Source organism: Bartonella sp. AP150HLJHH, from assembly GCF_042196385.1.
GTDB lineage: Bacteria > Pseudomonadota > Alphaproteobacteria > Rhizobiales > Rhizobiaceae > Bartonella.
Map to the genome: position 1 here is coordinate 173015 of NZ_JBHIQC010000002.1, position 110196 is coordinate 283210.

A 110196-nucleotide genomic window follows, 5' to 3' on the forward strand; every position below is an offset into this window, starting at 1 on the left:
TCAAGCAATGATGGATTTGGGAGCAACAATTTGTACTCCACGCAAACCATCTTGTTATACCTGCCCTCTTCAATGTTTATGCAAAGCAGAAAAGATGCAACAACCGGAGTCTTTTCCAGTTAAAGCCCCTAAAAAAGAACGCCCTTCAAAAACAGGTATTGCTTTTGTGGTCCTTAATAAAAAGAAACAAATTTATTTGGAAAAACGACAGACGCAAAAGCTCCTTGGTGGAATGACCCAAATTCCTAACAATATTGGCATAAACAACGAAAATGGGCTACAAAACGCACCCTTTACTGCCAATTGGCAATTCAAAGGACAAATTACGCATGTTTTTACTCACTTTTCTCTAAAACTTGATGTTTACTATACCGAAGATGTTCATGAAATGAATTGTGAAAATGGTTGGTGGTGTAACATTCAACATCTTGCCGAAGAAGCATTACCTACTGTTATGAAAAAAGCCATTTCCGTAGCACTTCCCAATTCTTTTAGATTTAAATAACCTTCCCTATTCATAAAAATGTTTTCTAATGGAGACTTTTGTATCTCTAGCGATCATTTACTAATCTGTAAAAGAAAAATTTTAAAAAATGAAATAACCAATTTTTTCTACAGACAAAAATTAAGGAGGGATAGAAACGCTTAGAAGCTTTAGATTTAAATTTCAGGATCTATCCTTTTTTCGCTTATGACGGAGCAAGTTAGCACCATCGTTATATTTACCAGCCCCCTCAACATCCCTTGGTACGTGAAACGGATTATAAGAGGTACTTTTAGTTCTTTCGTTAACAATTTTTATTCACACGCCAACCCCGTTTATGACATGCAAGAAAGTAATTTTCATCGATTCAATATGGAACAAATTTGAAATAAGAAAACTTGACGATATTCCGAGGGCAATTCGATATGAGTTGCGCTAAATTATCTTTATAATCAATATATTATATGCACTTTACAGATGTACGTATTCAAAAAAGCACTTAATTTTGAACTTCTGAATGAACCTTTTAATTCTGATATTTCATTTTTATAAGCTTATATTGAAATTTTACTGTTTTGGAACTAAAATGAGAACATAGAGTGAAAATTTCTCATTTTAATTTCTTCTAAAAGAAGCATAAAATACTCGCTTGTCGCTTACAAGCGAGATTTAGTGTGTCAATAAAAAACATCTAAGAAAGGCTAAAACACCCTCACGTCCATCTCAATCAAGATCAGGTATATTGGTGGTCAATAGAATGAAGCGATCAGCTTAGTTCATAAAACACCCGTTTTTAACATTTGTGAACGTATGATCATTCTTAAATGATCTATGGACTTCAACCGTCCATTTTCCTCATAATACCAAAAGGTCCAACCATTACAACTCTGCGAATCTTGAGCCTTTCTTCCCATTGCGTGAATTGAGCCCGCTTCACCACCATGCATAATCGTACCATCAGCTCTTACAATAGCAGATACTTGCTTCTTACGATCATACAGAACTTCTCCAGGATAGAGTAAACCTGCTTCAAGCAAACTGTTGAATGCTACGCGCGGTTCTGCTTTTTTTCTATCCAAAATCGCTAGTTCTGGTTGCGCTAAAGGTTGAACCGCCGCAATTCTCTCACATGCTGCATCGATGTAATCTTGCTCGCGTTCAATCCCAACAAAATCACGCCCTAAAAGCTTGGCAACAGCACCTGTTGTTCCCGAACCAAAAAACGGATCGAGAATAACATCACCAGGTTTACTAGAAGCCATAATAATACGCGCTAATAACGCTTGCGGTTTTTGTGTTGGATGTAATTTACGCCCCGAATCATCCTTTAAACGTTCAGCTCCAGTGCAGAGAGGGAAAAGCCAATCTGAACGCATTTGTAGATCTTCATTTGCCGCTTTTAAGGCATCATAATTAAATGTGTACTTTTTATCTTTTTGATCTCGCACGGCCCAAATAAGCGTCTCATGAGCATTTTGAAAACGGCGCCCTCGAAAATTAGGCATCGGATTATTCTTGCGCCAAATAATATCATTAAGCATCCAAAAACCTAAATCTTGTAATGCCGTCCCAACCCGAAAAATATTATGGTAAGATCCGATAACCCAAAGTGTTCCGTTGGGTTTTAGTACACGACGACAAGCAAGCAACCATGCACGAGTAAAAGCATCATAAGCAGCAAAACTCTCAAACTGATCCCATGCATCATCAACCGCATCAACAAGCGAATGATCTGGACGGTATAAAGCTCCATCCAATTGCAAATTATAGGGTGGATCCGCAAAAATCATATCAACAGAATGTTTTGGAAGTTTTTCTAAAACGGAAACACAATCTCCTTTAAAAATTTTATTGCGCCATGGCATTTGTGAGGGAGTACGAAGAAAATCTTTTTGAAGCTGAATAACTGTCATGAAAAACCCAACAAAATTAACTGAATTTGCCCTATAATCAACCAAAATAGTTTATAGGCCCGCATTACCAATCTATATTTACAAAATAGCGTAAACGTATCGTTAAAGTTCTACAAAATTGATGATTGTTTTTGTTTTTTTAGTAAAAAAAAACTTTCATATGAATGAAACCTTAATTTTCTTTTTTTCAATGTACTGTTCCCATATCTTTTATTTCGTAAAAGAATTAAGAATCATTTTCAAAGCGTATTTTTATGAAATAAGATCTTCTCAATATCGTTTTCATGAAAGTTGTCCATCTCGTAACATGTAAAGGAATATCTTATGCCTCAGATAGATCTTATTATTTTTGATTGTGACGGAGTTCTCGTTGACTCTGAATATCTTGCAGCAAAAATTGGATCTCAATTGCTCAAACAAACAGGATATGAAATATCACCCGAAGAATTGAGTGAGCGTTTTGCAGGGCTTATCTTTCGCGATATTCTTAAACACGTTGAACAGGAAACAGAAAAACCTATTTCTGCTCATCTCATAGATCAAATGACTAATATTTTTCGTACACAAATAAAAACTAAATTACGGGCTATTGATGATGTAAGAGAAGCTGTAGAAATTATCCAAACACGCTATCCCTACTGTATCTGCTCTAATGCAAAAAGCGTAGATATAAAAGAGATGCTCACCACGGTTGATCTCTATGACCTTTTTGAAGGTAAAATATTTTCAGCACCTGAAGTTGGAACAAAAAGAACGAAACCGGCCCCTGATGTTTTCCTTTTTGCCGCACAACAATTACAGGCAGAGCCCCAAAACACTATCGTTATAGAAGATTCACTTCATGGTGTACACGCAGCCATAGCAGCAGGCATGCGTGTCATCGGCTTTACGGGAGGATCACATAGCTATCTTGGCCACTCTAATGCACTTGCAGAAGCTGGTGCAGAAACAGTTATTGCAAAACATGCTCATTTAGGAGAAGTCTTAGAAGCAATGGCAGTATGGCGAGATCTATTATAAAAAATCTCTTGAATATATCAATTTGTAAACTCTTGTAAGAAGCATTTTTATTCAAATGTCCTGCTCTTCTCGCTGCTCCTTTTATAATAACTTCAATAAATGCGCAATTCACGACACGGGTGAATTGCATCTCAATGTGAAGGAAAAATATAGCACCTCATTGAGATCATAAGTCAGTTAACCATTGTACGTGCTTTTAAAAAAGCAAAAAACAGGGGTACAAACTCATAAAAATTAAACCCTGCTTATCTATCTCAAATCCGATATCCCACTCCCAACCACAGCAGCCTATCCTGATAAATTATTATATTTGTCAAACAAAGGAATATTACGATGCCTTGCTCGATAAGATGTGAAAATTGATAACCTCTTTCATCTGATCAAAAAAATCACACACTATGGTAAAATTGTAGGGGATGCGCATATTGATCATGGAAAACAATATTAAAATTCACGTATTCTATAGAATACAAGACTTTATTGAAAATGACAAATGCGTCCTTGTTGAGTTACAAAGGCTTATATTTACTTAATCCAAATCTCATAAACTTGTTGAAGGCTTATTTACTTTGCTGCTTAAATAGTATTTTAACAGCATCAATTGGTACAACCTCCCTAAGATTACAAAAAACAAAAAGAATACACTCTTATGAAGATGTACCTTTTATTAAAAACATTTCATACCAAGTAATTTACAGACAATATATTGATTTATAATCATAATTTATCATTATTCAAATTAAGCAAAAAAACCGAATATTGTAAGATTCTCTCATTTCAAACCTAGATATGCTGAATTAAATAAATAAAGAAATAAAAATGCCTTTTAATGAATCATCTCAAAAGGCAAAAATTGTAGCAACATTAGGAGCGAGAAAAGTGTATGGCAATGCCATCTTTCTTCTTTATAAACGTCAAAAATTCTGATGCCCTAAGAATTTTATATTATGGGGGCTTTATCATCATATCTATCATTGCAAAATAGGCTTGAGTACCTTGAGAACGGTTTCTTTAAAAAAGCACATAAATATGAAACATATAATCATGTTAAACAAGCGACAGCGATACCAATAGTTGCTTAAAATTTTCCGAAAGCACTTAATAGCCTTTTTAAATAAGCAATGAAATCAGATCTTTTCAAAAGTAATCCACTTTCTAAAAATAAAAGCGGCTTTTCAGTTTGGAAAGAAGAAAGTGTTGAAAATATTATCTAATGCTGATCTTTCGGCACTCATAAATATGTCTAAATTATATTCTTCTATACACTGCCTTGCATCATAGTAATATGCCGTTCACATTAGCGATAAAAAGATAATATCATTTATCTCTATCCAATTCGAGCTCTACTTTACACTATGAGAAAATTGTACATTTTTTAGTATCTATAACATATTATTATCTATAAGATAAATTTATATATTTAATAGTAAATTAAGAATTATTATTCTGCTATCACGATGCAATTAAATAACCATTGAATAATAACTTAAATAATATATATATAACACATTATACAATAATGACTATCTATAATAAATACTATAAATAATAAAATTTTATCGTGTCCATTCATATTTTAATTGTTAATAATATTTTTATAACTACATCATAATTTTCATGTTTTCTATTATACTATCGATAATAAATAAATTTTTATATATTTAATATGTAAAAATTTTGATCAATTTTATTATCTATAAATGTATTTAAAAAATATATTAATATCGTTTTATAAAAATTATACGATAACCATATGCTGTTTTATATATAACACATAATAAAATATTCTATAAAGTTTTTAAAAAATATAATTTGTAATTATTACTGTTACTTTTTTACAATAATGTTTGTAAAAAAATTATAGGTATATTTTTATATGTATTTTTATTATTGACTAAAAATACATATTGAACTATATGACTTGTATATAGTGTGAGATACATAAACATTATGTATCTTTCTTACATATATAAATTAAAAATATTTGAGGTAAAGTTATGGTAAAAATATTTAAAAATTATATTTTAAGCATTTTTATAGCGAGCACTTTTTTTATTTCACAAACTGTAAATGTTAATGCAAACTATTTGAAAAACGATACTCCAAAAGAGGAACTTTCTGTTTTCCCAATGGAACAAGTAAAATATGCGAAATCCGATGTAGTTTCTACGACTGCTTTCTATGCTCCGTCTGTAAATTATCAAACAGAACATGGAACAATAGGTGAAGGAAAATTTGAAAAGGTCGTTGAGCCTATGACTATAGGAATGGGGCTATTGTTTACTGGATATGCAATGAGCTTTATAGGATCGATAATAAGTTGGATAAAGGACATAGTATTGATTTTCAAGTAATTCAATCTATTGTAGAAATATAGAATACATATCTTAATTATGTTATTATTAATTATTATAAATTTATTACATAATGAAGCTTCTATTTCTCTTACTATAACTATAAATTCTGTAAATTACATCCAAAAATCCAAAGTGTAATTTATATACACACATATATATATATTGAATACTATAAAGTATTTGAGGTAAATGATGATTAATTTTTTTAACAATAATATATTAATTATTTCTATGATATCTGTTTTTTACATTTCACAGACTGTAAGTGTACATGCCAACTATTTGCAAAACAATATTCATCGTGAGAATATTTTTATTTCTGTAACAGAACAGAACAGAACGGATGCAATCAGTACGATTGCTCTCTATACACAAAATCTAAATCGTTGTATGGAAAATGAAATTACCGTCGAAGGAAAATTTGAAAAGGTTGTTGAACCTCTTACACTCGGGGCTTTTGGTATGGGGATGGCACTTGGATATGCATCAAGTACGATAGGCATGTTTTTAGGATGGATAATAAGTAAAATAATATTGTATTTTAAATCTCGTTAAAATTGAACTTTCATCAGAATAAGACCTTCTCATATGAAATATAAACTATGAACATATTCTGTGTTTATCCATTGTTGATGATAAAAACTAATGAATTATCACACTAAGAGTGAAAAAAGCTTTAAATGCTTCTGTTTCTCTCAATGTGCACTAATTCTGCCGATGCATCTATTCAATTCAGATTAAAATAAAAGTATTGGTGGTAAACTATGATTAAAGTATTGAAAACTTACGTATTAAATATTTTTATAGCAGTTGCTTTTTTGCTTTCACAAATTATAAATGTTCATGCCAATCATTTGAAAAATGATACTCAATGGGAAACTGTCTCTCTAATAGAACAAGGAAAGAAAAAAGCTATCGATATAGCTGCTCTTTATGTCCCAAGTTTCACTCATAGAGCAAAAAGTGAATCTGCCTTTGAAGGAAAATTTGAGAAAGTGTTTGAACCAATTACGCTAGGAGTTTTTTCTACAGTAGGAGCTTTGGGTTTTGGATTCTTGACTGGATCTGTTATGGCCATATTTAGTGGGATAATCGGATGGGCAATAGGAAAAATTAAAGGCAAATAATTCAAAGATACTTAGTTATTTTTTTCTATTTAAAATGAAAATACTTTACAGCCTGCTTCCCATCATTTAGCAGGCTGTTGTATGTTTTCTATGGATAACCTTTAGGCTACCATACTGTATAGCACAAATATAATATCTATTATTATACAAAGTAATAAATTAAGCTAAAAAAGATTATTCAAAGTATAGATTTGCGCACGAAATGCCATAAAATTACCTTATAAATCTTCCAATGTGAGTCTTGGGATGTATCATTTTAACATTTCGTTTAGCAGATTTAATTGTTACAGAGTATTAAGAGTATAAAATAACTATGAATGATTGATTTTTATACAAAAGTTCTTCAGTAAATACTATTCTATCTATTTAATTTTATTATTTAAGAAGGTGTACAAGTGAAGATACGTTTTAAAATCTAAGTGAATGAATAATAGAGAGAAATTTTTGACTGTAACAGATTTTCTGTGAACATTTGGCGTTTATATCTCAAAAATAAAAATGCTTAAGGCTATTTCCTTTCATTATTGAGTTAAAAAGAAGAAAAGAAGCTCTATCCATTTAATAATTTAAATATTATGAAAAACGTGAAATAAATAACTTCACCAATTTGCCAGAAATAAAAAAAGGATAAGACTTATGGAATATATCAGCACGAGAGGTGAAGCTCCTGCTTTAAGCTTTACGGAAACAATCATGACAGGGTTGGCAAGCGATGGGGGACTTTATTTGCCAGATAAATTTCCTCAGCTATCATTTGATGCGTTACGAGCACTTCGTGGTCAGTCCTATACAACAATTGCTAAAACTATTCTGTGGCCCTTTGTGAATAACGAAATCGAATATACAGCTTTTGAAAATATGATCGCTGAATCTTATGCAACCTTTCACCATCCAGCAATCTGTCCGTTACGACAAACTGGAGCAGATGAATTTATCCTTGAACTCTTTCATGGTCCTACTTTAGCTTTTAAAGATGTAGCAATGCAGTTTCTTTCTCGACTGATGGATTATGTTTTGACTGAAAAAAATAGATGTGCAACGATTATTGCTGCAACATCAGGTGATACAGGAGGAGCTGCGATACAAGCTTTTGCTGGAAAAGAACACTCAGATATTTTTATTTTATTTCCTAAAGGACGTGTATCGCCTGTTCAACAACGGCAAATGACAACCAATCATTGTTCCAATGTTCATGCCATTGCCATTGAAGGAAATTTTGATGATTGCCAAGCTCTTGTCAAAGCAATGTTTAATGACCACAATTTTCGTAAAAAAAGAGCACTTTCAGGTGTTAATTCTATAAATTGGGCGCGTATCATGGCGCAAATTGTTTACTATTTTTCATCTGCACTTTCTTTAGGAGCACCTGATAGAGCTGTTTCATTTACTGTTCCTACTGGAAATTTTGGTGATATTTTTGCAGGTTATGTCGCAGCCCGTATGGGATTACCCATTGCTCAACTGGTCATCGCAACGAATGATAACGACATCCTTGTACGTACATTGACCAGTGGTACTTACGAAACACAACCAATAGTCCATACAACATCACCTTCTATGGATATTCAGGTCTCTTCTAATTTTGAACGTTTGCTCTTTGAAAGTGGCAATCGTGATCCAATGTGGATTCGCAATGCAATGGAAAACTTGAAAAAAACGGGGCTCTTTACTCTTGATGAAAAGCAACTCAAAAATATTCGTTCCCTATTTTCCGCTGGAAAAAGCAACATGGCTGCAACAGCTCAAACAATTGATAGTGTCTATAAGGAAAGTGGCTATCTTGTTGATCCACATACAGCGGTCGCTCTTCAAGTAGCGCGTGAAAACAAAAAACCGCATATTCCAATGATCGTTCTTGCCACGGCTCATCCAGCTAAATTTCCTGATACTATTAAAAGCGCTTGTGGCCTTCATGCTCCATGGCCATCTCATCTCAATGATGTAATGAAACACGAAGAACATTTTATAAATCTTGCTAATGATGAAAAAATAGTAAAAGATTATATTTCTTTAAAATCGCGTGCATCTTATTAAAGTTAGCTGCATTAATTTAAATCAAGAATATTCTGATACCCTTACAATGAGGTGTTTAGCTTATTTAATGGAGTTGTAGATACATGGATGTAGATATATGTCGCCTTAGTAATGGTTTGACTATCGCCACACATACAATGCAACAAATTGATAGTGTTGCTCTCGGAATATGGGTTAAAGTGGGCTCACGCAATGAAACCTCCACACAGCATGGTATTGCTCATCTTCTTGAGCATATGGCTTTTAAAGGAACCGAAAACCGTACTGCTTTTCAAATTGCAACCGATATTGAAGATGTTGGCGGTGAAATCAATGCTACAACCAGTATTGAAACAACAGCTTACTTTGCACGTGTACTTAAAAGCGATATCCCACTTGCTATAGACATTTTAGCCGATATTTTAATGCATTCAAAATTTGACGACGATGAACTAGAACGAGAAAAACAAGTAATCTTTCAGGAAATTGGTGCTGCCTATGACACTCCTGATGATATTGTTTTTGATCACTTTACAGAAACAGCCTTTCGTCATCAATCCCTTGGACGCTCTATTTTAGGAACAGCTAAAACTATTCAATCATTTACATCTACTGATCTCCATGATTTCATCAATAAACAATATAGTGCAGATCGTATGATTGTCGTTGCTGCAGGAGCTGTAAAGCACGAAAGTTTCTTGCGAGAAGTTGAAAGTCGTCTTGGTACTTTTCGCTCCCATTCAACCGCACCTCTTACTAATCTTGCAAATTATGTCGGTGGCGACTTTCGTGAATATCGCGATTTAATGGATACACAAGTTGTTCTAGGGTTTGAAGGGCGTGCTTATCACGCGCGTGATTTTTATGCAGCCCAAATTCTTTCAATCATTCTTGGTGGTGGTATGTCTTCACGTCTTTTTCAAGAGGTAAGAGAGAAACGTGGATTATGCTATTCTATTTATGCTTTTCATTGGGGATTTTCAGATACTGGGCTTTTTGGTGTTCACGCAGCTACCGGACAAGAAGGGCTCAAAGAACTTATTCCTGTGATTCTTGATGAACTTTCCAAGGTCAGCAAAAATATTCACGCCAACGAACTGCAACGAGCACAAACGCAATATCGTGCAAATCTGACAATGTCACAGGAAAATCCCTCTAGTCAAGCACATCTCATTGCTCGCCAAATACTCCTTTATGGTCGACCAATTCCAATATCGGAAACAATTGAACGCCTCAATCTCATCACTCCTAAAAGATTAACTGATTTAGCACATCGTCTTTTTACAAACTCCACTCCAACACTAACTGCTGTCGGACCTGTAGGACCCCTTATAAATTTTGATGATTTAACGTCAACTCTTTCATACAAGCTAAAGTAAAAACTTCTTTTCAATGCAACATCACAATAACGTCACATATTTTATCATAAAATTTACCACAAAAGCTCTCCTCATTAAATAAGTTTTGGAAATATTGGGCAAATAGGCGTACAAAACTACCCAATTCATACTTCATGTGATAAAGATTCTAATAAGTGAAGGTATATCCGTGAAATCTGAAAATTCATGGTTTAACTTTGCACTTTTAAAATATAAAACTTCATTCGCTTCAGGTTCCATTGAAGCAAATGGGTGTGTGGTCTATTTGTATATAAAATCACATAACTTAAGAAAAAGTGATAACAATTTATTATGTAAATAAATTATAAAAGGTGGACGTTTTTTCTCAAAAGTCGAAATGAAAATTAAACATCCTAAAATATTGAGAGTGGGACATTGTGAAGAGTTTGCGTAAAATAATTGACATCATTTTCATTGTAGTCGTTAGTTCTTTTGTCCATCTTACATCAGCACAAGCAATTGAACCAGTTAAAATTTCTTCTCAAGATGCTGCTCTTGATCTCTCAAAAGCAATTGAAATTCACCATACAAACAACTCTATTTTTCAAACAAGTACAGCACCAGGACCAGATGGTATTGTATGGCGTATTGAAGTGCAGGCAAAAAATGAAAAATTTTCCGGAAATTGGGCAGTTTTTTCTCTTGCAAATCCAACAGATGAACAAGTTGATCGTCTCATCGTTGCCCCCCATTACCGCATGGCACGTTCTGGATTTTTTTGGCCAGACCTTGGATCATCAAGGATTCAATCCATAACGCCAAGCGAAGGTTTTTCCCTCGATCGTCAACTTAGTGCAAACTCTGATATCTTTCGTATTACCCTTAACCCTGGTGCTGTTATTACATTTGTAGCCGAACTTAACTCTGCAAATCTACCGCAAATCTATTTATGGCAACCTGAAGCTTATAAAGATGCAATTAATTCTTATACGCTTTATCATGGTATTCTTCTTGGGATATCAGGTCTCTTAGCGCTTTTGTTAACTGTTCTCTTCGTCGTCCGTGGAACGGGGCTGTTTCCTGCAACAGCGGCAGTTGCTTGGGCAGTGCTTTTTTATATTGGTATTGACTTCAACTTTTTAAATAAATTCTTTGCAGTTACACTCACAACCCAACCAATCTGGCGTGCTGGTACAGAAGTAGCACTTACTGCTACACTCTTCATTTTTCTTTTTACCTATCTCAGCCTTAACCGCTGGCATTATCATTTTAGTTACGGTGCTATCGCTTGGACCATTGCGTTTTGCAGTCTAGGAGCCTTTGCTATTTACGATCCCATCAGAGCAGCTGGAATTGCGCGTTTGTCTTTTGGCCTTACCGCTGTGCTTGGTATAATATTAATCATCTATTTCTCAATCAGAAGCTATGACCGCGCCATTATGCTTATTCCAACATGGTTGCTCATTAGCTTTTGGTGTGTTGGAGCCTATACCTGCATAGCTGGACATTTAAACAATGATATTATCCAGCCAGCATTAGCAGGGGGATTAGTGCTCATTGTTCTTCTCATAAGCTTTACTGTCCTGCAACAAACTTTTTCTAATGACGCTTTCCATGAAGGAATATTTTCCGACCTTGAACAACAAGTACTCGCAGCAAAGGGAGCTGGAAATATTATTTGGGATTGGAATATTGAGCGTGATCGTATTGTTGTACATCCAAACATGGCAACCCTTTTTGGTACTGAAATTCATAACCTCAATGGACCTATGCGCAACTGGATTTCAGCCTTGCACCATGATGATCGTGAACGCTTTCAAGCCGTATTGGATATCATTCTTAAAAATAAAAAAGGGCGCATTGATCAAATTTTTCGGCTTTCTTCCGGTGGTGGTTATTATCATTGGTTTTCTCTTCGTGCACGTCCGGCTATGCAAAAAGATGGAAAAATCACACGTGTCATTGGAACCATTGTCAATATTACTAACCATAAAAAATCCGAAGAACGCTTATTGCATGATGCAATCCACGACAGCTTAACTGGACTTCCTAACCAACAAATTTTCTTTGATAGACTACAAAATTATACCTCTTTAGCGAAAGCAAATATCAAAATTAGACCGACTGTCTTTATGATTGATTTTGACAATTTTCGCCAAATTAATCGCAAATTAGGCATAGCAGTTGGGGATACTGTACTGCTTATAATCGCACGTCGTTTAAATCGTCTCATTAACTTTCAAGACACCTTATCGCGTCTTTCAGCAGACCGCTTTGCAATTATTTTACTCAGTGAAACCGAACCACAAAAAATTGCAGCATTTGCAGATCATTTGCACAAAACAATTTCAGCACCTATTTCACTTTCAGAAAATAAAATAATCCTTTCAACCTCTATCGGATTGGTTACATGGAGTGAAAGCCGATCGACGGCTAAAGATATTTTTAATGATAGTGAGTTAGCGATGATTCGCGCAAAACAAATGGGTGGGAACCATATTGAACCTTTTCGTCCTAATTTTCGCACTTTGGGTCTCGAACATAATACTCTGGAGAAAGATGTTCATTATGCCATAAAACGTAATGAGATGAAAATCCTCTACCATCCTATTCTTAATTTATCAGACGGACATATTATTGGTTTTGAAACAATTGTAGAATGGCATCACCCCACTTATGGAAATTTAAATGTCTCTGATTTCATAAAAATCGTAGAAAATGAACAAATTGTTATGGATTTGTCACAATTTATCATTGATAATGCCATTATTGATCTTATAAATGTACAAGAAAAGTTTTCCCAACAATCTTTCTTTATTTCAATTAATTTACCAAGCGCAGAAATGATTCATCCTCGTTTTATCAGTCAATTGCGTGCCGCTTTGCTTCGCCATCCGCTCCACAAAGGGCGTCTGATGATTGAAATATCTGAATTTGTCTTAAGAAATAATCCTGAACAATCAGCGCACTTTCTTGAACAAATTAAAACACTTGGAATGAATCTCGCACTCGATAATTTTGGAACAGGTTATTCGTCTCTGACCTATCTCGTACGTTATCCATTTGATATGGTTAAACTTGATCGTTCACTTATCTCAATCGACTCTCTTAAGAAGAAAATTGTTCTAAAGTCTATCATTAATATGGCAACAGATCTTAATTTGCAAATTATCGCAGAAGGTGTTGAAAATGAAAAAGAAGCAATCTTCCTCCGTCAAGAAGGCTGTAAATATGTTCAAAGTACACTTGTGACGAAACCGATTGCCATAGAAGAATTAATTACGCTCGTTCAGAGCCATTTCCCTTATAAAATAAAAACATAAGGGATAAAATAACGTGTAAAGTTAAAAAGCTTAGAAAAAACTCTACGCGTGTCCCATTTCAGAAGCAAGATAAGTTGGATCGATACCCATGCGTGTTAAACTTTTATCATACTTGCAGCTTAAATCGCTTTCAAAAAGAAAACTAGGTGATGTAGAACTGATTAGCCAACCATTTGTAGAAATTTCTGCCTCAAGTTGCCCCGCTTTCCATCCAGCATAGCCTAATGCGACCAGTGCATGTTGCGGACCTTGTTCGCAACTGATCGCTTTTAATATATCAATTGTCGCAGTAAAACAGATCTTATCTGCAATAAAAACAGTTTCTTCACAAGTATAATCATCTGAATGAAGGACAAAACCACGCGAAGGATCAACAGGACCACCATAGCGAACAGGAAACTGTTTTATTGGTTCAGAAAGACTTTTTTTTTGGCCACTGTCTATGACTCCCAAATGAAGCAAAAGCTCTGGAAAATCAATATGATGCAATTGATTAAGAATGATGCCCATCGCACCGGCATCAGAATGCGCACAAATATAAATAACAGAACGAATAAAGCGTTTGTCATTCATCCCAGGCATTGCTATGAGTAATTGTCCACCTAAAAAGCCATTACACCGCTTCATTAATCTGTTATTCTCCATAATTTACATGATAAAAGTTTGTTCATTTAGCACACTAGGAAAATAAAACTCCAATGAAAAAAAGTCGTATATTTACAAATTTACAAAATATCGCAACTTTCTTTTATAAAAAGCTTTTAGTTACTTTAAGCTTAACATTCATAGTTTTAGAATTACTTAACATTCCTGTAAATGCTCAAACAGAACAAAAACTCCAGCTTTTCGCAACATCTTGGTATGAATCAGATGGTGGTCGTATCCGATTAGCGATCACTGAACCTTCTCTTTCTGGAATAAGAGAAGGCATTATTGAAATTGAGCTTAAACCAGGATGGAAAACTTACTGGCGTAATCCAGGTAATTCTGGCATGGCACCATTTTTTAATTTCAACCAACAGATTTCTTATGAAATCTTTTATCCTACTCCACAGCTTTTTGAAACAGAAAATGATTGGTCATTAGGTTATAAAGATAAAGTAATATTGCCCTTCAATCTTTCTGGTTCAAGCAAAAATTTAAGTGGTGCTTTCACTCTTGGATTATGTAATAAAATCTGTCTTCCATTTACTATTAACTTTGATTTTTCGCCATCTGCTCTTAAAAATAAACAGCTTCCTGCTTCCTTCTTAAAAAAGGCGCAAGATTCTTTGCCCCGCATGATGCAGAATGCACTAAAAATAAGTGCCGAAAAAAATAACAGTACCCTTCTTATAAAAATACAAAATAACAACAAAACCACTCCTTCCTCTCTCTTTTTAGATGGAGGAGAAATGCAAATTGGAGCAGCAAGAAAAGTCAGTGATAACGCAGAATATACACTCTTCAGTGCTCCACTCTATTTCACACCAGAAGAAATAAACCAAAAAATTTTTTATACAATTTCTTTTAAAGATCACGCCTTAAGTGGAACATTCATATTCCATACGCAGCCAACCCCTCTTGCGTCTCCATGATAAAAGAAAAAGCTCTCAAAAAGCAATTATGCTGGAAAACGTCCATTTTCACGATATTGAGTAATTGCTTTGCGAGCAAGGGCATCTGCGCGTTCATTTTCTGGATGTCCCGCATGCCCTTTTACCCAGTGCCATCTAACTGTATGACAAGAACTAGCATCCTCAAGAGCTTGCCATAGCTCCATATTTTTAACAGGATTTTTTGATGCAGTGCGCCAATTATTCTTTTTCCAATCTTCAATCCACTTAGATATACCGTTACGTACATAAACTGAGTCTGTATAAAGATCGACCAAACAGGGCTCTTTAAGCGCCTTTAATGCACAAATTGCCGCCATGAGTTCCATTTGATTGTTTGTCGTATGGACCTTACCGCCATAAAGCTCCCGTTCATGACCATTCCAGCGTAAAATTGCCCCCCATCCTCCAATTCCAGGGTTCCCTGAGCAAGCACCATCTGTATAAATTTCAACGACTTTTTGTGGAGTTGCCATAAAATTTAAAAACCTAATTCACTTAGCGAATTTACATTACTGAAAAAACAAAGCTTGTGCCAATACTCCCATGGATCTTTCTTAATAACAAAGCTATTAGGCGGTGTATTAAACCAATCATATAGACGTGTGAGTAAGAAACGTAGAGACGCACCACGAGCTAATAAAATCATCTTGTCCAATTCTAAAGGGATCAATGGTCTTATTTTTTGATAACTTTCCAATAACTTACGTGCTTTGGTAAGATTATAGGAATGATCAGGCTCAAAGCACCAAGCATTTAAACAGATCGCTAAATCATAAGCAAAAAAGTCATTACAAGCAAAATAGAAATCTATCATCCCAGAAAGACGATGATTCACAAAAAAGACGTTATCATTAAATAGATCTGCATGAATAATGCCTATTGGTAAATTGAACGGCCAATTTTTCTGTAAAAAAGCCAATTCCAACTCAATTTTTTGTCCAAATTCTTTTAACAATGCATCTTCTTTGGTTTGACAACGTTGCCACAAGACCTTCCAATCCATAACAGAAAGAGTATTTTTACGACTAAGTGTAAAATCCTGTCCTGCTAAATGCAATTGTGCTAACCCCGTCCCCACTTCGCCACAATGATCTATATTGGGCTGGCGGATCCACTCTCCTTCCAGAAAAGTAATAATAGCGGCAGGACGTCCTGCTAATTCACAGATCATCATTCCATCATTTTGAATAACAGGTTGAGGACAAGGAATTCCACGCTGTCCTAAATGCTGCATCAAGCAACAAAAAAAAGGTAAATCATCTTTTGAAATACGCTTTTCATAAAGTGTTAAAATAAATCGCCCTTGTGTTGTCTCTAACATAAAATTAGAATTTTCAGTCCCCTCCTCTATACCTTGATAAGACAAAAGTGATCCTATTGCATAACGTGTTAAAAACACTTTTAAATCATTTGGGTGAATATCTGTATAAACGGCCATTATTCTGCTTTCGTTGTAGATATGTTTGTATTCTGATTTTCATTTTTTGCACTATTTGCTTGACTATTGACGAAAGCCATATCTTGAGACGTTAAAATGACGTCACGTAATTCGCGACTCACTAAAAATTTTTCCGTTTCTACCGCTGTTTCAGCTAATTCTATTGTGACATCATAACGCTCACGAAATGCTGAAATAATTTCATCAATAATAATTTCAGGAGCCGAAGCCCCTGCTGAAAGACTGACAATAGAAAGAGATTTTAGGTTTTCAAAATTAATTTCATCAGCGCGCTGAACTAAAATAGCTTGCCGCGCACCAGACTTTTCGGCAACCTCTACTAAACGTCGTGAATTAGAAGAATTTGGTGCTCCAACAATCAAAAACAAATCGCTCCCCTTTGCCGCTGCTTTAACCGCATCTTGTCGATTCGTTGTAGCATAGCAAATTGACTCAGCCGCTGGGGCTGCTAATGTAGGAAAACGTTGTTGTAATATATCGATAATTCCTGCAGTATCTTCAACAGAAAGCGTTGTTTGTGTCACAAATCCTAATTTATCTGGATCATTGGGTTGATAATGCAAAGCATCTTCTATCGTTTCAATAAGCGTCACAACTCCTTCTTCAAGCTGTCCCATTGTCCCTATCACCTCAGGATGACCAGCATGACCAATCAATATAACATGACGACCATGACGTTGATGTCGTATCGCTTGTTTATGAACTTTCGAGACCAACGGACATGTTGCGTCAAGATAAAACAAATTATAGTATCGTGCTTCTTCTGAAACAGATTTTGGTACACCATGAGCAGAAAAAACAACTGGTTGATTGCGATGTTCTTCTGGAATCTCATTAAGTTCTTCGACAAAAACAGCACCCCGTTGCTGTAATCCCTCAACCACGTAGCGGTTGTGTACAATTTCATGACGGACATATACTGGAACACCATATTTTTTTAATGCAAGCAGAACAATCTGGATAGCACGATCAACCCCTGCACAAAATCCACGTGGACCACAAAGACGTATCGTTAAAGGGGGAAGTCCAGACATAAATCATCCTTAATCTCTATAGTTTTAGCTATATATTCAAACAACCTATTATTATACATGAATAAGCAATGTAAAAAAACGTGCAATATCATCTTTTGCATAAGAACACACTCTATCGTGTTTTCTTACAGAATTTTCTTGAAGAAAAGCTCTTTTAAAATTTGCTCTTTCATTTTACGCAACTAAAGAGCGATAAAATACCAAACAAGAGATTCAATCAAAAGAATTCCAAAGATAGCTGCCAAATACAGTAACGAAAAGAAAAACGTTTTTTTGGCCATCAAAATAGTTTCATTATGTGTATCAGCTTGCCATAAACGATAGGCAAAATAAATAAAGATAATGCTTAAAATTGTTGAAAAAATACCATAAAAAATTCCGCCAAGACCAGTAAAGCAAGGAGCAGCAGCACACAATGCCATCAAAATAGTATAAAATAAAATCTGTTTTTTTGTTGAATGTTCACCTCGTACATTAGGCATCATAGGGATACCTGCAGCCTCATAATCAAGAGATGAAAATAAAGAAAGAGCCCAAAAGTGAGGGGGGGTCCACATAAAAATGATTAAAAATAATAAAAAGCTATCAATACTCACTGTCCCTGTTGTCACGGCCCATCCAATCATTGGTGGAAAAGCCCCAGAAGCACCACCAATAACAATATTTTGTGGTGTGATACGCTTTAACCAAATTGTATAGATAACGACATAAAAGAAAATCGTAAACGCAAGAAAAAATGCCGCAAACCAATTAATGAAGCTCCCCATAACCAATACCGAGAGCATAGAAAGAACCATGCCAAAAATAAATGCCTTTTGGGAGCTGATTTTACCCATGGGAATAGGACGCTTTTTAGTCCGTTCCATCACAGCATCAATGTCAGCATCATACCACATGTTCAGTGCTCCCGCACCACCTCCACCAGCAGCAATACATAAAATTGCTAAAAAACCATACCACGGATTGATAGGAACAGGCGATACAAGCAAACCAACCAGAGCCGTAAAGACCACAAGAGACATAACACGTGGCTTTAATAATGTGATGTAATCACCAATACCGGATTTTGGTGGCGTTGATTTACCATTCACAACCGATAACTCTTCTGAAACTGACATTCCACTCAAAGCCCTTTTCCATTTCTGTCATTCACAAACCCAATATTATCTGACAAATATTATCTAGCGTATGGAAATAACCCATTAAGACCAATCGTATTTTTGAGAAAATATGAAATATCTCTTTCGCACGTATCCCCTAAAAGTAAATGGAAATATTGGCAATAAAAATACATTTTTTCAATCAACGTTCTCTCCACATTACAAATGTATCATAAAAATATATCATATGAATTAATATATTTGGGTAAATACTGATTTTGTGTTATAGTTTTTTATAGGGAATTCATTTTTTATGTAAATCTATGCCCGGTTGTGGGTGTTGAGTCGGATAGGATTTTCTGTGATACTTTATAAATTACTCAAAAAAACTTTTTTTATTGGTGCTGTTCTTTACACACTTTATAGTAGTTTTATCAGTCATGCATTTGCACAAACACCCTATGCACAAGATGTTCCTGCTCCGCAAACCTATGGTGCATGGACAAAAGTGTGTTCTCTACCACCAGGTACACCTAACATGCAGTGTGAAGTTGTACAAAACGTTCACACACAAGGGCGTCAAGATATTACCTTGCGCGTTACATTTTATAAACTTCCTCAAAAGCAAGGTGCTTTGATGCGTGTTTTTGTTCCGATTCGCGTTGAATTACGTCCTGGCGTTGGAATTAAAATTGACGATAAAAATATGGGCAGAATGGAATATCGTCGTTGTCTTGGTGATAATTGTGTTGCTGAAGCCTTTCTTAAAGAAGACATATTGCAGCTCTTTTTAAAAGGAAAAATGGCAACCTATTTTATCTTTACAACTCCTGAACAAGGGATTGGAGGTTTTGTTGACCTTCATGGTCTTGGCGACGCCTATGCAACCTTACCGACATGAATGAAATCAATACATTTTAAACAATCAAAATCTCATCGTATATTTTGAAAGATTCTTAAAATTAGATTGATAAAAATCTTCGAAGCCCCCATAAAAATAGGATAATTCTTATGAAATCGCTGATTGATCATTTTGATATTGCTTCCTCTAAAGTGCAATCACTTATACAGGAAACACTTCATCATGCTGATGATGGTGAGCTTTACCTTGAGTATACAGAAAGCGAAGCTCTTTTATTTGATAATGGACAGCTTAAAAACGGCTCATTTCATCAAGATATGGGATTTGGACTACGCGTTGTTGCTGGAGAGGCTACTGGATATGCTCACTCTAGTGAGTTATCAGCTGCTGCACTCAAACGTGCCAGTGAAGCTGCTAAAGCTGTTACCTATAATAATCATGCAGGGACTTATAGCATAGCACCTCAACAAACAAACAAAAGGCTTTATCAACCGCATAATCCCCTTGATGCTCCATCATTTGAAGAAAAAAGTGCTCTTTTGCAAAAAATTGATGCCTATTTACGTGCTAAAAATGATAAATTGCATCAGGTGACTGTTTCTCTTTCCGGCTCGCTACAACATGTTGAAATTTTACGTGCAGATGGTTATTTGGTTCGTGATATTCGTCCCCTTGTGCGACTTTCTATATCTGTGGTCGCAGCTGAAGGCAATCGTCGTGAAAATGGTTTTTATGGATGTGGAGGGAGACAAGCATTTAACCAATTTATTCATGAAGACAATTGGAAAAAAGCTGCGGATGAAGCCTTACGTATGGCTTTAACAAATTTAGAAGCAGAAGCAGCACCTGCTGGATCTTTTGATGTTGTCTTAGCTAACGGATGGCCTGGTGTTATGCTCCATGAAGCCGTAGGTCATGGTTTAGAAGGTGACTTTAACCGTAAAAAAACATCGGCTTTTGCTGGACTTTTAGGACAACAAGTTGCAGCAAAAGGTGTTACAGTTGTTGATGATGGAACAATTCCACAATGCCGTGGCTCTCTCACTGTCGATGATGAGGGGACCCCTTCAAGATATAACGTTCTCATTGAAGATGGAAAACTCGTTGGTTTTATGCAAGACAGGCTTAATGCACGGCTTATGGGAGGTAAATCAACTGGAAATGGACGGCGTGAATCTTATGCTTATGCACCAATGCCACGAATGACCAATACAATCATGCTAGGAGGAGATAAAACACCTGAAGAAATCCTTTCTTCACTTAAAAGTGGTATCTATGCTGTTTCATTTGGTGGAGGACAAGTTGATATTACTTCCGGAAAATTCGTCTTTGAATGTACTGAAGCATACCGAGTAGAAAATGGCAAAATTTGTGCACCAATCAAAGGTGCAACTCTTATTGGAAATGGACCGGATGCTATGAAACGTATCACAATGATTGGTAATGATAGTAAACTAGACAATGGTATTGGTATGTGCGGAAAAGCAGGGCAAAATGTCCCTGTTGGTGTTGGTCAACCTCATCTTCGAATCAATAATATGACAATCGGTGGAACTGCGCTTATAGAGGAATAAGCTTGCTCATTCCTTCCCAGTATTGCCTCCTTCTCGTCTATTACGACCATTTTGTGAGGGGGAGATTACAATGAATTGATTTATAAAGATAATCTAGCGTTATTCATATTGTATTAGAACCTTGAATACCGCAAGATTCTCTCATTTTAAATCTGTGTCTGTTGGATCAATCAAAATCATTCGTTTATACGTTACAGGCGGGGAGAGTTATATGGATAAAAACTGTACAAGAAAAGACTAAAGATTCCTCTTATGGGGCGTCTCAAGTGCCAAGAGTTTTAAGAAACATTAGGGGATGGCAAATATAACGACGGCACAGGCTTATTCAGACACATCTTTTTCGTAAGATATTAGTCTTTTGTGTGGGGTAACTTGTCTTTTATATTCATAATAAAAAAGACTTTCTACATTTAGTGCTCTTAAATCAACGAGAAAAAGGTTATTATTATAGATAAATTTTGGAGAGATTTTATAATAATACTCAGGTAAACTTTTAAAAAAATTAGGCTAAAGTTTCCAACCTTTCTTTTTTTTCTTTTTGCTCAAAACAGCAACAATTTCGACATGTGGTGACCATAAAAATTGATCAATCGGTATGATTTTTTCTACTGTATACCCCCTTGCAACAAGAAGAGATAAATCACGAGCAAATGTAGTAGGATTACAAGAAATTGCCACAACACGTGATACTATAGTCTTCGCTAATTCACGTACTTGTTGCTCTGCACCAGCACGGGGAGGATCAAAAACAACACTCTCAAAACATTCAAGTTCCTTTACAGAAAGGGGATGTCGGAAAAGATCACGTTTTTCACAAGTGACCGTTTTTAAACCAGTCGCAAAACGTGCTGCTGTATTTAGATTTCTTAATGCATCTTCATTATTTTCTACTGCATGAACATTCATCTTTTTTGCCATACGCAAGGTAAATGTTCCTACCCCTGAAAACAAATCAACAGCATTCTTTGCTTTTTTAAAATGAGTCAAAATAATATTGCCCATTATATTTTCAGCTTCACAAGTTGCTTGCAGAAAACCACCAGAAGGAAATTCAACACGGACATCTCCAAAGTAAATCTCTGGTTTTTCTCGTTCAACCAAAACTTCACCGTCAACAGATAAACGTATAATCCCATATGAAAGAGCAGCACTGATCATTCTCTGACGAAGTGATTCATGGTGTATAATGCAACCGCTTAAAGCAACATCTAAACCATTTTCAACACATGTTATCGTAACATGAAACCGTTTGGCAGAGCTCTTTAGAAAAGCACAGAGCTCTCTGATATTATGCAACTGAGAAATAAGCTCTGGACGGCTTACTGGGCATTCCTCAAGAGCTACAATCTCATGAGAGAGATAACGGTTAAAACCAACTTTTTGCCCCTGTGGGGTCATGGATGCTGTTAGAGTAATCCGCCGTCGGCTATAAGGTTTACATTCTATTAAAGGCGCAACAACATTATTAAGTCCATACTTTTTAAGCGCCTCAACAACCAATTGTTGTTTCCATACGCGATAAGCATCCATATGCCAATGCTGAAGAGTACACCCTCCACATTCTCCAAAATGCTGACAAAGAGTATCAATGCGTTCTGATGATTTTTCTTTTAATGTTATATATGTTGCATATTTTCCATGAACAGTAATTTCAGCACACTCTCCTGGTAAAGTAAAAGGAACAGAAACGAAGCCGTGAGACGTCTTAGCAATACCATAACCATTTGCTCCGATATGATCGATTATGACATTGTCATTCACTCTTGTTTTTCTCCGAATAGTAAATATTCCACGTTGCCATCACCACCTGTAATAGGGGAAGAAATTAAACCTTTTGCACTCCACCCTGTTTGTATATTTAACCAAACAAAAAGCGCCTCAGCAGTTTCTTTAGCACTTGATGGACTTAATATTCCTCCCTTACTAAAGTGTTTACGACCAACCTCAAACTGAGGCTTTACCAGTAAAACAGCTTGGGCACCCTTCTTGGCTAAAGACAACACGGGAGGCAATGCAAGTTTGAGCGAAATAAAGCTAACATCTGAAACGATAAGATCAATTTCTCGCCCACCTAAATGTTCCTGTTTAAAATCTCTGACATTCAAGCCTTCTAATAACGTTATAGCACTGTTGCCCAATAAACGTTTATCAAATTGATGATGCCCAACATCAACGGCAATGACATGATCTGCTCCACGCTCTAAGAGAACTTGCGTAAAACCACCTGTTGATGCACCAACATCAATGGCTGTCACTTTATCTGTTATAATTGGAAATGCATCAAGTGCAGCAATCAATTTTAACGCTGCCCGAGAAACATAATTCTGCGCTGGATCACAAACGGTAATCTCTGCATCATCAAAAACGATTTGCCCAGCTTTAAAAACGATTTCTCCGTTAACTTTAACAGTTTGGCGCATAATTGCATCACGTGCGCGTGAACGTGTCGTAAAAAAGTTTTTTTCAACTAAAAGAATATCGAGTCTTTTTCTGGAAGCCATCTCATACTCGAATTTTCTATCCTGTTCGAATCTCGCGTCCCAAAACAGCAAAAACCGTGTTTAAAATACCCATAGCGTCAAGTCCGACACGTGAAAGAACTTTTTCTGGTGAACCATGATTCAAATATTCATCAGGAAATTTTAGTGTACGAACTTTCAAACCATGCTCTAAGAGCCCTTCTTGCGCTAAAAATTGTAATATGTGCGCTCCAAATCCACCGATTGCCCCTTCCTCAATTGTCACCAATACCTCATGCTCACGTGCCAAACGACGCATCAAATCTTTATCTAAAGGTTTTGCAAACCGTGCATCTGCAACCGTTGTAGACAATCCTTCAGCCTCCAACGCATCAGCAGCTTGCAACACTTCTGACATCCGCGTTCCAAAACAAACCAAAGCGATTCTATTTCCTTCACGCAGAACGCGCCCTTTTCCAATTTCTAATAACTCACCACGTTGCGGTAAATCTATACCAATCCCCTCACCACGCGGATAACGAAAAGAAATTGGTCCCTGATCATAAGCTGCAGCTGTACGCACCATATGCATCAGTTCAAGCTCATCAGAAGGTGCCATAACAACAAAGTCAGGAAGAGTGGCCAAAAAAACAATATCAAAACTTCCAGCATGTGTTGCACCATCTGCCCCCACAAAACCTGCTCGGTCAATAGCAAAACGTACCGGTAATTTTTGAATTGATACATCATGAATAATTTGATCATAAGCACGCTGTAAAAAAGTAGAATAAATTGCAACAAAAGGCTTATACCCTTCACAAGCAAGTCCTGCCGCAAAAGTTACGGCATGTTGCTCAGCAATACCAACATCAAACATTTTTTCAGGAAATTTTTTCGCAAAAGAATCAAGGCCTGTCCCTGTTGGCATCGCTGCTGTTATGCCAACAATCTTATCATTATGGCGAGCTTCTTCTATTAAAGCTTTAGAAAATACCTTGGTATAGGGTAGAATATTACTTGATGCTTTTACCTGTTTTCCTGTCGTGACATCAAAACGATTAACACCATGATATTTATCAGACGAGGCCTCTGCAGGTGGATATCCCTTTCCCTTATGGGTTACAACATGCACCAAAACAGGACCATTAGGATATTCACGAACATTTTTAAAAACAGGCAATAAATGCCCCAAATTGTGCCCATCTATGGGGCCAACATAATAAAAGCCAAGCTCATCAAATAAAGTTCCCCCAACCAAAAGTCCACGCGCAAATTCCTCTGAACGACGGGCTTTATCCAAAAAAAACTTTGGCAATTTTTCGCTCAACATCTTTACGCGTTCACGTAAATGACGATAAGAAGGACGAGACACTAATCGTGCAAGATGTGCACTCATAGCACCTGTAGGTGGTGCTATAGACATATCGTTATCATTAAGAACAACAATCAAGCGTGCATTCAAAGCACCAGCGTTGTTCATGGCTTCATAAGCCATGCCCGCAGACATTGCACCATCACCAATGACAGTTATGATATTGCGTCTTGTCTCTGCTTTCAAAGCACTTGCCACTGCCATACCAAGCCCCGCTGAAATAGAAGTAGACGAATGCCCCGCCCCAAATGGATCATACACACTTTCTGAACGTTTTGTAAAACCAGATAATCCGCCCTCTTGACGTAATGTGCGAATTTTTTCTCTACGCCCCGTTAAAATCTTGTGTGGATAGGTTTGATGACCAACATCCCAAATAATCCTATCCTCTGGTGTATCAAAAATATAATGTAATGCAACAGTGAGCTCAACAACACCAAGTCCCGCCCCAAGATGACCACCTGTTACAGAAACCGCATCAATTGTTGCGGTCCGCAACTCATCAGCCAACTGTACCAAATCAGACTCAGGTAATGCCCGCAAATCTTGCGGAAAACAAACACGGTCAAGCAATGGTGTTAAGACCTGAGACAAAAAAAATCCTTTCTATTATCTTAACTCAAGAAAACACAATGATAAAAATATATCTTCTCTACTCTTTTATTTACAGTTTTGCATCTTTTTTACTGAAAAATGCTCTTTTCTATTTGAGATGAGCTATAATTTCCTCATTTTTAACTTATTTTATAAAAAAGAAATCAATAAAACTTTCTGTTTATAAACTAAGGTTATTGCTTCTCTTAGGTCCCACAATAAATATCCAAAAAGATTTAAATTATTTAGCATCAAGTGGTTCCACTCCTTCTGGAAAACCTTCTTCTGAAAGCTGGATTTTTTCAACTTTAGCTTCAGCAACTCTTAAGAGTTTTTCACAATGCTTTTTAAGCGCTTCACCGCGTTCATAAATATCAATGGATTGTTCCAAAGGCACATCACCACGTTCCAAATTTTCGACAATAACTTCAAGTTGCTTAAGCGCTTGCTCAAAGCTTAAGGTCGTAATATCCCCCTCTTGTATCTCTTTTTTCATATGAACCTCAAAAAATATCTGTTCTGGATATACGAACTCCAAAACCTTCCAAACCTATATAATGATGCTCTTTAGAAGTATAAACAATAACAGAGCCTATTCCTAAATATTTTAAAATTTGTGATCCTAAACCAATTTTGCGCCATTCTTCTTCGCGTTCAATTGCCTGCACATGGTTTTCTGAACTGTTTCTTGTCATGTTTTGAATACCAACAGTTGATTGTATAACAGATCCTTCACGCAAATAAATAAATACGCCACGTTTTTCTTTTTCCATCATACGCCGCATCATCACCATAATATCTGAAGTTTGACAAAAAACGTCACTTATAATGTTTTCATGATGTAAATGCACAGGAATATTCTCACCCTCACGGACATCACCAAAAACAATTGCAATATGCTGAACGACTTCCCAAGGGAGTTGATAACTTTGAACAATAGCGGGACCTACGAATGTTTCAATAGGCATTTCTCCAACATGCTTGATCAATATTTCCTTACGTTGGCGGTAAGCAATTAAATCTGCAACCGTTATAATATGCAACCGATGTTCTTGCGCAAATTTCATAATCTGATCGCCATGTTTAACGCTTCCATCATCATTAACTAACTCACCGATAACACCAACCGGCGGCAAATTAGCTAATTTACATAAATCAACAGCAGCCTCCGTGTGACCTGAACGCATGAGCACTCCCCCTTCATGCGCAATTAAAGGAAAAACATGCCCTGGACGAACAAAATCATCCGCACTTGCATTTGAATTCGCAAGATTACGTACAGCTAATGTACGGTCATGCGCTGAAATTCCTGTTGTTATGCCGTGTTTAAAATCAACAGTAACCGTAAATTGCGTCCCATGTGCAGAGTTATTATCTGGTACCATAGGAGAAAGATTAAACCGTTTTGCTTCTTTTTTTGGCATAGGTGTGCACACAATACCTGTTGTGTGACGAAGAATAAACGCCATCTTTTCTTCTGTACAATGCGCTGCAGCAACAGTTAAATCACCCTCATTTTCACGGTCATCATCATCTGTCACCACAACAATTTCACCGCGTTCAAAAGCTTTAAGTGCAGAAACAATTTTTTTTTCATCATACGCCATTGTTCACCTTTTCAATCACCCAACTTGACCGCGATGTCTTAGATAATGGTCAGCAATAGCACAAGCAACCATCGCTTCACCAACAGGAACGGCACGAATCCCAACACATGGATCATGACGTCCCTTTGTTATAACGTCTATATCATGACCATCAACATCAATGGAACGACGAGGTGTTAAAATTGATGAAGTAGGCTTTACAGCAAAACGCGCAACAATTGGCTGTCCACTCGATATTCCCCCTAAAATACCACCAGCATGATTGGATAAAAAAAGCGGTTTTCCATCATTTCCCATTCGCATTTCATCGGCATTTTCTTCTCCTCTCAAGCGGGCTGCCGCAAAACCATCACCAATTTCCACACCTTTTACCGCATTAATCGACATAAGTAACGAGGCAATATCTTGATCAAGCTTTGCGTAAATAGGGGCTCCTAAACCTGCCGGAACATTTTCTGCAACGATCTCAACAACCGCACCAACAGATGTCCCCTCTTTACGGAGTTTACTGATATAGTCACTAAAAATGTGAACCATCTCTGCATCAGCTGTAAAAAAAGGATTATTATCAACCTCTGACCAATCCCAACGATCACGATTAATATTATGAGGACCAATTGCTATCACTGCTCCTCGTACAATCAAACCAGGAACGATTTTACGAGCAAATGCACCTGCTGCAACACGTGCTGCCGTCTCCCGTGCCGAAGCACGTCCCCCGCCTCGAAAATCACGAATGCCATATTTAATATCATAAGTATAATCCGCATGTCCTGGACGATACTGATGAGCAATTGCTCCATAATCTTGAGAGCGTTGATCTGTGTTTCGAATCAACAGAGAAATTGGTGTACCTGTTGTCACCAATGTCGTTCCATCGTCTTGAACAACAACTCCTGAAAGGACCTCTACTTCATCTGGTTCTCGGCGCTGCGTTGTGTATTTTGATTGTCCTGGCTTGCGTTTATCAAGATAAGCTTGAACGTCTGCAAGAGTAAAAATAATTCCAGGTGGACAACCATCAATGACACAACCAAGAGAAGCACCATGACTTTCACCCCATGTTGTTACACGAAACAAATGACCAAATGTATTATGCGACATGAAAAAAGATCCATTTCTCTGTCAAATATATACAACGATAACGTATGTTGTGTGCTATACACAAAACAGCTCTTTTCTCCCAAATACTCTTGGACACCTTAAATTTGGTCAAATTACTGCTGTCTAATAAAATCTTATAAACCAAACTTTATTCTTTAACGACAGAAATGTCTGGGGCATCAACTGCTTTCATACCTATGATATTATAACCCGAATCGACATGATGGACTTCACCGGTAACAGAACGAGACAAATCTGAAAGAAAATAAAGCGCAGAATCACCAACCTCTTCAATTGTTACCGTACGACGTAATGGAGCATTATATTCATTCCATTTTAAAATATAACGAAAATCACCAATACCAGAAGCCGCTAACGTTTTAATTGGTCCAGCAGATATAGCATTAACACGAATATTTTGGGGACCTAAATCTACCGCTAAATATTTCACGCTCGCTTCAAGAGCGGCTTTGGCAACCCCCATTACATTATAATTGGGAACAACCTTTTCTGCACCATAATAGGTTAGTGTCAAGATTGAACCACCATCTGGCATCAATTTTTCTGCACGCTTCGTTAGAGCTGTTAGGGAATAAACGGAAATATTCATGGTCATCATAAAATTTGATTCGCTGATATCAATATAACGACCACTTAATTCATCTTTATCAGAAAAACCAATAGCATGAACTAAAAAATCAAGTTTTCCCCATTTCTTCTCTATTTCTCTAAAGACCGTATCAATAGAGACACTGTCAGAAACATCACAATGTCCACAAACAAATCCCTTTAATTCTTCAGCCAAAGGCTCGACACGCTTTTTCATTGCTTCACCCTGATAGGTAAAAGCAAGCTCTGCCCCTGCGCCACTTGCCGCTTTAGCGATTCCCCAAGCGATGGAGCGATTATTGGCCAACCCCAAAATTAAACCACGCTTACCGTACAATAAACCATTACCCTTAGCCATCAGCACTGCCCCATTGTTACTTAAAATTAGTATTATTCACCTGCCTATGACACAGGTCAACTTTTTCTTCAAGCAATTGGTTTAAAATCAAACAAAAACTACGCTTTTATATATAAAATTTTTAAAATTAATCTTGTTGCATTTGCAAAAACTGTTCTAGTGCGGCGGCATTTTCATCTCCCGGCAACATAATGCGAACATGCACATAAAGATCATCTCTTGTACCATTTTTTAAACGAAGCCCTTTCCCTTTCAACCGTAAAACGCGATCAGAACTTGACCACGCAGGAATCGTTAAAACCACACGCCCCTCCAACGTCTCAACTTCTTCTTTTGCTCCCAAAACAGCATGTTTAAGAGAAACTGGTAAATCAAGATGGAGTGCTCTTCCTTCAACCCGAAAATGAGGATGTTTTTGAATCTGAATGGTTATTAACGCATCTCCTGCTTGCCCGTGAGGTACCTCTTCTCCCTGACCTTTTAAACGAATAGTCTGTCCGTCTTCAATATAATCTGGCAGTTTAATTTTTAACTTTTTTCCATTTGGAAAAACAGCTTCCACCTTTTCTGCGCCAACCATCTGCTCTAATGTTATGGCAAGATTAGCACGAACATGTGCTCCTTGTTGGTGACGGTTATAGTGTGTGGAATTCGAAAAGCTACCACCTCCTCCAAACAGATCCCGAAAAATATCACTCGCATCAAAACTTGCACCACCTGAAGAGGAAAAATCAAATCCCTTTGCTCTTCCTGAAAAGGGATTTTGTTTATTGCTAAAATTTTCACCAGCACCATAGGCTTGATAAAGCGGTTTTCCTTCCATATCAATTTCACCGCGGTCAAATTGTGCCTTTTTATCTTTATCACCTATAATTTCATAGGCTTGATTAATTTCAGCAAATTTCTCTTTAGCCTTTGTATCATCTTTATTATGGTCTGGATGATATTTCTTCGCTAATCTTCTAAATGCCGATTTAATCTCTTGCGATTTTGCGGTACGTGCCACACCCAGAATCGTGTAGGGATCACGCATATTGCCCTCTTTTCAATTTCTTCGTTTTCAAAATATCAACTGATACGTTGTTCAATATCCCTTATAGCTTCATCAGTCTATTCTAAAGAATAATTTCTTCTTTTCTCTTTATATGTCTATCAATAAACTAAAATACCAGATAAAATGAGATATTTATTTAATATAGCTCCTTGTAGTCTATGCTAAAGTAAAAATAATTAAATTACCATAGAAATACACGATAGCATTGGCTTTTTGAAAATAAGAAAAAATGGTACTGTGACTTCTTGATGATAAAGTAAATGAGAAAATGCCTCACCCATGCTCACTGATATTTGGAGAAACTATGAGCAAAAAAATACCAACAGATGATCATTTTATGCAAATGCAAAAACCTTTTGAACTTTTCGCAAAGTGGCTTGAAGAGGCAACGATAAGTGAAATAAATGATCCGAATGCTATGGCATTAGCAACAGTTGACGAAACAGGACTCCCTAATGTTCGTATGGTTCTCCTCAAAGACTACAGTCCCCAAGGCTTTGTCTTCTATACCAATTATGAAAGCTGTAAAGGACAAGAAATTTTAAAATCAATGAAAGCATCCTTAGGTTTTCATTGGAAATCACTCCGTCGTCAAGTCAGAATTAGAGGAATCGTTGAAAAAGTAAGTCAACAGGAAGCCGATGCCTATTTCCAATCGCGACCACGTGGTAGTCGAATTGGTGCATGGGCCTCTAAACAATCTCAACCTTTAGACAATCGTTTTGTGCTCGAAAAAGCAATTGCTCAATATACTGCGCGTTATGCTCTAGGCAATATTCCACGACCACCTTATTGGTCTGGGTTTCGTGTTAAACCCCTTTCTATAGAGTTCTGGTGCGATCGCCCATTTCGTTTACATGATCGTCTGCTTTTTACACGGGATTGTGTTGAACACAGCGATTGGAAAAGACAAAAACTTTATCCCTAATCCTTCAAACTTCATCGTTATGAAGATTTTTTCTTCGCAACAATTAAACAAATATTTTTTATTCGAAAAATTCTAAAAGAAGCTGATTTATTTTATTTAAATAGAAGAATTTTATTTTCACTGTAAAGGTTAATTGGTGATATTTTCTACTGTATTGCTTAAAAATAGATTAGCAACAAGCTAATTAAAAAAACATACTGTATTCAATAGAAACTATGATTTTAGCTAACTTATTTTTAGACCGCAGAATAAAATATCATCCATATACCCCCACATACTAAACCAGCAAAAATCACAAAACCAATAAGCGAATTAGATTTGAAAAGCCTGAGGCATTGTGAACTATCATCTATATCAATGACTTTAATTTGAATAAACATATGGATGCTTGCCACAAAAATCCCCAAAAAACTAACAATGGGGACATTTGCCAAATAAAATGCTAGACTAACGAACATCACAAAACCACCATACAAAAATACTAAAGCACGCTTGGTTGCTTTACCAAAAAGAAGAGCCGTAGAACGGACACCAACAGTAATGTCATCTTCTTTATCTTGATGTGCGTAGATTGTGTCGTATCCTATGGTCCACAAAATTGATCCCACATAAAGCAAGATTGGTGCCCAGCTTAAACTTCCAAAGACAACAGCCCACCCCATTAATGCCCCCCAATTAAATGCAACGCCTAAAAAAAACTGCGGCCAATATGTTACGCGTTTCATAAAAGGATAAAATGCAACAGCTATCAATGACGAAATACCTAGAAAAAAACTAAACCTATTAAATTGTGATAAAACAACTAAACCAACTAAACATTGCACAAGTATAAAAACTCTTGCTTGCAACCGACTCACATGACCTGTCGGCAATGGGCGAGAACGTGTCCTTTCTACCTGAGCATCAATTTTATGGTCAATAAGATCATTCCAAGTACATCCTGCCCCTCGCATAGCAATAGACCCCAGAAAAAAAAGAAAAAGATACCAAACCCAATGAAGAAACATTGATAAAAGAGTATCGTAATGCATGTTATAAGAGAAAAAAGCCATTGTTGTTGACCAAAAACAAGGCCACATCAACAATTGCCAACCGATAGGCCGATCCCAACGCGCCAATTGCGCATAAAACCATAAAGAACGGGGAAGGAAGCTGTAGACCCATTGTTTGGAAGATGCATCCATAACCCGTCCTTGGCTATCATAGGACTGAACATGCGCGATATTTTTATTTTTTTTCATCAAATGATTTACCTTTGGTCTTGCGATAGAGACATTTCATTCTTATGAGAAGGGGATGAGATTAATTATCTTTTATGAGAGGAGCAAGCAATGAATATTCTTCTTATTGGCTCAGGTGGACGAGAACATGCTTTAGCATGGAAAATAGCAGCATCACCACTGCTAACAAAGTTATATTGTGCTCCTGGAAATCCTGCAACAACAGAATTTGGTGAAAATATTAATTTGAACATTGATGACCATCCCCTTGTTATTGATTTTTGTAAAGCACATTCTATTGATCTTGTAATTGTAGGACCAGAAGCACCCTTGGTGGCGGGTATAACAGACTCTCTTAATAGCGCTAACATCTGTGTATTTGGTCCTACTCAAAAAGCTGCTCAACTAGAAGGTTCAAAAGCCTTTACAAAAGATTTATGTCGGAAGAATAACATTCCTACAGGAAGTTACCAATGCTTTAATGATGCCTCTAAAGCTAAAGCTTACATTCAGCAACAAGGTGTTCCCATTGTTATTAAAGCTGATGGCTTAGCAGCTGGCAAAGGTGTCGTGGTTGCAACAACTATGGAAGAAGCGTTTAACGCAGTTGATGCCTGCTTCAAAAGTACATTTGGAGATGCAGGAAACAAAATTGTTGTAGAATCTTTTCTTGAAGGTGAAGAAGCAAGCTTCTTCTGCCTTTGTGATGGTAAAGTTGCTCTTCCTTTTGGATCTGCTCAAGATCATAAACGTGTAGGTGATGGGGATACTGGAGCAAACACCGGTGGTATGGGTGCTTATTCACCAGCGCCCATCATGACCCAAGAAATAGTGAATCGTACTCTCAAAGAAATTGTTGAACCAGCTTTAATAAGCATGAAAGAAATGGGCGCCCCCTTTAAAGGTATTCTCTTCGTCGGATTAATGATAACGCAAAAAGGACCCGAATTAATTGAATTTAACGTACGATTCGGTGATCCTGAATGTCAAGTTTTAATGATGCGCCTCAAAGATGATATTTTGCCAATTTTTCTTGCTGCAGCTCAAGGAAAACTTGAAAATAAGCCTCTTCGGTGGTCTGAAAAAACAGCTCTCACCGTTGTTATGGCTGCTAATGGTTATCCAGACTCTCCCCAAAAAGGTACTGTTATCCGTAACGTTGATCAAGTAAACACTCTTCCCGATGTGAAAGTTTTTCAAGCTGGTACAGTGTTGCGTGATGGAGAACTCATTGCAAATGGTGGACGTGTACTCAATATAACTGCAACAGGAAAAACGATTACGCATGCACAAAAACGTGCTTATGAAGCTGTTGATTTTATTGATTGGCCAGAAGGTTTTGTTCGTCGAGATATCGGATGGAGAGCCGTTGCGCGAGAAAATTAAATCCTTTGAATATTCTTTTTTTACGATTTTCTTATTTTATATAAGAGCATGACACACAAATTTTCTCACTGTTTTACGTTGGCCATAATTTTGAAAAAATAAGTGTGCTTTCCTTTGAACAATCAAATATTGTAAATAGGATATCTACTCATGATAAAATAGGAAAATTTTCTGAATCTGAAGATGTAATATAAAATAATCATTTTACTGTTGTCTTTACTTTAAACGCATTTTCTCATCATTTTTATAAACACTTTCTTTCTTATAAAATCCTGAGGAAAAACGTATATACTATCATTTCTTTTATTTATCGCGTTTTTAGTGAAATTCCGCTTTTACGAAAAATAAAATGCCCAAAAAAGATAGTTATGTTATTCACATACAAATTCTTAAACAATATCTCTCATGCTTATCATTCCCATTTTACGACACTACCTGCAAATAGTATAAATCCATTCTGCCAGCTTTCTGGAATAAAAATAAAAACCTATACCATCATTGTATTTTCCAATTCTCAATATTACGATAACCCTTTCTATCTAAATGATTTTGATTATAAAAGAGAGATGAAATAAGAATATTCTGAAATATTCAAAGCTTTCATTCAACATGGAGAAATGATTTATAAAAAAAATTCAAAAACACTTCCAGTAATCTTCTGGTGTTTTTAATAATGTGGCAAACACCCAAAATTATACCGCAAAAAAACAGTTTCTATTGTTATGAAAACCGTTTTTACCTCTCTGAAAAAAGCGTTCTACATCATCGATTCCTGCTGCCAATGTATGGTGTCAAAAAACTCTCATTTACAATCATTGACTTTCTCTTTGTTTTCAAGAACCAAAAGTCACACCAAATCCCGTCTGTAAAGGTCTGAATTCTCATTAAGCGGGTTCCTCTTGCTTCCCACTCATATGCTGCACTTACACAAAGACCTACAAGCAAACTTAGAATATTCGCCATATCTTCTAAAAACACTTCATGTGTGAAGTTTACATGCCTTATGTTACCTCCCCAAACAACGATGTTTTACAGCACAACAAGATAAATGCTGACGGTCGTACAAAAATGAATGCATATTAATTTACTGGAGTGCAATTCGATTCGCAATCACCAAACGCAAGCCTAACGGATTGCTATAACGAAGTAAAAAATGCTTTTGTTTAGAATGTGCTGTTGTACCAAAAAATCGATGTAAATCAGAACGATCTTTTACAACCAGAATGCGATTATCTTCATTGATCATAAGCATGGGAAGGCCATAAGTATCCGCCCATAACCGCCAATCCAGAAGAACATTATTCAAATCTCTGGAAACCAAAAGCGGTATACAAGCTTCCTCATCGGCATGAAGTAATTCTAATGCAACAGCTCTTTCTCCTGAACGCGTTTTTACGGTACGTGCTGCAATTCCTTGAAAATGATAAGGGGGTATTAAATGCGATAAGCTTGAAGGCATATCCGTTTTAAAAGAAACACCACGCTCATTTAACGAACAAATAACCTGATTACCCGTTTTGGATGAAAAATATGTCGTCGTTTGTGGCAAATGGCACGGATCTAACCGAAATTCAAGCACCGCTTTTGCCTGATTAAAGCATTGATTAGCCATATACATTATCCCAATTTATCTTAAATAACATACACCCTTTAGCAGCTTTTTCTCATTGGATTATTAAAAGTTTGAATAAAAAACAACTGGTTTCTTTTTTGGTTATTAAAATCTAAACAAAAATGCATGATCACCATTCTTGAATTATAATACTTTTCCAGGATTCATTATCCCTAAAGGATCGAGTGTTTTTTTAATCCCTTGCATAATATCCAATGCGACAGGCGATTTAAAAGAACGAAGTTCTTCGCGCTTAAGCTGACCAATTCCATGCTCAGCAGAAAATGCACCTCTATAGTCCACCACTAAACTATGAATGCGATGATTCATTGTTGACCATAACTGCAAAAACACTGTCGTATCAGCTCCTACAGGTTGTGTAATATTATAATGTAAATTTCCATCGCCCATGTGTCCAAAACAAATCACCCGTGCTCCTGGAGCAATATCTTCAACAATAAGCGCTGCCTCAGCAATAAAATCAGGAATAGAAGCAAGTGGGATTGCAATATCATGCTTAATGGACCCTCCTGCTAACTTTTGTGCTGATGATATACTTTCTCGTAATTGCCAAAAAAAATCTTGCTGTTTTAAAGATTGCGCAACAACTGCATCTTCTATCACCGCATTCTTTAAAGCTTCTTCTAAAATAGTACTCAATACCGATAACGCCTCATCATTGCCTTGCAACGATGAAATGTTCATTAATACATACCATTCATGTTTCCGCTGAAGAGGAGGCTTCTCACACATCTTATAATCTAAAGCCATTTGCAAACTGAGATTTCCCATGAGCTCAAAACCTGTCAACATCCCTCCTCCATATTCTTGAGCCAGAGATAAAAACTCTAAAGCCTTCGCCGGACTATATAATCCCACCAAAGCAACAGCTTTTCCTTTTATTTTTGGAAACATCTTCAAAACGGCTGCGGTTATAACTCCCAATGTGCCTTCTGCACCAATAAAAAGATCTTTTAAATCGTAACCGCTATTGTCTTTTTTAACAAAACGCAAATCATCTAAAATACGCCCATCCGGTAAAACAACTTCTAAACCAAGACAAAGATCACGCATATTGCCATAAGCTAAAACAGCTGTCCCTCCAGCATTCGACGAAAGATTGCCTCCTACTTGGCAAGAACCTTCAGATGCCAAAGAAAGAGGGAAAAAACGACCTGATTCATCCACTTTTTTCTGTAAATCCTGTAAAATAACACCAGCCTCTACAACAACAAAATTTCCCTCAAGATTTATAGCTCTAATCTTATTTAATCGCTCCATGGATAAAAGAACGCTCCCTCCTCCTTCATCTGGTTGTTGTCCCCCCACAAGCCCTGTATTTCCACCCTGTGGCACAATCGGTGTGCGCGTTTTGCTCGCTAACTGCATAATCGATGAGACCTCTGCGCAAGAAGATGGACGTAAAAGTAAAGGTGTTTTTCCATGAAAAAGCCCACGCTCTTCAAGCAAATACGGTGCAATCAAAGCTTGATCCGTTATAGCATGCTTAGCACCAACAATTTCCCTAAACCCTTCAATTAATTCCTGCTCCATGTTCATTTCTCCTTTGGAGCCGCAGCCCGTATAAGACGATCATTGATAGCCTCTCCTAATCCGTATGATGGAATAGGTTCTACTGCGATACATCTCACTTTAAATGAATCTAATTCCTTCATATATTGAAATAAATGAGAGGCTGCCTCTTCCAACTTTCCATCTTCGCTAAGGTTTAAAATAGAAACGGCATTTTCAGCCCCCATAACACGCTTTGAACCAAATGCTAAAAGCGCTTCACCATTTTCCACCTTTTCTACATTCAAACGAACCGTAGCATTGGGAGCATAATGTGATTTTAACATCCCAGGAGCTTCAATCGCCGCCCTTTGATCTATCCGTTTTAAAGGCTTCCCCACAACCTCTTCAATTTCATCAGCCGCAAGCCCCCCTGGACGCAAAAGATAAATATTTTCACCACAAATTTTAATAATCGTTGATTCCAGCCCTATTTTAGCAGGTCCTCCGTCCAATATCAAAGGAACAGATTCCCCCAAAGATGCAAAAACAGCCTCAGCTGAAGTAGGGCTAAGACGCCCCGATTGATTCGCACTAGGAGCAGCAAGTGGACGGCCAAAATGTTGTACCACTTCCGCAAAACGACTGTCTGGAAAACGAACAGCCAAGGTATTCAAACCAGAGGTTGTTAAAGGATGGATATTATGCTGTTCCTTTAAAGGCAAAACCAATGTCAAAGGCCCTGGCCAAAATTCCTCTATTAATTGGCGTGAAAGAAAGTCAATTTTAACATAACGTTCCGCCATTTCGATGCCGCTAACATGCGCAATAAGAGGATTAATTTGTGGACGACCCTTTGTAGAATAAATAGAAGAAATTGCCCTCCCATTGGTTGCATCGCCCGCTAATCCATAAACAGTTTCTGTTGGTAACGCTACTAACTTCCCTTGTTCAAGAAGCGCTATTGCCTCTCTTATCGAAGCACTATTGAGTGGTAGAATCGTCATGACACATCATTTCTATAACACTCTTTTAGTGGTGCAAAACTATAACGATGTAATCCTATAACTGGTCCATATTTATCAAGAGCTGTACGATGCGCTAGCGTTGCATAACCTACATGCTTCTCTAAACCATACCCTTTATAAACTTGTCCTGCACATTCCATCATCCGGTCACGCGTTACTTTCGCAATAATAGATGCGGCTGCAATTGAAACCGAACGCTGATCGCCCTTAATCAACGCCATTGCAGGACAGGACAACTCAGAAGGAATATCACGCCCATCAACAAGGACATAGTGGACTGGAATGACTAATCCTATAATACAGCGACGCATTGCTTCTAAAGTTGCTTTTCTAATATTGGATTGATCAATTGTACGAGCACAAAGACTGGCGACTGAAACCGCTAATGCACTTTGCAAAATTTCATGATAAAGTCTATTTCGTTGGAGAAAAGAAAGTTTTTTTGAATCATTTAACCCATTAGGAATACGATCTTTATCCAAGATAACTGCTGCTGTTACCACAGGTCCAGCGAGAGGCCCCCGTCCTACTTCATCAACACCTGCTATATGACAAAAACCCTGTTTTTGCAAATCCAATTCGCACGAAAAATTTGGTTGAAGCGGCAAATTAAACATCTTTGATACATCACAAATACAACAAACATACATCTATTTCTGTAGCCTGATCATTTTTTGCAAGCATTACAGTTTTAAATGGCTCTTCAAACATTCCACGAATTCTTGCACAAAAAATAAAAAACACATTTCTTTGGTTACCCTCTTTCATTATGTATAATAAAATCATGATGAAATAAAAGCTTTTATATTTATTTATCAAATATTTCCTAAAGTCATGATAGGTTTTACAAACCAATTTGGGTGCATTGATTTGATAAAAAGAGCTGCTTGTTGCGCCGTTTGTTTATTTTTAAAAATGCCAAAGCAAGTTGCTCCCGTTCCAGACATACGGGAAAAAAGAGCCCCACATTCATCTAATATAGATAACACTTCAGCTAACTGAGGTGCTATTTTTAATGCAGGAGAAAAAAGATCATTACGCGTTTCTTGTAAAGCTTCAACCAATGAATCAACATTTTTTAAAGCGTCTGTATTAATTTTTAAAGAAGGATTATGACGCTTCTCTAACGCTTTAAAAACAGCTTGTGTTGAAATCTCTTGTCCATGATTAACCAATACTATTGCTAATGAACAAGCTTCTTTTAGTCGTATCATCTCTTGACCAATTCCTTTAACCAAAAGCGGCTGCTGATATTCTAATGCACAAAGGCACATGGGAACATCAGCACCAAGAACTAAGCTCTTTTTTGCTAATTCTTCGTAAGGGCAATCAAGATTCCACTGTTGACGCAACATGCTGATAACCCCAGCTGCATCACCTGAGCCGCCACCAATGCCTGAAGCAACAGGTAATGTTTTTACAAGCCGAAAAAAAGCAGGTTGAGCACATTCCGGAAAAGTCTTATGCATAAAGTCCCGTGCGCGAATAACCAAATTGTCTAAATGGGAAACAAGTCCTTTTGCAAACCACCCCGTCAAAACAAACTGATTATTTTCACAAGGTGCATAGTGTAGACAATCACCACTAAGACTAAAATAAACCAAACTTTCTATTAAATGATACCCATCAGCACGTTGCCCCACAACATGTAAAGCTAAATTCAATTTAATAGGTGTAAATAAATAGGAATGTCTTTGGAACGAAGTTTGTACATTTGATATCATATGACGTAATATTCACTTACATAGGGTTCTTTTAAAAATTCCCCCCTTTTACCCATACTTTTAGCACGAGCCCTATAAACAGCTTGGAATATTCTTAATCGTTTTCTAAAAAAACAATAAATATAAAGAGTTCTCATACAAAATAAATGACATGTTCTCATTCGTATCATTGCAAGCCTTTTTCCTTCTAGCATCTGTTTTTAGATAAAATCTCTCTGGCTTGAATGATCCTTTCCATCACAAACCATAACGCTGCCAAAGCGCTCGCTCTTCTGCTGCCATCAATGCACTATCAACGACTGTATAAACCGTATGTGCCGTCACTCCTGAAGGCGTTTTAGGTCCTAAAAAACTTTTTGGAGGCATAATAAGTCGAAGTTTTGCATCATTACCAAAGCGCTCCTTAATAACAGAACGTACATCATTCAATCCATCAACCAGACCAAGCTCAACGCTTTGTTTTCCACTCCAAAACATTCCTGTAAAGAGATTCGAATCATCTGATAATTTTTCAGCACGCCGTTCTTTAACCAAATCGATAAAAGTTTGATGCACTTCAAGTTGGAGAGATTTCAAATGCTCAATATCCGCCTTTTTTTCTGGCTGAAATGGATCTAATGTAACTTTGTTCTTTCCTGCTGTGTAGACACGCCGTTCGATACCAATTTTCTTCAAAAGTTCCGGAAAACCAAAGGAAGCTGAAACCACTCCAATGGAACCAACAATTGAAGAAGGATCTGCAAAAATTTCATCCCCTGCACAAGCAATCATATAACCACCAGATGCTGCAATATCTTCAATAAACACAAGAACCTTTTTATTTTTTTCTTCTGCCAAGTCACGAATGCGCTTGAAGATAAAACGCGATTGTACAGGTGAACCACCAGGAGAATTAATAATAAGTGCAACAACCGGTGACTTTTTGTGTGCGAAAGCCTTCTCTAAAAGATTTGCACACCTACTGAGGGAAAGGGTACGAGATATAGATGCTGATGAATCCATAATTGCTCCTTGAAGGCGCACCACAGGAATTTCAAGTTTATCGGAAGAAAAACGGCGTGGAATAAAACTTTTAATAAAATCCATCAAAACAAAATCTCCTTATAAATTAAGAACAATTAAATAGGCAAGGACAACAAAAAGGAAGAACGCGATAACATCCAAAAGCGCCAATCAATCCCCACATTACAAGCAGAAATATAATTTCACCCAAAGTCAAACCTCCCTAACAACAAAGTGTAGACTTTAAATAATAAACTAAAAAACACAAGATACTATTAGAAAAGTTCCCACAAGCTTATATATCCATTATTAATTGCATCAACTCGGGGTGAAAAAGTATGGTCATTACCTTCATGTATAACCAATGCCGGTAAAATAGATAAAGCTGCTCGGCTTCCTCGTTTTGCGTAAAATAAAAGACGAATTGCTGCTGTTTTCGCACGAGCATGCACAGGAATTATACAAATACCACCAAAACGCCCTTCTAAAGCACGCAAGATATCTGACAGCGATTGTGGACGCGCAATGAGCCCTAAGTATCCACCTGGCTTAACAATAGCTGCTGCACTCCGCAACCAGTTATCAAACATTGCTTCAGACATAACATGTGCTTCAGATTTTTGTTTATCAGGTGTCTTACGATCGGTGGGATTATTAAAAGGTGGATTCATAATCGCAAAATCAAAGCTATTATCTATCAAACCTGCTTTTATACGGGCAATCCCTTTGAAGGTAACATCTGCTTCTAGCAAACAAATTCGGCTAGCAAATTGTTTATTTTGTTTTAGCATAAGCGTTTTTTGAGCGTAAGATACCATAAAAGCTGAACGTTCAACTAAGGTAACATGAACTTTCAGACAACGCGAAGCAACAGCCAAACCCGCAGCTCCAGCACCTGCACCTAAATCAACAACCTTGCCCTTTAAATCACTTGGAACCAAACTAGCTAATAACATCGCATCCATTCCAGAACGATGACCATATTTATGGGGTTGAACCAAATAAAATTTCCCGCGGTGAAAACTGTCAATTGTTTCACCACTCTGATTCGCTGCTTTATCCATTTAAAAGCCTAATGCTCACCTTTATAAACTGCATTTTTGCCATTCAGCTGCTATTTTAAATTTTTTATTATTTCATAACAATAAGATTACACTCGCTAAAGAACATTTCTTGCCAATAACATTCCAAGCTAACACTTTTAAACGACATCAAAAGCTTGAGTCAAAACCAAACCCCCTTTATGCTAATGAATAAAGTAAATTTTATATATGTCCATTGCAATACTCTAGGAGTAAACACATTGAGTGCAGCTATCAAACCAAAACAAATAAGAAATAATCAAATTTCTCTTCAATCTCTTGTCAATCTTACTCAAAAAGATATGGATTGCGTAAATCAATTTATTCTCTCTATGGCAAAATCAGAGGTTGAGATGATTCCTGAAATTTCTAACCATCTTATTTCATCAGGTGGAAAGCGATTACGCCCAATGATTACGCTCGCTTCTGCTCATATGTTCGGTTATCAAAGTGACGGGCATATAAAACTCGCAACAGCTGTTGAATTTATGCATACAGCAACATTACTACACGATGATGTGATTGATGAAAGTAATTTACGACGTGGAAAATCTACAGCACGGATGATTTGGGGGAATCAAGCAAGTGTACTTGTTGGTGATTTCCTATTGGGCCAGGCCTTTAAAATGATGGTCGATGTCGGTTCCATAGAAGCGCTCTCTGTCCTAGCCAACGCTGCTGCAATTATTGCTGAAGGAGAAGTTATGCAACTTTCTGCCGCAAAAAATATAAAAACCAGCCCTTCAGAATATCTCAAAATCATCAATGCAAAAACAGCAGCACTTTTTTCAGCAGCCGCTGAAGTAGGACCCATTATTGCTGGCTATGGAAATAAAGAGCGTTCTTCATTACGTGAATATGGAACATCCTTAGGTTTAGCTTTCCAATTAATTGATGATGCACTTGACTATAGCGGTAGTGCTCAAAACTTAGGAAAAAATATAGGGGATGATTTTAGAGAAGGAAAAATCACAATGCCTGTTATTCTGGCATATGAGCGTGGGAATATGGTAGAAAAAGATTTCTGGAAAAAAGCGCTTGAAGATGGCAATAATAATGATGAATCCTTCGCACACGCGCAACACTTAATGGAAAAGTATGATAGTATCACAGATACAATAGAACAAGCACGCATCTATGGAAGATATGCAATTGATGCTCTTGTTCCCATAAATGAAAATCCTGCTTATAATGCTCTCGTTGAGACTGTTGAATTTTGTATTGCGCGCGTAAACTGAATTCTTTGCAAGAATCGCAGTATTTCTCAACAAAGTAATGAGATATGATCTATAAACAACACCATCAATTGATTATCTTGAAAAGGATTAGCTCCATGTGCTCTGCAACGGTATCTCGACTTTTTGCCCTCTTTATCGTGGGTATCATGCTGATGCCATCCCTCACCTACAGTAAAATAAGTGCAGCAACTCATACAAGCTCATTTACAGGTGCTTATTTAGCTGGAAGGGTTGCAAATCATGAAAATAAAACAGAACTTGCTATCAATTATTTTAAACAAGCACTGGTTTATCAACCTGATAACATTGAAACACAAAAAGAGCTCCTTGAAGCTATGCTCTCGGTCGGAAACTTTAAAGAAGCTGTCCAACAAGCCCAAAAACTCAAAGAGAACGATGTTATAACTCCCTTTGTTTCCTTAACTTTGTCAGTAGAAAGTCTCATCAAAAAAGATTATAAGACTGCCAAGGCTCTTCTGAAATTAAAGGAACTTCCTACGTCCAATAATCCAATACCTGAACTCATCGGCGCTTGGATTACATTTGGATCTGGACAAAAATCTCAGGCAATCGATGATCTTAAGAAACTCAAAGGTCCTGTCTGGTATGATCTTTTTATATCTTATCATCTAGCACTTATGAGCGACCTTGCAGAACGGCCAAAGGATGCAAAAAAATATTTCATTAAAGCACTGAGTAACAAACAGGGAACTCTTATCGCTCCTAATACTTATGAGCGTATTATCATAGCCTATGCCTCATTCCAATTGCGCCATAATATGCGCAACCAAGCTCTTCAAACAATCCAGCATGGCGAACAAATGTTGTCAGGTCGAGAAGTCCTTAAAAACTTTCAAGAAAAAATTGAAAAAAATTCTTTCTTAGAGAGAGTTATTAAAACACCTCAACAAGGAGCAGCCGAGGTATTATATAATTTTGGAACAGCCCTCAACTACAAAAACTCAGGGCGAATTGCACGTATTTTTAAGCAATTATCTTTCGCATTATACCCTCAAAATGACGCAACACTGTTTCAGCTCGCACACATTTCTGCTAAATTGAACGATCCACATCAAGCAATTAAACTTTATCGCGCTTTATCCCCTAAATCTCCTTATTATAAAGATGGACAACTTCATCTTGCATTCCTTCTTGCCAATAACAACAATTACAAAGAAGCAATAAAATTACTCACATTGTTAAATAAAAAATTTCCCAATGATCGTAATATTTTGATAACGCTCGTTGCTTTTTATATGCAGGATAATAAATTTCTTGAGGCCATTAAAACTCTAGACTACGCTATTACAAAGATAAAAAACTTTCAGCAGGACGATTGGAAACTCTTTTATCAGCGTGGTATTGCTTTTGAACGTTTAAAGCAATGGCCAAAAGCAGAACTTGACTTGCGAAAATCACTTGAATTTTTCCCAAATCAACCGCAGGTTCTTAATTATTTAGCCTATTCCCTTGTGGAACGTGGTGAGAAGCTTGAAGAATCGCTCCGTATGCTACAAAAAGCCTCTGCTTTACAAGCTCACAACAGTCATATTCTCGATTCTTTAGGGTGGGCTTATTATAAACTAAAAGAATATAATAAAGCAGTGCAAATATTAGAAAATGCTGTCAGATTACAACCTGAGGACCCAACACTAAATGATCATTTAGGGGATGCCTATTGGAAAGTTGGGCGTAAACGTGAAGCAATCTTTCAATGGAACCACGCAATTGACGGAAAACCAGAAAATTCTGAACAAATTCAAGAAAAGTTGAAATTTGGTTTGCAATAAACGATGCTTAACCATAAACCACATGAAATAATAAATAGAGAAACTAAAATTACTTTGTTTTTTGTTTAGTTCAATATAAAGAGTATAAAGCGTGAAACTGCCTGAACATCTTAACCCCAAACGTTCTTTTCAGGGACTAATCTTAACTTTGCAAAATTATTGGGCACACTATGGGTGTGCAATTTTGCAACCTTACGATATGGAAGTCGGAGCTGGGACTTTTCATCCAGCAACAACATTACGCTCTCTAGGACCACGCCCTTGGAAAGTTGCTTATGTCCAACCCTCTCGACGTCCAACAGATGGCCGATATGGTAAGAATCCAAATCGTTTACAACACTATTATCAATTCCAAGTGCTTCTCAAACCCTCTCCGCTCAATCTACAAGAACTTTATATAAAGTCGCTACAAGCTATCGGGCTTGATACAAAACTGCATGATATTCGCTTTGTTGAAGATGATTGGGAAAGTCCCACTCTTGGTGCTTGGGGGCTTGGATGGGAATGTTGGTGCGATGGAATGGAAGTCTCTCAATTTACTTATTTTCAACAAGTGTGCGGCATTGAATGCACTCCTGTTTCAGGGGAACTCACATACGGTCTTGAGCGTCTAGCGATGTATATCCAAGGGGTTGATAACGTCTATGACCTTAACTTTAATGGTTTGGAGGGAGAAAACAAAATAAGTTATAGAGATATTTTTTTACAAGCAGAACAGGAATACTCATATTATAACTTCGAATTTGCTGATACAAAACTGCTCCATCAGCACTTTATCGATGCAGAACGCGAATGCAGCGCACTTCTTGATGCTGGAAAACCAAATAAAGAAAATGTATTCCATCGCTGTGTTTTTCCTGCCTATGATCAATGTATTAAAGCGAGCCATATCTTTAATCTTTTGCAAGCACGTGGCGTTATTTCTGTAACCGAACGACAAAATTACATTCTTCGCGTTCGTAATCTTGCGCGCCGTTGTGGGGAAGCCTTCTTACTCACAGAAGCTGGACAAATATATACTGGAGAAGCCTAATGTCTGATCTTCTTCTTGAACTTTTCAGTGAAGAAATCCCCGCACGTATGCAACGAAAAGCTGCTGCTGATCTTAAGAAATCTGTTACAGATCAACTTGTGAATGCTGGATTGATCTATGAAGCTGCTCGTGAATATTGGACACCTCGTCGGCTAACATTGGACATACGCGGACTTTCCACACGCTCCAAAGATGTCCATGAAGAACGCAAAGGTCCCAGTATAAAATCACCACAGCATGTAATTGATGGTTTTCTACGTGCAACAGGATTAAATGATGTTTCTGAAGCGCATATTGGACATGATGATAAAAAAGGTCATTTTTATATTGCTAAAATTGTTAAAAAAGGTCGAGCTGCAGAAGAAATTATTGCCGATATTTTACCGGATATTATCCGCAACTTTCCGTGGCCGAAATCTATGCGTTGGGGAAAAGATTCAGCACAAAGTGGTACTTTGAAGTGGATTAGACCTTTACAAAACATTCTTTGCATCTTCGGACCAGAAATTGGTGAAACACATGTTATTCCGTTTACAATTGGTTCTCTTAAAAGCAATAATTTAACTTATGGTCATCGTTTCTTAAGTGATGGAGAGCCATTTCAAGTGCGCCGCTTTGATGACTATGTTACTCAACTTGAAACCCATAAAGTCATTCTGGATGCCGAAAGACGAAAGAATATTATTTTAGCTGATGCCCAAAATCTCTGCTTTGCAAACGGTTTAGAACTGGTTCAAGATAATCCCCTCCTAGAAGAAGTTGCTGGTCTTGTTGAATGGCCTGTTATCCTGATGGGTGATTTTGACAAATCATTCCTTGATATTCCTCCAGAAATTATTCGTTTGACCATTAGAGCCAATCAAAAATGTTTTGTCACCCGTAAACAAGGAGAAAAAGTAAAACTTTCTCATCATTTTATTCTCGTTTCTAATATTCTTGCAAATGATGAAGGCAAAGAAATTTCGAAAGGAAATAGTAAGGTTGTCCGTGCCCGTCTTTCTGATGCACTTCATTTTTGGCAAACCGATCAGCGTGATTTGCCTGATCTTCAACAATTGGAATCTTCTATAAAAAAATTTCAACTTGATATAAAAAAACCTCTCGATCAAAGAATGGCGCGACTTGATCATTTGAATGTAACTTTTCATGCTAAATTAGGTACACAAGGAGCAAGGGTAGAACGCATTGCTGCACTCGCACAAGAAATTGCCCCTTTGATACAAACAGATCCTCTTTTAGCAAAACGTGCAGCCATCCTTGCAAAAGCTGATTTGCAAACAGAAATTGTCGGAGAATTTCCTGAACTACAAGGTGTTATGGGGCAAAAATACGCCCTTCTTCAAGGGGAAGATCCTCGCGTAGCTGTAGCAATCGAAGACCATTATAGACCTCAAGGACCAACAGATCGTCTTCCACAAGAACCACTTGCTATAACCGTTATGCTCTCCGACAAAATTGACATGCTCGTTGGCTTTTGGCTCATTAATGAAAAACCAACGGGCTCAAAAGATCCCTATGCGTTAAGACGAGCAGCATTGGGAATTATTAGGCTTGTACTTTCGCGAGATTGGAAAATCAATCTTATGCCGCTGTTCCAGTTAGCAACGAATCTTTTCTTACAACAAAAAAATAAATATGAAATCTCTCAAAGAGAAAATTCACAATTGCAGAATCTGATTCCAGAAAAAACAGAATATATTTTATCAGATCTGTTATTCTTTTTTCATGACCGTCTGAAAATCTATCTAAAAGAGGAAGGCGCTCGTTACGATGCCCTTGAAGCCGTTTTAAATAAAGATTCTGATGATTTTTTATTGGTTGCACGTCGTGTCGAATCCCTTATCGCTTTTATCAACACCCATGATGGAATGAACTTTGTAGCCTCTGTAAAACGTACTGCCAATATTCTTGAAAATGAATTTCAAAAAAGCACAACAATAGCGAATGTAATTAATCCTGAGCTCTTTGTCGAGAAAGAAGAAAAGCAGCTCTATCATGCAATCTGTGAAGTAGAAAGAAAGGTTCTTGCTCCCATCAATGCAACAAATTTATCATTTGCACTCAGTGTGCTAGCGCCACTTGGAAAATTGATTGATATATTTTTTGAAAAAGTATTGGTGAATGATAAAAAACCTGATGTTCGTGCTAACCGTCTTGCTCTTCTCAAACGCACTCACATTGTTACACAATCGGTTGCAGACTTCTCAAAACTTGTCATTTAAAATCAAAATACCCTATTAACTGATAAAAATAATGAAGATAGTTTTTTCTTTTTTATGACTTTTATTAATTAATATTGAGAAAATTATGCAACCAAAGAGACTGTTCTTTATCTCTCAAATATCATTAATTAAGATATGTTTTCATTTTGATAAATGATTCTTTCTCAAGAGACTCTTTGATAAGTTCATCTGCCTTATTAGAATCTATTTCCCTTGCAATAAGGGTACGTGCTGTAGAAATTGCCAAATCAATCGCTGATGAAGAAACCATGCGTATTGCATCCGCTTCTGCTTGGGCAATTTTTTGTTCTGCCAATTTATTGCGGTTTTTTACATATTCTTCTGCTTTTGCACGGGCCTCAGCAATAACAGATTCAACTTCATGCTTTGCTGCTGCAATAATTTCTTGCGCATCTTTTTCTGCTTCTGCATGTTTGCGTTGATATTCAGCCAATATTTCCTGTGCCTCTTCACGAAAACGCAGAGCCTCATCCAGTTCATCTTTGATACGTTTCGCACGCGCATCAAGATGGCGTATAACCCTCTGTGGAATTTGGAAATAGACTAAAAGAGCCAAAAAAAGAACTAACCCAACAAATGCCCAAAAAGTATCAGTCATCTTTGTCTTCCTCAATAATCCGCAGTTTTAACAACTGAACGAACAGCCTCTTTGCTGATATCAACGTCAATCAATTTTTTCACAATTTCAAGAGCTACTTCTTCAGCGATAGAACCAACATTTTGCATCGCTTTATCCCGAATTTTTGTTATCTGTTTTTCAGCATCTGCGAGTTTTTTCTCTAGACTCTCTTCAATTTCTTTCCGTTTAAGCTCTGCCTTTTCTTTTAATTCTTCACTAGCTACCTGCGCTATAGCCTGCGCGTTCAAACGCGCTTCTGCTAATTTCCGCTCATAAGTTCCAACAACAATGTCTGCTTCTTGCTTCATGCGCATTGCCTGATCTAAATCAGATGCGATTCGATCTCGCCGTGTTTCAATAACACCGCCAATACGTGGTACAATTACACGGGAGATAAAAAGATAAAAAAGTCCGAAAGAAATTGCCAACCAGAAAAAATGCGAACCAAAATGCACAAAATCAAAAGGCGGAAACACACGATTTGCATGCTCTGCCACCTTTTTAATATGTTCTATCGACGTTTCAGTGTTCTGTGCATAAGCGCTTGAAACAAACATCTTCTTTCATCCTTTAAATAGCTTATTAAAGCACTCTATAACCGATGATAACTGACAAACACCTTTCTGGCATCTCTCTTGTTAAGAGCTAAAAGGGTAAATCTTTCCTCATGAAAGAACAGACATACCCTTTTGATGATGATTAAACCCCAAAAAGAAGTAATAAAGCAATGAGCAATGAAAAAATTCCCAAAGCTTCTGTTACAGCAAAACCAAAGACGAGACGTCCAAACTGACTATCTGCTGCTGATGGATTTCGTAATGCACCAGAAAGATAGCTACCAAAAATATTACCAAGTCCTAAAGCTGTTCCAGCCATACCAAAGCAAGCAAGACCAGCGCCAATATATTTTGCTGCAAGCACCATTTCCATGTTATTCTCCTTTAAAGCGAAATTGCATTATTCGACGGAAAACCGCCAGTTCTATTAATGTCCTGGATGAATTGCATCATTAAGATACATACAAGTTAAAACCGTAAAGACGTAAGCCTGAAGAAATGCGACCAAAAACTCAAGAGCAGTAATTGCTACAGTCATAATAAGCGGTAAAATCGAACCACCCACACCTACGAGTCCTACCCCAATCATTGAAACAACAAATCCAGAAAACACTTTAAGCGTAATATGACCAGCAAGCATATTCGCAAAAAGACGAAGAGAAAGACTAATTGGACGGGAGAGAAAAGAAATAACCTCAATCATTGTCACCAGAGGTAAAACCACAACAGGAACTCCACTGGGAACGAACAATTTCAAAAAACTGACCCCATGCTTATAAAAGCCATAACCAATCACCGTCAAAATTACCACCATTGCTAACGAAAACGTGATCATGATTTGAGACGTAACCGTATAAAAATAAGGAAAGAGACCAATAAAGTTAGCAACCAAAATAAAAGTAAACAGAGAAAAAACTAAAGGAAAAAACTGCATTCCCTGCACACCAGATGATTCCCGCAGAGTCGATGCTACAAATTCATATGCCATTTCCGAAAGAGACTGCATCCGTGTTGGAACCAATCCACGACTCGATGATGAAATAAAGAGAAAAATAGAAGTTACAACAACCGTGAGGACTGTAAACAATGATACATTTGTAAACGATAAATCCATATTTCCTATGGAAATCTTAATCAGCCTTAAAACCTCAAACTGATGAATAGGATCTGGAGCGTGCGCTGTCACTTCAACCTCATTTATCGGACCTCTCATTGGCCCCTTTATTTTGTTTATCTTGGCGCAATACGCCTTTTTTTCCTAATTGACTGGAGGAAACATACCCCACAGACCGAAGAATACTCAATACACCAGCAGCAAATCCAAAGAAGAGAAAAAATACCAATCCCCAAGGCCATGAACCTGCTAACTTATCAAACCCCACCCCCAAAACAATACCAACTATAATACTTGCCAGAAACTCACTGGAAAGCTTAATTGCACCTGCCATCCTTCCTTGTGATTTTTCCCGCTTATTCCTATGCTCCCGCTTCTTTAATGCTTGCTTGCGCACTAAAGCTACGCTTAAGTTCCTACTACGACATTCCAAATCCTCTGAATGAAGACACTCTCCTTGCTTTTCCTCTTCAGCCTCCTTACGGCTCATAACGGGTTTCTCGCCCATCGCCATCATTGGCTCCTTAATTAAAAAGCAACATAAGAATACATTTCATAAAACCGTGTGCATCATATTGTTCCCGAATTTATTCGTCAAGATACTAAAAGAAATCTATCACAAGTTATCGTATAAATTTTATTGCAGAAATAACGTATTTTTCAATTTACATGCTTTCTTAAAAAGATATTCCAAGCACCTAAACCGATTTCACGACAGCACCCGTGAATGTATAACGAAAAGTTCACGTGAATAATATAAAACTCATAGAACAACCATTTTTACGCTTAACAAAAGGTGTAAACTAATACCATCTTATTTTCCGACTCCCAATGTTATATCAGTCCTAGTTTTGAAAGAGAACATAGAAAGCTAAAAACAGTATGAGAGCGTTAATTTTCCCCTTTCATTCGAATAAACTTGCACTTTTTAGTTTATGGAAATGATAATAATCAATGGTTTCTATATGATCCTATTCGCAAAGTATTTTACATCCGCCATTACAGACCACATCACGAAATGAGCTTGAGGGTATTAAGAGAAGGTCCTTTAAATACAAAATATTAATAAATCCAAAATTTCAAATAGATTAAGCCAATAAAACACAATAAAATTTAAACACGATTACCATACTACTTTATACAATTTTAATCCACTTTTATGAATTTCGTTCTTTACAATTGAATATCCGTAGATTCAGCAAATATTTTTGCTTTTTATTCAGACAAACTATCGTAAGCAAAAGCGCTTATTCATAAGCTTTATTTTTATGAAACGATAATCTCATGCTGTTTTCAAACAAGCATCATAATTATATTCCCCTACCCTCATATTGCATCTATTCTTGCACTTAAATAACCCATTAAGAGGATTATGTACTCTTTCTTAAATACTCCCTATCACACTCTTCTCATGCCATGCAAATAAATGATTATCAATAAAATTAAAACTTTAGCAAATAAAATTTTAATTTTATGAAAAGAAAGATCATTGAAAAAACTTATTTTTAAGATTCTTAAGTATAGATTTCATTCACTTAAAAAATTAAAGAGTTATCATTTCTTCTTAGAACGTGTCGCAAAAGGATTATCAGAGGCTCGTAATGATATGCGAATGGGTATACCAGACATATCAAATGTTTCACGTAACCCATTGACAAGGTAACGCAAATACGACTGAGGCATACTTTTGGGGCGCGAGCAAGAAATCATAAATCCAGGAGGACGTGTCTTAACCTGTGTGATGTATTTAACCTTAAGTCGACGTCCAGAAACCGCAGGAGGTGGATGATGTGCCACAACAGTTCCAAGCCATTGGTTCAATTTAGCCGTCGAAATGCGACGATTCCATACACGGTGCATCATCATGATATTTTCCATCAGTTTATCAATCCCTTGACCATATTGTCCTGATAAAGGAACAGCTCTCAAACCACGAACTTGAGGAAGAAATCGCGCACATTTTTCATGCAAATCAATCAATGTGGTCTGACTGTTTTCAATAAGGTCCCACTTATTGAAAGCAATAACTGGAACACGCCCTTCACGAATCACAAGATCAGCAATTTGTAAATCCTGCTTTTCAAAAGGTATCGTTGCATCAAAAACAATGACCACCACTTCTGCAAAACGAATAGCACGCAAAGTATCCGCAACAGATAGTTTTTCTAATTTTTCTTGAATTCTCGACTTTCGACGTAAACCTGCAGTATCAAAAAGTTTAATATGACGACCACGCCATTCCCAATCTACAGAAATAGAATCACGCGTGAGTCCTGCTTCTGGTCCTGTTAACAATCGCTCTTGTTTCAACATACTATTGATAAGAGTGGATTTTCCTGTATTGGGACGCCCCGCAATTGCAATCCTAATGGGCTTACTTTCATCGTAAATAAGCTCCTCTTCGTCCAAATCCTTTACATCATCACCAACAGATGCAGGTTGTATCATTCTATCTTCTTCTTTGTTGTTGCCAAAAACATGCTCTGACCCAACAGCATCTATAATTGCATCACGCAGATCACTAAGTCCCAAACCATGTTCAGCCGATATTGGGCATGGCTCCCCCAAACCTAATGACCACGCCTCATACTCTCCTCCTGTTGCCGCTCTTGACTCAGACTTATTGGCAACAAGCACAATTGGCTTTCCTGATTTGCGAACCAATGAAGAAAAATTTAAATCACTTGGTGTTATTCCGCTCTTTGCATCAAATACAAATAAAATAAGATCCGCTTCATCAATTGCAACTTTTGTATGAGAACGCATACGCCCCTCAAGTGTATGATCACCTGCTTCTTCCAGCCCAGCCGTATCAATCACATCAAAACGTAGATCTTGAAGTTTTGCCGCATGAATACGCCGATCACGTGTTACACCAGGCTTATCATCAACCAAAGCCAATTTTTGCCCAACCAAACGATTAAATAGCGTTGACTTCCCAACATTGGGACGACCAACGATAGCAATGGTAAGGCTCATCGATTTATTCCTTATTTGTCTTGCCCTCAGCTTGTATAAGCTCAAGCATCATTCGAGCCCGATCTGTTATTTTTAAACCCAAAGAACCTTCTTCAGAAATTTTCTTAAAATAATAAACCGCCTCATCCATTTTATCCGCCTTATAAGCAGCTAAGCCTAAAGCTTCTCTTGCAGACATACGCATAGGATCGGTATCACTTGCCATATCTTTAATGCGCTTTTCAACATCAGCTAATGTCCCTGTATCAACCAGAATATAAGCCGCCCGAATTTTTGCAACTTTCTGCAAAATCTGCGGTGCTTTCTCATCCGCTGCAACAGAATCAAAGATCTCCACTGACTTAATAATATCACCTTTCTCCATGAGTAAAGAAGCCTCACGTAAACGAGCAAGAAAAGGATATCCCCCAAAATGAGAGGTTTTAACAGTTTCTAATTGCTTTATCGCTTTATCAAAATCACGTGTATCCACAAGATCAAGACTCTTTACAAATGCATCACCAATATAACTAGCTTTCTTTATTTGTGTATGATGATAAACTTGATAAGCAACTATCATGAATATAAAAAGAATAGCTGCTCCAATAATTGAAAAACCATACCGTCTCCAAAAAGCAAGCACCTTTTCCTGACGAAATTCTGCATTCACTTCAGCAATAAAACTATCATACGACATATATCATACCTTGAAAAAAGTTACTTCACCTGTGCTTTTACGCATAAATGGATAAAGATGGTAGCCCTAATTAACTAAAAATCTTTAAATTACTCGTTTATTTATTTTAAATCAACATGTAGCCAATTCAATCAGATTTTTGCAACAGTCTTAATCGAAAATGATGTAAGCACCCTGTTTGTTCACATTACAGCTTTTACATATTATGAAAAATTCACTGCCTTAATATTTATCATGATTGCCTATCATCTCAAGCGAACTTTCTCTCCATTATATAGAGGGATAATCTTTTAAAGTCTTCAACCGCAATCGTTGGTTGTATTGGATTATACAATTTATAATAGAAAAACCAATTCTTGAAAAAACTTGAATAAACAGTAAATTTCCATGAATATCTACTAAAACCAAATAGATAAATTTTTATCTGTATCCAAAATACCGAAGCGCCATGATTACAGTGTGGTATAATTCCAAATCTTCAGTTAAAGCTCTTTATATAAAGTATATCCCTTCAACTTATCTTCATACGATTAACAACCTTTTATAATTGATCCTTAAAGTTTCTAAAAATATCCTATTGTAAGGGCCAAACCCACATAAGCATTGGAACAGCAATAATAACGATCAACACCGCCAATGGAGCACCCAAACGTGGATAATCACTAAAACGATATCCTCCTGGCGCCATCACGAGCATATTACTTTGATGTCCAATAGGTGTAAGAAACTCACAGCCCGCACCAATTGCAACAGCCATCAAAAAAGCTTCAGGCTTATAATGAAGGGAATGAGCAAAACTTGACGCAATTGGTGCTACCATCATCACTGTTGCTGCATTATTCAAAAATGGCGTGACCAACATAGCTGTCACCAACATAAGCGCTAAAGCACCGGATGGCGGGAAAAATATTGCCAATTGGCTCAGCCATTGACCAATGAGATCAGTACATCCTGTTTTCTCTAACGCTTCACTCACTGGAATAAGAGCCGCTAATAGCACTAATATTGGGCCATCTAATGCCTGATACAGATCACGCGCGGGCAAAACACGAAAGATCACCATTGCAGCAGCAGCAGAAAAGAAAGAAAAAGCAACTGGAACAATATGAAAAGCTGTAAAAATAATTGCTATAAATAAAACAGCTAAAGAGATGAAACCATGTCGTAAATTTCCAAACACAATATTTCGTTTTGCTAGGGGCAAGCATTTCAATTCTCTTAATAAATTTGGAATAACTGCATCCTGTCCTTGCAAAACAATCACATCTCCAAGATGGAAAATAATATCATCAAGTCTTCCCCGCACCCTTTCATGTTGACGACTTAACGCAAGCAAATTTACATTATAGCGATCAAATAAAGAAAACTCTTTCGCACTAATACCGATAAGAGGTGAATTATGGGTAATGACTGCTTCAATAATATCAATATCACTGTCCTTATCACCTGCAACAATAGTTCGCCCCTTAGAAAACTCTAAACGAGCAGAGTTCATCACGCTATCTAACCCTGTATGTGATCCTTCCAGCAAAATAATATCATTTTCAGACAAAACAAAATCTGGTAATGGTGAAATAGATACTTTGTTTCTGATGATTTGAATCACCATAACATCACCACTTGATGGCTTAACCAAATCAACAATATTTTTTCCCACAATCGGTGAATTTATTGGAATATGTACTTCTGCAACATAATTACGAATATCAATGGCATCATCAAACGATACACCTGAACGCACACGCACAGGCAAAAGCCAATAAAAAAGAACCAAATATACAACACCAGCCGTCGCAACAACCGCACCAACTGGTGTAAAATCAAACATAGTAAAAGGTGTTCCTGCTAAACGTTCTTGCATCGCTGAAATAACAACATTGGGAGATGTTCCTATCTGTGTCATAAGCCCCCCCAACAAAGAACCAAAGGCCATGGGCATCAAAAAGACAGAAGGAGAAACCTGAGAACGACGTGCAAACTGAAAAGCTATCGGAAGCATAATCGCCAAAGCACCAATGTTTTTAACAAACATTGATAATACGACAACAGAAAGAACCAAAAAAGCTAATTGAAGACGCACCGATTTCACGTCTGGCCATATCCGTTGGATAATAAATTCCATTATACCAGAGCGAGATACAGCAGTACTGACAACAAACACACTCCCCACGATAATAACGATATCATTACTAAAACCGCTAAAAGCTTCCTTCGGACTGACAAGACCAAGGGCACAAGCTATTAATAAAGTACAAATAGCAACAAGATCATAACGAAATCGATCCCAAATAAAAACAACCATCATGAGACCAATGATCGAAAAAGCCATTATTTGATTTTCTGTCATAACACTTACCTCTCCCCATTAAATTATAATGAACAAGAACATATTTTTTATGTTTTAAATATTCCTATAAACAGCAGCAAGATAAAAGCAGACATCGAAATATTTTAGGATAATTTTAAAGTGATAAAAAATTATGATGCGCATAAACTTGCCTCTCCTTATTATGCGTGCTTTTCTATAAAGTGCTGAACCCAAAGAAAATTGATAAAAGTTGATAAAGCTATATTGTAAAAAAGATGAGAATAACTCTAATATAGAGAGTAGATAATTGTTGAAACTGGTACACGCTATATTTAAACCTTTGTCGTTGCTTAAAAGAATTTATCTTCACTCTCAATTCAAAGAGTGGTAAAAATGAAAGAAGAAAGAATGGTCAATCTTAATAGTGGGTATCAAAGTAACCTCAGATATTGGCTCACTTGCATTATTGGATTTGTTGCTATCTTGGCAATTATAATTGTTGGTGGATTTTATATTGCAAAACCCTATCTTGACAGTTTTGTAAGAAAAGAAATAGCCCGTCATTCCATAAAAGCCGAAACATCTGAAGTAAGCATTCTAGGTAAAATCAATTTGAAGAATGTGACATTACCTGTTCCAGCTGGTACATCACTTAAAATTGGTGCCATTTCTGCCCGTCCTCCTCTTTCCTTTATTCCCGGAACTTTTACATTTTATAATGTTGATTTAAAGCATAATAATATTCACGTGCAAATTCCCCAAATTTCTCTTCGGAATGTATCCTTAAAAGAAAAGGATAGAACGATAACATCACGTCTTTTACAATCAATGATGCGTATTGAGCTTTCCTCAATTATTGCTCCCAATATACAACTTTCTATAGAAAATAAAAATAACCGAACAGAAACGGTTGAAATCAAGAATTTCCAGCTTTCTGATTTTAGAAATAACCATATCCATTCAGTTAGTATCAAAAATATGGATCTTAAAACGGTCGTAGCAAATGGTGCCAAACAGATGCAACTTATGGCTAAAAGTGATACAATAAAAGCCCATGATATCGATATCAACTATGCCTACTCTATCATTTTTGGAAAAAACAATGCTCTCAATCAAGGTAAAACCGTTACTGGCCCCATTTCTTTGAATAATATAAGTGTCGATATTTTTGAAGAGGCAGAAAAAAACAGCTCTTTCTTCCTTGGACAGTTTAAAACATCTGGTTTAAAGATGAAACCGCTTGAACAAACTCCTGAAAAATTAATCAAAGCTTATCTTAATGCAAGAAAAGAGAATAATAAAATCGCTGAAAAAGTAGCACAAAATGGTCTTCTTCTAAACATACTGCTCGCCATTACCTCAGCGGATGCCAAAGTTGATAATATCACCGTTGATATACCGCAGTTGAAAGCAACGCTCGAATCATTCCAATTCAAACCAAGTTTGTGGAAACAGCCTATCCCTAAAAAGCTTTTTCTTTCTCTCAATAACCTTTCCGTTTTACCTAAAAAAATGAATGAAAAAGACTTAAATTTGCTTAAAAAAATCAATCTTGAGCGCTTTAATGTTTCAGGAAAAATTGATATTTCTTACGATGAAAAAAAACGTATGCTCTTTCTTGATACAATGTCTTTCAATATGAAAAACGTTGGATCTGGGAACATATCTGCTAAGGTTATTGATGTTGATGAAAAGCTTTTTTCTGGTCAGAAAAATATAATGATTGCTGCGTCTCAAGACCTTGGCATCAATGAAATTAATATACAATATACGGATGCAGGTTTCATTGATAAGCTTTTTTCTTATCTTGCGCAAAACCTTAATGACAGCCAACATGATCTAAAAAAGGAACTTTATGACGATTTCTATCTAATGATGACGCAGACCCCAAAAATTCTTATAAAAAATCATGACGAAGCAGAAAAAATTTCAAAATCCTTAGGAGAATTTGCTAAAAATTCACAAACATTGATCGTTAAAATTAAAGCAAACGATAATAAAGGTCTCGCAATAGTTGATCTCGAATCTGCTCTACAAAATGATCTATCCAAGGCTTTAAGCAAAGTACATCTCACTATTAAAAATGAAACATCACCTTAAACATTTTGTGCTTTAAACATGATGATCTTACCTATAAATTAAGAACTTTATTCCTCTTTTTTCTTTTATATGATACAGAAGGTATCACACAGAGTCATTTATACAGAGAATATAGAATCTAAAATTGTCGATTCTTGGAGTTGTTCATGTCTGATTTATCTTCAAATCGCCTGCCTAATCGCGCTTCTCGTGTCACCAATCAAGCGCTTTCTGCTATCGAGCGTTTTCTCCATATTGAAGCTCTTAGTGGTGTTGTTCTTTTATTAGCTGCTGCTGCTGCACTTATTTTTGCCAATTCTAAATATGCTGCTTTCTATGAATCTTTTTGGCATACACCTCTTGGCTTTAATTTGGGTCATTTCACTCTTTCATGGGATTTACATTTCTGGGTTAATGATGCCCTTATGACTATTTTCTTTCTCGTCGCAGGAATGGAAATTCGACGCGAAATTCATGAAGGTGCTCTTGCCGATTTTAAACAAGCAATCTTACCAATTGTTGCTGCAATAGGGGGCGTTTGTGTTCCTGCAATTATTTACTTTATCTTTAATTTTAACGAGGGACATATCCGCGGTTGGGCTGTGCCAACAGCAACAGATATTGCCTTTGCTCTAGGTATTCTTGCTCTTCTAGGAAAAAAAATTCCTTCTAATCTTCATATTATTCTTCTATCATTAGCAATTATTGACGATATTATCGCTGTTCTTATTATTGCTTTTTTCTACTCAACAAACATTGAGCCTAGCGGTTTAATGATTGCAGGAGCGGGTATTGCTTTGGTACTATTTTTTCAGTGGATCGGGCTTGCATCAGCATGGCTTTACATTTTACCTGGTGCAATCATTTGGTGGGGTTTAATGGTAACAGGTGTTCACCCATCGCTTGCTGGCGTAATCTTAGGGATGATGACTCCCGTTCTTCCTACCCGTACTCTTGTAGCGCCACTCACCATGCTCAGTAACGCTATGCAAATTCTTCAAGAAAAAAATACAAAAACAGATCTGCATCATATTTCAACAGCATTGAAAAAGATGCGCAAAGGACAACGGGCCATGATTGCCCCAGTAACACGTGTTCAAAAAGCATTGCATCCATGGGTTGCATACGGTATCATGCCAGTTTTTGCCTTCGCAAATGCAGGAGTAAGTTTTGCAAACTTTGATCTTTCTTCTGACAAATCATTCTTGATTGTTCTGGGTGTTGTCATTGGTCTTTTCATCGGTAAGCCTCTTGGTATTATCACTGCCAGTTATATAGCTGTAAAATCAGGGCTATGCCGCCTACCCCCTCATATGACCTGGACAGGCGTTTTACTCATTGGTTTTTTAGCAGGAATTGGCTTTACAATGTCTATTTTTGTTTCAATGCTCGCTTTTAAAGATATTATTCTGCTTGATGCGGCAAAAATTGGGGTCCTTTGTGGCTCAGGTTTATCTGCCCTTATCGGTCTGGGATATGGATTTATTTATATTAAGCGCAATAAAGGAATTTCTCATAGTTCCTAACAAACTAACTGAAAATACATTTTTATGCAGAACTTTTAAAAAACGATTTCGCTCATTTGTTGGGTTCGGACGATATTTAATGTAAAAGCTGTTGTCTCGCCTCATCTTTACACTTATGAAGGAGAAAGCTAACATCATCATACTATTTACGAGCCTCTAATGTTACAACACCTTTGACTCTTAAGAAGACTTATAAGAGATATTTTTATTTCTTTCTTCAATATTCTTTTACTCATGCACCAGCTCCACTCATGATATGCACAGAAATGATTTTAATTGTTTCAATATAAAAGGCTTCGTGGTTTCAGAAAAGCTGCCTTTCGTCAGGACTATTATTCACTATAAAAAAATTAATTATTATGAATCAATATCTTATGTTTAATCATACGAAACAGATAAGAATAAGCAAAATTCAATAATCAGTTAAGTAATTCCATGGTTTATTTTTTTCCAATAAACCACCCTCCTCGTTACTGATTTTATTGCGGTATTCTAAATAACTTTAATTTTTATCTGCTTAAAAGCACATTATTTTTGGATAAAAAATATTTAATTTATCATTATAAATCTTGAATGGAGTTCAAATATCGTATGATTTCTTCATTTCAAATCTGTACATGATAAATCAATCAAGACTATTCTCTTACACGTCACAAGCCGAGGAGAAATATGAATTATTTGAAGAAAGAAGACTGCTTCACCATATCCATACAAGAGTTGTTCAACACGAAAACTAAAAATTAAATGATGACGGCCAACTGACACCTTTGATCTAAGAAGGAGATGGGGCGCACAATGGCTTTACCGTTATACCATTCATGGTCGGTGCCGTGAAATGGACTTGGGGGACTTGAGAGATATTTTTTCAAAACAAGCGCGTAAATTGGCACTATAATAGCGTTTTGTTTTACGTGAAAGGTATATACGATTTAAATAACGCAATAAACAAAAACGTGAACCAATGTGTAATATCCATTATTTAAAAGATATTGCTGTCAATACCTTTGAAAATTGTAAAGCAGAATTAAAAGGAAGTTGGTTTTCACTTTTATGGCTTCATATTCTCACCCAATTAGGTTTTATCTCCATTTCAGAAATTACCCCACTAGGTATACGCAACATCCTTATTCCTATCTGGCATACAAAAACAGGAGTTGCTCGTAGGCCCCTTATCCGTCTCAATATACCATCAAATATGCATCTGCTCTGACATTAGATATTGATACAGGTAACAAAAAACAAAAGATTTATTTGGAATAACAACGTCATAACATCACTATTAAATTGACAATGGAGTGGAAAAATATTCCCGTTTTTTATCATCGACACATCGCTTGTCTCACTCCATGAAAGAATTAAACTTGAAGCATGCTTTCATAGGGAGCACTCTAGTTTACGTAATTAACTCGCGGGAAAAAAGAAACCCCTAGTCATTTAGACTATTCTAAAACATATGATTGATGGAAAAATAGAGCATATATATCGTTGTTCTCCCCTTTTTCCGCTCTTATTTGATATTTATTTTCTTTTTGTTTAAAGAGGTCGCTCTATATTTCTTGATACCATAAAATACTCTTCATAGATAATTTAAAAAGCAATGTTTCCGAGACTTTCGAATTTATACAACGCCACATAAAATACAAGAAGAGTAAAATAATATGGCTATATTTCTCACAAGAAGAGCTTTACTTACAAAGACCACCATTTGCAAAATATGTAAAAATGATAAGAAACTAGCACAATATACTGCAAAAACGAAAGAATGTATTTCATGTGTGATTGGCAGTATGACACAGAAAATACTTATAATAGAGTAGTTAAGGGAAGAAAGTTAACCTAAAGAACATATGGAGGTATCAAAAACTTTGTAAATCTTAATCATAATTCAAAAAAGAGAAATAGACATGAAAAAAATTTAAGTAATAAAATCATAAAAGCAACACACTGTAACATTATCATTAATTTTGATCTATATTTACATGATTTTATGAAAAGTACTTCTGAAGAAGCTATAAACGCATAATACATGGTAATTTTATAACTTATAGTGCAACATAAATATTATCTATAGAGATATATTTTTTATTGCCTCGTAATACGGAAAAAATTAAATTTTCAAGATATACATAAAGTCATAAACAATCATTTGATGACAAACTAAACATCTCTAGAAAATACATCATCAATTCTATTTTGGTAATTCCGTCACTAATCCAATGAGCTCCCATTTCTCTAAGATTTATAATATTAAATCTGTATTCACGAGGCTGTCCCTCATGTAACATGCATTCTTTGAATAAACGCAGTGCATTGTTCCTTAGTTCTATTAAGGCTTATCGTAAAGTCTTCTCCATCTCACTCTATAGGCTCTAAAACGTTTATAGACGGCATATTTTATATCCCTTCTTAAACCGTTTTTTACCCAAACATCTTTCTCTTGTAATGTATAAGTGACCATTTTAAATTCATCATGAACAAGTTTAAAATGAGAGAGTCCTGCTGTATTAAATATTCCATTTAAGTTAAAATATAAATATCCTTAACAAAAATTATTAATATATATTAAAGCTTTACGTTATTGAAACTCTGTTGAAACTAAAAAATACTTATCCCTTATCAAGTGCATAAACAGCATGTAATGTTCTAACCGCAAGTTCAGTGTAAGCACTATCAATCAAAATAGAAATTTTAATTTCTGAGGTCGTAATTGCTTGAATGTTAATACCCTTTTCAGCCAAAGCCTTAAATGCTGTAGCGGCAACACCTGCATGGCTACGCATTCCAATACCAATCACAGATACCTTGGCGAGATCGCTTTCAAACTGGAGAACATCAAATCCAATTTCTTTGCGATTCTTTTCAAGAAGTGTAACGGCTTTTTCTACATCTGATGATGGTACAGTAAAAGTCATATCAGTTTTTGAGCCATCTTCAGAAATATTTTGCACAATCATATCAACATTAATGCTTTCTTCAGCCAAGGGACCAAAAATTGCTGCCGAAATCCCTGGACGATCGGCAAGCCGACGAAGGGAAATTTGTGCTTCATCCTTAGCAAAAGCAATACCAGTAACATTTTGTTGTTCCACAATTTCATCCTCATCGCAAATAAGTGTTCCAGAAGAACTCATTGGATCCTCCATGCCTAACGCATCAGGATCCTCAAAACTTGAACGCACAAAGGTACGAACCTTATGAACCATTGCCAATTCAACAGAACGAACCTGTAAAACCTTTGCACCAAGAGAAGCCATTTCTAGCATTTCTTCAAAAGCTACTTTTGGTAAACGACGCGCTTTCGGCTCTATACGTGGATCCGTTGTATAAACACCATCCACATCCGTATAAATATCACAGCGATCAGCTTGTACAGCAGCGGCTATAGCAACAGCACTTGTATCTGATCCCCCACGCCCTAAGGTAGAAATCCGGTTATCCGGAGATAACCCCTGAAAACCAGCAATAACGGCAACCTGACCTTCCTGAAAACACTCGATTAAAAAAGATCCATCAATATTAGTAATACGTGCACGGCCATGCGCATTGTCTGTATGAATAGGAATTTGCCAACCAAGCCATGAACGTGCATTCACCCCCATTTCTTGAAGTGTCAAAGCCAACAAACCTGACGTAACCTGTTCACCAGAAGCAACCACAACATCATATTCACGAGCATCTCTATGCATAGAGGAAGCATCACTTGTCCACTGAACAAGTTCATTTGTTTTACCAGCCATCGCAGATACGACAACGGCAACCTCATTGCCTGCATCAACCTCTCTTTTGACATGCCTTGCAACATTATGAATACATTCAATGTTTGCTACAGATGTTCCACCAAATTTCATGACAATGCGCGCCATTAATAACACTCTTACCTTTACATCTCTTATCTCAAACAGTAATGAGAATTAGATGCTGTATCAACTAACCATTTTCTCGACATAGCGAATATCTATCATTTGTGCAAGTTTCATTATGATTATATTAATTTCTCTTGACTTTGTATAAAATCTACTTGACCTGATCATTAAAAATAAAGGAAGGCAACATGATCGATGAAACACAAACGACTATTGATCAAAGTGAAATTGATCATTTTTCACGTATTGCTACAGAATGGTGGAATCCACAAGGAAAATTTCGACCTCTTCACCAATTTAACCCAACACGCCTTGCTTACATCAGAGAAAAAATCTGTTTAGAGTTTAATCGTGACCCTTCTTCACTTACGCCCTTTCACAATTTGAAAATTCTTGATATTGGCTGTGGAGGAGGCTTGTTATCTGAACCAATGGCACGTCTTGGTGCTATAGTTGTAGGCGTTGATGCTGCACAAACAAATATTGAAGTCGCAAAAACCCATGCAGCTCAAAATGACCTTTTAATTGATTACCGCACGACGACAGCAGAAGTACTTGCCAATGAAGGAGAAAAATTTGATATCATCCTTAATATGGAAGTTGTTGAACATGTCGCTGACGTTAATCTCTTCATAGCAGCTACAGCAAAAATGTTGAAACCACAAGGGTTGATGTTTGTCTCAACACTCAACCGCACATGGAAAGCATGGGGGCTTGCTATTGTAGGCGCTGAATATATTCTACGTTGGCTTCCTAAAGGAACCCATGATTATAAAAAATTCCTAAAACCTCTAGAACTTAAAAATTTCTTATCAAAAAACGCTCTGACTGTCGTTGATGAGATAGGTATTACTTATAACCCATTAAACGACAGCTGGAATCGCTCAAAAGACATGGGCGTTAACTATCTCCTTCTTGCAAAACGGTCTTAAGAATATGTAATTTACAAACATTATATGCCTTGTAATAAAGAATTGAGCTTTCCCTCAGCCTCTAAAGCATAAAGATCATCACAACCGCCAACGTGATAATCACCTATGAAAATTTGTGGAAATGTATTACGTCCATTTGCACGCTGTACCATTTCTTGGCGAAGGGATGTGGAAGCATCAATATCTGTATACTTTACGCCTTTTTTATTAAGCAAATCACGTGCTTTTGTACAATAAGGACAGTTAGGGCGTGTATAAATTATTACCTCTTTCATAGTATTATCCTCCAATATTTTTTAATAATATTCATTTTAAATTCCTCTTAAGAAGAGGGAAAAATAGAATCTTCTTTGAGAACACGCGAAAATGTTAGCACATCAACCTGTCGTGCACCTGCATCTTTTAATGCAGCAGCTGCTGCTGTAACTGTTGCACCCGTTGTAAATACATCATCAATCAGCAAAACAGAACATCCTTTGAGATATTTTTTAACTTTATGCGAAACCTTAAAAGCATTTTTTACGTTAAGTTTTCTCTCTCTCGAAGAAAGACTAACCTGCGGACGGGTATGCCGACAACGAACAAGCCAACTCGGTTTTAAAAGCTTTTTTTGTGATGCTGCAATGTAACGTGCAAGCTCAGCAGATTGATTATAACGCCTCTCCCAAAAACGACGAAAATGCAATGGAATGGGAATAATAACATCACAATCATCAATAACCTCGCGTCCAGCAAACATCATCCAATTGGCCATAAATGATGCCAATTCTATATGATCACCATATTTTAAGCGCGTTACTAAAGTTCGTGCAAGCCCTTTATGAACAATGACTGAGCGAACACGTGAAAAAGGATGGGAATTACGGAGTGCTTCACCACTAAGAAAACCATCCCCCATATCACAAACAAAAGGAGTCCCCATAACAGGACAATAAGGTTTTGTGATAAATTGAAGATCTTTCCAACATTCGGAGCAAATCGTACCATAAGTAAAAACATTTTGCTTACATCCAGGACAAATTGGTGGATAAAGCATCGTTTTCAAGCGTTCAACGAACTTACTTAGTATATCCCCACTATTTAACGCCGCTTCTCGAAAATACAACATTATAAATTTAGGCTTTTACAAGTTTCCCTCAGAACAAAAGTTCCTTTGTATTTCCTCAATTTATAATTTTAATTCCTTTAAAAACTCTTACCTTCTATAAATTTATTTTCTTTCATATTATAAACTTGACAGAGCTTGCACAAATAATGAACCTTTTTAAAATATATTCTTTCATAGATCGAAAGTGTTCTACAATATGTCGCATCCTTTAATTTTTGATCATAACCGCATTGAACAATTCCGAAAACGTGCCTTTCAAAAAGCAAAAAAAGGATGTGACTTTTTACTCTCTCACATGGCAGAAGATCTCTATAAACGCCTTAGCACTGTTGATCGCCTCTTTACATTAGCTCTCGATTTACACAGCCATACAGACCTTGCTGCGCAAGCTTTAATGAAATCTGGAAAAGTTTGTTCCATAGAACGCATTGAGACCGATACGCTTTATCAAAGCCATGATAAAAAATTTCATTTACGTCATCGAGAATTTCTTGATTTACCTCAAAGTTACTGTGACCTTATTGTTTCACTTCTTTCATTACAATTGACCAATGATACCCCTGGTATTCTAAGCCAGATAAAAAATACTCTTAAACCAGATGGCTTATTTCTTGCTGTTATGGCAGGAGCTGGTACATTAAGAGAATTGCGGGAAAGCCTGCTGCAAGCTGAAAGTGAAATTTATGGTGGAGCAAGCCCTAGAATCTACCCTTTTGCCGACATTCGTGATGCAGGCGCTCTTTTACAGCGTGTTGGCTTTGCCCTGCCTGTAGCAGACGTTGAAGATATCACAATACGTTATAATACAATGTTTGACCTTATGCACGATCTTAAAGCTATGGGAATGCAAAATGCACTCATCAATCGTTCACGACGCCCTGTATCCAAACGTTTTTTTCTCCGCGCAGCTGAAATCTATGCACAACAATTTAGTGATCCTGATGGACGTATTCGTGCACATTTTTCTTTCATCTGGCTCTCTGGTTGGGCTCCTCATCCCAACCAACAAAAACCCCTACAACCTGGTTCAGCGCAAATATCTCTTACAGATGTTTTACAGCCCCAAAAAATATAACCTAAAATTATTTTTTTAAAATACTTTTATCTGTTGTCCGTAATATTTGACTAGTGACCGTTCCAGCTATCATTGAATCGCTCACGTTTAGAGCAGTACGTCCCATATCAATTAGCGGTTCAATAGAGATAAGTACAGCAACCAAAGTAACAGGAAGCCCCATAATTGGTAACACAATCAATGCAGCGAAAATAGCACCTCCCCCCACACCAGCAACACCAATAGAACTCAACGTTACAACACCAATAAGCGTAGCAATCCAAGTGGGATCAAGAGGATTAATACCCATAGAGGGTGCAATCATGGTCGCAAGCATTGCTGGATAAAGACCAGCACAACCATTTTGTCCAATTGTTGCCCCAAAAGAAGCTGCAAAACTCGCAATGGATTGTGGTACACCTATCCACTGTGTTTGCGCTTCAATATTCAAAGGAATACTTGCAGCACTTGAACGACTGCTAAAAGCAAATGTTAAAACTGGTAAAACCTTTTTGAAAAAACGAAAGGGATTAATCCCAGAAATACCAAGCAATACACCATGAATTCCAAAAATTAAAATAATACCGACATAAGAGGCAATGATAAAAACCAGTAAATTTAAAATATCTGTAATACGCGATATTGCTCCTACTTTCGTCATAAGTGCAAAAATACCATAAGGCGTCAAAGCAATCACAATACGGACTAACCGCATAATCCAAGCTTGTGCCACTTGAATAAATAAAAGCGCTTTTTCTCCTTTTTCTGGCTCATCTTTCTTTAAAAGAAGAACCGATGCACCTAAAAATGACGCAAAAATAACAACACTGATAATTGACGTACGTTTAGCTCCACTCAACTCAGCAAATGGATTTTTAGGAATCATAGACAAAATCATCTTTGGTATATTCATATCTCCAAGTTTAGAAATATGACCTTCAAGAAGAGCAGAAACATTTTGCCCTTCATGCACTAAACCATCGGTTGTTAATCCAAAAAAATTAACCACAAGCACACCAACCAATGCTGAAAGAGCCGTTGTAAAAAGCAATATTGAAATTGTTATTATACTCATCTTTCCAACAGCATAAACAGAATGTAAATGAGCAACTGCTGAAACGATAGAGATAAAAACCAATGGCATAACAATCATTTGCAACAATAAAATATAGCCCTCACCGACAATGTTAAACCATTCAACGGATTTCAATAAAGTGCTTTCACCCTCTCCATAAATAAACTGCAAAACACTTCCAAAAATCAAGCCAAGGATAAGCCATAGCATAACACGTAGTGAAAGACTCCATTGCATTTTCTTACTTTGAGAAACCAATAATAAAAAAATAACAAATAGAAATAAATTGACGAAAAAATTAAATGTCATTGTCTATACTCACTATTATTATGGTTGACATAAATAATCTGCATAATTCAAAATCAATGCATGATATTTAAAATTAACCTATAAAGCTTACAAGGCTTTTACAAAATCATTATTTTTTTAATTTATAGATTAAAAGAGAATTTTTTATCTACTAATAACTGTTTAAAGAAAATAAATAAAATTATTTTCTTATTATTTAAATTTTCACTCTCATAAAATATTTAAAAAAGAGAAATATAAGCAACATTCATTGCATCTTAATACTGAATAATTACAGCATATCTTATCCTATAAATCTCCTTACCTCTCTCTTTTTCTATTTGAACTGAAGCGGGCTTTCCAAGCAAGGATGAATTAACAATTGAACATTCATGATTTTTCTAGAAAATACACCAACAAGCTACTTCTGCTCATTTTATGGACTGCACTCTCAATAGCTTTGATCAGCACTTCAAATATAATTATTTTATTGAAAATACTTTTTATACATTCTTTCTTTGCTCTCAATGAAAGCTTTTTTATTTTTCAAAACTCTTTTTATAATCATAAAAAGGCTTTGAAATACAACATGTTGATTTATAATCATAATTTACTGTTTTGCATATTAAATTTGCATATTAAATGAGAGTCCCGAATAACGTAAGATTCTCTCATTTCAAACCTGTTTATCTTGAATCAATCAAAATCATTTGCTTGCACGTCACAAGCAGGGCTGGCGTATGAGTAAAAATGTATAAGAAAGGAGTAAAAAGACCTTTTATGAAACATCTTAATGCAAGAGTTGCCGTAACATTGGAAGGCGGAGCTTGAGCAGCAAATATAAATAATATGATTGCTTTTTATAATAGCGCAGTAAAACGTTTTAACGATACCTATTCATATGCTGATCGAACAACACGTGCACATGCTATAGATAATTTTGTCACTTTAGATATAAAAAAGATAAGTTGGAGTTATAATCTTACGCAAGAACTAATAAGAGGAAAGGTTTTTGAATTTGAAGAGGCATGCCTCACTCAGAGTTCATATCATCCTTTTACGCAACAGTGGTTTTATTATAATCGGAATCTCAACGATGGAATTTACCAAATGCCTCGTATAGTCCTGATAGGACAAAAAGTTGAAAATAGGATGATACAAATTACAGGCATAGGAGCACGAAGCGTTTTTTCTGTATTGATAGCTAAGAATTTGCCTAATCTAGATGCAATAGATACAGGTCAATGCTTTCCACGGTATCTTTATAAAAACGTTGAATCTCTGTAACTGTTCATGATGAAAAACAATCCCATTTGTTTGCAAATTCAATAAAGGAAAGAAAAACATCTGGTTTACAGAGGCGTGATGCCATTAGGGATGAAGGACGAGCACATTTTAAAGCTGCTTATCCTAGTGAGAGCATAACAAAGACGATTACAAATTTCTAGATAATGAAAACAATGGAAAAGACTGAGGATATATGATTAAAATGGGAGGCTTTAAGCCTAAAAATATTATAAATTTTATGAATAATACAGTTTAAAGCATTAAAAGCAGTCTTACAGTAGATTTACAATGTATGGGGATAATTAATTGCCTATAATAAGTTGCGCTCATACTGATAAAGATTATTCTGCTATAGAAATGTTGTGCTTTTTTGACTTTTTGTGCGTATTCAAACACTCATTCGTTGCAAATTCAATCTCTTTATCTCGTGCCTCTTTATCAAGAATAATAGTATTTTAATATAATACCCCTTTGCATACAAATAGTTATTTCTTATCTATGAATAGCTTATAATTTCATATAACTCTATGAAGATAATATTTTTTATTTATCAATATTTAATGATGTAATTAACACATTCATTATATATATATAATAATCTTTATTTCTATCTATTTACATAATATATTTCTTTTTTTATAAAAATAAAATTGAGTTATACATACATCGATCTATCGGTATTTTTTCTACTTTCTTTTTAGCGCACTGAAAGATTGATATCGTAATTTTTGTATAATAAAATACTCTTTCATATAAGCATCGTATATTGAATTATAATAATTGACTATTAACGGCAAATTATATTTTTTTATCCCTTTTAAAAGTAAAAAATATTATTTTCAGACCTATTCATAAGTAGGCTTAGCCAAGTGAATAAAAAATGTTTGATAATAAGCTTTATCTCTTATGAACTATCTTTTGTACAAAGGGACAACATTATGATTACGGAAATATCGTGATATTATTAGGTATAAAAATCACACTCCCCAAGAAATTTTTGTATTGTATCCTTTCCGTTATGAGAAATGTTAAAAGCAAGATAGGGTATGCTCTCTAGAGCAAATGAGTGAATGAACCACCACGGTGATATGTATTTTTAAAAAAATAGGAAGTATCTTTGCTTCAAATTTAATAGGCACATTCTAAAAATAAAGGTTCTACAGACTCATTCCAAATAGAATAGTAATGGGACAAATATTTTTCAGCATCTGTTTGTCCCATTGCAACAACCTCTTCTAAAGGATTAAGAAAATTTGTTTCATCAAAACCATTCGTATCATACTGTTTGCGATTTTTTAAGCCTTTGCGAGCAATAGTAAGAGCTTGACGTGCTAACTCTAAAAGAATAGTTTGACGAAAAGGAGTTCTTAACCCTTCTTTAGGAACACGTTGGCGCAACTCTAAAACTTCTTCAAAACACCAATCTTTTGTCAAAGCCTCTGCCTCATTAAGTGCTTCCCTATCATAAAGAAGCCCAACCCAAAAAGCTGACAACGCACAAATGCGCTTCCAAGAACCACAATCAGCTCCCCTCATTTCTAAAAATCTTTTTAATCGGACTTCAGGAAATAACGTTGATAAGTGATTAATCCAATCTCCCATGTTTGGAATTGAATTTGCAACTTGTCCTTTTAATGCTCCATTCATAAACTGACGAAACGTTATGTGTGTACAATCATAATAACGACCATCACGCACAACAAAATACATTGGAACATCAAGGGCCCATTCAACATAATCAGCAAAACCAAAACGCTCAGAAAATACAAAGGGCAGAACGCCTGTCCTCTGATTATCCGTATTACGCCAAATTTCAGAACGCCACGATAAAAAGCCATTTGGGCGCCCTTCTGTAAAGGGCGAACTTGCAAATAATGCCGTTGCAATGGACTGTAACTTCATGGATACTTGCATTTTTCGCCGCATATCACTTTCAGATGAAAAATCAAGATTAACCTGAACTGTTGATGTGCGATACATCATATTAAGACCATTATACCCCACTTTAGGCATATAATCAGTCATAATCTGATAACGTGATTTAGGCATTCGCGGCGTTTCAGCTAAAGTCCACTTTGGACTAGCTCCAAGACCTAGAAAACCTATACCTAATGGTTCTGCAATTTTTTTGAGAAGAGTTAAATGCTCCATCAACTCGTAATATGTATGGCTTACTGATTTTAATGGTGCACCAGATAATTCAAATTGTCCCCCAGGTTCCAAAGAAATGGCTCCCTGATCAACTGATCCTACGAGCCCAATAATATTCTCTTCATCTAAAATAGGTTTCCATCCTAAGGCGCTTTGCATCCTCTCTAAAAGCGCTCGGATTCCCCTCTCTCCTTCATAAGGAACAGGGTGAAAACCATCTCTATAAAACGGAAATTTTTCATGTTCTGTACCAATGCGCCAATCATCTTCTGCTTTATACCCCCCTTGGAAATAGCTAACCAAAGAATCTAAGTTATAAATTTCACTTTCATCAGTTATATCAAGCGCCATAACTTACCGTATCCTATAATTGGTATCATCATCTTAAATAAATTGTTTAGAATGATTTTACAGATTTCTCAATCCATTGCCCAATCCCCCACGGTAGCATTAAGAAGAGCCAAAGCAGCAACAGCGGCAGTATCAGCGCGTAAAATACGCGGACCTAGTGATATTGGAACCACAAAAGGATGTTTTTTTAAAAAGCTCCGCTCTTCTTCACTAAAGCCACCTTCCGGTCCAATAAGAATACCAGGTGTTGTAACGTCACGCTTTTTAAAAAAAGGTAATGGATTATGCGATTTATGCTCTTCATCACAAAAGAATAAAGGCTGTGTCTCATCCCACTGTGCTAAAAGTTCTGCTAATGATAGAGCCGATACGCATTCAGGAAGAGATAAAATTCCACACTGTTCAGAAGCTTCAATAACATTGGCTTCCATACGCGCCATATTGATACGCGTAACCTGCGTATGATGCGTTATAACAGGCTGCAAAATCGATACCCCCATTTCAACAGCTTTCTGCACCATATAATCCAACCGCGCATTTTTGAGTGGAGCAAAGCAATAAATAAGATTGGAATGCGTCGTTTGTAATCTTTCTTGATGGATAAGCTGAACCACAACAAATTTTTTCTTAACAGTGATAAGTTTAGCAAGCCACTCACCATCCTGTCCATTAAAAAGTAAAATTTCTGCTCCTTCTTTCATACGCAAAACATGCATAAGATAAGAAGCTTGTGCCCCCTCTATCTTTATTTCTTCATTCAAAGCCAATGTCTGTCGGATAAATAATCTTTTAAGTTTATAATTTATGCGCATAAAAATTTTGCCAATGCTCACTATCGTCATCGAGAAAATGAAGAAAAATATATAGCAAAAAGAAAAAATTATATCTATAGAACTATAATATATTAAAGAATTATAGAGTTTTTTTAGCTTTATGAGATAATAATAGGAACTTATAGATCCTTAAGTGATTCTGCTTTCATAAAAGTTTAAATAATGCACCATTCATCTTTGCATTCAGTCATTGATGCATCCGTGGAGGAAAAATATGTCTGCTAAAAAAGCTACAATTATTACGATTACAACCCTCTTAGCCTTTATTTTGATTACAGTGGGAATTGGTTCTGTTGGAGCCGACGGGAAGCATACAATTACCAAAGATGGCTATGGTATTTCTTCTGCGATTCAATAAGCACTGGCCAACATCCTCCTTAAAATTTTAATGTTTTTTAGCAATTTTTATAAGATTAGCACCGATATTATGAATCTCTTGTATTTGAAAGATTCCATAAGAAGGTTTTTTATTCCTCTCTTCAGTCATTTATCTATACCAACCTCACTTATTATGACGGTGAGGATGGTTTTTACTGCTTCACGACGAACGGATTTAAAATGAGAGAATCTTCCGATAATGGGAGCTCTGATTTAAATTTAAAAGACAATTTTAAGTTGCAAAAAGACGAATTACCATTATAGGATAGAATATTATACAGATGAAAAACGATACTCAATCTGCGTTAATATCTTTTGTAACCCAAAAATCACCATGATTTTGTCCTTTAGAGCTTAGAGAAAATGTAAAAGGCCATGCAAGGCTATTAGCAAGACATTGGACATCTTTACATAAAGTTTCTGATCTATAGTTTTTGCGTAGTTGTGCCTGTAATATCAGTTCATTTTCCTTCCCTTGCGCAATAGCAGTTGCAATGGTTCCTTGAATGGATAAGCTCAAGTCTGCTGTACGCATTAATGACTCTGTTACCTTCATCATACCTTCTGAAAAGCTTGTCTGAATATCCCAGTGATCAAATGTTGTTGAAAAAGTATCATTATTCATTAAAAGAAATTGTTGTTTATTTGAAAGTCTTGTTTGTAATTCATTCAGATCATACCCTAATAGCCGACCAGAAGACATCTTCAGTGTTAACTCACCCTGCATTTTCGTAAAAATTTCTGGCCAAGAATCAGCAAGTGTTCGTACCGTTGCAGTAAAATTCGTTTTGCTTTGTATAAATGGAATAAATCCCAAGATTTCTAAAGTCTCCTGCATATCAATAGAAGCACCTGAAATATTTCCTCCAATACGCACTTTCTGTCCAGCTGACGTAACTTCAATATTACTTTGCACGGATCCACCAAAAATATTCGCATGTCCAAGATCAAAAATACCATGCCCATCTCTTATTTGTATTGCAGCAGCTAAATTTGTGAGTGAAATATTTCCTATTTTAGCTTGTGGCGCAGAAAGTCGTATATCCACGCCAATACGATCAAAAATTCTCATGTCAAAGCAGGCATTTTTCTTTTTACCTGAAAAAAACATTGAACCCAAGAGGCTAAGGTCTAGGTTATCAAAAGCTAAAGAGCCCATGAGATTTGGTACATAATCTTGAAAATCGAGTTTTAAAGCTCCTCGCGCATTGGCTTTCCCCATCGTAAATGTAACATTGTTCATTTGGATATGCATTGGCTGCGCTAAAAAATGAGATTCCCATACAATGGGTATTTTTAATTTATGTCCCCAAAACTGATTTCCACCAACCCAAGACAATGTCTGATTCCATCCAGGAGAACGCATCGACACTTTTCCGTCAAAAATATAATATTCAGATAATCGAGCCTTTCCTGTAAAAGTTATTCCCCCACGTACAGAATTGAGACTTGCCCTAATATGACTTTTGCCTCCTGCAAGAAGCAGCAATGCTTGAGAAGCATCAAGTGATAATTTTGTAAATTCTCCGCGCCAACGCGCATCTGCACGTAACCGTACTTCCTGAGTTGATTCCGGCCAATCTAAAGTTGCATTTAATCCTGTTATTTTTTCTGCTACTCCTGAAAAACTATCGTGATACACAAGAACACCATTTTTAATGACAATCCGTCCAAAAGGTTGTTTTAAAAGGTGCTCTATCTCTGGATGCTCAGGATTATGTTTTAATATTTCACGCGTATTACGTATAGCCACCCCTAATGCACCTTGTGAGCGAGAAAACCGATCAAAAAAATCTGCTATTGTTTTAACAGGCTTTTCCATAACAAATTGAGGACGCATAATCCGCGTCTCTGAAAAAGAAATATGTCCCCAAAGAAGATCGACGACAGAAAGATCAACTTCTATTGATTCAGCTTCCATTAATGGCGCAACATCATCCATTTTTGATGTTAAAGTAACGCCAGAAAGAAATGCTTTAGGATAAGGAAAAAGATGTAACCGCGGTGGATCACGCAATTGCACATTGTAACCCGTCCATGCACTTAAATCCTGCGCTAAACGAATACGAATCGCATCTGTAGAAATAAGATAAGGTAAAACGAGAATCCCCACTCCAAATAAAAAGATAATTGTAATAAAAACTCCGCTCAAAAATTTTATTATTCTGATGCGCACATTATCCCTCTATACTTATCCCCCTATAACAGATTAAAAACAAACTTAAATGATCATAAAAAGTTTTTATAATCCTATAATTCACTATATCCACTTTGTATCTTCATTATTTTTGTTCTTTATCCAAAATTTATTCAAACAGCAATGTTGCTGCTTCTTTATAAAGCAATTATTTAAAAGTCTTCAAAACTATAAATCCACAACATTATAAAACCATTCTTACTGTTCTCATATGAATATTGCTATAAAACTCTATCGTATTATTAGAAAATGCTTTACAAAAAAAACAAACAGCCTTACCGAAAGGATCTCTGAATGAATAATATTATCGACGGAAAAAAACTTGCTGAAGAGATTATTGTGAAAGTTAAGGCCGAAACAGCAAAGCTCCGCCATCACTATAATATACAACCTAGTATCGCTGTTATTATCGTTGGAGATGATCCTGCAAGTCAAGTATATGTCACCTCAAAAAATAAAAAAGCCGAAGAATGTGGGTTTCTTTCAATCAAACATGTCGTTTCCAAAGAAACGCAAGAAAAAGATCTCCTTCAACTTATTACAACATTAAATTCTGATCCCAAAATTCATGGTATTTTGGTACAGCTGCCTCTCCCTGCTCATATGAATACAAATCGCATAACACAAGCCGTTGCTTTCCAAAAAGATGTTGATGGTTTTCATTATATTAATGTAGGAAAACTCGCGGCAAATGCACTTGAAGATGCAATTATTCCCTGCACTCCAGCTGGTGCCATGATGATGATTGAACAACACTGTGGACGAGATTTATCTGGACTTGATGCTGTCGTTGTTGGACGCTCTAATATTGTTGGAAAACCTATGGCTGCCCTTTTAACAGCAGCCAATGCCACTGTGACAATTGCCCATAGTCGTACCCGTGACCTTGATGATGTGTGTCGAAGCGCTGATATTCTAGTAGCAGCTGTAGGCCGCCCACAAATGATTAAAAAAGACTGGATAAAAGATGGTGCAATTGTTATTGATGTCGGTATTAACCGCGTTGCTGCACCAGAAAAAGGTATAGGGAAAACACGTCTTGTTGGTGATGTCGATTTTGAAAACGTAAAAGAAAAAGCTGCTGCGATCACCCCTGTTCCTGGAGGCGTTGGACCAATGACAATTGCCATGCTTATGGTTAATACACTCAAAGCCGCCGCGCGATCACACAATCTGCCGATACCAAAATTCTAAAAATTGTAACAATTCCTTGTATATGGTTTCATTGTATATGATTCAGCTTATTTATTTTTGCATTTTTCATGTCATAAAAACAGATGCCCCTTGATCTGCACGATTAACGGATTGACGAAAAACATGAAAAAGTTCGCGTCCAATACCATGTTCGTTTTTTGAAAGATCCGGAGATATGATTTTTCGCGCGTTAAATTTTGCTAAATCCTCCAAAAGGGTTAATTTACCCTCATGAGCATCAAGAAAAACAATATCACCATCCTGCAAACGTGCAATGGGGCCATTATCCACTGCTTCTGGTGTCACATGGAGAGCAGCAGGAATTTTTCCTGACGCTCCTGACATACGCCCATCGGTTATCAATGCTACCTTTTGACCGCGATCTTGTAAAACGCCTAAAATGGTCGTTAATTTATGAAGCTCTGGCATACCATTGGCTTTTGGTCCTTGATAGCGAATAACAGCGATAAAGTCTTTATTATGCAACACTCCAGATTTAAAAGATTTTTGTAGTTCCTCTTGATCATTAAAAACAAAGACTGGTGCTTTAATCTGCCAATACTCTGGTTTAACAGAGGAAACTTTTATAATAGCTGTTCCCAAATCTCCTGATAAAACACGAAGACCACCATCAAGCTGAAATGGCTTTCTCCACCCCGCTAACACCTTATGATCACCACTCTCCTTAAGAGCCGCTTCACGCACCACATGACCATCAGCAGAAAGCTTTGCTTCAATTGCATAAGCATTGAGATCTTTACCAAAAACCGTAGAAACATCTTCATGGACCAAGCCTGCCTCGATAAGCTCGCGAATAATAAATCCCATTCCCCCCGCAGCGTAAAAATGATTAATATCTGCTAAACCGTTAGGATAAATGCGCGCTAAAAGAGGCACAACGGATGAAATTTCTGCAATATCATGCCATGTCAATTTAATACCGCAAACAGCAGCCATAGCAATCAAATGAATCGCATGATTGGTAGAACCTCCTGTTGCATTTAATCCTACAATGGCATTCACAAAAGAACGCTCATCAATGATCATACCAAGTGGACTATAATGATCACCAAGATCTGTCATTTCAAGTACACGTTTCGTAGCTTCTTTTGTTAAAGCATCACGCAACGGTGTATTCGCATTAATAAAAGAAGCTCCAGGCATATGAAGCCCCATCATCTCCAGTATCACCTGATTAGAGTTAGCTGTTCCATAAAATGTACATGTTCCTGGCCCATGATAAGAACGTGCTTCTGATGCTAAAAGTGTTTGCCGATCTATTTTATTTTCCGCGTAAAGTTGACGTATCTTCGCTTTTTCATCATTACCTTGACCACTTGTCATGGGACCAGCTGCTATAAAAATTCCTGGTAAATGACCAAATGTTAGGGCACCAATCAATAAACCTGGCACAATTTTATCACACACCCCAAGATACAATGCTGCATCAAAGACATCGTGTGATAAGCTTATAGCTGTTGCCATTGCAATTACTTCACGCGAAAAAAGGGAAAGCTCCATCCCCGCATTTCCCTGCGTAACACCATCGCACATCGCGGGAACACCACCTGCAACCTGTGCAACACCACCAACCATACGGGCCGACTCTTTAATTAAGTGAGGAAATTTTTCAAAAGGTTGATGTGCTGAAAGTATATCGTTATATGCCGTGATAATGCCAATATTCCCAACGATATTTCCCTTCAAACGCTCTTTATCTATTGCACCACAAGCAGCAAAGCCATGAGCCTGATTGGCACATCCTAAAAAACTCCGTTTGGGGCGATGAACTTGTGCTTTTGCAATACGATCTAAGTAAATTTCTCGTGTTGATTGAGACCGTTCATAAATCCTTCGTGTAACTGTGGCAATTGTCTTGGAAAGTGCCATATTTCTCTCCCCCTTTCATTGTTGCTGCCCCTCATTCATTGAGAGAGATTACGTTTTTATTCACCTTGTGTCGCATATTTTGATTCACTTATTTCATTTTCTGCAGGCGACCAATAAACCTGAACGAGATGAGGGGAATTACGCAAAATTGCCCGAATAGGCATTTCTATTTCAGACCCGTCTTGACAAGCCTCTTCAAAACAATCGCGTTTCTGAAAACCTTCAAAATGGAGAATAATACAACGAGATTGCATAATAACTGGCAAAGTTAGTGAGAGTCTTGGCTCAACAGCACTCTTAGCATGAAGGGGTAAAACAAGTGCTTGTGTTCGTAAATCAAGCGCTTGCTTTAAACGATCAGCATCAGGAAAAAAAGAAGCCGTATGTCCATCCTCCCCCATTCCTAAAACAACAACATCAAAGGGTTTAGGCAAAGTATTAACACGACTCGCCGCTGAAAAAGCAGCAAGTTCAGCAGTAATTGCTTTATGATAAAGCCCTACAAAACGTGCTTTTTCGGCACAATTTTGTAACAAATGACACCGTACCATATGTTCATTTGAACGTTCATCGTGTGTAGGAACAAAACGTTCATCGACCAACGTGATAATAATCTTTTGCCAATCAATATCCGCTTTTGACAAATAATGAAAAAACAATTCTGGTGTTTTACCACCAGACACCGCTAAAACAGCTCTCTTGCGCTCAAGAACAGATACACTAAGCTCTGCTGCTACTCGATCTGCTAATGCCAAGGCTAAAGTCTGAGGGGTTTCAAAATCTAAACGGTCAATATTCATTCTATACATACTTATTGCTCTAAACTAAATTGTTCCATATACGCCCATCACGTTCCATGAGGCTCATCGAAGCAGACGGCCCCCATGAACCAGCGTTATAACTGTGAACAGGCTGTTTTATTTCTTCCCATCCCTCAATGATTGGATCAATCCAACGCCAAGCAGCCTCAACTTCATCACGACGCATAAACAGTGTTTGATCTCCACGAATAACATCCATTAATAAACGTTCATAAGCATCAGGATTACGTTCAGAAAATGCGGAAGAAAAACTCATGTCTAATGGAATGTGACGAAACCGCATACCGCCATAACTTGGATCCTTAATCATCAACCATTGTTTTACACCTTCATCAGGTTGGAGACGAATTACAAGCCGATTAGAAAAAATTTCATCTAAATCCACATTAAAAATATTATGAGGAATAGGTTTAAAAACCACAACAATTTCAGACATTCGCGTGAACATGCGCTTACCTGTTCGTAAATAAAAAGGCGTATTAGCCCAACGCCAGTTATCAATCTTAACCTTAAGTGCTACAAATGTTTCACTCTTACTCACTCTTCCCAGATCATCAAAATAAGACTCTACCGATATACCATTTGATAGACCAGAAAGATACTGCCCACGTACAGTATGCTGCCCTACATTATGGACATCAAGCGGTGTTAAAGAATGTAAAACTTTAAGTTTTTCATCGCGCACAGCATTAGCACTGTTGGTAAATGGTATTTCCATCGCAACCAAACAAAGTAATTGTAGCATATGGTTTTGAACCATATCGCGTAGAGCACCAGTGCTTTCATAATATTCTGTACGGCCCTCTAACCCTAAAGATTCAGCAACGGTTATTTGAACATGATCAATATAATTGGAGTTCCATAGCGGTTCATAAAGTGTATTAACAAACCGCAATGCCATTAAATTTTGAACAGTTTCCTTCCCAAGATAATGATCAATACGAAAGATCTGCTCTTCATTAAAGGCACTTGCAAATACATCATTAAGTGAAACCGCTGTTTTTACATCGCAACCAATTGGTTTTTCAATGATAATCCGTGTTTGTGGTGTCACCAAATCATTTTTTTCCAACTTCATCGCAATATCAGCAAAAAGTGACGAACCAACAGCCAAATAAAAAGCTCGAATATCCGCTGAATCTTGTGACAGAAGGAGGGCTAAATCCTCCCACCCGCGATTTGAGGTCACATCAACAGAAACGTAAGTTAAACGTGCAAGAAAACGATTGAGTTCTGTTGAATTGAGATCTTTTGGATGGATATGTTTTTCTAAAGAAATGCGGACAAAATTTTGATATTCTTCACGACTTAAGGAAGTGCGCGAAACCCCAATAATACGTGTTGGCTCACTGAATTGCCCAGCACACTGACAATGATACAAAGCCGGCAAAAGCTTGCGCAACGCCAGATCACCATTGCCACCAAAAACAATACAATCAAAGGAAGAAACTGGAATAATTTTACGCACCATGAACTTGTTTATTTTTCTATTCGATTATGAAATCCCATATCACTTATAAAAGCTTTCATCATTAAAGCAGACAGATACTAAATAAGCCATTAATTTTCTTCATTTCAAGCAATGTTTCCATTAAAGGCGATCCAATAAAGAAAACCAACGCATTGCTAAAAATATAAGCGGATAACGCAAAACTCTTCCTCCCGGAAAAGATGAAATCTTTAAGTCTTGGAAATAGGAAAAACGTTCATATTTTCCAGTTAACCATTCTGCGTATAATTTTCCCACGAAAGGAGCCAGCATAACGCCATGCCCTGAATAACCACCACAATAAGTCATCCTTGAAAAAATTTGGCGAACATAGGGCATGCGTTCAACTGTGATGGCAACCGTTGCTCCCCACCGATGGCTTAAATTGATAGAATGTAATTGAGGATAAATTTCAACAATTTGCCGTTTTATACGTTCATCTAAATTTAGAGGATGCTTATTATCATAACTTTCTACACCACCAAATAAGAGACGATTATCAATGCTTTTGCGAAAATAGCGAACCATAAAACGGGAATCATCAACCGATTCCCCCCCTATAAGAATTGAACTATGCTTTGGTAATGGGTCCGTTGCTCCAATATAAGAGCGAATAGAAACAATATTTTTTTCAATAAAACGCTCCAGACCAAGTTTATACCCATTTGTTGCAAGTAAAACATGCTCTGCTGTTACACTACCTTTTTCTGTTATTACTTTCCAATGTGCTCCCTTGCGCCTTACGGTCGTTACTTGTGACTTCTCATAAAGCTTAGCACCAGCATCTTGTGCTCTTTTTGCCAACCCAATAATCAATTTTAAGGGATTTATATGACCGGTATCCGCATCATAAATACCACCACAATAAAAAGTTGATCCAAGTCGCTCAAATGTTTCAGCCTTATCCATAAAAGTAAGCGCGTGATAGCCATAACGCTGCATCGCCTCAATATGCTGTTGATAAGAGAGAAGCTCACGCCTTTTATGAGTTACAGAAAGCTGTCCTCCTATCAAATCACAAGGACAATTAGGCATTGCGCATAAAGCTAAAATATCTCTTTTAGCTTCTTCTGCTAAATCAAATAGAGCCTTACTTCGCTCAAAACCATACTTTTTTTCTAATGTTTCTACCCATTGCCGTTGCCCTGTTCCCAGCTGTCCACCATTGCGCCCTGAAGCACCATCACCAAAACGTGATGCTTCAAATAAAACAACATCTACTCCAGCCTTGGCTAAATGATAAGCAGCCGAAAGACCCGTAAATCCGCCTCCAATAATGACCACATCACACTGTCTGTTTTCACAAAAAGAAGGATAAGAGGGACGTTCTCTTAAAGCATCTTCATACCAAGAAATTCCTGGAGAAATTGAATTATAATCAATCATCGTCATAAAATTTAAACATTCAGCAGGAGATATTCACGCTCCCACGGACTGATTACTTCCATAAAAGTTTCAAACTCTTGTCGTTTGATTGCAGCATAAGTACTGACAAACACATCCCCTAAAATAGCACGTATCACTGTATCTTGTTCAAACAAATTGACTGCCTCAATGAGCCCACGCGGTAACTCAATATTATCAGCGTTTACATTATTTATCGCTGGCTCATCCGGCTCAATTTTTTGTTGCAAACCAATAAGACCACACGCTAAAGAAGCCGCAAGGGCTAAATAAGGATTCGCATCTGATGAAGGAAGCCTATTCTCAACACGTCGCGCTTGAGGAGCAGAACGGGGAACTCGAAAAGCTGTAGTACGATTATCATATCCCCACCGCAAATTAACAGGAGCCGAATTATCAGGGACAAGACGTCGATAAGAATTCACATAAGGCGCAAGCATCACAAGTACGCCTGGCATATGTTTTTGCAATCCACCAATAAAATGGCGAAAACAGATACTTTCTTCACCATTTTCCTGTGTAAAAATATTCATACCGGTTTTCTTATCAACAACCGATTGGTGAATATGCATAGCAGAACCCGGCTGCCCTTGAATGGGTTTTGCCATAAAAGTTGCATACATATTATGTTTTAGTGCTGCTTCACGAATTGTTCGTTTAAACATAAAAACTTGATCCGCTAATTCAATAGGATCACCATGACGTAAATTGATTTCAAACTGTCCTGCTCCTTCTTCATGAATGAGGGTATCAATTTCCAATCCTTGTGCCTCTGAAAATTGATAAATATCATCAATCAAATCATCGAATTCATTAACACCAGCAATGGAATACCCCTGTCCACCACCAATTGAACGCCCAGAACGACCAACCGGTGGAACTAACGGATAATCAGGATCGGGATTTTTTTGTACCAAATAAAACTCAATTTCTGGTGCCACAACAGGGCTTAAACCCATTTTTGTGTAAAAATGAACCACCGTTCGTAAAACATTGCGTGGTGTATAATCCACAACCTGACCATTTTGATACACAAGATCACAAATCACCTGTGCCGTAGGAGCATCTTCCCATGGCACAATGCTTAACGTAGAAAGATCAGGCTCAAGGCGTAAATCACCATCTGCTTTAGGATATTCAAAACCATGACCATCTTCAGGATAATCCCCTGAAATTGTTGCCATAAAAACTGCTGAAGGCAATGCCAATGATGTTTCCGATGTAAATTTTTTAGAAAGCATCATCTTGCCCCGTGGTACCCCTGCTTGATCAGGCGTAATACATTCAATATCCTCTACCTTACGAAAAGCAAGCCATTGTGAAACTTGTTCCCAATTGCGCACACCACGTAAACTTTTGAGAAAACGAGAGACAGGTTTAAAATTCTTACTTTTCGTTTGTTTACCATTTTTTACAGCCATAACATACCAACTTTAAAAACAATCAAGTCCTATTCTTATTGTATCAGCCCATGCATAAACGACACGAAAAAAATTTATCAACTGATATTTTTGAAGAATACTATAAGATCTATCAAGGTAAAAGAACTTTACGCTCAAAAAGCTATCCTATCACCATAGTGAAAAAATTGATATTGCACCCGATACATCGATGCGAACCTTCTCCTTATATAAAACAGCGAGAAATACCATATTGTACGTAACCTAATTCCGATTCAAATAATCATATATAAGCAAACATTGACGAGAATAATAAAGGCGAGATATTTAATTTCCTTTTGGTTGTAGCAATGCTTCATATTAAAAGAAAAGAAACTTTTCTTTTAATATGAAGCAAGTTTTGTAACTCTATTGTTATCCACATAGAAGTAAACACCCTAGGATGGTGAGTAACCTTTACAGCTAGTGCTTACAAACACTCACCCCGCCATAATATGCGTAAATGTATTTTCAGGATAAGTCATACGCCCAGCATTTCCGACATGAAACTTAACCATCGTCTGCATAACAGAGCTATCAACCTTGTTCTGAGTGGATGGTACAGACTCTGCACTTATATCAATTCCCACCGCTTGACATTGCACTTCGCACACAATATTTAGAGCTGAGAATCCAGTAGAGCATACCAAATCCAATAGATAGGATTTTTTGCTAATTGCGCCATGCGTGATCCAACATTTGATAGTCTCCAGCCCACTAGGAGGTGTGTTATTTATATCTAAAAAGCCAAAAAATCAGGATATGAGAACACAATAATATCAATTTCCTTTTAACTAACGTCCTTTATCGTCGATCTTCCACCATCGTAAAATCTATTTTGTATCAGTTGCTTTCACATACTTTGACTTATGATCTCGTGATACTGGGCAGACTAAGTACACATCCCCAGAGCCCAGATTATAATTAAGTTCGTACCATTCTGCTCTTTTATAGAGCTAATATTTGAAAATAAATAACCATAATCTTTAGATATAATACGCCTAGGTTCAATAATTACCGTAAGCTTATGTAAATCACAACCCAATTGTGATAATGCCTCATAAATTTTACGAGGGTATTCGTCATTGACCGTCACGGCATCGCAAAACGCTGTGGAAGTCGGATATCCTCCGCCTAGACTGATAAAACTTTTTTGATCCTTCAATGCGTAAATATCCTTTCCAGCCTTAGTTAAGGTGGATACTATTAACTCAGTCGAATTCAAATTAGAGCCCACATGCAAAGGCACCCCATTAAGCCTAATCCTATTGGATTCTAGCAAAGATAATGCGGCACGTAACTTCGCCGCAGTCATACCAAAACACGATCTATCCCCGTTTGCCAGTACATGGCACAATCTCAATGAGATTTTAGGTAATATATCAAAATGGCGTGCAAGAGTGATGATGTCATGTAATTCGATAATATTATCACACTGGATATTTATATGTTTTCTAATAGGATAATTCTATCTCTTCTCGAAGTTTTACAGGGATATAAAAAATGTATCTCTACCTTTAAAACCATCTTTTTGCGCTAATGATATTTCATAACCAGACGCAAATTCCAAGTCCTAACAACATAACAATGATGCCCCGCACATCCATTAAAATACCCTGCTTTTTCTCGCTCTAGGCATTCATAGCCGGACCACGTAAAACAGGATACCAATTACAATATCAGACCATACGGCTGAAAGAGAAAGTTTTTTTATATTTTTATCTTTACATTGCCTCTTAAACAAGCTGGCCTGTTCATATAACTTCTACAAAAGGAGGATTCATTATGTTCCGTGAAAATCTTTGGTAATACACTCGGGTGATTGGGTCACCAGTCGCCCGTCAATAATATAGTGCGAGTTAAGAAATTGGGGGAGGTAAGCTATGCAACTCGTGGATCATCCTTTTGTGAAGTTCGATCAACTCAAGCCGATTTACAACTTCACATATCCGTTATTTCGCACTATTTCAAATGAATTTTACGATTACCTAGACTTTAATAAACTAGCGCACAGTAAGCAGATTCCACAAGCGCGTACCATTTCTCTTTATTTGCATATTCCCTTTTGCGAAACCATCTGTTCCTTCTGTCCCTTTCAGAAAGGGGCCTACAAGCACGTTAAACAAATCGAATCTTATATTTCAGCGCTTACCACAGAGATCAGAAACAAAGGAAATTTCATTCGCTCGCTTAGAGGGCCCATCCGCAGCATCTATATAGGGGGTGGCACACCGTCGCTTTTGTCCGCAGATAATATCCGACACATCGGAAAAGTATTGCATGCCGAATTTGAGCTCTCTTCCTTAGCCGAATTTACACTGGAAAGCGAACCGAAGAGCGTCACACGTGATAAACTTTATGCTGCCCGTGAGATCGGCGTTAACCGGATCAGCTTCGGTATACAGAGTTTCATTGAGCGTTTCCGATCATTGTTTAACCTCACCTCAACACGTGAACAAATCAACAATACCGTGGCTTGGTCACAAGAGATAATTGGACATGTCGGTTTCGACCTACTATATGGCATACACAGCCAGCAAGCCGAAGAACTATTATACGATTTGAAGCAAGCCAGCGAGCTTCACCCTGAAACCATCAACCTCTATGCAATTAACAATCTGGCTATCACGTCGCAACTGCATAAGTCTTACGCACAAAAAGGGCTAAAGCCATCCAGCCTACAGCATCGACAGATGCTTCGCTTATTTAGCGACATCGTTATGCGCAGCTGCGGCTATGCGCCGTGTAATGGGCATTCCTATATCAAAATTGCCAACAACACTCCTCTAACGCTCGCTAAAACGAGTTCAGCTAATTATTTCCGCTATCACAAATATTTGCATGGTTATCATGACGATTATGTGGTTGGCTTCGGGGCGTCAGCAATGTCGATTCTCGGCTCACTCGTCACACGAGCCAATCCCAGTCGAAGCGGATACATTACCGACATACAACTTAAAGGCAAATCCAAAGTATACTACAATTGGGTATCAGCAGAGCAACAAGCCTCCAAGGCTTCGTGTATGAGGCTACCTTATAACGGTTATGCCAAAAAAGAAAGAATTGACTGGACCGCACTCCCCTCTTTCGTTTACAATAACCTACAACAGCTCATAGGTGCAGGTCTCATCGCAGAAAGTGATAACGATCTCCAGCTGACTCAGCGTGGTTGGCAATGGTATTCCAACCTTATGTATTTTCTTCTACCTCAGGAAGACAGGAATATCTTGGACGACTATGTCGCAAACATGCTGAATACAACCGCCGTACTTGATGGAACAGTGGAAACCTGTGTGGCATCTTAAGGAGAACAGAATGTTCACGCTTTTTTCCAACAAGAACATACGCTATTTTTGCCTAACCGTTAGTCTGCTCGCCTTACTCAGCGGTGCTTTGCGCACTGCCATCCCGCTATTAGCAAGACAATCTGGATATGGCGTAGTCGGAGTAAGTTGGGCGCAAGGTCTCTTCTCATTAGCGTGGCCAATTTTCGGCATCCTTGCAGGCGTTTTACTTGATCGCTGCGACAAAATAAAACTTGCCACCTCAGCTCTCTTCATCTTCATGCTACTGCATATTGTACTGTTCATACTGCTCATGATACAGATTACTCCAGCCGAACAAATTTTCTTCTATGCAACCATTGCTGGATTCATCGTCGTTTCTGCCGAAGCTTATATAATGACGATTCCACCACTTATCATGGAGGGAGAGCGATTGATGACCTTCTACTCAATTGTCTTGTTTTTAGATTTCGGGGTCTCCTATTTTCTTGCCCCTGTCATAACAAGCAGCATTTTAGCGCATAGCACACTGCTATTTCTCGGCCTGTTAATCGTGCTTTTTATCACATTGATTTTTACCGCTCGCCGTGCTGTTCCGACATCGCCAACACCTGATAAAGAAAACATCACTTTCCGTTATATCATTGCCGGCTTTCATTTCATTTTTTCAAATCGGCATCTTACCTCCCTTACATTACTCACATTCTTTCTATCGGTGGTATTTGGAGCATTCCTAACCTCGTTCATCTTCTTCGTTACCGACGGTCGGTATCTGGGCCTACATAGCAGCCAATATGGCGTGATGTTTGCAGCCTACGCGCTTGGAACAATGGCAGGTGCCCTATTTGCACCGCGTATACGTTATGCACCGGTGCGCCTAGCTGTTCTCACTGACGGTTTAGGAACGGTTGTCTTACTGCTGGTTCCAGCCTTTTCAAAAAGTGCTGTCGTCGTATGGGGCGTCACCTTTATCGCTGGCGTTGGAGCAAGCTTATGGTTTATTGGTGTTACCGCCTTCAGGCAGCGCCTCACACCAAAGCAACTTCTCGGGCGAGCTAATTCTGCTTTTCGAGTGATAGGCTATGCTGGAACGCCGGTCGGAAGCTTTTTGGTCGGCGTCCTTGGTTCTTTTATATCATTGCAGTTTGCTGCCACCTTTATCGCTGGGCTCCTATTGGTGGCTATCGCGATAACGCTTCCTTTTCTTTGGCAGGCTGATCATATAAACACACCCAATCCTGCCACGAGGTAACAGCTGCTTTTTAAAAAAGACACGGTCAAAAAAGGCACACATACCCTATTACGCAATCGATTGATCTGTTCTTTGGACGAGAAAATTATCACCATAGTGGCTGATAGAGCCAGCGGCACTATAGAAGCAGCCAAACAAGCGCTAAAGACAAAACAGCCCCTTTACGTTGCATTGGGCGATGATCCAACGCCTATATGAAAGATGCAGAGAGCTTATAGCGTACGAAGTGCAATTCTTAACCAAAAACTCCGCCCTAGCAATACCCACTTATACTCCAGTTAATCCGTTACCCGCTGGACATCAAATGCCTCACCCCTTTACTGCTCCTCAAAATACATTTTGCTGCACTTACGCGCCGTATTCTTCCTTTGTAATCAAAAGAGCAGCCCTCCTTTCCTAGTTTAGGATCTTTGCCTACACAACGCAGCAACAGATGCGACCATATATGCAATCACGCCTTAGGGCCTGCATAGTAGAAAGCTTAGTTCGAGAGATTCATAAAGCCTATATCCCAATAAATTTTCCACCCAATCCACCTTTTAAAAGGGCGGCTTTATATAAACCGTTAGAGCAAGCTATGAAATCCTTAGGTGTATTAGAAATAATTGGCGGTTTTACCTCAGACCAATGTTGATTGACTTTTACTCGTGCATATACGCAAGCGGTGCTACTCTTTTCTCAGATAGAAAGGACATAACCGTTACCATCTGACCTATTATTGTTTGAAAATAAAGAAAAAGTATCAGTGTGACTAATGATATTGAAGAGCTATCTCATTATGTGGCTGTACTTAATTACGGCATTGGGAAGCTAGTCACGTAATCACCCCCTTCTGCGCGCGCCTTCTGCATGATATTCATAAGATTTTATTACGCGGTAAACGCAGTACGTCCAAAAGCCTTAGCGAATTTCGCAAAGCACAAAATTAGCTTGGCGGTACGCAACTAAAGACAGCGTCATTCGTGCCGCCCACTCTTACCACAGCCCCACTCTCTCTACCACCATCCCCGCTTAGAATCGCGCCAACTCATCACCGGTGCCTCGTTAAACACCACACCAGTCTCAAGAGCGGTAAAATGCGCCTTGCCGCATTTAATCTTCAGCATTTCTTTAAGGCGCAAATCAAACTCGCTATTCGTTCCTTTTGTTTCCAGTACAAAATAAAGCTTTTGTGCGCCATCTCACTCTAAAAAAACATCCAATCAGGCGTATAAGAACCAATGGGAGTGGCTATTTTAAAACTTCTTGGCAGTTTAAAAAACAATCTTACATCAGAGTCATTATCGAGATTTTGCGCAAACTCTTTCTAAATACGGCTCTCACAAATCTCATGATCATAAACACTTTTCTTATTGACCACCGTCAGCTCTATGATCGCCTTTTCCGACCTAATTTTACAGATGTAGAATCCATCTTATTATGATGCGCACATCCAGAGATTATTTTATCCTCTGCATTAGAACCAAAAACATGAACAATACGCAGAGGCTTCGGTAAGAAGGCCAACCGCTCAATCTCAATCTACACAAAAATACATGTGCAGGCGAATGCCCTCCATAATATGCAATATTTCAAGCCCGTCCATAGTGGTACCCTTTTTAAAAATTGTGTCTATGGCTTATAATAATCTCCAAAATATACATTTAGCCCTTGTCTGAAATAGCTCAATTTTGGATTGATGAGAATAAAAACGCGCTGCGATAATCACGTTGTTCAGCCCTCATGACCGGCAAAAGGGCGCCAATATTCCTGTACTACCAACGACTAACTAACGGTATTTCTTATCATTTTTGATCATATCCTCCACCCTTATTATTTTAAAATTTATACATTTCATCAACAAGATGTGCGCAGCGAGCCCGTACATCTTCGCTGTTCAATCTCCATGTACGGCCTGCATTCTCAGACACAAAATCATCTTTAGCCGAAGCAACTTGATATTGCAGAGCTTGTCTATAAAGCGTATGCACAACTGGTACCAAATATTTACATGACAGTAGCGCATTTTTTGCTGTACTGCCATGAGAGAGAAGACCAACAACTTTATCCCAAAAAGCATCACAATCTAAATTATCAAAAGCGTTCTTCAAAGTCTCTGAATAAGACCTGTGATAAACAGGGCTTGCAAGAATAACATCGTCAGCGTCTGCGATTGTTTTGACAAATGTATACACTTTAGCATCGCAATGGTAATAACTTATAAAAACAATAACTTTTTTAAATGACTCCTCAACGGCGTATGAATATAAGCACGTTTTTTCTCGTCATTTTTTAAGGTATTAAACTCTTCCAATCTACCGAACTTACTCTTAAATTGTAGCCGAATGATTTTAATAAACCTATATTATTTTAAAAACTCAATAAATAATATTGAGACTACAATCAAAGACACTTCTTTTCAATATTAAGCAAGTTTTGTAACCTATATTGTTATCTCCATAGAAGTAAAACAGCCTCTATGGACGATGAGTAGCTAAGCCTTCACAGCTAGTGCTTTACAAGCGCTTTTATAACACTCACTCTGCCCCAAACATAGGATTGCATTTTATTAAATAACCCACGCGCATATAATTAAAGATAGAAACGATTAAGCTTGCACCAATCATGCCAAACCAATAGCCAATAAAGCCATATTCAAAAAAATGCGCCATTAGCGCTCCCCCAAATAGGCCTAACCCCCAATAACTTATTGCTACAACAATTGTTGACCAAAACGTATCAAGCAAGCCCACAAGTATGCCATTGAGCATAGCACCTAAAGTGCCAAAAGCAAAAGACAATAAAATGAACGGAAGCAATTTCCAAGAGAAAACAACAACGCGTTCTGAAGAAATATTAAAGATGGTTGTAAGGATGAATCCATAAGAGAGATAAACAATCCCTGATAAAAACAAGACATAAGTTACAGCAAAAACAGTGACATTCATACGCAATTGTTTTAGAGCCATATTATTCCTATCTGCTCTATACCACGCTGCTATTGTTGCGGCTGCGCTGGAAATCCCCAAAGCCACCACAGAAATAAGCATATCGAGACGCATCCCTATCGTATGTGCGGCCAAAGATTCGACCCCATAAGCCGTAATCATGAATGCAATGAACGAAGGAAAGCCCTCCGCAATAAGAATACGTATACCAATGGGTAGCCCTACTCGCAGCAATTTTATTATTCGTGAAATCTCTAACTTTTGTCTCAAATAATTAAAGCGAAAAGAATGAAAAGCAGAATTGCGGGACAAAATTATTGCTGCTGCAATAACAATTAAAATACGGATCAAACTGCTCGCAATTCCTGCACCAAAGACACCTAATCCGCTTATAGAACCTATACCAAAAATAAGCGGCCAAGAGATAAGAAAATTCACAAGGATAGCCGCAAGCATAACCCAGGTTAACGGCTTTGGATTACCAATTGCTGACAGTAATCCCCGGCTATTCACATAAAGATAAAAAAACACCACCCCTATAGCAGCACCACTATTATATTCCTGCGCTATATTGGCAATTGTCCCATCTTGGCCGAGAAAACACAAAATATTCCTCGTGTTGAGTAAAATGATCGCACTCATCATTCCAATCAAAAGGGAAAGCCATATTCCTTGATCAAACCATGCCTTCAATGCATATCTATCTTGTCTACGAAAACTTTCCGCAAGTTTTGGTGCAACCGCGGTAATAATACCTAGCCCAAACAACATAACAAAACTAAATATACTCAGAGCTAACATTGTACCACTCAAGGCTTGCACGCCTAAATGCGCTACAAGCGCTGCATCTGTGAAGGAAATCATCATCTGAGAGATAAACCCAACAGCCAGAGGCATGCCAAGAGAGAGCAATTGCTTCATCACAACAAACATTGTGAAATACCCTTCCATATTGAAGGGCATATTAAGCTCGGATCTTTTAAACAAAACACATTGATTTTTTCCGTAAAGTCTTTCCATCGCAAGTCTTGTGTAAAGGATGCATAATGAGAACGCATTAAGGTAAGAGGAGATGCCCAGTTCTTAAAAGAGAAGTGCAATGCGCCTTTATTGGTTTTCTGTACTTTATGCCATGCGTTTTTTTTGTACAATATTATGCCCCCAAGCAACTACAGTCATTGATAAAAGATCCTCAGTGAGCCGTTTGTTCGTCTTGTATATCCATTTTCAGTATTTTCAATAAAATTTTTTGGTACGGTTGGTGGGATTTGAACCTACGACCTCTGGTGCCACAAACCAGCGCTCTAACCAACTGAGCTACAACCGCATAAAAAGAAAATGTATCATAACTGTTCACGATTTCGTAAACATTTATTCTTATGCTTATGTGACATAAGGAAAATCAACAAAGTTTGCAAGCCCCTTTAAAAAAATCTCGCAATTTTTTGTGAAGAAAAAAGCGTTTTTTACAAAGGAAATTTTGCCCAATGCTCAAGACTATGATCACGATAGCCTTTTATGTTATCAACGCCATCTTGTTGCATCATCTGCAAAATCTCTTGCAGAATAGTTATGACAAGATCTGGACCTTCATAAACCATCCCACTGTATAATTGAATCAAATCTGCACCAGCTTTTACTTTTTCCAAAGCAGTCTGTGCATCCTTTACACCGCCAACGCCAATGATTGCAATCTCCTTCCCTAATTTTTGACGCATTTTTGCAAGCATAATAGTAGAACGCTCAAAGAGTGGACGTCCAGAAAGCCCACCCTCTTCATTACGGAAGTGACTATTACTAAGACCTTGGCGTGAAAGAGTTGTGTTAGAAACAATCAGCCCATTAAAATCAGAAAGTTTTATTTCTTCAGCAACATCATCTAATTCTTTCTCTGATAAATCGGGAGCAATTTTTAAAAAAATGGGAATGGAGAATCCGTGCTTGTTCTCTTGCTCATTTCGCTCTTGCGAAATTGCACTCAACAAAAGATGCAAACTGTCACGGGCCTGTAAATCACGTAAACCTGGTGTATTAGGAGAAGAAATATTAACCGTAAAATAATCAGCAACATCATAAAAATGAGCAATACCAACAGTATAATCATCAATCTTATCGACCGTATCCTTATTGGCTCCAATGTTGACTCCTATAACACCAGTTTTTTTACACGCACGCAATCTATTGTAAACAACTTGATGTCCATCATTATTAAAGCCCATTCTATTAATAATCGCTTCATCTTCTTTTAAACGAAAAAGCCGTGGTTTAGGATTTCCAATCTGAGAGTTTGGTGTCACTGTCCCAATTTCAGTAAAACCAAATCCTAACCGAAAAATACCATCTACAACCTCTGCATTTTTATCAAACCCCGCTGCAAGACCAATAAAATTTTCAAACTCAAGACCAGCAACAGTTACACACAATCGTTTATCGACAACCTTTTGACAACCATTTAATCCACTTTTCAGCCCAAGAATCGCTAAACCGTGTGCTTGCTCTGGATCCAACATAAATAAGGCAGAACGGCCAATACAACGAAAAAAACTCATCAATTCTTCTCCACAACATAAAAATGATCCATCGCACCTCACCTCTACCTTTTAACACAAAAGATTTCCAATCAAAGCAAGCATATTATCCAAATAATATTCCCCTTCTAGAAGAAAACTCATCACATAATAGTTATACATGTTTATATTGGTTATATTATGTAAAGAACTTTTTATTCTTAAAAAATGTTTCTCTTTTTCGACATTTTTTAAAGATTAAAATATGAATCCTAATCTTATAAAATTCAGCATGAATTGAAACATCAATGGCCCTTACCATAGTCATGGTTTTATGACGTCTTATGCAGGCACGCTCATAATTTTCTTAAAAATGCAGGCAAATTATCTCTATTCCCAAAGTTCCTTTGTGTAATATTGTTTTCAATAGAAACAAAGCTTGTTCTATAAAGCTATTTTTTCCTAGCATTTATAGGATACATGGTTCATAAAATCATCTAAATTCATACTATTGTTGCACTATTTATGAGCAACAGATTGTTCAATCAATTTGTACTCTATTGATAATCTGCGTTGTTTTCTTTACCATTTCTGATGTATTAAATACAATTTTGCATCTATTAAGTGCTCTGCCTAACATATATTTTAAGTAATGACAGTTGATTATTGAACTCAAACATTATACCAACGACTTCCAAACCAAAATGATCTTGCAAACCCTAGAGCTCTGCTATTTATAAACTGATACAATCTTCCAGCAGATGAAATGTGTTTCTTCCATCCGAATTATCGCCATTTTAGCTCATGTAACCCAATACAAATAGCTTTTAGATAAGCCATAATGCCCTCCTAATTGCTATTATCGCTTACTAAATTAAGAGGAATTAAATTATAAGTTTTACTCCTGTCTCATCTATCTATTTCTTCTATCAGTGCTGAAATATATTTTTTATTCCTAAATTCTCTTTTTATGACAAAATGTTATGCTAATATATGCACTTCATTTGAAAAGCTTTCTGATAGCTCAACTTTCAACACTACTCATTTTGTAGTATTGTGTAAAAATCTCTCTTTTTAATGTTATCATAAAGATCTTGAGGAAATTATATAAATTAAGCTACAGTTTTCTACTTTCTGTTGAAAAAGCAGATATAGTTTTTATCAAAAAAGCTTTTTTCTAGGAAATATTCTATGTACATTCAAATAGAGCCCTAAAGCTCTTTATTAAACCTTATAAAGTTCTTTGAAAATAATATTAATATCGTAATATAATCCTAAAAATAAAATCTGCCCTTTCCTTTTTCATCAAAAGCGGTAAGTAAATTACCGTATATCGCTTATATAAAGGGGAAAACGCAATGCTTAAAGAATTCAAAGAATTTGCCCTAAAAGGTAATATGATTGATCTTGCTATCGGTGTGATTATAGGGGGTGCTTTTGGTAGCTTGGTCAACTCAATTGTCAATGATATTTTTATGCCAATCATTGGGCTGATTACAGGTGGGATTGATTTTTCTAATATGTTTATTCAACTTGCTGGCGAAAAACAAGCAACATTGAGTGCCGCCAAAGCAGCTGGAGCAACCATTAGCTATGGACACTTTATTACTTTACTTATCAATTTTCTCATTATTGCTTGGGTTCTTTTTTTATTCGTTAAGGCTATGAATAAAATTCGTAGAAAAGAAGAAGAAAGCCCCAAAAAAACGTCTTCAGAAGAACAACTTTTAACAGAAATTAGAGATCTTTTGGCTAAGAAAAAATAATTTTATGCAAGATTTACATCATGGAACACGAGGAAAAAACATTTCCACAGTTGTTCCATGATTGGGTTTTGAGAACAGTAAAAATTGTCCCCCTCTTTCTTCCACCATTGCTTTACACATTGGGAGGCCTAAACCTGTTCCCATAAAAGCGCTATCACCAGATCGTCCATCTTTGCGCTCTACTTGACCATAAGGTTGCAGTGCCTGTATAATCTCTTCTTCGTTCATCCCTATACCATTATCACTCACTGAAATTTTTACACGTTCTTTTCTATAAGAAACGTGAACAATAATCTGTCCACCCAAAGGTGTAAAACGAATAGCATTGGAAAGAAGATTCCATATAATCTGGCGAAACACTTGTTGTGATACAGGAATAAATGGAACGTGGGGTGGAGCAACAATACGCATGATAATGCCGTTCTGATTGGCTTGAGTTTCAAGAAAAGCTATCGTCGCACGTAAACAAGATATTACATCAAATGTTTCAGAAATAAGGGAAGAATCAATCTGGTTATCGGAACCAGAATAATTTATCTTCGAGCACTCTAGTAATTGATTAATCAGCAATAATATATGTTTTCCAGAGGAAATAATATCGCGTAAATATCCATGATAGCGCTCATTTTCTATCGAACCAAAACGGCCTTCTCTCATAATTTCTGCAAAACCAATAAGAGCATTCAAAGGTGTTCGTATTTCATGAACAACTCCAACGATTTTATCCTCTTCTGCTTTTTTTTCTCCTGATGGAACTGTTTGTGTCCTATCACGCAACATAACAGCATAATTGCCTTGCTTTGCCAAAAATACAATCGTTATCAAAACGGTTATATTTTTATGATTTTTTGTCATTAAATCAGCGGTTTCACTGCGATTTAAAACCTGATTTTTTCCCTCCATACGGATTGATTTAAAATACTTTTCAACCAAAAGTCGGCTTTGCAAAGTAAATAATGAAGAGAATGGTTGTCCTCGTAGTTCATTTATTTCATAACCCATTAATGCTAAGGCTGCCCTACTCGCTGATTGAACAAAGCCCTCTTCATCCAACCATAAAACACCATTTGTTGCTGTATCCAACAATGATAAAACTGCAGCGGGCTCTTTTACGAGAGCTTGTTCTATAGCATTTACCGGCAATGTTTGTGCATATGGTAACTGAATAGCTGTTTCTTCAACTAAATTTTCTTCTTTTACCGATGAATTCAATTCATCACGCAATTGCTCTGCAATTTCACGAAAAGCTGAGCGTTCTATCTCCGTAAGACATGGCATTTCTGTTTCTAGCTTTTCATTTCTTTTTTCTTGGACTTTTTTTTGTATTTTTAAAACACCAAAGCCACGAAACCCCTTAAGCTGCTTTTTAACATCAAAAATTGGCAAAGCTGACAATTCAACATCAAGCCATTGTAAGCAACCATCAACAGGCCATTGAACAATCTCTTTACTCCAAGGCATAGCCGCTTCAATAAAACGACTGAGAACCAGATATCGATCATCATTAAATTGATGAGCAAGCTCATGAAAACTACACCCTAAAATAGAAGAAGAGAGAGGACCAACAACTTCAGCTAGCTCTTTTGAGACTTCACAAAACAAACCATTGTGATCGATTTCCCACGTAAAAGGCCGTGGCAAAAGCTCTGGTGTAAAACGAAAAGCTTCTTGCTGACATTTTAATTCATTTGTATTTAACTTTAACTCATCTGCTTTTAATGGCATAACTAAAACTAAAAAGTGTTGAATTTACTCTCAAATGAATAATGCTAATTTGTTTACAATTATCTATTCTGGTTAAAATAACTTGATATCTCATATCAATTGTCTGTAGCAAAATTTTGACTGTTTCATCAACAAAACAAGAATAAAAAGAAGCTTCCAGCTCTTGTTGCTTATTCACCCATTATTGTAATAAATCTTGTTACAATAATGGTAACATATCCCTCGCATAAATAGTACTCAAAAAGAATACACTTATTTTACGCATTCATGCGCCTGTTTTGAAAAGATATCTCTCAAGATCCGCAAGCTTATTTTACGACAGTATCCGTAAATGGTGTAATGTAAAGGTCCCTATAGAGGATATCAAGGCATTGTGCACTACCATTTTTATGCTTATAAAAGAGCTTGTTAGCACCATCATTATACTAATTTCAGCCCCTAATGTTACCAATAGTTCTCGGCATTTGAAGGCGTTCATAAGAAGCCTTTTTATTTTTTAACTTTTTTACTCGTACATTATTATGATACGCAAGAAAATGGTTTTAATTGTTTCAACAGAAACAGATTTGAAATGAGAAAATCTTACAATGTTTGAGACTTTTATTCACTGTGAATAATGATAAATTACTATAAATCAATATACTGCATTATAAAAATCTCTTTTTCAAATAAAGCTTCTCGTAAGAACATCTTTCTTGAGCCAATAATATCAAATGATAATAAATTCAGCGTGACGCTTTAAAGTATCCTATGCAACAGAACTTGCATATTGGGCATTTTTCTTATGATGCTCTCAATAATCTCCCAAAGATCTTTCTTTCATTAGAATCGCTACAAAAGAAAAAACAAAAAATATGCCACCGCACTATTTTATTAAAAAATTTCTCTGTAAAAAAGAGAACACAAATCATCTGTCCTCATATAAAGATTTGTTTAATTTCTTTATATTCCAGATCATTTAGAAATGTTAAAAATATCTCATAATCTCCTTTGATATCAGCTTGTTTACCTTATCAGAAGTCTTAATACAAAAGATCGCTTTTTCTTTATTACTCTCCATTTAAATTTTTAATATTATATAAAAAATAAAACAAGCACATTTAAATAATGACTGTTAAATAATGACTGTCAGATATTTAAAAAATTGCATATTTTTAAATGTGTTTGTTTATTTTCCTTCATTGAGTAGAATTTCACGTTTTCCAACATGATTAGCGGCTCCAACAATGCCTTTTTCTTCCATCCGCTCGACGAGAGAAGCTGCTTTATTATAGCCGATTGAAAGTCGGCGCTGAATATAAGATGTTGAACATTTTTTATCACGCATAACAATTTTTACAGCTTGGTTATAAAGTTCCTCACCCTCTTCATCAAAATTTTCTTCCTCAGAATTTCCAGCAGCTGAATCAGCAGAAGTATCCTCTTTGTTATCGTCTTCATTATCTGTTACCGTTGCTAAATAATCAGGTTTACCTTGCATTTTTAGATGTGCAACGATGGATTCAACTTCTTCATCAGAAACAAAAGGTCCATGAACGCGCACAATGCGTCCACCACCAGCCATATGAAGCATATCCCCCTGACCTAAAAGCGTTTCAGCACCTTGTTCACCCAAGATCGTACGACTATCAATTTTTGATGTTACTTGAAAAGAAATGCGGGTAGGAAAGTTCGCTTTAATTGTACCTGTGATAACATCAACAGAAGGACGTTGCGTTGCCATAATAAGATGAATACCTGCCGCACGCGCCATTTGCGCTAAGCGCTGAATGGCATTCTCTATCTCTTTCCCTGCCACCATCATAAGATCAGCCATCTCATCAACAATCACAACAATATAAGGAAGCTGCGTGAGATCCATGGCTTCTTCATGATAAAGCATTTCCCCTGTTTCCTTATCAAAACCCGACTGAACAGTACACATGATCGTTTCGCCTTTTTGAGCGGCAAGTGCAACGCGTGCATTAAAACCATCAATATTACGCACACCCAACTTAGCCATTTTGCGATAACGCTCTTCCATTTCACGAACCGCCCATTTTAAAGCTGTTACTGCTTTTTTGGGATCTGTGACAACGGGTGTTAAAAGATGTGGAATGCCATCATAAACAGAGAGCTCTAACATTTTAGGATCAACCATGATCAAACGACACTGCTTTGGTGTCATACGATAAAGAATCGACAAAATCATTGTATTAATTGCAACAGACTTGCCTGATCCTGTTGTTCCTGCAACCAATAAATGAGGCATTTTTGCTAATTCTGCAATGACCGGTTCACCATTAATCCCCTTCCCCAAAGCAAGAGCAAGTTTAAATTCACTTTCACGAAAAGAACGTGTTTGGATTAATTCCCGTAAATAAACGGTTTCACGAACCGCATTGGGTAACTCAATCCCGATAACATTCCGTCCAGGAATTACAGCAACGCGTGTAGAAATAGCAGACATAGAACGCGCAATATCATCAGAAAGATTAATAACGCGTGATGATTTTACACCCGCAGCGGGTTCAAATTCATACATTGTTACCACTGGCCCTGGATGAACATGGATAACTTCACCCTTAATGCCAAAATCTTCCAAAACACTTTCTAAAAGTCCAGCACCACGTTCTAATGTTTCTTGAGGAATCATCGTACCTTCATGAAAAACAGGTTCCTGTAATAAGTTGATCGGAGGAAATTCATAAACATCACAGTCAATAGATTGAATATTTTGCATAAAAGCAGAATCATAATTACCTAATGGCATACGAGTAGATTGCAATGTTTTAGTTTTACTGTTTGCTTGCATCACAGAAAAATCTTTTGAATTCTTTTTGACGGCTTTGTTTATACAATCAACAGTATTATTGGCGACAATATTATTGGTATTTTCAGTCTCTATACTAGCCCCTGCATCACTTAACGCCCCTGTATTACTTAACGTATGAGCAAAATCTTCAACAGAAAGCTTAGAATGACACTCTTTAGTAGTATCATTATTTGTATGCATTAAATCAGAAATTTTCTCAACACCTCGCATCCTTTCCGCTGGAGATTCTGATGTAATTGAATCATAGAGTTGTGGAAAGCGGTATTCAAGAACACGGTAAAGAGCAGTTATTGACTCATCAAAGGCTGTGGGAATATCCGGTGTAATTTCATTTGTCGTGTCAATTGATGTTCCATCCTCTTTTGATATTTGAGTCTCCACATGCTCAAATATCAAAGATTCACACTCAAAAAATGCATCATCAGAAAGATGCAACGCAGGTTTTATTTTTTGTAGCACATTTTCCACTTGTAATTTATGTTCTTGTTTATCCTCCTCAAGTGGAATATTTGCTGACGGCATACGAGTAGTTTGACGTGACAACTGCTTCAAAACCGTTGAATGACAAACTGATGTTTTATTCTCTATTGATTGAGGATTAATGACTTTTTTTGTCGAAAGAATATTTGTTGTTTTCTTGTTACAACGTACAATATCTGTATCTGTAATTTTTTTTTGATCTTGCTTCGTAAAAATTTTAAACTGTTTTGCAAAAACTGGATCTGTTTCTATACGACGACGCAAAATCTCAACTTCTGGGGTTCTCGTGAAACGGACGTTTTTTCCGAGAGCAAATGCCTTTTTCCACACTTCCGGATAAGGAAATATCTCAGTAATCTTAACAGATAAATCTTCTCTTGATGCACCTTCCGTACTATCATCAGAAAAAGAAGACGTAGAAATAGATTTTGTTTTCGAATTATGCATGGCACCCAACAAATTTATAGCAATGAGAAAAATAACCTTTTCAAAAAGAATTCGTAGAAACTATCATACGAAGGTTAATAACCTTTTGCTGATGGTTACTTTTTAATGAAAAAAATAATGCCATAATGCATATTCATAATCTGCCTTTTGCATATTTACGATATAAATTACTCAGTTTATGGTGTCATAGAGCTCGTATTTCATTTGTTTTGAAGAAAACTTCATGATAAAAAAGCTTCAAGAAAATTGTCTATGCCTCTCTTTCTCTCCCTTTTCGTAAGAGAAACTAGTCTCAATAATACAATGAGCATTGCTCTATTGAATTCTCCATGCTCAATTATCACGATATAATCTAATTTCTCGCGTTTTTATAAGATTACCCTTGTTATCCTCGTTTAAAAAGGCTTAGACTAAGACAATCATAATTACATAAATACAAATAGAAAAAAGGGAGTGAATTATGTTTAATAAACGGAAATTTTATATCAATGGTCTATGGGATGAGCCAAGCATTCCTCACGATTTTGACGTCATTAATCCATCAACAGAGGAGGCTTGTGCTGTCATTAGCCTTGGAAGTACAAAAGATGCCGATAAAGCAATTAATGCGGCTAAAGAAGCGTTTCAAAAATGGAAAACAACGTCACCAAATGAGCGTCTTGGATTTGTTGAAAAAATTCTAGAGATCTACGAAAAACGTTCCAAAGACATGGCAAAAACCATTTCAATGGAAATGGGAGCACCGATTGATATGGCGCTTAATGCGCAAACTGCAACCGGAAGTTCCCATATTCGCAATTTTATCGAAGCTTATAAAGAGTTTTCGTTCCAAGAAACTTTAATAAAGGGAAATGAGCAAGCAATCCTTCACTACGATCCTATCGGCGTCGTAGGATTAATTACGCCATGGAATTGGCCCATGAATCAAGTAACTCTTAAAGTTATTCCTGCTCTCTTGGCTGGCTGTACCATGGTGTTAAAGCCCTCTGAAATTGCGCCTCTTTCTGCTATGCTTTTTGCTGAATTTTTAGATGAAGCCGCACTTCCGGCCGGTGTTTTTAATTTAATCAATGGTGATGGTGCGACTGTCGGCTCTTACCTCTCTGCACATCCAGATTTAGAAATGATCAGCTTTACTGGTTCAACTAGAGCAGGAAAAGATATTTCTAAAAATGCCAGCGCTACTTTAAAAAGAGTCTGTCTGGAACTTGGTGGAAAAGGAGCGAATATTATCTTTGCTGATGCCGACTCAGATGCTATTCAACGTGGTGCACGACATTGCTTTTATAATAGTGGACAAAGTTGTAATGCACCGACTCGTATGCTTGTGGAACAGAGCATCTATGACAAAGCCGTGAAAATAGCCAAGGATATTGCAGAAACAACAAAAGTAGGACCAAACTGCCAAGAAGGAAATCATATTGGGCCCGTTGTTTCAAAAAAACAATATGATAAAATTCAAGATCTTATCCAATCGGGAATTGATGAAGGTGCAACTCTTATTGCAGGCGGGACTGGTTTACCAAAAGGAATGGAACGCGGTTATTATGTCCGTCCAACAGTCTTTGCTGATGTAAAACCTCATATGCGTATTTTTAAAGAAGAAATCTTTGGTCCAGTTCTCTCGATTCTTTCTTTTAGTACAGAAGAAGAAGCCGTCGCTTTAGCGAATGAGACTGAGTATGGTCTTACAAACTATATTCAATCGCAAGATCGCAACAAATATCGTCGTATTGCGGCACAAGTACGCTCTGGTATGGTAGAAGTTAATGGACATGGATTACCCAGTGGAAGCTACTTTGGAGGTGTAAAATTTTCTGGGCGCGCTCGTGAAGGAGGACATTGGGGAATTAAAGAATTTCTCGATAGTAAAGCAATTTCGTACTGGTAAAATCTTATTAAAAACTTAATAGGAATCGTATGGTAATACAGAAAATAACGGATGAAGGTGCTCTTGGGCAACGTCTTGATCAGTGGCTCGCAAAACAATATCATGATGTGCTCTCACGTTCGCGTTTGCAAACCCTCATCCGTGAAGGCTGTCTTAAAATTGATGGTCAATTCATAAAGGAACCAAAAACAAAATTAAAACCTAACCAAATAATTGAATTGGAAATGCCGGACCTTCGTGATGCAGAACCTAGCGCTGAAGCCATTGCATTGGACATTCTTTTTGAAGATGATCATATCATTGTTATTAACAAACCAGCTGGTCTTGTTGTTCATCCTGGGAATGGAAATTGGACCGGTACATTGGTTAATGCCCTTATTTACCACTGTGGGAATAGTTTATCTGGTATAGGTGGTGTTAAACGCCCTGGTATTGTCCATCGTCTTGATAAAAATACAAGCGGTGTTATGGTTGTTGCAAAAAATGATCTAGCTCATAAAAGTCTCAGTGCTCAATTTTCTGATCATGGACGTACCTGCGCATTAGATCGACGCTACCATGCCTTGATTTGGGGAACACCTCAGCGCAATGTCTGGACAATTGATGCATCACTTGGCCGTTCGCCCTATAACCGGACAAAGCAAGCTGTCATCCATAACCAAAACCCTTATGCTCGTCATGCTGTTACACATGTTTCTCTGCTTGAAAAATATGGCTCTCATGCAGACTCAACATCTTTTGCTAGCCTTCTGGAATGTCGCTTGGAAACTGGACGCACCCATCAAATCCGTGTTCATATGACTCATATAGGGCATCCACTCATAGGCGATACAGTTTATGGAAACGCTTTTAAAACAAAATCAAACATATTCAACCCCACTATTAGAAATGCAATCGATCAATTCAACCGACATGCACTCCATGCTGCAAGTCTTACTTTTGAACATCCTTCTACCGGTAAAGTTATGTCGTTTTCCGCACCACTGCCTCAAGATATGGCTAAACTTATTGAGCTTTTTAAAAAAATGAATTGAAACTTTTCCCCTTCTCAAGATTTCACAATAAAATATCTTTTTTTGAACAAAATTGAAAAATATGCTAAAGTGAGGTTATGAGGATAGTTAGCTATCTAAAACATAGAATTTGCCTTATCAGGGAATTCAGACAAAAGGAGGGTGCTATATGGCCCATATGAATTTATTATCAGTAATGACAGGTGATGGTGGTTTAAACCGTTACTTGGAAGAAGTGCGTCGTTTTCCAATGCTTGAGCCAAAAGAAGAGTATATGTTAGCTCAGCGTTACCGTGAGCATAATGATCTAAAAGCTGCGCATAGGCTAGTAACCAGCCATTTGCGTCTCGTAGCTAAAATCGCGATGGGATATCGGGGCTACGGACTTCCCATTGGGGAAGTCATTTCAGAAGGCAATGTTGGACTCATGCAAGCTGTTAAACGTTTCGAACCAGAGCGGGGTTTTCGTCTTGCAACCTATGCAATATGGTGGATTAAAGCGTCAATCCAAGAATATGTATTGCGCTCTTGGAGTTTGGTGAAAATGGGGACAACAGCTAATCAAAAGCGCTTGTTTTTCAACCTTCGTAAGTTAAAAAGTAAACTTCAAGCACTTGATAGTGGTGATCTCAATGCAGAACAAGTGAAAGAAATTGCAACCCAGTTGAATGTCACAGAAGATGAAGTTGTATCAATGAATCGTAGGCTTGGTGGTGACACTTCACTCAACGCACCAATTCGAACAAAAGAAGGGGAAAACAGTGAGTTGCAAGATTGGTTGGTGGATGAATCTAACGATCAAGAACAAATTTTAATTGAAAAAAGTGAATTAGAAAATCGCCGTTCCATGCTCATAAATGCCATGGACAATCTCAATGAACGCGAAAAGCGTATATTTAAAGCGCGTCGTTTAAACGATGTACCACTAACCCTAGAAGAACTCTCTGGTGAATTTAATATTAGTCGAGAACGAGTAAGACAAATTGAAATGCGTGCATTTGAAAAAGTGCAAAACTCTATCAAAGATTCTACTTTATCTCAAAGTCAAGTATAAAACCTAGAGTTAAGTATAAAGCCAATGGTTTGCACATTCTTTAAATGTGAAAATGAAAAAAAGCATGCCTTGGCTTTATACTTGTAAATTGGTCTATCGAATTCTTTAAGTTATTGATATGTAAAGATTTAGTGAATGTATGTGGTATATAATTGATAAAGACGGTCGTAGAAAATTCTTCACAGTCGTTTATTTTTTTGCATCTATGTTTTATTTTTTTGACCAAGAACTGTTAACTTATCTTGTTGTGCAAGCCATTGTCCAATAACTTCATTAAAAATAGACTTACCTGTTGGTCCTTTTGCAAAGGTTAATTCACTTATACGCCCGTTTTTATCCGTTAACACCAAACGCATCCAATCTAATTCTCGCATCAATTGTAAATTTCGATCAAGAAATGGATGATTTCCACTCAATGCGACAAGAAAAAAGTCATCGTTAATCTTTGCAGCAATGGTTCTTGTTAAAGCCTGTCCAATGGATTGTTCACTTGCTTTAAAGGTTAATGCTTGAACATTGCTTATAGCTTTACCTGAAAATTTATCAGAAAGAATAAAAACAAGGTCCATAATATATGCAGCAGGAAATGACTGATCGGTATTACGACGTAAAATTAACCGTAATGATACCCCTTCATCAGGAATTGTTATATCACCTTGTATAGTTGTTTCTTCTGGAGCCCCCTTCACTTGAGACTCTTTTATAAGCGTCCAGCGAGCACTTCCCGTTGCTATCTTTTCTGCATCATAATTTGTACGTGCTTGATAGAAAACAGCTTCACCTGATTTTTCAAGCGATTGCAAATTGCTATCAACAACTGTTGAGAGTACTTCTTCATCCGAAGAATCTATCGCTTGTTTTAAACCAACATCAATTTCACTTCCATCCTCTAATAAGCGTTGTGTTAACTTTCTCTTAATTGGAAATGCCTTTGGTACTCTGTGAGAAGCTTGAAGATTTTCTTCTAAAAACTGATGATCATTTGATACAAATACACGCTCACCAACAAAAAAAATACCAACAAGTAAAACAACAAAACTAACAACAGAAACAGCACTTATCACAATACGCCTTTGCACTAACGATTTATTAGCACGACGTAAAGCCTGAGAAAAAATGTGCGAAACAATATGCGGATTATCTTCCTGCGAAGGAGAAATCTTTAACACACTGCTATTAACATGCTGAGAAGGCACATCAGCCTCCATATTAACAGGCTCTGCATCTGGTATATCTGATACACAAAGCTCAACAAATACCTTGTTATCCTTTGAACGTGTAACAAAATCTTGCTTTCTTTTTATGTTTACCTCTGACAATTCATTATTTTTTGGTAATATAGTTTTTTTTGTATATTTCTTATCTTCATTTATATTTGTGGGATTCCACCCAATAACTGAAGAAAGCCGTTTCTTTTCAACTGCTAAATATTCTCCTTCAACAGTTGCAATAGAACTTTGAAGAATCTTTCTTTGTTCATCCGCTATTGCTTGTGGTATTTTTGCTGTTACAAATTGATGTTCTAGTGTTTCGGTAGCCCGCTTATAAATCCGCTTACGCACTTGTGGTGTAATATTATTTTGTGCATTAATTGTCTTTTTTAAGATTCCAACGAAATCTACCATTTCCTCTATAATCTCTCTTAAACTGAGAAAAAATCAATAGTAAAGCCAAAAAACTTTATTTTAGCCTTCTAAATTGGTTGCCATTTAATATTGGTACAACTATTGCAATAATGTAAAATGAATATGAAAAATAAACAATGCTATTTTGCACCTTTCTTTTACGTGCTCTTAAAAACTTTTTTTGTAAAAAGATACAAAAACGAACAGAGAGCATATATAGAAATCTAAAAACAATAATCAATTAACAAAGGGATCCGTAATAAGAATAGTATCTTCACGCTCTGGACTTGTGGATAATAAAGCCACTTTTGTATTAATCAGTTCTTCAATATAGCGTATGTATTTAATAGCCTGCACTGGTAAATCTTCCCACCTCAATGCATGTGCTGTTTCTTCCTTCCAACCTTCTAATGTTGCATAAATAGGCTTCACCCGATCCTGAGCTCCCATGGAAGAAGGTAAATAATCAATCCTTTTACCATCAAGCTCATAACCAATACAAATTTTTATTTCATCCAAACCATCTAAAACATCAAGTTTTGTCAATGCTATACCTTGAACACCGCAAATTGTTACCATCTGACGTACTAAGACAGCATCAAACCAACCACATCGACGCTTTCGACCCGTTACAACACCAAATTCATGTCCACGCACTCCTAGAAATTCACCAATATCATTTATCTGCTCTGTCGGGAACGGCCCTTCTCCAACGCGTGTAGTATAAGCTTTTGCAATACCCAAAACATAATGAATTGCATCAGGTCCCATCCCCGAACCTGTACATGCTTGCCCAGCAACTGTATTAGATGACGTTACATAAGGATAAGTTCCAAAATCATTATCTAATAAAGCACCTTGCGCACCTTCAAAAAGAATGTGTTTCCCTCCTCGATAACCTTCATCTAAAAGACGCCACGTACAATCCATAAAGGGCAAAATTTTATCCGCAACTTGCATCAATTCATCATAAAGTGCTCGAGAATCAATCTCTGAAACACCCATCCCACGACGCAAAGCATTATGATGCCTCAAAAGCCGCTCAATCTTAGCCATAAGTGTATCTTTTTCTGCTAAATCCATCACTCGGATAGCACGACGTCCCACCTTATCTTCATAAGCCGGTCCAATACCGCGCTTTGTTGTACCAATCTTTAAACCAGATAAACCGCTTTCTCGAATTGCATCAAGATCACGATGCAAAGAAAGAATCAAAGGAGCATTTTCAGCAATACGCAAAATTTCTGGTGTGATTTTTACACCCTGATTACATAGTTTTTTTACTTCTGCAACAAAATGATGAGGGTCAACAACAACACCATTACCAATAATTGATAACTTGCCACGCACTAAACCAGACGGTAAAAGTGATAATTTATAACTGACTCCATCAACAACCAATGTATGGCCAGCATTATGCCCCCCCTGATATCTCACCACGATATCTGCTCGCTCAGACAACCAATCTACAATTTTACCTTTGCCTTCATCACCCCATTGTGTACCGACAACAACTACATTGGCCATAACTTTCTCCGTCGTGTTTGGTCAAAAAAACCAGCATTCAAAAACAAACTCTTCTTTATAACGAAACCTTAGAGCAAGTGCGACTCCTCATTTCAGATTTTTCTCAATCTTCAAGTGATTAAATTTTCAAATTTATGATAATAAAGATAAGCAAATACCCAAATATTTTAAATCTGTCATTTTCGCTACAAAAAGTAAAAACATTAGAGATTTTAATTTGTGCGTATCCAACACCTGACAAAGCATTCATTCCCCGTCTTAATCTTTTACAATTCATGTAATATTTAGAGGCTGTTTGTCTGATACAAGAATACGAAAGATCATCATAATCTCTCGTATCCTTTTTTGTTTAAAAACACGTTTTGAAAATCACCAGTAATTATTTAAAGCTGTGCTTTTTCAACTTGGAACGCCCACTCAAGCCATTGTGTTAAAATTTCAAGATCGGAAGCCTCAATTGTTATACCCGCCCAAATTCGAAGCCCAGGAGGAGCATCGCGATACGAACCGATATCATAAGCAACCCCTTCCTCATCAAGACGCTTCACAACCGCTTTTATAAAAGATACTCGCCTTTCCGTATCCAAAGCAGTAATCACTGGATCCACAATATCTAAACAAATAGAGGTGTTAGAACGCACTTCAGGATCTTTTGCCAAATATTCTAACCATGGCGTTTTGCGAACAAAAGCATCAAGTACAGAAAAATTTTTCTCAACCCGTGCTCTTAATGCCGCTCCACCTCCTAGAGATTTTGCCCACTTCAACCCATCAAGGAAATCCTCAACACAAAGCATAGAAGGTGTATTGATGATCTTTCCTTTAAAAATATCTTCGTTCAATTTTCCATTTTTTGTCATATAGAAAAGTTGAGGCATAGGCCAAGCTGGAACATGATTCTCAAGCCTCTCAACAGCACGAGGACTTAAAATCACCATACCATGTGCAGCCTCGCCTCCCAAAACTTTCTGCCATGAAAAAGTAACAACATCTAATTTTGAAAAATCAAGATATTGCGCAAAAGCTGCCGATGTTGCATCACAAATGGTCAATCCAGCCCGCTTATGCGGAATGAAATCCGCATTAGGAATACGCACACCAGAAGTTGTCCCATTCCATGTAAAAACAACATCCCGATCAAAGTCAAGTTGTGTTAAATCTGGTATTTCACCATAAGGAGCTTCAAAACGACGCACATCAGAAAGCTTTAATTGCTCGACAACATCTTTATTCCACCCAAACCCAAAACTTTCCCACGCTGCCATATCAATGCCACGCTCACCTAATAGAGACCATAGAGCAGCCTCAACAGCACCGGTATCTGATCCTGGCATAATTCCTATACGATGATCAGAAGGAACCTCAAGAATCTCACGGGTTAAATTAACAACTTCAGCAAGTTTTAATTCTGCTTCTCTAGATCTATGTGAACGCCCAACTAATGCATTTTTAAGAACATCAAGAGTCCAACCAGGCCGTTTGCTACAAGGACCTGAAGAAAAATTAGTATTATTGGGACGATTACTTGGTTTTTGTAACATTATCATTATTTCTCCCCTTTTAGATGTTTCTCTTTCTTTATAAAGAAAAACAAATTATTATAAAGGCTAATCAATAATCTTTTTAGAAAAAAGTCAAAAATGTTGTCTATTATTTCGTATGCTTAAAATTTAGGGAAACTTTATAAAAAAATCTTTCTTAATCATTCTTCTCGATTGATTCTTTTAATTTTTTTCGTATTACCACCACGATAAGACAGCATTCTAATAACAATACACTAAAGTGTCCAATATACCTATCAAATTTATTTTATGATAAAGATTCATTGATAACGCTCTAGAATAGGGAGATAAACTTATTAAAAAATCAATTATTTTTCTTTTGATGACTGGACAGAGAAAATTTTAATGTTATAACCGCAAACGCTTTATATTTTTTATGAAGCATGCCCAGATAGCTCAGTTGGTAGAGCAGCGGACTGAAAATCCGCGTGTCCGTGGTTCGAATCCGCGTCTGGGCACCACTTTTTGTGTTTAACATATTGAAATATATAGATTTTTTCTTTAAATAGCCATTTTCAGACCACCTTTTAGACCACCTTCTACAGTTTAT

Annotated in this window: 86 protein-coding genes and 2 tRNA genes (1 of these 88 running past the window's edge); 33 read left to right on the plus strand and 55 right to left on the minus strand. The window is 37.0% G+C overall.

What is annotated here, in order from left to right; all coding sequences use genetic code 11:
- Window positions 1–505 carry the 3' portion of an A/G-specific adenine glycosylase gene (mutY, locus tag ACFING_RS01945; RefSeq protein ID WP_375620664.1) on the plus strand. The gene continues 554 nt to the left of window position 1, outside the view, so the window shows 505 of its 1059 coding nt (coding positions 555–1059); its start codon lies beyond the left edge, outside the window; the stop codon is at window positions 503–505.
- Window positions 506–1260: 755 nt separating this feature from the next.
- Here mutY and ACFING_RS01950 read toward each other — a convergent pair.
- Window positions 1261–2349: a site-specific DNA-methyltransferase gene (locus ACFING_RS01950; RefSeq protein WP_375613050.1), complete on the minus strand. Its 1089-nt coding sequence runs from the start codon at window positions 2347–2349 to the stop codon at window positions 1261–1263.
- A gap of 372 nt (window positions 2350–2721) precedes the next feature.
- On the opposite strand from ACFING_RS01950, the gene ACFING_RS01955 reads away from it, so the two are divergent.
- The 7 genes from ACFING_RS01955 to ACFING_RS01985 all read left to right on the plus strand — a co-directional run bounded on the left by ACFING_RS01955 (window position 2722) and on the right by ACFING_RS01985 (window position 13577).
- Window positions 2722–3417 carry an HAD family hydrolase gene (locus tag ACFING_RS01955; protein ID WP_375620663.1) on the plus strand — a complete coding sequence of 232 codons (696 nt, stop codon included), beginning with the start codon at window positions 2722–2724 and terminating at the stop codon, window positions 3415–3417.
- Window positions 3418–5414: 1997 nt separating this feature from the next.
- A complete protein-coding gene (locus ACFING_RS01960; protein WP_375629493.1) occupies window positions 5415–5771 on the plus strand; it encodes a hypothetical protein in 357 nt (118 codons plus the stop codon).
- 192 nt (window positions 5772–5963) lie between these two features.
- Window positions 5964–6329 (plus strand): hypothetical protein, encoded by a 366-nt coding sequence (locus tag ACFING_RS01965; RefSeq protein ID WP_375629496.1) that lies wholly within the window; start codon window positions 5964–5966, stop codon window positions 6327–6329.
- Between the two features lie 209 nt (window positions 6330–6538).
- Window positions 6539–6901, plus strand: coding sequence for a hypothetical protein (locus tag ACFING_RS01970; RefSeq protein WP_375629499.1), 363 nt, complete (start codon window positions 6539–6541; stop codon window positions 6899–6901).
- A 636-nt stretch (window positions 6902–7537) separates the two neighbouring features.
- Window positions 7538–8935: a threonine synthase gene (thrC, locus tag ACFING_RS01975; RefSeq protein WP_375611136.1), complete on the plus strand. Its 1398-nt coding sequence runs from the start codon at window positions 7538–7540 to the stop codon at window positions 8933–8935.
- A gap of 83 nt (window positions 8936–9018) precedes the next feature.
- Window positions 9019–10293 carry a M16 family metallopeptidase gene (locus ACFING_RS01980; RefSeq protein WP_375629501.1) on the plus strand — a complete coding sequence of 425 codons (1275 nt, stop codon included), beginning with the start codon at window positions 9019–9021 and terminating at the stop codon, window positions 10291–10293.
- A 398-nt stretch (window positions 10294–10691) separates the two neighbouring features.
- Complete coding sequence (locus tag ACFING_RS01985) at window positions 10692–13577, plus strand: EAL domain-containing protein (protein WP_375620659.1); 2886 nt, start codon at window positions 10692–10694, stop codon at window positions 13575–13577.
- Window positions 13578–13619: 42 nt separating this feature from the next.
- Here the strand turns inward: ACFING_RS01985 and ACFING_RS01990 are convergent, their stop codons facing one another.
- A complete protein-coding gene (locus tag ACFING_RS01990) occupies window positions 13620–14204 on the minus strand; it encodes a YqgE/AlgH family protein (protein ID WP_375620658.1) in 585 nt (194 codons plus the stop codon).
- A gap of 71 nt (window positions 14205–14275) precedes the next feature.
- On the opposite strand from ACFING_RS01990, the gene ACFING_RS01995 reads away from it, so the two are divergent.
- Complete coding sequence (locus ACFING_RS01995; protein ID WP_375620657.1) at window positions 14276–15154, plus strand: protein-disulfide reductase DsbD domain-containing protein; 879 nt, start codon at window positions 14276–14278, stop codon at window positions 15152–15154.
- 26 nt (window positions 15155–15180) lie between these two features.
- Here the strand turns inward: ACFING_RS01995 and rnhA are convergent, their stop codons facing one another.
- The 4 genes from rnhA to cyoE all read right to left on the minus strand — a co-directional run bounded on the left by rnhA (window position 15181) and on the right by cyoE (window position 18786).
- Window positions 15181–15648, minus strand: coding sequence for a ribonuclease HI (gene rnhA, locus ACFING_RS02000; RefSeq protein ID WP_375620656.1), 468 nt, complete (start codon window positions 15646–15648; stop codon window positions 15181–15183).
- A gap of 5 nt (window positions 15649–15653) precedes the next feature.
- Complete coding sequence (locus tag ACFING_RS02005) at window positions 15654–16613, minus strand: homoserine kinase (protein ID WP_375629504.1); 960 nt, start codon at window positions 16611–16613, stop codon at window positions 15654–15656.
- Window positions 16613–17668 (minus strand): 4-hydroxy-3-methylbut-2-enyl diphosphate reductase, encoded by a 1056-nt coding sequence (gene ispH, locus ACFING_RS02010; protein ID WP_375629507.1) that lies wholly within the window; start codon window positions 17666–17668, stop codon window positions 16613–16615. The genes ACFING_RS02005 and ispH overlap by 1 nt, the downstream gene beginning before the upstream one ends.
- 182 nt (window positions 17669–17850) lie before the next feature.
- A complete protein-coding gene (cyoE, locus tag ACFING_RS02015; RefSeq protein ID WP_375620653.1) occupies window positions 17851–18786 on the minus strand; it encodes a heme o synthase in 936 nt (311 codons plus the stop codon).
- A gap of 343 nt (window positions 18787–19129) precedes the next feature.
- Here cyoE and ACFING_RS02020 point away from each other — a divergent pair, with 343 nt between their 5' ends.
- Window positions 19130–19669 (plus strand): invasion associated locus B family protein, encoded by a 540-nt coding sequence (locus tag ACFING_RS02020; RefSeq protein ID WP_375611128.1) that lies wholly within the window; start codon window positions 19130–19132, stop codon window positions 19667–19669.
- A 110-nt stretch (window positions 19670–19779) separates the two neighbouring features.
- Window positions 19780–21204, plus strand: coding sequence for a metalloprotease TldD (gene tldD, locus ACFING_RS02025; RefSeq protein ID WP_375629510.1), 1425 nt, complete (start codon window positions 19780–19782; stop codon window positions 21202–21204).
- A 507-nt stretch (window positions 21205–21711) separates the two neighbouring features.
- Here the strand turns inward: tldD and ACFING_RS02030 are convergent.
- From ACFING_RS02030 to ACFING_RS02065, 8 genes are all read right to left on the minus strand, one after another.
- Window positions 21712–22965 carry a class I SAM-dependent RNA methyltransferase gene (locus ACFING_RS02030; protein WP_375629512.1) on the minus strand — a complete coding sequence of 418 codons (1254 nt, stop codon included), beginning with the start codon at window positions 22963–22965 and terminating at the stop codon, window positions 21712–21714.
- Entirely contained in the window at window positions 22962–23705 is a 744-nt protein-coding gene (locus tag ACFING_RS02035) for a TlyA family RNA methyltransferase (RefSeq protein WP_375620651.1), read from the minus strand. The genes ACFING_RS02030 and ACFING_RS02035 overlap by 4 nt, the downstream gene beginning before the upstream one ends.
- Before the next feature lie 16 nt (window positions 23706–23721).
- Window positions 23722–25629, minus strand: a complete 1908-nt coding sequence (dxs, locus tag ACFING_RS02040) for a 1-deoxy-D-xylulose-5-phosphate synthase (RefSeq protein WP_375629515.1) — start codon at window positions 25627–25629, stop codon at window positions 23722–23724.
- 241 nt (window positions 25630–25870) lie between these two features.
- Window positions 25871–26125, minus strand: a complete 255-nt coding sequence (locus tag ACFING_RS02045) for an exodeoxyribonuclease VII small subunit (RefSeq protein WP_375611123.1) — start codon at window positions 26123–26125, stop codon at window positions 25871–25873.
- A 7-nt stretch (window positions 26126–26132) separates the two neighbouring features.
- Window positions 26133–27236 carry a 3,4-dihydroxy-2-butanone-4-phosphate synthase gene (gene ribB / locus ACFING_RS02050; protein ID WP_375629518.1) on the minus strand — a complete coding sequence of 368 codons (1104 nt, stop codon included), beginning with the start codon at window positions 27234–27236 and terminating at the stop codon, window positions 26133–26135.
- Window positions 27237–27251: 15 nt separating this feature from the next.
- Window positions 27252–28340, minus strand: a complete 1089-nt coding sequence (aroC, locus tag ACFING_RS02055; protein ID WP_375629521.1) for a chorismate synthase — start codon at window positions 28338–28340, stop codon at window positions 27252–27254.
- A 148-nt stretch (window positions 28341–28488) separates the two neighbouring features.
- Window positions 28489–29307 carry an enoyl-ACP reductase FabI gene (gene fabI, locus ACFING_RS02060; protein WP_375619738.1) on the minus strand — a complete coding sequence of 273 codons (819 nt, stop codon included), beginning with the start codon at window positions 29305–29307 and terminating at the stop codon, window positions 28489–28491.
- Between the two features lie 127 nt (window positions 29308–29434).
- Complete coding sequence (locus tag ACFING_RS02065) at window positions 29435–30340, minus strand: DnaJ C-terminal domain-containing protein (protein ID WP_375629524.1); 906 nt, start codon at window positions 30338–30340, stop codon at window positions 29435–29437.
- A gap of 325 nt (window positions 30341–30665) precedes the next feature.
- Here ACFING_RS02065 and pdxH point away from each other — a divergent pair, with 325 nt between their 5' ends.
- Complete coding sequence (pdxH, locus tag ACFING_RS02070; protein WP_375628318.1) at window positions 30666–31289, plus strand: pyridoxamine 5'-phosphate oxidase; 624 nt, start codon at window positions 30666–30668, stop codon at window positions 31287–31289.
- Window positions 31290–31525: 236 nt separating this feature from the next.
- Here the strand turns inward: pdxH and ubiA are convergent, their stop codons facing one another.
- Complete coding sequence (ubiA, locus tag ACFING_RS02075; RefSeq protein WP_375629529.1) at window positions 31526–32530, minus strand: 4-hydroxybenzoate octaprenyltransferase; 1005 nt, start codon at window positions 32528–32530, stop codon at window positions 31526–31528.
- A 90-nt stretch (window positions 32531–32620) separates the two neighbouring features.
- Between ubiA and purD the strand changes: the two genes are divergently transcribed.
- The gene (purD, locus tag ACFING_RS02080) at window positions 32621–33895 is read left to right on the plus strand and encodes a phosphoribosylamine--glycine ligase (protein ID WP_375629532.1); all 1275 of its coding nucleotides are present in this window, start codon (window positions 32621–32623) and stop codon (window positions 33893–33895) included.
- Window positions 33896–34979: 1084 nt separating this feature from the next.
- On the opposite strand, the gene ACFING_RS02085 is transcribed toward purD, so the two are convergent.
- The 7 genes from ACFING_RS02085 to ACFING_RS02115 form a co-directional block, all read right to left on the minus strand.
- Window positions 34980–35507, minus strand: coding sequence for a DUF6101 family protein (locus ACFING_RS02085; protein WP_375628324.1), 528 nt, complete (start codon window positions 35505–35507; stop codon window positions 34980–34982).
- Between the two features lie 144 nt (window positions 35508–35651).
- Entirely contained in the window at window positions 35652–37061 is a 1410-nt protein-coding gene (locus tag ACFING_RS02090) for an FAD-binding oxidoreductase (RefSeq protein WP_375629535.1), read from the minus strand.
- Between the two features lie 2 nt (window positions 37062–37063).
- Window positions 37064–38026, minus strand: a complete 963-nt coding sequence (locus ACFING_RS02095; protein ID WP_375629538.1) for an L-threonylcarbamoyladenylate synthase — start codon at window positions 38024–38026, stop codon at window positions 37064–37066.
- Window positions 38023–38664, minus strand: a complete 642-nt coding sequence (locus ACFING_RS02100) for a ribonuclease HII (RefSeq protein WP_375629540.1) — start codon at window positions 38662–38664, stop codon at window positions 38023–38025. The genes ACFING_RS02095 and ACFING_RS02100 overlap by 4 nt, the downstream gene beginning before the upstream one ends.
- A gap of 198 nt (window positions 38665–38862) precedes the next feature.
- Window positions 38863–39771, minus strand: coding sequence for a 4-(cytidine 5'-diphospho)-2-C-methyl-D-erythritol kinase (locus ACFING_RS02105; RefSeq protein ID WP_375629543.1), 909 nt, complete (start codon window positions 39769–39771; stop codon window positions 38863–38865).
- A 237-nt stretch (window positions 39772–40008) separates the two neighbouring features.
- Window positions 40009–40857 carry a S49 family peptidase gene (locus tag ACFING_RS02110; protein WP_375629546.1) on the minus strand — a complete coding sequence of 283 codons (849 nt, stop codon included), beginning with the start codon at window positions 40855–40857 and terminating at the stop codon, window positions 40009–40011.
- A 191-nt stretch (window positions 40858–41048) separates the two neighbouring features.
- Window positions 41049–41837: a tRNA1(Val) (adenine(37)-N6)-methyltransferase gene (locus tag ACFING_RS02115; protein WP_375629548.1), complete on the minus strand. Its 789-nt coding sequence runs from the start codon at window positions 41835–41837 to the stop codon at window positions 41049–41051.
- A 239-nt stretch (window positions 41838–42076) separates the two neighbouring features.
- On the opposite strand from ACFING_RS02115, the gene ACFING_RS02120 reads away from it, so the two are divergent.
- The 4 genes from ACFING_RS02120 (at window position 42077) to glyS (ending at window position 48138) form a co-directional block, all read left to right on the plus strand.
- Window positions 42077–43093, plus strand: a complete 1017-nt coding sequence (locus ACFING_RS02120) for a polyprenyl synthetase family protein (RefSeq protein ID WP_375629551.1) — start codon at window positions 42077–42079, stop codon at window positions 43091–43093.
- Window positions 43094–43188: 95 nt separating this feature from the next.
- Window positions 43189–44883, plus strand: a complete 1695-nt coding sequence (locus ACFING_RS02125; protein WP_375621089.1) for a tetratricopeptide repeat protein — start codon at window positions 43189–43191, stop codon at window positions 44881–44883.
- A gap of 91 nt (window positions 44884–44974) precedes the next feature.
- Window positions 44975–45916 carry a glycine--tRNA ligase subunit alpha gene (locus ACFING_RS02130; protein ID WP_375621090.1) on the plus strand — a complete coding sequence of 314 codons (942 nt, stop codon included), beginning with the start codon at window positions 44975–44977 and terminating at the stop codon, window positions 45914–45916.
- On the plus strand, window positions 45916–48138 hold the full coding sequence (glyS, locus tag ACFING_RS02135) for a glycine--tRNA ligase subunit beta (protein ID WP_375621091.1): 2223 nt from the start codon (window positions 45916–45918) through the stop codon (window positions 48136–48138). Before ACFING_RS02130 ends, glyS begins: the two co-directional genes overlap by 1 nt.
- Window positions 48139–48262: 124 nt before the next feature.
- Here glyS and ACFING_RS02140 read toward each other — a convergent pair whose 3' ends face one another.
- The 8 genes from ACFING_RS02140 to ACFING_RS02175 all read right to left on the minus strand — a co-directional run bounded on the left by ACFING_RS02140 (window position 48263) and on the right by ACFING_RS02175 (window position 56451).
- Window positions 48263–48757: a F0F1 ATP synthase subunit B gene (locus tag ACFING_RS02140; protein WP_375629554.1), complete on the minus strand. Its 495-nt coding sequence runs from the start codon at window positions 48755–48757 to the stop codon at window positions 48263–48265.
- A gap of 11 nt (window positions 48758–48768) precedes the next feature.
- The gene (locus ACFING_RS02145) at window positions 48769–49335 is read right to left on the minus strand and encodes a F0F1 ATP synthase subunit B (RefSeq protein WP_375621093.1); all 567 of its coding nucleotides are present in this window, start codon (window positions 49333–49335) and stop codon (window positions 48769–48771) included.
- Window positions 49336–49477: 142 nt separating this feature from the next.
- Window positions 49478–49708, minus strand: coding sequence for a F0F1 ATP synthase subunit C (locus ACFING_RS02150; protein WP_005773968.1), 231 nt, complete (start codon window positions 49706–49708; stop codon window positions 49478–49480).
- Window positions 49709–49762: 54 nt separating this feature from the next.
- Entirely contained in the window at window positions 49763–50521 is a 759-nt protein-coding gene (locus ACFING_RS02155; protein WP_375606478.1) for a F0F1 ATP synthase subunit A, read from the minus strand.
- Between the two features lie 7 nt (window positions 50522–50528).
- Window positions 50529–50963 carry an AtpZ/AtpI family protein gene (locus ACFING_RS02160; RefSeq protein ID WP_375621145.1) on the minus strand — a complete coding sequence of 145 codons (435 nt, stop codon included), beginning with the start codon at window positions 50961–50963 and terminating at the stop codon, window positions 50529–50531.
- Between the two features lie 1040 nt (window positions 50964–52003).
- On the minus strand, window positions 52004–53428 hold the full coding sequence (gene der, locus ACFING_RS02165; protein WP_375629557.1) for a ribosome biogenesis GTPase Der: 1425 nt from the start codon (window positions 53426–53428) through the stop codon (window positions 52004–52006).
- A gap of 4 nt (window positions 53429–53432) precedes the next feature.
- On the minus strand, window positions 53433–54104 hold the full coding sequence (locus ACFING_RS02170) for a tetratricopeptide repeat protein (protein WP_375629560.1): 672 nt from the start codon (window positions 54102–54104) through the stop codon (window positions 53433–53435).
- Between the two features lie 574 nt (window positions 54105–54678).
- Window positions 54679–56451 (minus strand): SLC13 family permease, encoded by a 1773-nt coding sequence (locus tag ACFING_RS02175; RefSeq protein ID WP_375621096.1) that lies wholly within the window; start codon window positions 56449–56451, stop codon window positions 54679–54681.
- A gap of 354 nt (window positions 56452–56805) precedes the next feature.
- Between ACFING_RS02175 and ACFING_RS02180 the strand changes: the two genes are divergently transcribed.
- The 3 genes from ACFING_RS02180 to ACFING_RS02190 all read left to right on the plus strand — a co-directional run bounded on the left by ACFING_RS02180 (window position 56806) and on the right by ACFING_RS02190 (window position 61227).
- Complete coding sequence (locus tag ACFING_RS02180) at window positions 56806–58512, plus strand: hypothetical protein (protein WP_375621097.1); 1707 nt, start codon at window positions 56806–56808, stop codon at window positions 58510–58512.
- Between the two features lie 146 nt (window positions 58513–58658).
- Window positions 58659–60017 carry a Na+/H+ antiporter NhaA gene (nhaA, locus tag ACFING_RS02185; RefSeq protein WP_375629563.1) on the plus strand — a complete coding sequence of 453 codons (1359 nt, stop codon included), beginning with the start codon at window positions 58659–58661 and terminating at the stop codon, window positions 60015–60017.
- 961 nt (window positions 60018–60978) lie between these two features.
- Window positions 60979–61227 (plus strand): hypothetical protein, encoded by a 249-nt coding sequence (locus ACFING_RS02190; protein WP_375629565.1) that lies wholly within the window; start codon window positions 60979–60981, stop codon window positions 61225–61227.
- 1396 nt (window positions 61228–62623) lie between these two features.
- Here the strand turns inward: ACFING_RS02190 and ACFING_RS02195 are convergent.
- Entirely contained in the window at window positions 62624–63880 is a 1257-nt protein-coding gene (locus ACFING_RS02195; RefSeq protein ID WP_375612083.1) for an aspartate kinase, read from the minus strand.
- Between the two features lie 188 nt (window positions 63881–64068).
- On the opposite strand from ACFING_RS02195, the gene ubiG reads away from it, so the two are divergent.
- Entirely contained in the window at window positions 64069–64812 is a 744-nt protein-coding gene (ubiG, locus tag ACFING_RS02200; protein WP_375629567.1) for a bifunctional 2-polyprenyl-6-hydroxyphenol methylase/3-demethylubiquinol 3-O-methyltransferase UbiG, read from the plus strand.
- A 20-nt stretch (window positions 64813–64832) separates the two neighbouring features.
- On the opposite strand, the gene grxC is transcribed toward ubiG, so the two are convergent.
- Together grxC and ACFING_RS02210 are read right to left on the minus strand one after the other, a co-directional pair.
- Window positions 64833–65087, minus strand: a complete 255-nt coding sequence (gene grxC / locus ACFING_RS02205; RefSeq protein WP_375612081.1) for a glutaredoxin 3 — start codon at window positions 65085–65087, stop codon at window positions 64833–64835.
- A 47-nt stretch (window positions 65088–65134) separates the two neighbouring features.
- Window positions 65135–65920: a ComF family protein gene (locus ACFING_RS02210; protein ID WP_375621100.1), complete on the minus strand. Its 786-nt coding sequence runs from the start codon at window positions 65918–65920 to the stop codon at window positions 65135–65137.
- Between the two features lie 196 nt (window positions 65921–66116).
- Between ACFING_RS02210 and ACFING_RS02215 the strand changes: the two genes are divergently transcribed.
- The gene (locus ACFING_RS02215; RefSeq protein ID WP_375629570.1) at window positions 66117–66995 is read left to right on the plus strand and encodes a methyltransferase; all 879 of its coding nucleotides are present in this window, start codon (window positions 66117–66119) and stop codon (window positions 66993–66995) included.
- Between the two features lie 7 nt (window positions 66996–67002).
- Here the strand turns inward: ACFING_RS02215 and ACFING_RS02220 are convergent, their stop codons facing one another.
- The gene (locus ACFING_RS02220; protein WP_375629572.1) at window positions 67003–68358 is read right to left on the minus strand and encodes an L-cystine transporter; all 1356 of its coding nucleotides are present in this window, start codon (window positions 68356–68358) and stop codon (window positions 67003–67005) included.
- Between the two features lie 828 nt (window positions 68359–69186).
- Between ACFING_RS02220 and ACFING_RS02225 the strand changes: the two genes are divergently transcribed.
- Window positions 69187–69624: a type ISP restriction/modification enzyme gene (locus tag ACFING_RS02225; protein WP_375629574.1), complete on the plus strand. Its 438-nt coding sequence runs from the start codon at window positions 69187–69189 to the stop codon at window positions 69622–69624.
- A 1128-nt stretch (window positions 69625–70752) separates the two neighbouring features.
- On the opposite strand, the gene ACFING_RS02230 is transcribed toward ACFING_RS02225, so the two are convergent.
- On the minus strand, window positions 70753–72126 hold the full coding sequence (locus ACFING_RS02230; protein ID WP_375621104.1) for a glutamate--cysteine ligase: 1374 nt from the start codon (window positions 72124–72126) through the stop codon (window positions 70753–70755).
- Between the two features lie 68 nt (window positions 72127–72194).
- On the minus strand, window positions 72195–72938 hold the full coding sequence (locus ACFING_RS02235; protein WP_375621105.1) for a 16S rRNA (uracil(1498)-N(3))-methyltransferase: 744 nt from the start codon (window positions 72936–72938) through the stop codon (window positions 72195–72197).
- Window positions 72939–73173: 235 nt separating this feature from the next.
- On the opposite strand from ACFING_RS02235, the gene ACFING_RS02240 reads away from it, so the two are divergent.
- Window positions 73174–73317, plus strand: coding sequence for a hypothetical protein (locus tag ACFING_RS02240; RefSeq protein ID WP_273790383.1), 144 nt, complete (start codon window positions 73174–73176; stop codon window positions 73315–73317).
- A gap of 315 nt (window positions 73318–73632) precedes the next feature.
- On the opposite strand, the gene ACFING_RS02245 is transcribed toward ACFING_RS02240, so the two are convergent.
- A complete protein-coding gene (locus ACFING_RS02245; RefSeq protein ID WP_375629577.1) occupies window positions 73633–75513 on the minus strand; it encodes an AsmA family protein in 1881 nt (626 codons plus the stop codon).
- A 315-nt stretch (window positions 75514–75828) separates the two neighbouring features.
- Between ACFING_RS02245 and folD the strand changes: the two genes are divergently transcribed.
- The gene (gene folD / locus ACFING_RS02250; RefSeq protein ID WP_375629579.1) at window positions 75829–76728 is read left to right on the plus strand and encodes a bifunctional methylenetetrahydrofolate dehydrogenase/methenyltetrahydrofolate cyclohydrolase FolD; all 900 of its coding nucleotides are present in this window, start codon (window positions 75829–75831) and stop codon (window positions 76726–76728) included.
- Between the two features lie 66 nt (window positions 76729–76794).
- Here folD and edd read toward each other — a convergent pair whose 3' ends face one another.
- The 7 genes from edd to ACFING_RS02285 all read right to left on the minus strand — a co-directional run bounded on the left by edd (window position 76795) and on the right by ACFING_RS02285 (window position 85230).
- Window positions 76795–78618, minus strand: a complete 1824-nt coding sequence (gene edd / locus ACFING_RS02255; protein ID WP_375629582.1) for a phosphogluconate dehydratase — start codon at window positions 78616–78618, stop codon at window positions 76795–76797.
- Window positions 78619–78674: 56 nt separating this feature from the next.
- The gene (gene pgl / locus ACFING_RS02260; protein ID WP_375629585.1) at window positions 78675–79427 is read right to left on the minus strand and encodes a 6-phosphogluconolactonase; all 753 of its coding nucleotides are present in this window, start codon (window positions 79425–79427) and stop codon (window positions 78675–78677) included.
- 10 nt (window positions 79428–79437) lie between these two features.
- Complete coding sequence (gene zwf / locus ACFING_RS02265) at window positions 79438–80910, minus strand: glucose-6-phosphate dehydrogenase (RefSeq protein WP_375629588.1); 1473 nt, start codon at window positions 80908–80910, stop codon at window positions 79438–79440.
- Between the two features lie 120 nt (window positions 80911–81030).
- The gene (locus tag ACFING_RS02270) at window positions 81031–82314 is read right to left on the minus strand and encodes an NAD(P)/FAD-dependent oxidoreductase (RefSeq protein ID WP_375629621.1); all 1284 of its coding nucleotides are present in this window, start codon (window positions 82312–82314) and stop codon (window positions 81031–81033) included.
- An 11-nt stretch (window positions 82315–82325) separates the two neighbouring features.
- Complete coding sequence (locus tag ACFING_RS02275; protein WP_375618430.1) at window positions 82326–83753, minus strand: glutamine synthetase family protein; 1428 nt, start codon at window positions 83751–83753, stop codon at window positions 82326–82328.
- 458 nt (window positions 83754–84211) lie between these two features.
- Complete coding sequence (locus ACFING_RS02280; RefSeq protein WP_375621148.1) at window positions 84212–84508, minus strand: class I SAM-dependent methyltransferase; 297 nt, start codon at window positions 84506–84508, stop codon at window positions 84212–84214.
- A 155-nt stretch (window positions 84509–84663) separates the two neighbouring features.
- Window positions 84664–85230, minus strand: a complete 567-nt coding sequence (locus ACFING_RS02285) for a hypothetical protein (RefSeq protein WP_375621149.1) — start codon at window positions 85228–85230, stop codon at window positions 84664–84666.
- Window positions 85231–85654: 424 nt separating this feature from the next.
- On the opposite strand from ACFING_RS02285, the gene ACFING_RS02290 reads away from it, so the two are divergent.
- The 3 genes from ACFING_RS02290 to ACFING_RS02300 all read left to right on the plus strand — a co-directional run bounded on the left by ACFING_RS02290 (window position 85655) and on the right by ACFING_RS02300 (window position 88505).
- Window positions 85655–87076, plus strand: coding sequence for a coproporphyrinogen-III oxidase family protein (locus ACFING_RS02290; RefSeq protein WP_375629591.1), 1422 nt, complete (start codon window positions 85655–85657; stop codon window positions 87074–87076).
- Window positions 87077–87086: 10 nt separating this feature from the next.
- Complete coding sequence (locus tag ACFING_RS02295; RefSeq protein WP_375629594.1) at window positions 87087–88307, plus strand: MFS transporter; 1221 nt, start codon at window positions 87087–87089, stop codon at window positions 88305–88307.
- Between the two features lie 72 nt (window positions 88308–88379).
- Window positions 88380–88505 carry a hypothetical protein gene (locus ACFING_RS02300; protein ID WP_375629597.1) on the plus strand — a complete coding sequence of 42 codons (126 nt, stop codon included), beginning with the start codon at window positions 88380–88382 and terminating at the stop codon, window positions 88503–88505.
- A gap of 797 nt (window positions 88506–89302) precedes the next feature.
- On the opposite strand, the gene ACFING_RS02305 is transcribed toward ACFING_RS02300, so the two are convergent.
- The 6 genes from ACFING_RS02305 to ACFING_RS02330 form a co-directional block, all read right to left on the minus strand.
- Complete coding sequence (locus tag ACFING_RS02305) at window positions 89303–89428, minus strand: hypothetical protein (protein ID WP_375621113.1); 126 nt, start codon at window positions 89426–89428, stop codon at window positions 89303–89305.
- Between the two features lie 65 nt (window positions 89429–89493).
- Window positions 89494–89571, minus strand: coding sequence for a hypothetical protein (locus tag ACFING_RS02310; RefSeq protein WP_375629624.1), 78 nt, complete (start codon window positions 89569–89571; stop codon window positions 89494–89496).
- Window positions 89572–90124: 553 nt separating this feature from the next.
- On the minus strand, window positions 90125–90481 hold the full coding sequence (locus ACFING_RS02315; protein ID WP_375629599.1) for an NADPH-dependent FMN reductase: 357 nt from the start codon (window positions 90479–90481) through the stop codon (window positions 90125–90127).
- A 342-nt stretch (window positions 90482–90823) separates the two neighbouring features.
- Window positions 90824–92167: an MATE family efflux transporter gene (locus ACFING_RS02320; protein WP_375621116.1), complete on the minus strand. Its 1344-nt coding sequence runs from the start codon at window positions 92165–92167 to the stop codon at window positions 90824–90826.
- A 317-nt stretch (window positions 92168–92484) separates the two neighbouring features.
- Window positions 92485–92561: transfer RNA gene (locus ACFING_RS02325), tRNA-His, on the minus strand.
- Between the two features lie 139 nt (window positions 92562–92700).
- Window positions 92701–93783 (minus strand): quinone-dependent dihydroorotate dehydrogenase, encoded by a 1083-nt coding sequence (locus ACFING_RS02330; protein WP_375629602.1) that lies wholly within the window; start codon window positions 93781–93783, stop codon window positions 92701–92703.
- A gap of 1316 nt (window positions 93784–95099) precedes the next feature.
- Between ACFING_RS02330 and mscL the strand changes: the two genes are divergently transcribed.
- Window positions 95100–95507 carry a large conductance mechanosensitive channel protein MscL gene (mscL, locus tag ACFING_RS02335; RefSeq protein ID WP_026500234.1) on the plus strand — a complete coding sequence of 136 codons (408 nt, stop codon included), beginning with the start codon at window positions 95100–95102 and terminating at the stop codon, window positions 95505–95507.
- Window positions 95508–95525: 18 nt separating this feature from the next.
- Here mscL and ACFING_RS02340 read toward each other — a convergent pair whose 3' ends face one another.
- Both ACFING_RS02340 and ACFING_RS02345 read right to left on the minus strand, forming a co-directional pair.
- Entirely contained in the window at window positions 95526–97232 is a 1707-nt protein-coding gene (locus ACFING_RS02340; RefSeq protein ID WP_375629605.1) for an ATP-binding protein, read from the minus strand.
- Between the two features lie 1168 nt (window positions 97233–98400).
- Window positions 98401–100974, minus strand: a complete 2574-nt coding sequence (locus ACFING_RS02345) for a DNA translocase FtsK (protein WP_375621119.1) — start codon at window positions 100972–100974, stop codon at window positions 98401–98403.
- A 460-nt stretch (window positions 100975–101434) separates the two neighbouring features.
- On the opposite strand from ACFING_RS02345, the gene ACFING_RS02350 reads away from it, so the two are divergent.
- The 3 genes from ACFING_RS02350 (at window position 101435) to rpoH (ending at window position 104932) form a co-directional block, all read left to right on the plus strand.
- Window positions 101435–102865, plus strand: a complete 1431-nt coding sequence (locus ACFING_RS02350) for an aldehyde dehydrogenase family protein (protein WP_375629608.1) — start codon at window positions 101435–101437, stop codon at window positions 102863–102865.
- 29 nt (window positions 102866–102894) lie between these two features.
- A complete protein-coding gene (locus tag ACFING_RS02355) occupies window positions 102895–103899 on the plus strand; it encodes an RluA family pseudouridine synthase (RefSeq protein ID WP_375629611.1) in 1005 nt (334 codons plus the stop codon).
- Window positions 103900–104047: 148 nt separating this feature from the next.
- The gene (gene rpoH, locus ACFING_RS02360) at window positions 104048–104932 is read left to right on the plus strand and encodes an RNA polymerase sigma factor RpoH (RefSeq protein WP_375618560.1); all 885 of its coding nucleotides are present in this window, start codon (window positions 104048–104050) and stop codon (window positions 104930–104932) included.
- 203 nt (window positions 104933–105135) lie between these two features.
- Here rpoH and ACFING_RS02365 read toward each other — a convergent pair whose 3' ends face one another.
- From ACFING_RS02365 to ACFING_RS02375, 3 genes are all read right to left on the minus strand, one after another.
- Window positions 105136–106557 (minus strand): hypothetical protein, encoded by a 1422-nt coding sequence (locus ACFING_RS02365; RefSeq protein WP_375612055.1) that lies wholly within the window; start codon window positions 106555–106557, stop codon window positions 105136–105138.
- 237 nt (window positions 106558–106794) lie between these two features.
- Window positions 106795–108084 carry an adenylosuccinate synthase gene (locus ACFING_RS02370; RefSeq protein WP_375612054.1) on the minus strand — a complete coding sequence of 430 codons (1290 nt, stop codon included), beginning with the start codon at window positions 108082–108084 and terminating at the stop codon, window positions 106795–106797.
- 383 nt (window positions 108085–108467) lie between these two features.
- Window positions 108468–109631, minus strand: coding sequence for a phosphoserine transaminase (locus ACFING_RS02375; protein WP_375629613.1), 1164 nt, complete (start codon window positions 109629–109631; stop codon window positions 108468–108470).
- Window positions 109632–110031: 400 nt separating this feature from the next.
- Here ACFING_RS02375 and ACFING_RS02380 point away from each other — a divergent pair.
- Window positions 110032–110107 (plus strand) — tRNA-Phe (locus ACFING_RS02380).
- Window positions 110108–110196 lie beyond the last annotated feature (89 nt).

Excerpts from the sequence above, each read along its gene's own strand:
- ACFING_RS01950 (WP_375613050.1), bottom strand. The coding sequence starts at position 2,349 with ATGCCATGGCGCAATAAAATTTTTAAAGGAGATTGTGTTTCCGTTTTA.
- ACFING_RS01955 (WP_375620663.1), top strand. The coding sequence starts at position 2,722 with ATGCCTCAGATAGATCTTATTATTTTTGATTGTGACGGAGTTCTCGTT.
- ACFING_RS01960 (WP_375629493.1), top strand. The coding sequence starts at position 5,415 with ATGGTAAAAATATTTAAAAATTATATTTTAAGCATTTTTATAGCGAGC.
- ACFING_RS01965 (WP_375629496.1), top strand. The coding sequence starts at position 5,964 with ATGATGATTAATTTTTTTAACAATAATATATTAATTATTTCTATGATA.
- ACFING_RS01970 (WP_375629499.1), top strand. The coding sequence starts at position 6,539 with ATGATTAAAGTATTGAAAACTTACGTATTAAATATTTTTATAGCAGTT.
- thrC (WP_375611136.1), top strand. The coding sequence starts at position 7,538 with ATGGAATATATCAGCACGAGAGGTGAAGCTCCTGCTTTAAGCTTTACG.
- ACFING_RS01980 (WP_375629501.1), top strand. The coding sequence starts at position 9,019 with ATGGATGTAGATATATGTCGCCTTAGTAATGGTTTGACTATCGCCACA.
- ACFING_RS01990 (WP_375620658.1), bottom strand. The coding sequence starts at position 14,204 with ATGAAGCGGTGTAATGGCTTTTTAGGTGGACAATTACTCATAGCAATG.
- ACFING_RS01995 (WP_375620657.1), top strand. The coding sequence starts at position 14,276 with ATGAAAAAAAGTCGTATATTTACAAATTTACAAAATATCGCAACTTTC.
- rnhA (WP_375620656.1), bottom strand. The coding sequence starts at position 15,648 with ATGGCAACTCCACAAAAAGTCGTTGAAATTTATACAGATGGTGCTTGC.
- ACFING_RS02005 (WP_375629504.1), bottom strand. The coding sequence starts at position 16,613 with ATGGCCGTTTATACAGATATTCACCCAAATGATTTAAAAGTGTTTTTA.
- ispH (WP_375629507.1), bottom strand. The coding sequence starts at position 17,668 with ATGTCTGGACTTCCCCCTTTAACGATACGTCTTTGTGGTCCACGTGGA.
- cyoE (WP_375620653.1), bottom strand. The coding sequence starts at position 18,786 with ATGTCAGTTTCAGAAGAGTTATCGGTTGTGAATGGTAAATCAACGCCA.
- tldD (WP_375629510.1), top strand. The coding sequence starts at position 19,780 with ATGAAATCGCTGATTGATCATTTTGATATTGCTTCCTCTAAAGTGCAA.
- ACFING_RS02035 (WP_375620651.1), bottom strand. The coding sequence starts at position 23,705 with ATGGCTTCCAGAAAAAGACTCGATATTCTTTTAGTTGAAAAAAACTTT.
- ACFING_RS02045 (WP_375611123.1), bottom strand. The coding sequence starts at position 26,125 with ATGAAAAAAGAGATACAAGAGGGGGATATTACGACCTTAAGCTTTGAG.
- ribB (WP_375629518.1), bottom strand. The coding sequence starts at position 27,236 with ATGGCGTATGATGAAAAAAAAATTGTTTCTGCACTTAAAGCTTTTGAA.
- aroC (WP_375629521.1), bottom strand. The coding sequence starts at position 28,340 with ATGTCGCATAATACATTTGGTCATTTGTTTCGTGTAACAACATGGGGT.
- fabI (WP_375619738.1), bottom strand. The coding sequence starts at position 29,307 with ATGGCTAAGGGTAATGGTTTATTGTACGGTAAGCGTGGTTTAATTTTG.
- ACFING_RS02065 (WP_375629524.1), bottom strand. The coding sequence starts at position 30,340 with ATGCGTGATCCCTACACGATTCTGGGTGTGGCACGTACCGCAAAATCG.
- pdxH (WP_375628318.1), top strand. The coding sequence starts at position 30,666 with ATGAGCAAAAAAATACCAACAGATGATCATTTTATGCAAATGCAAAAA.
- ubiA (WP_375629529.1), bottom strand. The coding sequence starts at position 32,530 with ATGAAAAAAAATAAAAATATCGCGCATGTTCAGTCCTATGATAGCCAA.
- purD (WP_375629532.1), top strand. The coding sequence starts at position 32,621 with ATGAATATTCTTCTTATTGGCTCAGGTGGACGAGAACATGCTTTAGCA.
- ACFING_RS02085 (WP_375628324.1), bottom strand. The coding sequence starts at position 35,507 with ATGGCTAATCAATGCTTTAATCAGGCAAAAGCGGTGCTTGAATTTCGG.
- ACFING_RS02090 (WP_375629535.1), bottom strand. The coding sequence starts at position 37,061 with ATGGAGCAGGAATTAATTGAAGGGTTTAGGGAAATTGTTGGTGCTAAG.
- ACFING_RS02095 (WP_375629538.1), bottom strand. The coding sequence starts at position 38,026 with ATGACGATTCTACCACTCAATAGTGCTTCGATAAGAGAGGCAATAGCG.
- ACFING_RS02100 (WP_375629540.1), bottom strand. The coding sequence starts at position 38,664 with ATGTTTAATTTGCCGCTTCAACCAAATTTTTCGTGCGAATTGGATTTG.
- ACFING_RS02105 (WP_375629543.1), bottom strand. The coding sequence starts at position 39,771 with ATGATATCAAATGTACAAACTTCGTTCCAAAGACATTCCTATTTATTT.
- ACFING_RS02110 (WP_375629546.1), bottom strand. The coding sequence starts at position 40,857 with ATGGATTTTATTAAAAGTTTTATTCCACGCCGTTTTTCTTCCGATAAA.
- ACFING_RS02115 (WP_375629548.1), bottom strand. The coding sequence starts at position 41,837 with ATGGATAAAGCAGCGAATCAGAGTGGTGAAACAATTGACAGTTTTCAC.
- ACFING_RS02125 (WP_375621089.1), top strand. The coding sequence starts at position 43,189 with ATGTGCTCTGCAACGGTATCTCGACTTTTTGCCCTCTTTATCGTGGGT.
- glyS (WP_375621091.1), top strand. The coding sequence starts at position 45,916 with ATGTCTGATCTTCTTCTTGAACTTTTCAGTGAAGAAATCCCCGCACGT.
- ACFING_RS02140 (WP_375629554.1), bottom strand. The coding sequence starts at position 48,757 with ATGACTGATACTTTTTGGGCATTTGTTGGGTTAGTTCTTTTTTTGGCT.
- ACFING_RS02145 (WP_375621093.1), bottom strand. The coding sequence starts at position 49,335 with ATGTTTGTTTCAAGCGCTTATGCACAGAACACTGAAACGTCGATAGAA.
- ACFING_RS02150 (WP_005773968.1), bottom strand. The coding sequence starts at position 49,708 with ATGGAAATGGTGCTTGCAGCAAAATATATTGGCGCTGGTCTTGCTTGC.
- ACFING_RS02160 (WP_375621145.1), bottom strand. The coding sequence starts at position 50,963 with ATGGCGATGGGCGAGAAACCCGTTATGAGCCGTAAGGAGGCTGAAGAG.
- der (WP_375629557.1), bottom strand. The coding sequence starts at position 53,428 with ATGAGCCTTACCATTGCTATCGTTGGTCGTCCCAATGTTGGGAAGTCA.
- ACFING_RS02170 (WP_375629560.1), bottom strand. The coding sequence starts at position 54,104 with ATGTCGTATGATAGTTTTATTGCTGAAGTGAATGCAGAATTTCGTCAG.
- ACFING_RS02175 (WP_375621096.1), bottom strand. The coding sequence starts at position 56,451 with ATGACAGAAAATCAAATAATGGCTTTTTCGATCATTGGTCTCATGATG.
- ACFING_RS02180 (WP_375621097.1), top strand. The coding sequence starts at position 56,806 with ATGAAAGAAGAAAGAATGGTCAATCTTAATAGTGGGTATCAAAGTAAC.
- nhaA (WP_375629563.1), top strand. The coding sequence starts at position 58,659 with ATGTCTGATTTATCTTCAAATCGCCTGCCTAATCGCGCTTCTCGTGTC.
- ACFING_RS02190 (WP_375629565.1), top strand. The coding sequence starts at position 60,979 with ATGTGTAATATCCATTATTTAAAAGATATTGCTGTCAATACCTTTGAA.
- ACFING_RS02195 (WP_375612083.1), bottom strand. The coding sequence starts at position 63,880 with ATGGCGCGCATTGTCATGAAATTTGGTGGAACATCTGTAGCAAACATT.
- ubiG (WP_375629567.1), top strand. The coding sequence starts at position 64,069 with ATGATCGATGAAACACAAACGACTATTGATCAAAGTGAAATTGATCAT.
- grxC (WP_375612081.1), bottom strand. The coding sequence starts at position 65,087 with ATGAAAGAGGTAATAATTTATACACGCCCTAACTGTCCTTATTGTACA.
- ACFING_RS02210 (WP_375621100.1), bottom strand. The coding sequence starts at position 65,920 with ATGTTGTATTTTCGAGAAGCGGCGTTAAATAGTGGGGATATACTAAGT.
- ACFING_RS02215 (WP_375629570.1), top strand. The coding sequence starts at position 66,117 with ATGTCGCATCCTTTAATTTTTGATCATAACCGCATTGAACAATTCCGA.
- ACFING_RS02220 (WP_375629572.1), bottom strand. The coding sequence starts at position 68,358 with ATGACATTTAATTTTTTCGTCAATTTATTTCTATTTGTTATTTTTTTA.
- ACFING_RS02225 (WP_375629574.1), top strand. The coding sequence starts at position 69,187 with ATGATTGCTTTTTATAATAGCGCAGTAAAACGTTTTAACGATACCTAT.
- ACFING_RS02230 (WP_375621104.1), bottom strand. The coding sequence starts at position 72,126 with ATGGCGCTTGATATAACTGATGAAAGTGAAATTTATAACTTAGATTCT.
- ACFING_RS02235 (WP_375621105.1), bottom strand. The coding sequence starts at position 72,938 with ATGCGCATAAATTATAAACTTAAAAGATTATTTATCCGACAGACATTG.
- ACFING_RS02240 (WP_273790383.1), top strand. The coding sequence starts at position 73,174 with ATGTCTGCTAAAAAAGCTACAATTATTACGATTACAACCCTCTTAGCC.
- folD (WP_375629579.1), top strand. The coding sequence starts at position 75,829 with ATGAATAATATTATCGACGGAAAAAAACTTGCTGAAGAGATTATTGTG.
- edd (WP_375629582.1), bottom strand. The coding sequence starts at position 78,618 with ATGGCACTTTCCAAGACAATTGCCACAGTTACACGAAGGATTTATGAA.
- pgl (WP_375629585.1), bottom strand. The coding sequence starts at position 79,427 with ATGTATAGAATGAATATTGACCGTTTAGATTTTGAAACCCCTCAGACT.
- zwf (WP_375629588.1), bottom strand. The coding sequence starts at position 80,910 with ATGGTGCGTAAAATTATTCCAGTTTCTTCCTTTGATTGTATTGTTTTT.
- ACFING_RS02270 (WP_375629621.1), bottom strand. The coding sequence starts at position 82,314 with ATGATTGATTATAATTCAATTTCTCCAGGAATTTCTTGGTATGAAGAT.
- ACFING_RS02275 (WP_375618430.1), bottom strand. The coding sequence starts at position 83,753 with ATGGCTGTAAAAAATGGTAAACAAACGAAAAGTAAGAATTTTAAACCT.
- ACFING_RS02290 (WP_375629591.1), top strand. The coding sequence starts at position 85,655 with ATGCAACTCGTGGATCATCCTTTTGTGAAGTTCGATCAACTCAAGCCG.
- ACFING_RS02295 (WP_375629594.1), top strand. The coding sequence starts at position 87,087 with ATGTTCACGCTTTTTTCCAACAAGAACATACGCTATTTTTGCCTAACC.
- ACFING_RS02320 (WP_375621116.1), bottom strand. The coding sequence starts at position 92,167 with ATGTTTGTTGTGATGAAGCAATTGCTCTCTCTTGGCATGCCTCTGGCT.
- ACFING_RS02330 (WP_375629602.1), bottom strand. The coding sequence starts at position 93,783 with ATGAGTTTTTTTCGTTGTATTGGCCGTTCTGCCTTATTTATGTTGGAT.
- mscL (WP_026500234.1), top strand. The coding sequence starts at position 95,100 with ATGCTTAAAGAATTCAAAGAATTTGCCCTAAAAGGTAATATGATTGAT.
- ACFING_RS02340 (WP_375629605.1), bottom strand. The coding sequence starts at position 97,232 with ATGCCATTAAAAGCAGATGAGTTAAAGTTAAATACAAATGAATTAAAA.
- ACFING_RS02345 (WP_375621119.1), bottom strand. The coding sequence starts at position 100,974 with ATGCATAATTCGAAAACAAAATCTATTTCTACGTCTTCTTTTTCTGAT.
- ACFING_RS02350 (WP_375629608.1), top strand. The coding sequence starts at position 101,435 with ATGTTTAATAAACGGAAATTTTATATCAATGGTCTATGGGATGAGCCA.
- ACFING_RS02355 (WP_375629611.1), top strand. The coding sequence starts at position 102,895 with ATGGTAATACAGAAAATAACGGATGAAGGTGCTCTTGGGCAACGTCTT.
- rpoH (WP_375618560.1), top strand. The coding sequence starts at position 104,048 with ATGGCCCATATGAATTTATTATCAGTAATGACAGGTGATGGTGGTTTA.
- ACFING_RS02365 (WP_375612055.1), bottom strand. The coding sequence starts at position 106,557 with ATGGTAGATTTCGTTGGAATCTTAAAAAAGACAATTAATGCACAAAAT.
- ACFING_RS02370 (WP_375612054.1), bottom strand. The coding sequence starts at position 108,084 with ATGGCCAATGTAGTTGTTGTCGGTACACAATGGGGTGATGAAGGCAAA.
- ACFING_RS02375 (WP_375629613.1), bottom strand. The coding sequence starts at position 109,631 with ATGATAATGTTACAAAAACCAAGTAATCGTCCCAATAATACTAATTTT.